We start from the raw sequence: 115,343 nt of genomic DNA, 5'->3' as shown, positions 1-115,343 counted from the left end.
TCTGCCGTCACTGCCTGAATCGTCAGGTACATTCCCGCCGTAATAAGCTGCTTCATGCTTTGCTGTATACCATCCTGCAACTGTTCCACTGACTGTGTAACTGCCGCCGGACTGCTTTTCATAATATTGCTTCATGGATACTTTTCGTTTCCCATCTGGACCGATGTAGCCATTTTTTCCGAAAAGCATATCTTGGTAGTGCTGTTGATCGTACTTGTCATAGTACATATCAGTCTCTTCTTTTTTGATACTATTATGCTTATAATCTTTAAAATCGACTAATAAAACCAATACCTTATCATTGCGGACGTCACCTTTATACTTTTCCTTTTTGACCGGTTTTACTTGATTGCCTTCTTTTCCTTTATGCTTCTTTAACTTTTTCTTTTTGGCAAGTTTGTTATGTACCTCTTGTTTATATTCTTTCAGGAATTCAGGCTCTTCTGTTAATGTGCTGGCACTTTGTTTCATAGCCGATTCTTCTTTTTTCTTTAGATAGTTCTTTAATGCTTTTTGGGTTTCTGCCTCATTGGCATTCTTTTTAATCTTTCCTTGTTTTTTCAAGGCTTTGATGAGACGGTCTTCATTCACGACACTTGAGTCAAATGGAATACCTGAATAATGACCGCCATCTGAGGATGTTGATTTTTCTGTGGAGTGGGCAGATAGAGGGGTGCTGAAAGCTGTCAATGTGCCAAAACTTAGGACAGCAATTAGTGCAATTTTCGTCCATTTCCCTTTTTTCATATTGGTTCCTCCCTAATTTGGTAATAAATAATATCTAATTCTAGCATATTCCAATATATTTAAGTCGAAAAACATTTTATTTTCAGAAATTTTGTGGAAAATGCACAATACGGGATTGTAATGGGTGGAACCATATGTTGAAAATAAAAGAACCCTAGGCGATAACCGCCTAGGGTGTTTGTTGTTTTTCTATGAAAGCTGCTGGCCTTGAAAGGCAACCACGTCAAGGGGAGCGGCTAAGAATTCTTTTGCCTTCGCTACGAAAGCTTGGAAATGAGCACTTGCATTATGGCTCTGAACCGCAGCGTCATCTTTCCACACTTCTACCATTAAAAAGGTATTTTCCTTTTCTGTATCCTTGAACAGCTTGTAGGAAACATTGCCTTCTTCAGCCTGTGAAGCTTTCATTAATTCGTTGATTTCTTCTAAAAATACGTTTTCTTTTTCTGGATGAATGGTCATCCCTGCATGAATAATAATCATGTGATCGTCTCCTTTTGAAAAGATATTATTTCCACTCAGCAATACGATCAACCGGTAAGCGGTAAGATGCATAGCCTTCGTCAGCTGCTTTCCCAATTGATAGCAGCATTACTGGTACATAACGTTCTTTATCCCAGCCAAATGTTTCAGCGATGACTTCTTTATCAAATCCGCCAATTGGATTTGTATCATAACCGTGTGCACGTGCAGCAAGCATAAGCTGCATAGACACAATCCCACCGTCAATTAAAATTGTTTCGCGGTTCACTTGCTCTGGAAGAACCTCAAAGTGTGCAGTTAATGCAGCAATTTGTCTTTCTTTCACTTCTTGCGGCATGTAGCCATGTTCTACAGCTTTTGAATAAATTTCTTCTAAATATTCATCGCTTTTCATATCTGCAAAAACTGCAATGACAGCTGCTGATGTTGACACTTGTGTTTGGTTGAATTTTGCAAGTGGTGCAAGCTTTTCTTTTCCTTCTGGGCTGTCAATGACCATGAAGCGCCAAGGCTGTGCATTTACTGATGATGGTGCAGTTGCTGCTTCTTCTAGAATCTCTGACATTTCTTCTTTGCTGATTTTCACAGATGGATCATAGTTACGAATAGAGCGGCGCCCTTTCATAATTTCCATAAAATCGTTTGTTTTTAATGTTGTTGCCATGTGTAACACTCCTTTAGGTTGTTTGAATCTTTTCGATGTTTTGTTGGATACGGATGAGCACATCAGTGAGAAGCCTTCGTTCTTCTTCACTTACGTTTTCAAGCATTTCTGAGATAAATCGTTCTTTTTCTATTTTAGAAGCTTCGATTCTTGTTCTGCCTTCTTCTGTTAAGCGGACAAGTGTGACTCGATTATCTTCTGGTTTTCTTCTGCGTGTGACCATTCCTTTTGTTTCTAGCTGTTTTAAGTGACGTGTCACAGCTGCACCATCAATATTTACTTTTTTCTGCAAATCTGATTGGCTGATTTCATCGGCTTGGAATAACAGCGATAGCAACTCAAGTCTTGATTGACTGATGCCCGTACATGCTTCGAACTTCACGCCCATCATACGGTTCACGCACTGCAAACGATATAATACCTCTGCCTCTTCAGAGCAAAATGCAGTCAATGCCATCCCCTCTTTTCTATTCAGAAATCAATTACTTGATATATCAATCATTGACTCGTCAATTAATATACACCCATTGTTTGATGATTGCAAGAGGTTTGTTTCATAAAGTGAATTTTTTTATTTCAATAGAAAAAGACGAGCTTAAAAATGACCATAAAAAAAGACAAAAGCGACGAATCACTTTTGTCCTTTTTCTTTATTCAGTAATGACCGTGTGGATCAAAGTTGGTGCATCGGCATGATCAGCGATACGGATGTTGTCATAAATTTTCTCCATGACATTTGCAACATCTTCACGATTCGCATGCAGAGTCACAAGTGAATCTCCTTTTTCAACACGATCGCCCACTTTTTTGTTCAGCATGATGCCGACAGATAGGTCGATATCGTCCTCTTTTGTTGCGCGTCCTGCTCCAAGAATCATCGCTGCAACACCGATTTCGTCCGCGACGATTTCAGCTACGACACCTGATTCTTTGGCAGGTACTTCGATTTTGTAAGGTGCTTGCGGCAGTTTTTCAGGCTGATCCACAATCGAGCTGTCTCCACCTTGGTTTTCTAAGAATTCCTTGAATTTCTCAAGTGCTTTGCCGTTTTTCATCACTTCAATCAGCTTTTCTCTTGCTTCATCAAGTGTGTCTGCCTTTTTCGCAAGAACGACCATTTGACTTCCTAATGTGAGCACAAGCTCGTTTAAGTCTGCTGGACCTTCGCCTCTGAGTGTGTCAATCGCTTCTTTCACCTCAAGAGAATTTCCAATCGCTAATCCTAACGGCTGAGACATATCAGAGATGACAGCCATCGTTTGTCTGCCTACGTTGTTTCCGATGCGAACCATTGCTTTTGCAAGCTTCTCAGAGTCTTCTGGTGTTTTCATGAAAGCACCTGCGCCTGTTTTCACATCAAGTACGATGGCATCTGCACCAGCAGCAATTTTCTTACTCATAATGGAGCTTGCAATAAGCGGAATTGAGTTAACAGTTCCGGTCACATCACGAAGAGCATACAGCTTTTTATCAGCTGGTGTCAGGTTGCCTGATTGGCCAATGACCGCTACTTTATGACGGTTCACAAGCTCGATGAATTCATCTTTTGTAATTTCTACGTGGAAGCCTTTGACCGCTTCAAGCTTGTCCACTGTACCGCCTGTATGTCCAAGGCCGCGCCCAGACATTTTCGCAACAGGTACATCTAGTGCTGCAACAAGAGGAGCGAGTACAAGCGTTGTTGTATCGCCTACACCGCCTGTTGAGTGCTTGTCTACTTTAATACCTTCAATGGCAGACAGGTCAATTGTATCTCCTGAATTCGCCATAGCGAGTGTTAAGTCTGCACGTTCTTGATCCGTCATATCTTGGAAGAAAATCGCCATAGCCAAGGCACTTGCTTGGTAGTCAGGAATTGTTCCATCCGTATAACCTTTGACAAAGAAAGAAATTTCCTCTGAAGATAATTCTTTTCCGTCACGTTTTTTCGCAATGATATCTACCATTCTCATTGTTTTCACCATTCCTTTTTTTAAATTAGAAAATTAAACCGACAACGCCTGCTGTTAAGAAGCTGACAAGAGTTGCACCGAATAACAGCTTTAATCCAAATCGTGCGACGACGTTCCCTTGCTTTTCGTTTAAGCCTTTGACTGCTCCAGCAATGATACCGATAGAAGAGAAGTTCGCAAATGATACAAGGAATACAGAAATGATCGCTTCTGTACGAGCAGTGAAATGCAGACCGTCTCCAGATAGAGCGAGCATCGCAACAAATTCGTTGGATACCATTTTGGTTGCCATAATGCTTCCTGCTTGTACCGCTTCGCTCCAAGGTACACCAACAAGGAACGCAAATGGAGCAAAGACATATCCAAGTACTTCTTGGAAAGAAACACCAATGACTGCTGTAAAGATACCGTTAATCATCGCAATTAATGCAACGAATCCAATCAACATTGCAGCAACAACAATCGCTACTTTGAAACCATCCATAATGTATTCGCCAAGCATTTCGAAGAAGGATTGTCTTTCTTCCTCGACGACTTCAAGCATGTCTTCGTCCTTAGACACTTCATATGGATTGATGATTGATGCGATAATAAATCCACCAAATAGGTTCAGCACAAGTGCTGTAACCACGTACTCTGGTTTAATCATTTGCATGTACGCACCAACAATCGACATCGATACCGTCGACATTGCGGATGCACATAATGTATAAAGACGCTGCTGAGGTAATAATCCAAGCTGTTTCTTAATAGAAATAAAGACTTCTGATTGACCTAAAATCGCAGACGCTACTGCGTTGTAAGATTCTAGTTTCCCCATACCGTTTACTTTACTAAGCAAATATCCGATTCCGCGTACGATAAGCGGAAGAATACGCCAATGCTGCAGGATACCGATTAACGCCGAGATAAAGACGATCGGCAGTAAAACGTTGATGAAGAAAGTGGACGCTTTATCATTCATTAACCCGCCAAATACGAAGTTGATTCCTTCACCGGCATAGCCTAGAAGCATTTGGAATCCTTTTGCAAAGCCTCCGACTAGGAAGTTTCCAACACCTGTATTGAGCAGAATATAACCTAAAATAAATTGCAGTACAATCATGACAATTACTGGACGGAATTTCACTCGTTTTTTCCCATTACTAGCCAGCCATGCAATGGCGAGAATCACTAGCAAACCGATGATACCAATCACGTATTTCATGTTTTTCCTCCTTGAATGAATTCGTTTACATTAATGTGCTTGTATGGAACAAACCCTATTTCGTAAACAAAACGCGGAAGAAATTCCCAGAAGTGAGATCCTTCCGCATATGACTTTTTCATCATTTATGAGTCATGAATGTTATCCTACCATAGGATCGTATGAATTAATAGTCTTTCGAAGGAGCTGATTGGTCCCCTTTGATAATGGAAACGCCTGCACTTGCGCCAATACGGGTGGCACCTGCAGCTGTCATTGCCTCAACGTCTTCTTTGGTTCTCACGCCGCCTGATGCTTTCACACCGATGTCAGGTCCTACTGTTTTACGCATTAATGCGATGTCCTCAGCAGTCGCACCGCCTGTACTAAATCCAGTCGATGTTTTCACAAAATCAGCGCCGGCTTTCACTGAAAGCTCACAAGCTTTGACTTTTTCTTCATCAGTAAGTAAACATGTTTCAATAATGACTTTTACTAATGCTTTGCCTTTTGCTGCGTCTACAACTGCACGAATATCTTGTTCAACCACATCATATTCGCCGTCTTTCAATGCCGCAACATTGATGACCATGTCCACTTCTGTTGCACCGTTTTCAATCGCATCCTTTGTTTCGAATGCTTTCACCGCTGTTGTGTTGGCGCCTAACGGGAAACCGATGACTGTACATACATCAACACCTGTTCCTGCTAGTTCTTTCGACGCAAGAGAGACCCAAGTTGGGTTCACGCAAACAGATGCAAATTGATGAGTCTTTGCTTCTTCAAGTAGCTGCATAATTGCAGCTCTAGATGTATCTGGTTTTAGTGCTGTATGATCAATGAGCTTTGCTATCGTCATGCTTCACACTTCCTTTTAATTATGATACTTTCATCATATATGACGGATGAACAATTGTAAACATACTTATGAAATTTTGTTCATCTATTTTGTGACATTTAAAAGATCCCTCGCTGTGTGCTGATCGATGATCAATACATTCGCATATTTTCCTCTTAGTGCGCCGTGTATAGAAGCCACCTTTCGATGACCGCCAGCGACAAGAATGGATCGTTCTTTTGTCCTTAATTCATCTAGCTCCACGCCAATTGTGCGATTGTTAATGGCTTCACTGCAAATGCGTCCATCTTGATCATAAAAACGCGAGCAAATGTCTCCGACACTGGATTCCTTGAGGAGCGCTTTTTCTTCTTCACGGAAATAACCTAGTCTAAACAAAAGTGCCTCATCTCTTACCGTTCCAACAGTAAACACAGCGATATTCGCCTGCTTGCCCATTTCGATAATTCGCTGAATATGCCTGTCCTGCTCAACCATCTCTTTGACAGCAGCACTATCAAATACAACAGGAAGCGGCAGATAGCGCGGTGCTGTTTGAAATGCCTCAGCAAACAGCTGGATGGTTTCCGCGGAATATGTATTCACGTGAGAGTGGCTGATTCCGCCCTTGAGCTGGACAACCTCTACACCTTTTACCTGTTTAGGTTGTATCTTTTGTGCAATTTGATACATAGTCGTTCCCCAGCTCACGCCAACGATATCGCCGTCTTTCACCGTCTCTTGCAAGTAATCTGCACCAAATCGGCTCAAATAATCGGTGATGGTTGGATAGTCGTCCTTTGGCGAAAACACCACATGAGCTTCGAGCAGGTCATATTTTTCCTTAAGCAATGAAGAAAGCTCATTTAAATCCTCAAACGGATCCATCACCGTAATCTGGACGTACCCCTTCTCTTTCGCATATTGAAGCAGCCGAGATACAGTCGGTCTCGACAGGTCGAGCTGTTTGGCAATTTCCTGCTGGCTGTAATCAGACAAATAGTAGAGCCTTGCCGCTTCAATACTCAGCTGTTGTTTCTCTCGATCCATTTATACGCCCCCTTTTTTCTTCTATCATAACAAATTGTTCACCTCATCATGCACAAATGTTCATTTGAAGAAAATTGTATAAGCGGCATGAAAGGTCTCATTCTTTTCTAATGTTTGAATACCAAACTTCTCTTTATACTGCCCATTCGTCCCTTCCATATCGGCGATGCCATACCAAGGCTCAATACAAACAAAAGGAGCCATCGTTCCTTTTTCTTGATCATAAGGTGACCAAATGCCAACGAAAGGAAAGCCAGTGAGATTGACCTCAACTCCGTGACCTGATCCTGAAGTCAATGACACTCGATTGATATGACTAAAGATCATCGCATCATGCTGAAAAAGCTCTGGCCGAAGCTGGATCGGCTCAAGCTGAATGCCTTTTTCTTTCTCCCTGACAAGTGAATTCCTCAGTTCATATTGCACAGGGAGATGTTCAATGGAAGGTGTCAATGTGAGTGAATAATCTGCTGTTTGCTCGCCTTCAACAAGAGGAATACGAAATGCTGGGTGCCCTCCAATGGAGAAGTACATCGTATCCTCTCCGTCATGATCAATTTCCCAGGAAATCGTCAGCCCATTTTTCAATAGTTCATAACGAATTCGCGCTGTAAATTCATACGGGTATTGCTTCACGTGCCTTCCTCTTGATTCATATTGAAAGGTCACCGTATGCTTCGTTTCTTCATATAAATCAAAATTCACATCACGCAAAAATCCATGCTGCGTGAGCTCAAAGGTTTGATCGTCCATCTTGTATTGATCATTCATTAATCGCCCAACAATCGGAAATAAGACAGGCGACACCCTGCCCCAATAAGCTGGGTCACCAGACCACATATAGTGACGCCCGCTTTCCTTGTCAAGCACCTCCCTGACTTCCGCTCCCTTTTCATGAATCTGAACCAATAACTGATCATTTTCGATCGTTCGCATTCAACACATCCCCTTTCCTTCTACTTTTATTATGACAGGGATTTTGGTTTTGAGTATCAAATTCGACATCTCTTAACCCACCAATTCTTTTTTCGTATAAAAAATTTTAAAAAAGACAGAAATTCGCCAACAAAATGTAATGCTGATTCGTCTAATCTTATATAAAATAAAAGAATCGTTGTTCTTTTGAATGAACAACAAAAAGAAGCGTTTGACATTGATGGGGGATTCATTTTCATGAACAGCAAGGAAAATCGTTTTCGTTATATTTTAGGATTAGATGGACTAAGAGCCGTTGCTGTATTGGCAGTCATTGCTTATCACTTACATATCGGACCCGCAAGCGGCGGGTTTCTTGGCGTTGATTTGTTTTTTGTCATTTCTGGTTACTTGATTACGACGATCTTGTTACATAAGCAGGATTTAGGCTATCAAGAGCTTTTGCCATTTTGGATGGGACGAATCAGAAGGCTTCTTCCAGCCGCTTACGTCATGATTTTTATAACTGTCAGCTGGTGCACGATTGCTGGTTCAAACGCATTATTGTCCATTCGTGGCGATGCCATATCGTCCTTTTTTTATGTCAGTAACTGGTGGTACATTTTTCACCAACTCTCTTATTTCGATAGCTTCAGTGCTCTATCTCCGCTGAAAAATTTGTGGTCTCTGGCAATAGAAGAGCAATTTTATATCATCTGGCCGGTACTGTTGATTGCAGGGCTGAAATGGGTAAAAAACAGATCCCATCTAACTATGATCACCTTTGGACTTGCACTTGTCTCCGCCTTATGGATGGCGATTCTTTATTCACCAGATACCGATCCAAGCAGGGTTTATTATGGAACAGATACTCGTGCATTTGCGCTCCTGATTGGGTGCAGTCTGGCATTTGTGTGGCCTATGCAAAGACTATCCAGCAAAAAATTACTTCCTGTTGGCAGACGTATTTTACATATTGCCGGGTTCGGTTCGTTTGCGGTTTTCCTTCTTTGTGTTTATGCAGTGGACGATTTCGACGGCTTTCTCTATCAGGGCGGCATGCTTTTATTCTGTCTGAATGCGGCCATTTTAATTGCGTGCGTCTGCCACCCTGCAAGTCTTATAGGGAAATGGCTGTCGTTTCAGCCGCTCGTCTGGCTTGGTAAGCGGTCTTATGGTATTTATCTGTGGCATTATCCCATTATCGTACTGACCACACCGGTCATTGAAATTGGACAGCCTTCCATATCGCGTGTCACATTGCAGCTCATCGCCATTTTACTGGTTGCTGAGGCTTCCTATCGCTTCATCGAACAGCCGATCCGCCAGCATGGCTTTAGACAATATTTTTCCTCTTGGTCTATTTGGAAAAAAGGAATCAAACAGTGGTCTACATCTAATAAGGTGTTCCTTGGAATTACCGCAGCTCTTTTAATCTTATTTATCATTGGCATGTCTAACTCGTCCACTTCATCCCCACATGTGAAGGAAGTGACGCAAATTAAGACAGCACCGAAAAAAACAGTTGAACCATCGGAATCAAAAGCGAAGAAAAAGAAAGAAAAGAACGAGAAAAAAGCAGCTGATCAAAAACAATTTCACCAGGTCCTTGCCATTGGTGATTCTGTCATGTTAGACATTGCGCCGAATCTTGAAAAAGCATATAAACAAATCACCATCGATGGGAAAGTTGGCAGACAGATGAACGAAGCCGTCAGCATCGCCCCTCAATACTCATCATTTAATCAATCTGATGCCGCTGTTATCATTGAACTTGGCACAAATGGTTATTTTACCGAGGACACGCTGAAAGCATTCATTCAAAACTTTTCAAAGGCACATATTTTCCTAGTGAATACGAGAGTTCCAAGGTCATGGGAAAATGATGTGAATGCGGTAATTCAGCGAGTGGCTGATCAACATCAAAATGTTACCTTGGTTGATTGGCATTCAGCTGCCACAGGACAGCCATCCTATTTTCAGCCTGATGGTGTTCACCTTTCAAAAAAAGGGTCTGACACATTGACACAGCTCATCACAGCGAGCATCAAGAAAAAAGGGGATGTATCGACGTCATCATAAAAAGACTAGCAAAATGCTAGTCTTCTTTTATGCCGGCCGTCAAAAGGCTGGCCCTCACCGCTAATGCCTGCTCTTTCTTTGTTTTTTGATCCATCAAAGCAAAATGACCGTTCTCAAATGTTAGTGAAAATAATTCTTCAATATGAAAAATACCTGGTTGAAACAGCCTGCTCAATAAATGCAGAGCCGCAGCACAGGCGACTTGAGCCGTTGCTTGAGACTCGTCGTGCCCTTTTATTCCAAGCGCTGCATGATGAACCTTTTTCCCATCCGTCCCTGCCGCTTCCACTTTGACCGCATATTGATCTGTTCCCACTTGAGAAGATTGAATCATTGAAATGGCTCGATCCTTCATCTTCGGTAATGTAAGGAACGACGTCAGTCCAAGGCTCCTTGTGAAGGCCAATGCACCCGTCGCTAGACGTGAATCAAAACAAAGCCTTGTCGTCACAGCTGGCACATGAAGTGTGGAAGGCAATGTCTGTTGATCAGAGAAGGGGAATCGATAGGCAGACCGCTTTCCAAGCTGTCCACCAATAAACAGCAGACGTATGCTTGTTTATTTTTTCTCCAATATATAAAAAAGCGGCTACCGCACTGGCAGACCGCTCTTTTCTTATTTTCCTAAAACCAGCTCATGCAGGACATGTGCTACTCCGGCTTCATTATTAGATTTTGTTACAACATCAGCTACGGCTTTGACATCATCAATGGCATTTCCCATAGCGACGCCGCAGCCCGCAAACTCTAGCATTGAGACGTCGTTCCCGTTATCCCCAATAGCCATGACTTCTTCACGAGGAATTCCCAGCTCCTTCGCTAGAAGCTTCACGGCATTTCCCTTACTCACATCAGGATGCAGGATTTCAAGGAAGAAATCTGTACTTTTCACCATCATATACTTTTCCTTCACTTCAGATGGGATGGCTTGTATCGTTTTTTCCAAACGTTCTGGCTGATCAATATACATCATCTTCGGAAGTCTCATCGATGAATCTGCCTCTTCAACAGGTAAATATTTAAGCGAAAGTTTTGTTAAGTAGGATTCAAGCACTGTGTATTCACTAATATCGCGATTTGGTGTGTATAAATTGGCTGAATCGAAATAATGCATCGGTGTATCCAGCTGACGGCTCAATTCATATAAAGAAGTTAAGTCATCATAGGATAATGTCAGCTCTGACACCACTTCATTTGTATGGCTGTTTTGAACAAGCGCCCCATTATAGGCGATGACATAATCTCCCTCTTGATCAAGCTGAAGATCAGCTAAATAGCGGTTCACCCCGCCAATTGGCCGGCCTGTACATAAAACAATTTTAATTCCTTCTGCCTTTGCCTGTTGAATGGCTTCAAACACTTCATCCGTCACCATATGTTGATCATTTAATAACGTACCATCCATATCAATTGCGACTAATTTATACATTCACTGGTCCCCTTTTCTCAGCAAAAACGTGCTGTCACTATTTTGAGTGATCATCTACATGATCACATGCTATTCATCATACTATTTACCTAATTTAGCCTATCGTTTTTTCCTCACGATGTCTACTTGTTCATATCTGTAACAAAAAATCACTTTCTCCTAATCTATTATAACGTATTCTATGAAATCTGCTGTGAATAGATCAGTTCTCCCATTTTACCTATATGAAAAGGAACAAATGTTCATCGGAGAATATTTTGAAACTAGCAAATCTAATTGTATGATGGATAGCAAAGAAAGGAGGTGCAGGGAATGATTACGTTTACGAGAGGTAAATTGTCAAAAATGTCTGGTGTACATATTGAAACCATTCGTTTTTACGAAAATGAGGGGGTGCTCCCAGAACCAAAGAGAGCACATAACGGCTATCGTCTATATGATAAAAAATATGTACTCATGTTATCATTTATCACCGAAGCGAGAAAGCTAGATTTCTCCCTTAAAGAAATTCGTGAAATTATCAAATCACTTTTCGAAAAACAGTCAAAAACAGAAGCTGAACAGCTGCTCGAGCAAAAAGTCGAAGATATTCAACACTCTATTCAAGAGTTAAAAAAGAGGAAGGCTGCCATTCAATTGTTAACAAAGCAAACATTAGCAAACATCAGCTGATTGTAAGGGCTGTCAAAGGTGTGCCGGTGTTGGTCACTGGCACACCTTCGCTCAGGTATCTCAGTACACGTCCAATGAAAACATCGGTTATACTAGAGACAGCTTAAACGAGTGGAAGGGGTTTTGGAGAATGAACATCGCAACCATCGGAACAGGTATCATTGTGGAAGGCTTCCTGCAAGCGATTGAACAGCTCGAAGGTGCTTCTTGTCACGCTGTCTATTCAAGAAAAGAAGCAACGGCAAAGAAGCTCGCAGACAAATTTGGGGTACAGACAACTTATACAGATCTAACCGCTATGCTAGAAGATCCAAACGTAGAAGCCGTTTACATCGCATCACCGAATCGTTTACATAGCGAGCATGCAACGGCTGCATTGAAACACGGAAAACATGTGATATGCGAAAAGCCTTTCACCTCTAATGTTAAAGAGCTGGAAGCCTTAATCGCTCTCGCAAAGGAAAAGCAGCTTCTCCTATTTGAAGCCATTACAACCGTTCATATGCCAAACTATCATTTAATCAAAAAACACCTTCATCAATTAGGTAAAATCAAACTGGTTCAATGCAACTATAGTCAATATTCAAGCAAATATAATCAGCTGCTTGCCGGCGAAACGCCAAATGTCTTTAACCCTGAGTTCTCTGGAGGAGCGTTGATGGATATTAATATCTATAATGTCCATTTCATCATGAACCTCTTTGGATCACCGGAGCAGGTCCGCTATCAGGCAAACCGCCATCCAAACGGTATTGATACATCTGGTGTTTTGACGTTCACTTACAATGATTTTATTGCGACAAGTGTCGGCAGCAAGGATACAAGCAGCATGAACTTTGCATTGATTCAAGGAGAAAAAGGCTTCATTCATGTGAAAAATGGGGCGAATGGCTGCGAGGAAGTGCTGCTGCATGTTGATGACAGGGTCATCTCTCTCAATGCACAAACGAATCCAAACCGTCTGTTTTATGAGGCAGAGGCTTTCCAGCAGATCATTGAAACAAAAAATCATGAACAGTGCTATGCCCTGCTTGATGAAAGTCTCTCTGTGATGAAAGTCCTTGACGCTGCAAGAAAAGATGCAGGTATTGTCTTCCCAGCAGATCAATTTTAATGAAAAAACCGCCTTCTACACGAGAGGGCGGTTTTTGACGATTAAATGCTCTTTGAAAATGCCACAAGACGCTGAGACATGTGATTCACTTCATCGACTGCAGCATTCACTTGCTCTGTTAAAGCAGCCTGAGTTTGCGTAAGAGCTGTCATATTCGAGATATTATCAAGAATTTCATCAATTTGTGTTTTCATTTCCGTTAAACTGGATTCGATATTTTCCGTTGCATTGGCACTATGCAGCGCCAGCTTCCGTACTTCATCTGCAACAACAGAGAATCCGCGGCCCTGTTCACCAGCTCTAGCTGCTTCGATTGCAGCATTTAGACCAAGCAGGTTCGTTTGGTTCGCCACTTCTTTGATTAAGTCAGAAATATTTTTCGTCTCATCAGCACTATTTTTTGCTAGATTTGCGGCAGATGTTGACTGCTCTTGAGCAACAGCAAGCTCCTGTGCTTGATTTGTCACAGAGCTAATGCCCGATACCATCTCGCTAATAGAACTTGAAAGCTGTTCTACTTGTGACGCCATTTCATTCGCTGTTTCCTCTTTGTTTTTTTCTAACGTGATGTCACGAATGGTTCCTGCCACACGAAGAGGCACACCTTTTTCATCACGAATGGTTTCACCACCTGCATGATACCAGCGGTACTCACCATTTTTACTTTGTAATCTGTAATCAATGTCGAATGGTGTGCGGCCAGAGTGGTCATTTAAATGATCTGCAAAAGCTTGGAGAGCCATTTCTTGATCCTCAGGATGCAGACGATCGCTCCAGCTGCTTAACACGTTCGGGAAATCTTTTTCGTCAGTAAAACCAAGCGTTTTTCTGAACTGCGGAGACCACCAGAATTCGTTACTTGGATTGACTGGATCGCCAGCCTCTACCACCATGTCCCAAGGAGCTTCGACAAGCGCACGGTTGATTAAGTCATATCTTGTGACGAATGCTTGCAGCTCTTCTTCTTTCAATTTCTGATCATGAATATCAAAAAGTGCTCCTGCCACACGAAGAGGGACACCATTTCGATCACGAACAGTCGTTCCAGTTGCTTTGAACCAGCGATAATCTCCGTTTTTCAACTTCAAGCGATATTCGATATCATAAGGCGTACGCCCAGAATGATCCAATAAATGCGCAGAGAAGGCATTTAGGGTATATTCTTGTTCATCCGGGTGAATTCGAGATGCCCAGCTGTCTAATAGATTCGGAAAATCATGCTCATTTTGAAAGCCGAGCATTCTGCGGAATTCATCCGTCCATGTGAATTCATTTTTTGGATTGACCGGGTCTCCAGCGATAACGACCATATCCCATAAGCCAACTTGAATGGCTTTTGTCACTAAATCCAGCCGCATTTGAATATTTTCATTGGCATCCTGCATCTTTTGCAAAGCTTCATTAATTTGTGCCACTGCTTCTATCGTTTGGCTAGAAGAGAATGCAGCAGTATCTAATCTTGCTGAAAGGTCTCCCTTTTCAATTCTTTCTACTAATTGGCTGCTTTCACTTAGAAGGGTTCCAGCCGATGAATCATTTGCTTTTCTCTTAAACATTTTTCATAACTCCTTTCAACTCTAATGCTTTTGAAATATTTTACAGTTATAAACAATTCTTTATTAGGACTTTAGTAATACAAATGATATATCGACAAAAACTGCAAATTGTTTATGTCAGAATGAAGGCAAATGTTTATTTTTTCATGAGGTTTCATATGTTGGATTTGGATGAAGGAAGTGTTTTATGGAGATATGTGGGTAAATTGATAGAATCAACCGTCTATTTTGTCTGAAAAATCTCTTTTTTTATATTGACACTGACGTCTTGAAAAAAGAAAATGGAACATAAGCATTTTTAAAAAAGGAGAACGTCATGAGCGCGAATCAGGAGCAACAAGAATTAAAAAAGCTTTTATCACCGCGTCACATTCGCATGATTGCAATGGGCGGGGTCATTGGTACAGGAATCTTTAAAGGAAGTGCCGATACAATCGGTTTAGCGGGTCCTGGGGTCATCTTTTCCTATGTATTTGCCGGATTGCTGCTCCTCATTGTGATGGCAGCATTAGCCGAAATGGCCATTGTCTATCCGGGAAATAATCTTCGCGACCTTATACAAATTGCGCTTGGTCAACGTTTTTCATTTGTCGTCGGCTGGGTTTACTGTTTTATGTGGCTCACTGTATGTGTCATTGAGATTATTGCAGCTGGCAGTCTGCTTCAATACTGGCTGCCGAACGTGCCGTTATGGTCACTATGTTTACTTTGCTCACTGTTAGTCATCGGAATTAACTTAAATAATGTAAAATACTTTGGTGAAATTGAGTTTTGGTTCGCTGGAATGAAGATTTTCGTTATTATTGTCTTTATTATTCTCGGTGCAGCATTATTATTTGGGATCATTCCAAACGAACAAAGCACACCAGCGCTTACCAATTATCAAAACTTCGTCCCGAACGGATGGGGTGCGATCTTTGCATCACTTTTAGTGGTTATTTTCTCTTATGGGGGCTCTGAATTGATCGGGCTGACCATTACTGAAACAAAGGATGCGGAGAAGGTCTTGCCTGGAGTAGTCAAAAGTATGATGTGGCGGATTATATTATTTTACACATTGCCGATTTTGATCATTTGCGGACTCATTCCTTGGAATCAAATTGACCCAAATAACAGTCCTTTTGTCCAAGTCTTCTCTGCTGCTGGTATGCAGGGCGCCTCTCACTTCATTAATTTCGTCTTGATTACAGCCGTTCTATCTGCGGCGAATTCCGGAATTTATGGAACGACGAGGATGATTCATTCTCTGGCTAAATCAGATGGCGGTCCGAAAAAACTGGCACAGGTCAACAAAAGAGGCGTACCCATTTTGAGTTTATGGGTCACCGTTTTATTTCTTCTGATCGGAACATTTTTTGCTTACTTATATCCAGACCAAATTTTCAGCTATATGCTGGCTATTCCTGGTTTTGCTGTTTCACTCATTTGGATCAGCATTTGTATGGCACATCTGAAGCTGCGTCCAAAATATCCACAGGAGCCGTATTTCAAGGTGTGGCTGTTTCCGTATTTGACTTTATTTGCAGGTCTTGTACTCAGTTTGAGCTTTGTTTTATTCCTATTCAGACAAGAAAACCTGCCTAGCTCCATTATCAGCATCGGTTTCTTAGTCGCTGCCATCATCGCTTCATTCTTAATGAAAAAGAAGGCTTAAACACCAAAACCCGCCGGAATGGCGGGTTTTTTCATGAGCTGCTATCTTCTGTTACCTCAAAATCAACCGACGCTTTTGGAATGCCGTTGATGATAATCGTTAAAGTATGGGTTCCCTCATAGTGCTTTCTCGTCGTCATATTTTGAAAGGACTGTGACCTGATAAATTCTCTATGTAACGCTGAACTTGTTTCAAACTCTGTGATTTTAAATACCTTTTGATTCCGGGTACCCCGAGCTTTGACATAGTCTATGGCATACTCTACACGCAGCTTTAGTGGCTTAGCAGCCTGAAGTGTAAATTGAAAGGTCATTTTCTCTCCAATACGAATAGGGTTTTGCACTACCTTCAAATCCGTTACTTGAACAGATGGATCATCCCCATAGCCAAACAAAGCCATGATATCTGGATCGCCTTTTTTTAGTAAGGTACGGGAAGCATGTTTGATGATCCAGTTCGTATGTTCATTCGTTCCATACCAGCTTTTAGCCGTCTTCTTCATCAGATCAGCCTGAATCGCAGAAATGTCATTTAAGTGGTTCGCTACACTTTTTTGCACATAGCGCGCTGGGTCCGACTTCAAGTTTTCTAAAATAGGCAGCGTAACCGAAGGATCCTTTTTAAGCGCAGGAACAGTTAATCCCCATGGCAAACGTGGTCTGCATCCTTCACTAGCAAGCCTCCTAATATGCTCATTTTGATTCTGTGACCATACAAGCATGTGCGCCAGCATTTTGTCTTGATCCTGAATCAGAAAAGGCCGAACGGCAAATTCAGAAGTGGAAAAAGGCGTAAAGAATTCGAGCGCCTTGATCGAGATATCCCAATGTGCTAGGCCGTATGTTTCGACGTAGTCTGGAAATACAAGCGCACTAAGTCCTGAAAAATGCGGGGCTGTCTGACGCAGCACCTCAATTGCCTGCTCATAATCCTTAGGCAGACAGGCATGCATTGATTCAGTGACTCTTTTCATTCTTCCTTTTAACTCAAGCTGCTGCCAATCCTTTTGAAACACAAGCCGCTGGAATTTTTCACTATCAAATCCAGTCGATGCTTGTGCAAGTTTCTCCGCTAATTCTTCGATAAATAATTCATGATAAACATGTTTTAATGGTTCGATCGTGTCCGCCTCCCACTTCTCAGTACCTTCATTTTACCCCAATCTAAAAAAAGTGGTATTGCCACAAGCAAAAACAGCCCAATTCCGCAGAACCAGGCTGTTGTGTTTCGCTATATAAACATATTAATGATCATGATAAATGCAATGGCACTAACGGAAATGATCGTCTCCATAGCCGTCCATGTCAAAAACGTTTCTTTAATGGTCATACCAAAATACTCTTTGATCAGCCAAAAACCAGAGTCATTGACATGAGACAAAATCAACGAACCCGCTCCTGTTGCTAAAACTAGAAGCTCTCTGCTCACATCCGGCATAGATGCAGCAATCGGTGCGACAATACCAGCTGCGGTCATCATGGAGACCGTAGCAGATCCTGTTGCCACACGAATAACCGCAGCAATCAGCCAGCTAAGCAAAATTGGCGAGATCGGCGAGTGTTTGGCTAAATCTGCAATATAATCACCAACACCCGAATCGATGAGCACATTATTGAAAGCCCCGCCTGCTCCAATGACAAGCAGAATGGAAGCAATCGGTCCTAAACACTCATTACTAAAGGAAAGCACCCGATCACGGCTCATCCCTTGCACAAAACCAAGACTGAAGAAAGAATACACCGTTGCAATCAGCAGAGCTGTAATTGGATCTCCAATGTACTTAAATACCTGATACCAAATATTGTCCTCTGGTAAAATAATATCCGCCAGTGTGGCAAGAAGCATTAGAATCACTGGCACCAAAATCGTAAACATCGTATTTGCAAAGCCGGGAAGTTTTCGATCTTCATTGCGTTCAGTAAATTGCTTTCTCAGCAGCTCCGGAACTGGTTTATGAATCCGCTTTCCAATCCACTTTCCATACAGCGGCCCAGCAATAATAGCTGTCGGTAAACCGACAATAATGGAAAAGAAAATGGTTTTCCCCACGTTGGCATGATAGATGCCGACAGCTGCCATGGCAGCTGGATGAGGCGGCACAAGACCATGAACGACAGACAAGCCAGCAATGAGCGAAATCCCAATTGTCACGAGCGAGATGCCCGTTTCAATCGCAATCGTAAACAATAAAGGAATGAGAAGAACGAATCCGACCTGGAAAAAGACAGGTATTCCTACAATAAAGGCAACAAACATCATCGCCCAATGCACATTTTTCGTCCCAAACCGGCCGATTAATGTGTGAGCAATCCGCTCAGCTCCACCTGATTCAGCCATCATTTTCCCAAGCATGGTTCCAAGCGCTAGAACTATGGCCAGCAATGATAACGTATTGCCTAATCCCGTTTTAATAGATTGAATGATTTCCTGTAAATCCATCCCTGTGGCAAAGCCGACTAACATAGAGGTAATAATTAAACTCACAAACGGATTCAACTTAGCAACTGTTATGAGGATGAGTAAAAGGACAATTGCCGCAATCACGATGAATAAAAGCATGCTCTCCCACCTTTTCCCTGATGTTTAATGATTTTGTTTTAATTGAAGCGCACTAATGACATCAAATTCATCCTTCAGTTTGTCATAGAGACGCTCATATAAGTAAAACAGTTCTATGTATGTTTCATTGTTCTTCATATTTGGTTCATGACGGGCAGAGATTCGAATCCAATCTTGAACCTCTTCTATCTCTTCCATATAACCTAAACTATGAAGTGCGAGGACAGCCGCACCAAGTGCTGATGCCTCGTAACTTTCTGGAACAAGTACTTCCCTGCCCATCGTATCCGCTAAAATTTGCCGCCACAGCGGAGATCGCGCAAATCCGCCCGACGCCCTGACATCCTTTGCTGAACCGGTTAAATCCCTTAAGGCAACACCGATTGAGAAAACACTCATGATGACGCCTTCTAACACAGCTCTTATAAAATGCTCGCGCTTATGCTGAAGACCGATCCCAAAGAAAGTGCCTCTCGCATTTGGATTCCAATAAGGTGCACGCTCACCTGTTAAAAATGGCAGAAACAGCAATCCCTCTGAGCCGGCTGGAACTTTTTTCGCAATATCAATCATAAGGTCGTAAGGATCCACTCCAAGGCGCTTTGCTACCTCCACCTCCGAGGAACCGAATTCATCCTTCAGCCATCTCAGCATGATCCCGCCATTATTCGTCGGTCCTCCAACCACCCAATGCTTATCAGTCAGCGCATAGCAGAACGTTCTTGATTGTTCATCTGTTATTGGTTTGTCCACGACCGTACGGACTGCACCGCTTGTCCCAATCGTGACAGCCACCTCACCTTTTCCAATCGCTCCCACACCTAAATTCGCTAGAACCCCATCATTCGCACCAACCACAAATGGTGTATCTTCTGCAATCCCCATTCGCAGGGCGATCTCTGGCTGAAGCCCTCTCAGCTGATGCGTCGTGGGAACAAGTTCAGACAATTGACTGGCATCAATTCCAGCAATGAGAAGCGCCTGCTCATCCCATTGAAGCGTTTCCAAACGGAACAGTCCCGTTGCTGAAGCGATTGAATAATCGACGACATACTGACCGAAGAAATGATAAAGAATATATTCTTTGATGGAAATGAATTTCGCTGCCTTCTTGAAGACATCAGGTGCCATTTCCTTGATCCACCGTATTTTTGAAAGCGGTGACATTGGATGGATCGGTGTGCCGGTTCTTTTATACACTTGGAAGCCGTCCATGTCCGAAGTAATTCGCTTCGCTTGCTCTGCACTTCTGTTATCTGCCCAAATGATACTGTTCGTTAACGACTTGCCATCCTTATCCATCACAATCAAGGAATGCATCGCTGTACTAATCCCGACGCCTATGAGATGTTTTGCATCAACTGCTGCTTTCGTCAACGCACCTCTGACACTTGCAATGACGGCTTCTAATATATGTTCAGGGTCCTGTTCAACCCATGCTGGCTGGGGCTGAATGAGATCATAAGGAACTGAATGCTTTGCTATCACTTTTCCCTGTGGTCCAAACAGAACCGCCTTTGTACTTGTTGTTCCAATATCCAAACCAATTACCGCCTGGTTTCCCTTCATCTGTATCACGCCCAATCATTGATTTGAAATCATATTTTATTGTTTTGATATACCTGTTAACTCCCATTATAGGAATAATTTTTTCGACATTCAACGACTGAAAAGAAAATTATTTTCACTTAAAAGCTCAAAATCGTTACCACAACGGCATTTTTCACTAATAGAAAAATTTATTTTTGAAACCATTACACCCTTTTTTGTGAAATGGTTTCTCTCATTTGTTTTAAATTTGTTAAAGTTTCCTGCTGTCTTAAGTGAGCAAGTGCAAAGTATAGTACGTCAATGACAGTGAGCTGAGCAAGCCTTGCAGACATCGCTTCTGTTCGAAAAGCCGTTTCTTGCGTCGAAGTATACAGCGTGACATCGGCAAGCTGGCTCAATGGAGAGCGCTGATAGCTTGTAATACCGATGGTTTTCGCTCCTTTTTCCTTTGCTGTTTTCATCGCATCGAGTAAATCTTTATTACGGCCAGAATGAGATATACCGATCACTGTACTGTGCTGGTCGAGAAGACCAGCAGACATCGCTTGAAAATGAGAATCGGTGTGAACAATACAGTTGATGCCTGTCCTCATAAATTTATGAAAAGCGTCTGTTGCAATGAGGCCGGACCCGCCACTCCCATAAAACTCTAAGCGCTTTGCTTCATGAATGATTTTTATCGCTTTTTCTACATCCTCTGGATTCAACAATTGAAAGCTATCCTTTAATGCGGATATATTCGCCTGAAAAACCTTTTGCATAAAAACGGCTGTATCATCATCAAGACTCATTTCTTCATCTACATAATCAGGCTTTGTTTGATCTATTTCCTGGGCAATTGCAATCTTCAAATCTTGAAAGCCCTCAAATCCAAGCCTTTTACAAAGACGAAAAATCGTCGCCTCTGAACTCGCTGTCTTTTTGGCAAGCTCGACAATAGACAAATGAATAATGTCGCCGGGTTCACTCGTAATATGTTCTGCAATTCCTTTCAGTTTTGGCGGCAACCCTCTGCTTGCTGCTCGTATTTTTTCAATACTACTTAAACTGACAGAAGCCAATTGACTTCACTCCTCCCTTATTCATGTGAGCGCATACATTTCCTCATGTTCCCATCTTATAAAAAAGAAGCCTGTTTGCACAGACTTCTTTTTTATGAATTCATCGTTTTGATCAATAAATCAAAAAAAGCTTCAGCATCTACATCTGTACACACTTGGACATTGCTCTCTTTCCCCCATTGGTGCTGAAAATCACAGATCATTTGGCCGTCACAAAACTCACTCTTCGTCTCCACTTCTACATGAAAAGCCTGTGTGCTTACAAGCTCCTTGTTAATGGCAAGACTTACAGCAAGCGGATCATGCATGGCACACGCCCACACACCATTTCGCTCAAAATAGCGCTGTCGGTAAATGCTTGTACTCTCTTTGATATAAGCTGCCAACGTTTCATTTTGAATGGCATCGATTCTCTCATCTGTTAACAAGACCTGTCTCGTGACATCTAACCCCACTTGAGTCAATAAAGGGAACCCAGCATCCAGCACCAATTTCGCTGCTTCTGGGTCTGCATATGTATTGAATTCCGCAACTGGTGTGACGTTTCCTTGATCCTTCACGACACCACCCATAAAAATGACTTCTTTTACATGATGAATCAGCTCAGGGCATTTTTTCACCGCAAGGGCCAAATTCGTTAAAGGTCCTGTCAACACAAGCGTGGCCTGCTTCGAATACTGCAGCACTTGTTCTATGATAAAATCAGGCGCAAAACCAGCATCTGCTGTTTTCTTTGGCCGGGCATCTTTTAAAGCACCGCCAATTCCATCCTCTCCGTGTACCCGATGTTCATAATGAGGCGCTCTTAAAAGAGGGGTTGCTGAACCTTTGATGACAGGAATGTTATCTGCCTCAACCAGTTCAAGCACTTTACACGTATTCAATGTAGCCGCATCGACAGACACATTCCCGCATACCGTTGTAATCCCCAAAATATCAAACTGCTCACTTTTCACTGCCAGCAAAATTCCAATCGCATCATCGATTCCAGTATCTACATCTAAGATCAATTTCTTTGTATTTGCCATAGCTGAAATCTCTCCCTTAATTGAAAGTGTTGTTAGGTGAATGATAGCATATGCCTGTTTCAACTATTCAGGGTTATTCGGAAATTACTTGCTTGTTATTACTCTTTTTCTCCAATGTCCTTTAGATACTGTTCACGTTCCTTTTTAGAGAGACTATTCAAAAAATCTTCTTTCACTTGCGGATCAAAATCATCCCAGTTCTCGAAACGGTCTGATAAATCAGATGAAATGCTCATAGAACCCACCTCTTTAGATCTATATTCTAATGATGCAGAGAACTCAAATCTTTCTGGTTCACCATTCACGTATCCTCTAATTCTTATATATCCCATTGGATTAATGGTTACTCCCTTTTTAAAAGATATGGTTTCGATAAAATTATGAATATCCATTTTACGTAAACGCTTTTCTATATTCGGCTTCATTTCCTCTGCGAACTCTTCTGCCTTCTGTTGTTCATTTTTCTCTTTTTCTTCCACGATAACCTTTCCTCCAGATTCATTTGTTTGAGATTGCTTACCATTTAAAAGAATCAGTGTAACTGAAATGATAGTAATAATTATCAAGACAATAATTATAATCGAAATTTTATTTCTCATATGAAATATCTTCCACCTCTTAAAAGTTATAATATTCTTCTTTAGAGATTACTTAAATACTACACTTATTATAGATATTTATATCTTTCTATAATATATATGATAAATATTACAGGAGTGTAAAAATTGACCACAAAAAGCTCAATTAATCAACTTAGCGATAAAGATTATAATGATATATCGTCAGAGTCTTATGATATTACCAATTATACCCATAAAAAAGATATACGCTTAAAAAGCGGTAAAACCATGTATGTCGTCGACCATATAGAAACCAAAAAAGGCCTTAATGCACTAACCCTTGTCTCGAGAGAAGATTATCGTAACTCAAACAAAGGCAAAGACCTCACCAAAATCAAAAACGCCGTCATCGCCTACCGTGGCTCAGAACCGATTGGTGCAGGGCAATATAAAGATACCATTAAAAAACATGGAAAAAAAGAGTCAGATGATCTTCTTTCTACCATTTTGACGAAGCTGCCTCCTTTTAGTCGATCGAAGGGTTCACAGGAAGTGACGACTAAGTTGACAACAGGCACAACCGCCTATACAAATGAAATTGTTCAAGATTGGATGATTTCGGATACTAAGTATCTAATTAAAAATATTCCATTTGAGCATGGTGCAGAGAATCAAATGGTTCAAGCGGATCGATATGCGAAAGAAATACATAAGAAAATGCCGAATGCCAAAATGTATGTGACAGGTCATTCACTCGGCGGGTCAAATGCTTCCTATGTTCTTGTCAAAAACGACTTTATTCAAGGCGGGGTCACATTTGAGAATCCAAATATTTATCCAAATCTATCGGATGGTCTACAGGCTAGAGCATTAAAAGGCGATTACCGCAGCAGATTAACAGAATATATCAATCTCAATGACGGGCTTTCTCTTTTAAATCGGCATACGACAGAAATCGGTCGAGTGAAAGTGATGTATGATGCCGCTCTCCCCGAAGGCGTCGATTACTCCGAGGACTCCTCAAAAGCCGTCCAATTCATGAAAGACCTCCTCAATCGGGCAATGAGTGTCAATCCTTCACTAGATGCGAATTTATTTCTTGAAGCCCTCGCTGGCAGCCATGGCTTAGATCGTTATGCCTTTTCGCCAGACGGCTCCGTTCAAACCATTGATGATATGTTGAGAAAAAATCCATCACTTACCACGGCCATGTTACAGCAGTTGAGTCAATCAAATGTTGATCCTCATAGTGTGGTGGCGATTTTAATTAAGTCCCACGTGCTCATGAACACAGGGCGTAAATTCTCGACATATGCCGATCACCATATGCAGCAAATCATTCGCAAAATCGAGAAACTCGATGACAAAGTGGATCAATCTGTGGAACGGGTACGCTCAAGGTATAAACAAATTGTTGGCTTTGGTTCATATGATCAGCTGACGGCTTCAGATGTGGATGCTGTGATTCGCCACTTAAAAACAGAGGGTCTTGAGAATGAGTTCTATTCGGTCAAAAAGTATGAGACAGCGATTGATAACGCTATGAATTTAAAAAGATGGCTGGACTCAATATCAGATGATATGAGCGAGCTAGGAAAACAATACCACGATGCAGATACGACCCTGGCAAAGAACATGGGTATTTCTTAAGGAGAACGACAAATGGAATTTTCAAAGAAACAACCAACAGATGCAGATCGTTTTTTGCAAAGAATGACAGATACGCATACAACAAGCTCCGTCTTCTCTCAGACAAACTTTCATACAGAAGACATGACACCAGCAGAGCTGGCGGCTTTGAAAGCAAAGATCAAAGAAGAACAGAAAACAGCACTTATCAGAGCCATCCGGCATCAGCTTCAAAATGAATTTGCAGAAGACCGTCAAGAAGCGGAAAAAATTTTAGATCTAATTGATGAACTTCTAGTCAAAGTGTATAAACAACAACAGCGCATCCATACGCATATGTCAGGTCAAGCCATTGACGCCTTAATAGAAAAAATTGAACAGAGACTCCAGTTTTACGAACTGAAAGAAGATGTTCAATCTGCCATCAACTCGATTGGCATTTAGATGAACCTTCTATCCGATGAATCTTTTCCCCGCCTCACTCGTATATACTAAAAGAGTGATTGATTTGAAAGGAGATCTGTTTGTGGGATATATTTTGTTATTTTCGGTTGTGATCGGTCTTGTCTTGACCCTTTTGCTCACACCGCTCAGGTTGATCGTTAGAAAGAAAGGAACAAAGCAGCAGGTGCCGCTCATGTGGATTGCAGGCCTTGCTTTACTGTTCATAATCGGTATTTTTGTTTTCTATTACATCACCAATTTAGATCGTAACCCTTCATCTCTATGGCTGATTGGACTTGTTGTGACAGCAGCAGGCGCCTTTTTGTCGGTTGGATTGGAGCGTAAGATCAAAGGTGTGCTGTTTCTTATTCTATTGCTGCTCGGTGTTTACATGGCGACAGCTTTCCTATTCAATGCGAATGAGAAATTCGATGTCTCCAAAATGGAGCAAAAAGTAGAAATCAAAGCGTTTGATGAGAAAGAAACACCTGCTAGTGTACCGCCTCAATTTGCTCGGAACAAAATGAAGAAATCGTTCGGACAGGTTCCAAACACAAGCTACTATGAGCTTGGCAGCTTGCAAATTCAGAAGGTCAACGGTGAGTATGTATACATCGCTCCAGTGGAATTCTCGGACTTCTTTAAATGGATTCGTGCAGGCAGCACGCCGGGATACTTTACATTAAGTGCGACCGACTCATCTGCTAATCCAAAATTCGTGAAAACGGAGATGGTCTATACGCCTTCCTCCTATTTCAACAAAGAAATTGAGCGGCATATCCGTCTCCAGTACCCAGATTTGATTTTCTACGGCGGCACACAGCTGGAAATCAATGATGACGGCAAGCCTTATTACATTCAAACGTATGGCGATTTCATCTCTGCCCGAAACGGCTTTAAAGCTTCCGGTGTGGTCGTTGTTGATGCCAAAACGGGTGCGACAAAGAAATATGCTCTAGATCAAGTACCTGCCTTTATCGACGGTGCTGTTTCACCAGAGGCGGTCAGTCTGCAAAACAGCTATTTCGGAAACTATATTCACGGGTTCTGGAATAGTATGTTTGGAAAGTCAGATGTAAAGCTGCCTTCCGATGAAGGAACCGAAGCCAATGTGAGCCCGGTATTTGATTCAAAAGGAGATATGTATTACTTCACAGATTTCACAAGTCCGAAAGAGGGCGTTGATTCCATGCTCGGATATGCTCTGACAAATGCCCGGACAGGAAAAGCGACTTATTATACCGGAAATCTTGAAGAATCCTACATGGATTCTCAGGGCGCTCTGCAAATTATTGAGAAACGATTCATCGAGAAGAAATGGAAAGGCCGCATGCCGATTCTCTATAATTTCTATGGGGAAGCCAGCTGGCTCACACCGGTTCTCGATTCAAATGGATTCTTGCAAAACTACTTTATTGTTTCTGCAGCCAATCCAGAAATCGCTGCGTACGCTTCTACACCAAATGAAGCACTGAGAGCCTATAAGACAGCTCTTCAAAAAGGCGGCGGTACTGTTAACAGTTCCTCTAAGCAGGAAAAGAAAGAAGCAGCAGGGAAGGTCAAACGAGTCTACAAAGAAAAGACTGGTGACTATACAACCGTCACCTTCCTGCTAGACGATGGAAAAAGCTACACCATGTCATCTGAAAAGGAACCTCTCGTCATTTATTTAAAAGAAGGTGATCAGGTCACCATGAAATACACAGATACAGGTGAGATCTTCCTTCCAGTCGATGAAATCAAAATCAAAGGGTTATAAAAAAAGAAGCTTCTCCTATTGAGGAGAAGCTTCTTTTTTCTCTTTCCTTAACAATTCAACGAGCAATTCCTTATTTTTATTTCCCCCGGTCATCGGTGACTCGACATAGGAGAATTTTCGTTTGAAATCCATGCCCCTCACAGAAATAACAGCCAATTCACCGCCAATGCTGCCTCGCTGGAGGACATATTTAGATAAAACAGAAAGACCCATTCCATGGATCACAGCTTCTTTAATCGCTTGATTGCTGCTAAAGGTCACAAAGGTTCGCGCTTTCAGTCCATTTGATTTCAGGACATGCTGTAAATATTCTCCTGTCCCTGATCCCTCTTCTCTCGTAATCCATGTTTCGTTTTGTAATTGATCAATGGTGACATCTTTTTTCTTGGCAAAAGGGTGATCTAATGGCGCCACAATATAAAGCTCGTCCTCTAGAAAAGTTTCTACAGAAAGCTCTTTGTCATTGGTCTGTCCTTCGATCAACCCAATGTCGACATGGAATAAACGGACATGTCTGGCGATCGCCTCTGTATTATCAATGACCACCTCAATATCAACATGCGGATAGAGTTGATGAAATTCCGCCAATATTTGCGGCAGCACATACTCACCAATTGTGAAACTCGCCCCGATGGTCAGCTTTCCTCTTGCCAAATGATGATGCTCATAAATGTCCTGTTTCGCCTGTTCATAGAGACGAATAATTTGTTTTGATCGATGGTACAGCATATCCCCAGTTGGTGTAACGGTTAATTGCTTTGGCGAACGATTCAGCAGAACGGTCTGGAATTCCTGCTCCAAGTTCTTAATATGAAGACTGACACTCGGCTGAGAAATTCGCAGCTTTTGGGCTGCTTTTGTAAAGTTCTTCTCCTCCACCACTGTCACAAATGTCTTCAGTGCATCGTAATACATCGGTCCCTCTCCTATCAGAAATCTTAATCCAACACCTTACCTATATATATCTTACTAATTCCTTTCCAGCACGTAAAGAACCGCCTAAACGAAAACAATTTAATAAAAATATTTACTAATTTTTTTAAAGACTCTATACTAAGAGGAGATATTTTCTATAGGAGGTGCTGATTTGGCAGCTAAAATAAAGGACATTGCAGAAAAAGCAGGCTTATCCATTGCAACGGTATCTCGCGTACTGAACCAAGATCCCAACCTATCTGTCACCGATCAAACACGCGAAAAAGTATATGCCGCCGCAGAAGCTTTGTCCTACCAAAAGAAGACATTCAAACATTCATTAAAAAAAATCGCCTTTCTCTATTGGATGACCGAGAAGGAAGAGCTTGAAGATATTTATTTCAAATCCATTCGACTCGGTATTGAGGAACTCACCAATACTCGGAGCTTAAATGTCACCGCTTACAATCCATCTGATGGGCTTCATTCCATTGATCCTGCTACAGAAGGAATGATCGCCATCGGCCGATTTAAAACGTCAGAGCTTAACCAATTATATGCAATCACTCCGCACATTGTCTTTATTGATACGACGCCAGATGAAGACCGTTTTGATTCTGTAAAGCCGAACCTGAAACGAATTGTTGAAAAGATCATCGATTCTTTTATCGAAAAAGAGCACCAATCCATTGGATTCATTGGCGGCACAGACCTTGATTTAAATACAAATGTGCACATTCCAGATATCCGTGAAACGACTTTCCGTGAGTACATGATGACCCGCCATATGCTTGATGAGCGATTGGTCTATATCGGCCACCATTTCTCAGTAGATGAAGGCTATTCGCTGATGATGAAGGCGATTGATGAGCTTGGTGATGATCTGCCCACCGCTTTTTGTGTCGCTAGTGACCCTCTCGCCATCGGCTGCTTACAAGCGTTAAATGAGCGCGGATTTTCTCTGCCGAACCGCGTCAGCGTCTTTAGTATCAACGATATTCATGTATCTCAATATGTGTCGCCGCCGCTCACCACGTATCATATCCACACGTCTTTACTTTGTGAGACAGCGGTGGATTTACTTTTAGAAAGACTTGTGGACGGCAGAACACTACCTAAAACTGTGCTGATTGCCTCAGAGCCTGTCTTTCGGAAAAGCACCATATAAACAAACTGGAAGTCCTGCCAAAGTGGAGGGCTTCTTTTCTATCTATACGAGTAAAAAAATTTACTTAATAAATTTAATAAAATATGTTTACTTTTTTTACTTATGTTGATATTCTCACATTAAGAAAGCGTTTTCTTATCATCTGTGAAAAAAGAACGAGAGGGGATTACCAATGAAAAAGGGAAAATGGGCGACATTATCAGCAGTTGTTGGTACTGCTGTGCTTCTGCTTTCAGCATGCGGGCCAGGAGATGACAATTCAAGCGGGACTCAGCCAGCATCTACAGGTACAAAGACCTTGCTAGTATGGGAGGATGTCAAAAAGTCTGATGGGATTCAAGACGCTGTAAAAGAATTTGAAAAACAAAACGATGTGAAAATCAAAGTGGTCGAAAAAGCGTATGCCGACCAAATCGAAGCTCTCCGCCTTGATGGAGCAGCCGGGACAGGCCCAGACGTCATCACGATGCCTCACGATCAAATTGGATCAGCCGTCACTGAGGGGCTGTTACAGGAAATCAAACCTGATCAAAAAGTGATCAATTCCTTTACAGACGAATCCATTCAATCACAAACGGTAGACGGCAAGCTGTATGGCCTTCCGAAATCCGTTGAAACGACAGTGCTTTTCTATAACAAAGACCTTGTCAAAAAGGCACCAACTACACTTGATGGCTGGTATGACCTTTCGAAAAAACTGACAAAAGACGGGAAATACGGTTTTGTAGCGAAATGGGATGAAATTTACTATGCACAAAGTGTGTTAGGCGGGTCAGGGGGCTATATTTTCAAGCAGGAAAGCGATGGCTCCTATGATGTCAATGATATTGGCCTTAACAACGATGGCGCCATCGAAGGCGGAGCATACATTCAAAAATTCTTTAGCGAAGGACTTTTCCCGAAAGGCATCATTGGTGAACAAGGAATCAATGTCCTCAACTCCTTATTCACAGAGAAAAAGGCGGCAGCTGTCATTTCTGGTCCATGGTCATTTGGTCCATATAAAGAAGCTGGAATTGACTATGGCGTAACAGAGCTGCCAACACTCCCTAACGGAAAGCATATGAGCTCATTCTTAGGTGTAAAGAGCTACAACGTCTCCTCTTATTCTAAAAATAAAGAACTTGCTGAGAAATTTGTTGAGTTTATCACGAATGAAAAAAATTCGAAGAAGCGATTCGAAGTGACAGAGGAAATTCCACCAGTGAAAAAGCTGATGAAGGATCCAATCATCACAGGAAACGCCAATGCGGCTGCTGTTTCAAAACAAACGAAATATGCCACGCTGACACCGAATACCCCTGAAATGGCAGAGGTGTGGAAGCCGATTGACAGCGCATTAGGTCTCATTGCAACCGGACGGACAGATGTGAAAAAGGCATTTGATGATGCGGTCAATCAAATCGACTCTCAAATTAAAGCAAATCATTCTAAATAATCATTAAACACGGGTAGCCTTTAAGTCTATCAAGCTGCCCGTATTTGATCTAATTTCATATGAAGTAGGTGTTAGACGTGACGGGTAACCTTGAACTAGACCGCACACACATAGTGGAATCAAAGACACACCGGAGACGGGCGCTAATGTTCTCCTTTATACCCGGGATGGGGCAGATATACAACAAACAGTACGGCAAAGGGGCACTTTTTTTCCTGTTCGGCGTCTCTTTTTTAATCGTATTTTATGATTTATTCAATATTGGCTTTTGGGGGCTGTTCACACTTGGTACGATGCTGCCTCGTGACAACTCTGTTTTTCTTTTGGCAAAAGGAATTATTGCGCTGTTAACAGCTGGTTTTGGTATCGGTTTTTACGTACTCATGATGCGTGATGCTTTTATGAACGGAAAGAAACGTGATCAAGGGGTTCCGCTCCATTCCATCCGAGCTCAATATCATCAGCTGATCGACCAAGGCTTTCCTTACTTAATGAGCACTCCTGCTTTCTTTTTACTTCTTTTTTCTGTTGTCTTTCCTATTATGTTCAGCTTTGCGCTTGCCTTTACGAACTACGATTTATACCACTCGCCTCCTGCCAATCTGATCGATTGGGTAGGGATCAAGAACTTTCAAAATATCTTTTCAATTGATATTTGGAGAGACACCTTCATTGATGTACTTGGCTGGACCGTCGTTTGGACGTTGGCTGCTTCGACCCTTCAATGTGCTGTCGGCATCTTCTTAGCGGTTCTGCTCAATCAAAAAGATTTAAAAGGCAAACGGTTTTTTAGAACGATTTTGATTCTTCCTTGGGCTGTTCCGGGTTTTGTGACCATTTTGGTGTTTGCCGGACTGTTCAACGATACATTTGGAGCCATTAACAACACACTTTTTGCATCGATTGGGATTGATCCAAAACCATGGCTGACAGATCCATTTTGGAGCAAAATTGCCCTCATTGCGATGCAGACTTGGCTTGGATTTCCTTTTGTTTTCATTATGACAACTGGCGTTTTGCAGGCGATTCCAGAGGATCTATACGAAGCTGCGACCATTGATGGGGCAAACTTCTTTCAGAAGTTCCGGTCCATCACGTTACCGCTTGTCCTTTATTCCATTGCGCCTATATTAATCACGCAATATACGTTTAACTTTAACAACTTTAATATCATCTACTTATTTAATGGCGGAGGACCGCCTGTGGCTGGCTCAACTGCTGGGGGAACGGACATCTTGGTTTCTTGGATTTACAAACTCACGATGCAGTCTTCTCAATATGCACTCGCTGCAGCAGTCACAATCTTACTTTCAATCTTTGTCATCGCCATTGCACTCTGGCAGTTTAAGAGAACGAATTCATTCAAAGAGGAGGACATGATGTAATATGGGATCAAAACAAAACAAGCTCATTCGCCTGAGCATCACTTATTTTATCCTTTTCATTGCCTCCATTTGTATTCTATATCCACTGCTTTGGACGATTGGTGCTTCTTTTAATCCTGGGAACAGCCTCATGAGTACAAGCATGTTTCCGAAGAATCCAACGTTCAGCCACTTCACCGAGCTGTTCTTCGGTCAGGGAGCACTTTATGCAAAATGGTATTGGAACTCCATGAAGATCAGTATTGCCACAATGGTGTTAACGCTGATTCTTGTCAGTTTTACAGGCTATGCGTTTTCTAGATTCCGCTTCAAAGGACGGAAAAATGGGCTGATGCTCTTTTTGCTGCTGCAAATGATTCCTCAATTTTCAGCGCTGATTGCGATTTTTGTTCTTGCTCAAATGCTTGGACTCATTAACAGCCACCTTGCCCTGATTTTGATTTATGCAGGTGGACAAATTCCGATGAATACGTATTTAATGAAAGGCTATCTTGATGCGATTCCAAAGGATCTCGATGAATCAGCCAGAATGGACGGCGCAGGGCATTTCCGCATTTTCATCCAAATTATTATGCCGCTCGCTAAGCCCATCTTAGCCGTTGTCGCAATCAACTCATTTACAGGTCCACTGGGTGATTTCATCATTTCCAGTGTCATTGTCCGCTCACCCGAAATGTATACGCTCCCAATCGGACTGTACAATCTTGTGTCAGATAAAATGGGTGCCAGCTACACGACCTTTGCAGCCGGGGCATTACTCATTGCGATTCCAGTTGCTTTATTGTTTCTTGTTTTACAAAAACAATTTGTATCCGGCCTTACACAAGGCGGGACAAAAGGATAAGGGGAGATTTGATGAAGAAATGGTTGCTTGTCACTGTTGTCGTTTTCTTTCTGATGGGATTAGGTATTCTGCCTGAAGCAAGGGCCGATACGATTTCTGTGAAACCGATCAATGGCCTGCAAGGTGATTTCATCAAAGGAGCTGATATCTCCATGCTTGCAGAAGTGGAGAGAAGCGGCGGCAAATACTACGATCAGAACGGAAAGCAGGTTGACCCGCTCAAACTATTAAAAGATAAAGGTGTCAACTATGTACGTATCAGACTGTGGAACCATCCATATGACAATCAAGGCCGTGCCTATAACGGCGGCACAAATGATCTCAATACAGCCATCGCTTTATCGAAACGCGCAAAAGCACAAAACATGAAAGTGCTGCTTGATTTTCACTACAGTGATTTCTGGACTGACCCTGGTAAACAATTCAAACCGAAAGCGTGGGCGTCCCTCTCACAAAGCGATTTAGAAAAAGCGGTCGGCACTTACACAGGCGATGTGCTCAAAGCGATGAGAGCGCAAAATGCCTTGCCGAATATGGTTCAGGTCGGGAATGAGTTGAACTCAGGTATGCTGTGGCCCAACGGAAAAAGCTGGGGTGAAGGCGGTGGTGAATTTGACCGGCTCGCTGCTTTACTAAAGGCTGGCACAAATGCCGTCCGCTCTGTCGATTCAAACATTAAAATCTTGCTTCATCTTGCACATGGCGGAGACAATGGTGCATCCCGCTGGTGGTTTGATGAAATCACAAAACGAGGCGTCTCATTCGATACGATCGGTTTATCTTATTACCCGTATTGGGACGGCGGTTTTAGCGGTCTTACGTCCAATATGAATGATATTAGTGCCCGCTATAACAAAGACGTGATCGTGGTGGAAACCGCCTATGGGTTTACGACAGCGAACGGTGACAACCTAGAAAACTCATTTAACCAAGACTCTGTCAATACAGCCGGCTATCCCGCCTCACCTCAAGGCCAGGCATCTTTTATACGAGATCTATCCGAAAAAATTTCACAAGTAAACAACAACCGCGGGAAGGGGTTCTTTTATTGGGAGCCGCTTTGGATTCCAGCGAAAGGTGCTCCGTGGTCTAGTCAATACGGGCTGGCTTATATCCAAACAACCGGTACTGTCGGAAATGCGTGGGAAAATCAAGCGATGTTTGATTTCAACGGAAAAGCACTGCCTTCTCTTGATGTATTTAAACAAATGACACCGTAACTAAAAGGATAGGACGTGACAAAATGGGAAAGCGTTACCCACTCGTTCACCCAAATGTGAAAGGCTTTTTGCATGGTGGCGATTACAATCCAGATCAATGGCTCCATATGCCAGAAATCATTGAAGAAGATTTTCGATTAATGAAGCTTGCACACTGTCAAACATTCTCCATCAACATTTTCGCATGGAGTAAGCTAGAGCCAAAAGAAGGTCAGTATGACTTTGCATGGCTGGATGACATCATGGACCGCTTGGCAGCGCAGGGGGCACACGCCATTCTCGCAACGCCAAGCGGAGCAAGACCTGCTTGGCTGTCACAAACATATCCAGAAGTATTGCGCGTCGAAGCGAATCGTCAGCGTAACTTACATGGACTGCGCCACAATCATTGCTTCACCTCTCCGGTTTATCGAGAAAAAACGAATACACTCAACCGGCTGCTGGCGGAACGTTACAAGGATCATCCAGCACTGATCATGTGGCACATTTCGAATGAGTACGGCGGTGAGTGTCATTGCGACCTTTGCCAGGAAGCATTTCGAGACTATTTGAAAGACAAATACAATCATGATCTTGAGGCTTTGAATCAAGCATGGTGGACGGGATTTTGGAGCCACACGTATAGCGATTGGTCACAAATCGAGTCACCTGCACCGCACGGGGAGCACATGATTCACGGCATGAACCTGGATTGGAAGCGCTTTGTCACAGCACAAACGATCAATTTTTATCGAAATGAAATCGAGCCGCTGCGGGAATTGACGCCTCATATCCCAGTCACCACGAACTTTATGGGCGACTACCCGCATATGCGTCCATTTCTTGGGCTGGATTATCATCAATTTGCAAAAGAGGTCGATGTGATCTCATGGGATAGCTATCCTGCTTGGCACAGCGGCAGAGAAACAACGGCCGAATTAGCATCAAACGTTGCCTTTGTACATGATTTGTATCGTTCCTTAAAGGACGGACAGCCGTTTCTCGTCATGGAGAGTACGCCGAGCCTTGTGAACTGGCATGAAGTGAACAAGGTCAAACATAAAGGCATGGCACACCTTTCTGCCATGCAGGCAGTTGCCCACGGATCAGACTCCGTGCTTTATTTCCAGTGGCGGCAAGGCCGAGGCGCCTCTGAGAAATTCCACGGAGCCGTTGTCGATCATTCTGGTCATGAACATACGCGCGTGTTTCAAGAGGTAGCTGATCTAGGGAAACAACTGGAGCAGCTGCAGCCAATTGCGGGCACATCCGTTCAGCCAGAGGTTGCCATCATTTACGATTGGGAAAATCACTGGGCCATTGATGATGCGCAAGGCTTAAATAATACAAACAAACGCTATGTAGAGGCTTGTCAAACTCACTATCGAAGCTTTTGGAAAAAAGGCATCCCTGTTGACATTGTCGGGATGGAAAAGGATTTCTCATCCTATCGTGTGCTCATTGGACCAATGCTCTACATGATCAAACCAGGCGTTGCAGAAAAAATTGAAGCCTTTGTCAAAGAGGGCGGCATTTTTATCGCAACTTATTGGAGCGGCATGGTTGATGAAAATGACCTCTGTTTCCTCGGCGGTTTCCCTGGTCCTCTCCGCCACGTACTTGGCATTTGGGCTGAGGAAATCAACACATTGATGCCAGATGAACATGTGTTAATAACCACAGGGAATGGACGCACCTATCATGTCGGACAATATTGCGAATCCATACACCCTGAAACGGCCTCTGTGCTAGGGCATTTTGAGAATGGCTGCTACGAAGGACAGCCAGCCCTGACTGTCCGTTCATTAGAAAAAGGGAAAGCATACTATATGGCCTCAGAAAATGAGCAGGCTTTTTATGATGAGTTTTACGAAGACCTTATCGCAGGTATTGGCATACAGCCTGTCCTATCCACTGCAATTCCAGAAGGAGTCAGTGTACAAAAACGAACAGACGGTACGCAGGACTATGTGTTTTTGATGAATTTTACAGAAGAGCAGCAGAACATGTCACTAGATTCAGAGGCAAGCTATGAGAATATGCTGACTGGACAGCAAGTGCCTGAGCAGCTTCAACTTGATCCTTACGAGTACGTCATCTTGAAAAAATAGTTTAAAAGAAGCGTCCATTTATTGGGCGCTTTTTGATTTAAATAAGTCCAAATACCCATACTAAATATGATGAATTTAATCATTATTTTTTATCTAAATTTTTTTGCAATATTTGATGCCGCACCACGACTGGTCCCTCCATCCTTTTTTACCATTGTATAGGTATGAAAGCGGTTGCTTCATACTCATATTTTTGATACCCTTTTTTTCAATGCACATGTGGGAATGCATTGGATGAAAAGTACAGACAAATGTAAACGGTTTATTGTAGGGGGAGGGGCTTATGTTAACGTTTGTTGGATTGATGATTATTTTAACGATTGTTGTGCTGCTGATTTGGGGGAAAGCAAGTCCAATTGTCGCCATGGTTATGGTGCCTTTAATAGGGGCGCTCATTGCGGGATTTGGGATCAATGACATTCAAACCTTCTTTGAGGAAGGGATTATCAAAGTATTGCCGGTGGCGACCATGTTTATCTTCGCCATTTTATTTTTTGGCATTTTGCAAGATACAGGGTTCTTTGAACCTGTAATTAAAACTTTAATCAAACTGACAAAAGGAAATGTTGTCACAGTTGCAATGGGAACTGCTTTGATTGGGATTATCGCACACTTAGACGGAGCAGGGGCTACGACCTTTTTATTAACTGTACCTGCACTGCTTCCACTTTATAAAAAATTACATATGAGCCCTTATTTACTGCTGTTATTAATCGGGACAAGCGCCGGATTAACCAATATGATTCCATGGGCTGGACCGACTGGACGGGCAGCCAGTGTCCTGAATATGGACCCCTCTGAACTCTGGGTGCCGCTCATACCAATTCAGCTCATTGGCGTTGTGCTCGTGTTAGGAATGGCATTCATTTTAGGAAAAAGGGAAGAAAAGCGAATTCGGGTGAAAATTGCTGCAAATGAAATAGCTGCGGTTCAACTTGAAGGTGCAGATTGGGATCGTGCCATTCAGTCTATTAGTGAAACTGGAGACGCCTCTTTAAAGCGTTATCATCTCATTTGGGTGAACCTTGTTCTGTTTTTATGTGTTGTGGTACTTCTCGTGTTGAACGTGATTCCAGCTAGTTTTATGTTTATGATTGGCCTGTCTCTCGCACTATTGATTAACTTTCCGAATGTGAATCTGCAAATGGAAAGGATCAAGGCACACGCACCTAGTGCGCTGATGATGGCGGCTGTCATTTTCTCCGCAGGATCATTTTTAGGAATTCTTGAAGGCACAGGGATGCTGAAAGCCATTGCGGTGGACAGTATTCACATTTTACCAGCCTTCTTGCTGCCATTTTTACATATCATTGTTGGGCTGCTTGGGGTGCCGCTTGATATGCTGACAAGTACAGACGCCTATTATTACGCCCTTCTGCCAATTGTTGAATCCATTACATCTGAAGTTGGCGTGCCAGGTACTTCAGCGGCATATGCCATGATGATTGGGAACATCATCGGAACCTTTGTCAGCCCGCTTGCTCCCGCTGTTTGGCTCGCTGTAGGTCTTGCAGGGGTTGATATGGGGAAACACATCCGCTACTCCTTCTTTTGGATGTGGGGATTCAGTATTATCCTTCTGTTCGTGGCGATGCTGATTGGCATCATTTAAAAAGAAAGACATGCGCGGATATGCGCATGTCTTTTCTTTCATTATGAAGGATATTCACTTGTGTGAATGTCTGTTTTCGGCTTTCTAATAAGAGACATCAATCCAATGATAAACAATAGAACCATTGGAGCAAATGCAAGGCCAACTGTTCCAATCAAAAGAGTCACAGCAGAAACCAAGAAGAGAATACCTGAAAGCACGGCACGGCGGTCTGTTTTCAAAAGAATCACACCGACAATCGACAGCACAGCCGCAATTGCGGAAACGATCATAAACTGAGTACCAAATGCATTGACAGAAGCTTGAAGCGTTTCAATCGGCAAGGTTTCTCCTTCCTCTTGTAATACTTCATTGATTTCATCATAAAATGATGGACCCACAGAAAGGATTAATGCCCCAAACCCAACACCAATGGCATTGAGGACAATACTAATAATCCCCATAATTTTTTCACCTTTACGTTTAATCATGTGTAAACCTCCTAAAAAGTTAAATTAACCTGTTTTCACTTCTCGCTTTTGGAAGACGATTAAGGCAATAGCTAAGAAAATAGCCCAATAGATGACTAGGACGGTTAGTGAGAATCCTAGGGACATACCTTCGATAAAAGTAGGTGTGTCCGCGAAATATTGTACAGGATCGTTGGCAAACAATAAGTATTTCGCCCAATCAAAGAAGAACATCAAAATGCTTGTGATGGATGCTCCAACAATATAAGCTAACACACTAATCGCAATAGAAAGGGCCTCACTTCTAAATACCGTTGAAATGGCAAAAGAAAGTGTCCCTAGTACAACAAACATAGCACAATGTGCCAAATAATATGAAACCATATTTGCAAGCTGAGATTGTTCAATGACTTTACCATTTTGATAGGACAAATACACATAATCATGATTGAGTCCAAAGAAGATCGCACCTAGAATAAATGACAGGATAAATAGGACCGCGATCAGAAATAGAGAGTAAAGTTGAACGGTAAAATATTTAGATAAAAGAATTTTCATTCTTGATGGTGGACGAATGAGTAATAATTTAATTGTACCATGCTTATATTCAGCCGAGACAATCGTCGCTGCAATGATAATCACAAATACACCGACCAGCTGAAGCAAATCAGCATTGATCTTCACATAAGTCCATGCATTTTTACCGAATTGATCCGCAGGAGGCAAATTATGCTTGATTCGATACTCATTGATCGCTATATCGTTTTCAAGGGATCTCTTATAAAAACCTATATTATCCTCTTTCAATTCTTGCTTATTTGCTTTATTGATCGCTTGCAGCTCAGTCTTCCAATCACCTGATGCTTGATCTCCGTCATTTGTTTTCACTGCAAAGATCAGCGTGGCAACCATACCTAAAACAAGAAGCCCAACCATAATCCAAGTACCAACACGATAACTGATCTTCATCCACTCGTTTTGAATGAGGCGAATCATACGTCTGCCTCCTTTTTACCTGTTAAGCTTAAGAACTTATCTTCTAAGGTTTGTTTTTCGATTTTGATTTCGTACAAATGAATAGTCGCGCTGATCAAATGACGAATTAATTCTGGCATTTTTTCTTCTAGCATAGAGAAGAATAAGTACTGCTCCTCTTCTCTTACAGTGACGCCTTCCTCAAATGCACCAATGAGCTTCTGTGCTTCTTCAAGCTCCCCGGCTGCTACCTTCATTCGATAATTAACCAAATCATCCTGCTTCGTCTCAGCACGCTGATCCTCAATGGCAATCAGCTTTCCTGTTTGGATAATCGCAAAGCGATCACACATCAATTCCATCTCTGACATAAGGTGACTTGAAACAATAACAGCCAGCCCTTCTTCCTTCGCAAGCCTTCTTAAGTAATCTCGTATCATTCGAATTCCCTCAGGATCAAGACCATTAGTCGGTTCATCTAAGATTAGCAGTTTCGGCCTATGTATGAGTGCCTGCGCAATGCCCAAACGCTGTTTCATTCCTAATGAAAATGTACGAACACGCTTATGTTTCACATGCTGTAAGCTGACTAACTCTAACAGCTCATCAATTCGCGCTTCATCCACTTTCCCATTCATTCTGGCAAAGTGAACAAGATTTTGTCTTGCCGTTAAATGATTATACATTTCCGGGTTTTCAATGATGGCACCGACATCTTGGATGGCATGCTGATAGGAGGTTTGAATACTATGACCATTAATCAGAATATCACCAGATGTAATGGGAGAAAGACCGACCATCATACGAATGGTTGTTGTTTTCCCTGCACCATTTGGTCCTAAGAAGCCAAAGACTTCGCCCGCTTGGACAGAAAAGCTTAAGTCTTGAACAATCTTTTTCCCGCGAATATGTCTAGATACATTATGCAGTTCTAAAACGTTCGTCACGTTACCTCTCCTTCTTTGTCTAAGTATCATCTATCATTCTATTTCCTGATAAGCACCATGATCCGTCAAAAATAGAAGAACACTTCCATATGGTACAGCAATGCCCAAAAGTTGTGAAGGGGATTAGCCAAAATTTAGCGAATCATCTGCCTTTTTTAAGGTAGGGTTAAGAAAACTGCGAATTTTTATGTGAAAAGAGGCTTGATTTTTTAAAAAATGAACCTTTTTCAACAGGTATATATGTATGGAATTTTGTTTGAAATTATTCCTTTCACCTATAATTAAAGAAAAGAGGCCTCTTACAGCCTCTTTTCATACATTATATTTTTTTCACAAACTCTGATTTTAATTTCATTGCGCCGAAGCTAGGAATTTTACAATCAATGTTATGATCGCCTTCAACTAAACGAATGCCTTTGACCTTCGTTCCTATTTTTAAAACGGATGAAGAACCTTTTACTTTTAGGTCTTTAATGACAGAGACCGTGTCTCCATCACTTAACAGATTCCCATTCGCATCTTTGACCACAAGCTGTTCCTCTGCCGCTTGTTCTTGTTCAAGTGACCATTCATGCGCACACTCAGGACAAACTAGCAGACTGCCGTCCTCGTAAGTATAAGGTGAGCTGCACGAAGGACAATTCGGTAGATTAGACATTTTTGTTTCCTCCAACTTTCTACATCATTTATATCGATTTTACCACATTTCTATAAAAGGAATGTGATAGAAAAGGAAACATTTTTCATCGTTTACTTATTTTTTCCAATTTCTAACGCAGCCGCGATATTCCGAGCTGTTCTCTCTACATGAAGATCCGCATCTCGTATCGCCTCAGAAAGAGAAGTAATACCTGGAACGATACTAAACAGTGCATCAATTCCATGATCGTGTACGACTGCACTGTCTTTTGCAAGCGAGCCTGCGATGCCAATCACAGGCAGATTATACTGCTTCGCTGCTTTGGCTACGCCTATTGGCGTTTTTCCATAAATGGTCTGCCGGTCAATTCGGCCTTCTCCCGTAATGACAAGGTCTGCCTCCTTGATGACGTCATCAAAATGAACAGCCTTCAGCACAATATCGATTCCTCTTTGCAAATCAGCTTTTAAAAAGCCTAATAAACTCGCACCAAGACCTCCTGCCGCTCCTGCCCCTGCTGCCTTTCCAAAGGATACATTGAACTGTTTTTCAGCTACTTTTGCAAAATGTTCCAGGTTCTTGTCTAGCACTTGAACCATTTCTTCATCTGCCCCCTTTTGAGGGCCGAAAACAGCAGACGCTCCTCTTTCACCTGTTAAAGGATTATCCACATCACAAGCCACCTCTAGCCTTACGGATTGCAGTCTTGGATCGAGTCCAGATAAATCAATTGAAGCTAATTGATGAAGTGCTCCGCCGCCTGGCGCTAGGTCTCGTCCTGTTTGATCAAGGAAAGCTGCACCTAATCCTTGCATCATCCCAACACCGCCATCAATTGTTGCACTTCCGCCAAGCCCAATCATCACATGCTTCGCTCCTTTATCCAGCGCTGCAAGTATTAATTCTCCAGTTCCTCTTGATGTGGTCCATAACGGATTACGTTTTTCTCGCGGGACAAGGTGTAAACCAGAGGCTGCAGCCATCTCTATGACAGCAGTCTGACCATCTCCTAACATGCCAAAAAAAGCATCCACAGGTTCACCAAGCGGGCCCGTGACCACATGATGAACAATGTGCCCGCCCGTCGCATCAACCAACGATTGAACGGTCCCCTCTCCTCCATCTGCCATTGGCAGTTTGATATACTCTGCGTTTGGCAAAACAGAACGAAATCCTCGTTCAATGGCACATGCTGTCTCATAAGCAGACAAACTTTCTTTAAATGAATCTGGTGCGATCACAATTTTCATCCTAAAGCCCCTCTTTTCTTATCATGTCCTCAGCCAAACAGCTGGAAAACGCCAAAAATAATGGTCGATACAACGGTTAACGTCAAACCGATCAACGATTCAAAAGGCATGAGCTTCAAACGCTCTTTGATATCCATTTGAACACTTCCTGCTGTTGCATGGAAAAAGCTCCCGTGCGGCATATGGTCAAGCACTGTTGCGCCAGCATGAATCATGGCTGCCCCTGAAAGAGCAGACACACCAAGCCCAATCAGCGTTCCGCTAAACACACCACTTGCTACCGCTGTTCCTGCTGTTGTCGAAGCGGTCGCGGCTGACATAAATATCCCTGAAGTTGGTGCAAGTAAATATGGAGGTAAACCCGATGCATCAAGTGCCTGAATAAACACATCTTTTAAGGAAGAATTCGATACGATTCCCGCTAATGTACCTGTCCCTAATAACATGATCGCGACACCTGACATTTTATGCAGCCCCGACATCGCATAATCATTGAGAAATTTCCCTTTTTTCATGAAAAGAGCACCTACAATCCCTCCAATCGGTAAGGCGATCATTGGGTCTATATTGATTTGAAAAAGTGGTCTTAAAGCCAACAATAAAATGGTAACCAGTGGACCAGCCAGTGCTTGAAAAAAAGCAGGTATTTGAACTTTACTTTGCCCGGTTTCCTCTTCAAGAACGGGTGTCCCTTTGTTTGCAAGCTTTTTAGCTAATACATATGTAACAGCCAACCCGAACACAGCCGGAATGACACCTGCAGCCATCATTGAAGTCAGAGGTACACCAAAAGCGTCTGAAGCGGCAATAGCGTTCGGATTCGGTGACATGATATTTCCTGCCTTCCCGCCTCCAATCATAGCAAGGAGAATCCCCGTTTTTGAGAGCTTTGCGCGTTTGGCAATGGCAATGGCGATTGGCGCTACCGTAATAACTGCAACATCTACAAAAACGCCCACTGTTGTTAAAATCATCGTTGCAAGTGCGAGTGCTAATAGTGCCCTCGCTTCTCCAAGCCTTTTCACGATGGCCTCAGCGATAGATAACGCTGCACCTGATTCAATGAGAACACCAGCCAGTACACCTGCGGCCATAATTCTAAGGACAGCCGGAATCATGTCCTTAGCACCTTCCATCATGACGTTGACGGTCTGAACAATGTCTACACCGCCAACCAAACCGCCTATGAATGCACCTGCCAGCATGCCATAAGCAGGTGATACTTTTTTTAGAATGAGAACAATCGCGATCACAAGCGCCGCCATGGCTCCCAGAGTACTTACCGTCACATCTCCACCCATTCTCAATCCCCCTAAAAATATCTTTCTCCAATTGTAAGCGTTTACCCTAAGGGATTGTGTTGTGAATCTGGATGAACTTTTTTAACTGACCACTCTACCGAATTGTGCATTTGCACAATCAAGATAGTTGATTCAAAAGCTGCGCCATATAAAGCTCGATTAACTGTTTTACATGACGAGGGTCTTTTCCGGTCAATTCTTGAATTTTGTCTAACCGATAACGCAATGTATTCCGATGAATAAATAAACGATCAACAATTCTTTGCAAATCACCGCCCTCTTCAATGTAAATCCTTAATGTATGGGCGAGCTCTGCTTCTTGTGTTAAAGGCTTGTAAAAGTCAGTCCATCGACTGTTCTTTTCAGCAATTCCCGCCATCATGAATAAGCTTTCCAGTTGATAAGACTCAAAGAAATACATACTTTCTTCCGAATCAAGAGCCTTCCCTAACCTCAGGGCATCTCTCGCATGCTGAAAAGAAATTGGCAGCTGGCTGATGTCGTCAGCGACAGTCCCTATCCCCACTAACACTTGGCCTCCTACTGCTTTTTGCATTGTTCTTTGCAGATGACCTGCCACCTGCTTTAATCGATGTTCAGGTATGGGCTGACTTAAAAGAATCAATTCATGACAAAAGGTCATGCCAAGTAAATCATCCGCCTTCTTATCATATTGAATCGCATGCATCAATTTATGAACAGCATCCTCTGAGGATGGAACTGGCTGAAAAACAATAGCCATTCGGCGCTTGTCTAAATCCATCCCCAGCCAAGCAGCTCGATTTTTTAGCTGATGATCCCCAACATCAGAATATGAAATCAACTGATTGACAATTTCACTTTCTATTCGATGACGCCATTGAACCCGCTCAAGCAGAAAAGATTGCTCTAACACCAGTTCAGCCGCCATCTTTACCAATTCGGCATGATGCCGAATGTCCTCTGGCTCGCCAGTAATCCCAATCACACCAACTACTTGTTCATGGAAACAAATAGGCAAGTTAATCCCGGGTTTCACTCCTTCCAAACGCAAAGAGGTCTCCTGATCAATTTCCACACTGTTCCCGCTTGTCAGCACAAGTCGTGCACCATCATGTTTCTGGCCAATCCTGTTTCGTTCACCAGAACCAATAATGACACCATCTGCATTCATCACATTGATGTTTTTATGTAAAATATGCATCGTACGTTCAACCATTTCTTGAGCCAATTCACTGGTTAAAAATTGCATTTCCCATCTCTCCTGAAGGTTTTTTCATTCAATGTATCATAGTGACATTGCACAATAAATACAAAGTGTTCAAAAACCAGCTGTTGACAAAGGTACGTTGAAAAGTGTTTAATCAAATCAAGGACCGACCGACAGTCTAGTTAAAAGAAAGGATGGCTTTATGAGAACCGTTAAACATCCTGAGGAACGTAAAAATGACATATTAAACGCAGCAGAAGCGCTTTTTTCAACCAAAGGCTATCAGAAAACAACGATTATTGACATATTAAAAGCCGTTGGCATTGCAAAAGGCACCTTTTATTACTACTTTGCATCCAAAGAAGAAGTAATGGATGCCATTATTGACAGGATCATCAAAGAAGATATCATCGTGGCAAAGCGTATTGCAGCTGACCCAGACCTTCCAGTCGTTGACAAACTATTTCGTATCATCATGGCGCAATCACCTCAGCAAGGAAGCCATAAACAGGGGATGATCGATCAGTTCCATCAGCCTTCTAATGCAGAAATGCATCAAAAAAGCTTAATCAAAGCCATTAAAGAACTATCACCAGTGTTGGCAGATGTCATTCAGCAAGGTGTAGAGGAAGGGACATTCAAAACGAAGTATCCTCAAGAAACGGTTGAATTCCTTCTTGCTTCTGCACAGGTCATATTTGATGAAGGCCTGTTTCAATGGACAGCCGAAGAAAGTATACAACGCGCTTTAGCTTTTATCGATATACTCGAATCCTCATTGCATGCAGAAAAGGGAAGCTTTTCCTTCCTGCTGAAGCGATTATCTGGGGAGCCGGATGAAAATAATCAGTGATTGGTCACTTCAATACCAATCCTGCATACATTATAGACTGACGGTCGGTCTAAAAGGAGAGTGATATTTATGTCTTTGTTATCCAAAAGAGGGGCATCCCACTTTATCTACCTCGTTCTCGGACAGATTATTTCCGTTTTCGGATCTTCTCTCATTCGGTTTGTTCTATCTTTACACGTACTGGATATGACGCATCGAGTTGATTTATATGCCTTACTTTTCGCTTTATCCAATATCCCGCTCCTTCTCTCTCCGTTAGCTGGTGCAATCGCTGACCGGTTTAACAGAAGGAACTTAATGATTTTGTTTGATGTTCTCACCGGCATGATGATTCTTGCCTTTTATTTTTGGTTATTCTCGGGAAATGATTCACTCTATATGATTGGAGCTGTCATGATACTGCTTGGTGTGATGAGTACGTTTTATGCTCCCGCTGTGATGTCCAGCATTCCACAGCTAGTGAAACAAGAGCAATTAGAACAAGCCAACGGCATCGTCAATGGCGTTCAGGCGCTTTCAGGTGTTCTCGCACCTATTATCGGCGGAGTTTTATACGGAATGATTGGAAGTCAATCTATCATCGGTGCCAGTGCCATCGTATTTTTTCTATCAGCCTGCATGCTTTTACGGTTAAACATTTCCTTCTCCCCTAGTCCGCTGACAGAGTCCATGGGCAAAGTGCTCATAAAAGATATGAAACAAGGATTTTCTTATATTGGCAGCCAGCCATTTTTAAAAAGAGCCATGCTGCTTGCTGCAATGTTAAATTTCATCCTTACACCATTTTTTATCGTAGGGGGTCCAATCATTTTAAGGGTCACAATGAAGAGCAGTGACATCATGTATGGAATAGGCATGGGTTTAATTGAGTTCGCTGTCATCGCAGGGGCTCTGCTAGTGGGGCTTCTAGCGATGCATTGGCGCATTCCTACTTTATATCGCTGGCTTCTTGTCATCGCAATCATCTTACTGCCTGTGGCGTTCTCAACATCCAAAACAGCTCTTCAATTTGGTACTTATCCAGCTTATTTTCTCTTTTTAGCAGGATGTCTTCCAATTGCTATGCTGCTAACTATGATCTCAATCGTTGTGATTTCACATGTTCAAAAGAAAACACCAAATCATCAATTAGGAAAAGTGATGGCCAATCTGACAATGGTTTCTCAATGTGCTGCTCCGCTTGGCCAAATGATGTATGGATTCTTGTTCAATACGTTTTCAGCCACCATGTATGTGACGGTGCTCATCGTCAGTACTTTCATGTTTGCACTAGCCTGCTTAACAAAAAATATGCTTCAGCATGAAGGAGAATCAGCCTCATGAGATTAGCGTTTATAAAGCAAGACTTAACCCGTCACCGTCTTATTTCAATCGGCTTAACCATTTGCATCATGATGACTTCATTTCTCGCAACAAGTGCAGCTCAAATGATCGTACAGCTGAATGGTTCCATTTCTGGCCTGCTCCATTCTGCTAAAGCGCCAGATTTTGTCCAAATGCATGACGGCGACCTAAATGAAAAAGACATTGAAGCATTTTCAAGCAAGCAACCCATGGTAAAAGCCCATCAAATCGTCCCAATGATACCAATTGAACATGCAAACATCAGGTTCGGACATGAGCCTGCCAAAGCAGGTGTGATGGATCATTTATTTGTGAAGCAAAATCGTCATTTTGATTTTCTTTTAAACGAACAAAACGAAAAGCTCACTGTCAATAAAGGTGAAGTGGCTGTCCCAATTTATTTTCAACAAAAGTATCATCTCAACATAGGTGAAACGTTACTGCTTGAGAAAGGAGCTAATCAATTCACCTTTCGCATCAAAGCGTTCTTGCGAGATGCACAAATGAACCCCAGTCTTGTCAGTTCAAAAAGATTTCTTCTTCATAACGAGGATTGGGACGCAATAAATCAAGTGTTTCAACAAAAAGAGTACTTAATCGAATTTTTACTACAGGATGCCGCGCAGACAGATACTTTTCAAGCAATCTATCAATCATCACAGCTGCCTCAACAGGGCCCAGCTGTCACATTACCTTTGCTGCGTATGCTGAATGCATTGACAGATGGAATGGTCATTGCCATTCTCCTTCTTGTTTGCCTGCTGCTCATCAGTATAGCCCTTCTCTCTCTCCGTCTTGCTATGACGGCTTCTATAGAAGAGGATGAACGTGAAATTGGCATACTGAAGGTGCTTGGGATCCCTTTAACAAGAATCAAGCAATTATACGTTGGTAAGTATGCCGTGCTTGCTTGTGCAGGTTGTATAGCAGGATATGTGTTAACGCTTATATTTGGTGATATGTTTACGGCCAATATTCACCGATACATGGGGAATCAGCCTTCTTTTACTCATTGGTTAATCCCGCTTTTTGTTTCTATTGCGACGGCAATGAGCGTCATCTCTTGCAGCTATGCTGTCCTAAGAAAGTTTGGTCAAATATCAGCTGCTCAAGCACTTCAAGGCGTTATCAATTCACCGGGTCATAAGAAAAGAATACCTATGCACCTCAAGAAAAGCAGGTTCATACCAATCAATATTTGGCTTGGTTTAAAAGACCTGATATCACGAAAGAAGTTGTACACAACGATTTCTTGTATTATTGCACTCTGTACATTTTTAATGCTCATGCCTATTCAGCTATGGCATACCTTACAATCACCGGATTTCATCACATACCTTGGCTCTGGTAAAAGTGACCTTCGAATTGATATACGCCAAGGAAATCATCTAGCGAAAAAGACAAACGAAATAGAATCAATGATTCGTGAAGATCAGAGTATTCAAACAGCAGCCATCTATGAAACTACTTCTCTTCAGGTGAAATCAAAGGAGAACACATTAGAAACGCTCTACTTAGAAACAGGTGAGCTCTCAGCATTTCCCCTCAACTATTTACAAGGACGACAGCCTTTAAAGAATGAAGAAATTTCCTTATCCGTATTAAATGCAGATTCACTTCAGAAAAAGATAGGAGAAAGAATCACTCTCGTAAATAATGGGCATGAAATCCAAAGAACGGTGACAGGTATTTATCAGGACGTGACCAATGGAGGCAAAACAGCAAAAGCAATATCACAGCCATTTCCTCAAACAGCTCTTTGGCAAACCATTCAAATCCAACTAAAACCAGGAGTAAATATTGCAGAGAAAAAGACAATATTTGAAAAAAAGGTATCTCCTGCAAAAGTGACAGATATGAAAGAATACGTTCATCAAACGATCGGTAGCACAGCAGCTATTGTAAAAGTCATTGCATTTTTTGCTGCTTTAGCTGCCTTTGGAACCGCCAGCTTAATGCTATTCATGTTTCTGCACATGTTAAAGGCGAAAGATTCGAGCCGAAACCACATGTTAAGAACAATTGGATTTTCTAAAACAGATATAACAGCACAATATATAACAAGTTTTATCGTTGTTCTCTCTTTTGGCGCCTTTATTGGAACAATCGCAGTCAATACCATTGGTCCTGCTTTGATGAGTGTCGGTGGAGCATCATTAGGGGCGTCGAGCCTTCAGTGGCTGTCACCACAATGGGTGTCGTTTGTGTATCCACTCACACTATTTATTGTCAATTTAGCTTTGACCACCTGGTTATCGAAGACGTTTTTTTCTAGTCCAACGACAAGGCAAAAACTTTTATAAGGAGATGTTTCACATGGAACACTTGATTGAAACGAAGCGATTGTCTTTGCATATCAATTCAGTAAAAGGACAAAAACAAACCATTCTTAAGGATATTCATTTATCGATAAAGCGTGGGGAATTCGTGACCATTATGGGACCTTCTGGATGTGGGAAAACATCATTACTTTATCAGCTTAGCGGCATAGAAACAGCTTCAACGGGAGAAATCAAATATAAAGGCCGATCACTATCAGAAATGACAGACAAACAGTTAACTGCTCTGCGCTTAACAGAGATGGGGTTTGTCTTTCAGCACAGCCACTTATTAAAAAATCTTAATCTATTTGACAACATCATCGCTGCAGCTTATTTAGCAAAGAAAAAGCCAAGACAAGAAGTGAATGAACGAGCTCAATATTTAATGGAAAAACTTGATATTGATCATTTAGCAAATAGATATTTAACAGAAGTATCGGGAGGACAACTTCAACGAGCCTCTATCTGCCGAGCGCTCATGAATGAACCAGACATACTTTTCGCTGATGAACCAACAGGTGCTCTTAATTCCAGTACAACAAAAGAAGTGATGAATGTTTTTTCAAGAATCCACTCTGAAGGAGCAACACTGCTGCTTGTCACACATGACCCCAAGGTGGCTCTTCGTTCTGAAAGAATCATGTTTATGAATGACGGAGAAATTGCAGCCAGTTTACAACTAGGAAGATATGATCACTCAACTGCCGAGAATCGAGAAATGAGATTAAATCAATGGCTGCAAGATTTAGGTTTTTAATTTGAGAACAAACAGGCAGGAAACTGCCTGTTTTACTTTTTCTGGCACTCAAACGAGTAATCCATAGATAAACTATTTGTTTCTAAGATGATTTTGCCCCCAGCTTGTTGACAAGATTCTGTCAGCAGCTCAATTTCTTTGCTATAAAAGTATCTCTTTGACATATAAAGAGTCACTAAAACAAGTAACAGAGTCATGATAATGACTGTGATTTGTCTGTTTAAGCTTTGAAATCTTTTTTTCATTTCAACATCCTTTCTAAAAGGTCAGAGTTTGTGTTTAATACTTACTTTTGTCTGCATCTATCAGTTTCTTATCTCATGATCTAGCAACATCATACCTGATTTTCTTTCATAGATCGACCTTCCATTTTCCCTCTGAAATAGCTAAAATTGCTTTATTCCAAATATACGAGTGATATTTTCGTACATCATCATAAAATCCATTGTATATATCCCTTTTTTAGACTTCCAAAAAGAGATTTTATTCATTTGTGCTACCAAGCAATCACACTTACAATATCGTACATCACATGACCTTAGGTCCTTTTTATTACCTCTTGTCAATCACCTCACCGAAACGATTATATTTTACCAAAAATTGTGATATCGTTTTTTGTGAAACAGGTGAAAGGAACTTAAAGAGGTGAAATTTCCATGGCTATCATTTCTGCTGAACAGGTGGGGAATCGTTTAAATGATTGGAGAATTGCAATCCGCAAGCATGATGTACACAGTGCAAAAGCAATGTATACAGAAGTAAAGGAATTACTTCAAAAAATGGAAGAGAATCAGGAGGTCTTGACCTATTACTCATTGCTAGAAGGCAAGTATAAACTCATGTTATATGAACGGAGAGGTACAAAACTGAAAGAACAGACAGAGCCAGATTGCCCCTCTAAAACAAACGACTTAATTGAATACTATTTTTACCTATACAAAGCCCTTTACGCTTCATATAAAAGAGACTATGCATCAGCTATTGGACTGTTTAAAATTGCCGAGAAAAAACTACAACACATTCCTGATGAAATAGAAGTAGCAGAATTCCATACGAAAATCGCCAACTTATATATGCTGCTTCGTCAAAGCCTGATTTCTCTACACTATATTCAGAATGCTATTGATATTTTCAAAAGTCATGAAGGATATGAGAGAAGACTAGCTGCAGCCTTTGTCATCGCCGCTGCTAATTATATGGACATTGGTGACTTTATAAGAGCAGAAGACTACTACAAAAAAGCATTACACATCGCAGACAGTCTCAACGATCATTTTCTAACATCACAGCTTTATCATAATATCAGCATTTTGTACGCCGAAGCTGGCGAATCAAAAAAATGTATCGATGCCCTAGAAAAGGCTCTTAGTGATGAAGACTATCTCTCTTCGTGTTACTTTCATCACTCCATGTACATGTTAATGAAAGAGCTGCTTTCTATCGATGAAAGGACACAAGCTCTCTATTACTTCGAATTGGTGAACCAAAAACATGAATCAGAGAAATGCCCCATCTATACAGCAAAAATGAATTTGCTTTACCATCTATATTTCACTGAAGATATGGCTCAAAAAGCCCAAGCCTGTTTCGATGAAATCAGCATTCTTAAAAAATTAAAAGATGCTGAAGGAGCCTGTGAATTAAGTGCATTAGCTGCAAAACACTTTGAAGAGCTGGGAGCAATTCATCAAGCCTATCTCTTTTTAAAGGAAGCTGATCGCATGAAACATCCTATCATTGACTGGGGGAATTCTAATGAAAAAAATGAGTTTATTGATTATCACTTTGACCATCGTTGTTTTAGGACAAACAGGGGCTTTCAATTCATTAAATGATTCAGATCCTGGTACAACAGAACGACCTATCGGAACTTAATATAAACATTGGTCATACAAAGAACCACTCGCCGCATCAGAAGGCAAGTGGTTCGACATTTATTTTAGTTGCTGATAAGATATGAGGCGGTGTATATGTACCGCAAGATAAGTAAGCTCATCATTAGGAATGACAATACTATGCACCTGTTTAATATAATCTTTGATTTTAAAAGCAACATCCATCGCTTGAGGGTACAAGTGTGCAATTTGTTCAAATAACTCATTTTCTTGATCTGATAATAATTTATTTGCATAAAGTCTTTCTACAAAGAATTTCACATGTGTAATGAACCTGCTGTAATGAATATTCTCTTGATCCATTTTCATATTCAACGTATAGCGTACAAGATTGACAATACTCCCGATCATCTTGGCATATTTCATACCATCTTTCGAATCGGATTTCTCACTTAATGCATTAATTAAGTGAAAGGCGATATTAGCAGCTTCTTCTTTTGGTAATTGTATGCCCAATGTGTCATTGACTAACTCAAGTGCGTAATTCCCTACTTCAAATTCTTCCTTATAGTAGTTTTTGATTTCCCAATACACACGATTCGTAATATTAATATTCTTTTTATGACGTTCCACTGCAAAATTCAAATGATCCATTAAGGTAAAATAAACACCTGAATTTAAAGTTGAGTTTAAACGTTTTTCTGCATATTGGACGATGTGCTGAGTTAAATCGATAAACTCCTGAGGCATCGAATCTAGCAGTTGAAGAAATTCTTTTGCTCTCATGTTATCGACTGACATAAAGACTTGGTCCGCTTTTTTCTCTTCGATCATTTGACCTGGTTTCTGTCCATAGCCAATTCCTCGGCCGAACAAAACCATCTCCTGTTGGTTCTGATCTTCAGCCAGGACCACGCTCGAGTTTAAAACTTTTTTGATTTTAAACATCGTCATCACCTGTTTTCATGATTGTGGTGTTCAATCAAGCGATTCACCATTTGTCTCAATGACTTTTTGGTACCAATAAAATGAGTCTTTTCGAGATCGTTTTAATGTCCCGTTCCCGTCATCATCTTGATCGACGTGAATGAAGCCATAGCGTTTTGACATTTGTGATGTACCTGCACTAATAATATCAATCGAGCCCCAGCTCGTATATCCAAAGAGATCGACGCCTTCTTCAATCGCTTCTCTCATTTGACGGAAATGCTCTTTAAAATAGTTAATACGATAGTCGTCATGGATAGAGCCATCACTTTCAACTACATCCTTTGCACCCATGCCGTTCTCGACAATGATAAGAGGTTTTTGATAGCGATCATACAATTCGATCAAAGAAATTTTCAGACCAACCGGATCAATTTGCCAGCCCCAGTCAGTTGAAGGAAGATAAGGGTTTTTGACCCCACGAATTGTGTTTCCTTCTGTCTCTTCTAAACCTTCTTGGGCTGATTCCGTTAAAGACATATAGTAGCTAAATGAGATAAAATCTACTGTGTTTTCTTTTAAAATGGTAAGGTCATCTGCTTCCATTTGAATATGAATATCTTTTCTCTCAAGCATGCGCTTGATCAGCGCTGGATACTCGCCAAACACCTGTACATCTGCATAGAAATAGTTTTCTAAGTTTTGTTTCAAAGCTTGTTCCACATCATTCGGGTGGCACGTATGCGGATACGTTGTCAATTTTGTCAGCATACATCCTACCTGGCTTCCTGGGATGATACGATGGCAATCTGCTGTTACGAGAGCAGATGCGACAAATTGATGATGAAGTGCTTGATACACCGTCTCCTCTACTTTTCCTTCTGGGCAGCGATCAGGAATAATTCCCGCTGTAATGAAAGAGTGGCGGTGAATACTATCAATTTCATTAAAGGTGAGCCAATATTTCACATCATCTTTATAACGTTCGAAACAAACATTGGCGAACTTCACAAAGAGGTCGATTACTTTTCTTTCAACCCAGCCGTTATATTTCACACTAAGCGCTAAAGGCATTTCATAATGAGAGAGTGTCACGATCGGTTCTATGTTGTGTTTTTTCATTTCTGCAAAGACACGATCATAAAATTGCAGCCCTTTTTCATTCGGTTCTGCTTCTTCTCCAGTAGGGAAGATACGACTCCATGCAATAGAAATGCGAAGTGTTTGAAATCCCATTTCAGCAAAGAGAGCCAAATCCTCTTTATAGTGATGATAGAAATCAACACCTCTGCGTTTTGGGTATTTTTTATCGTCTGGATCTTTTATCGCACGATCTATATTTTCAGTGGTAACAGCAAGATGACCTTCATAATCTTCTACACTCAAGTTGGAACGGTACATTGCAATATCTGCAACAGACGGTCCCTTTCCACCTATATTCCAGGCGCCTTCTGCCTGGTTAGCAGCAATAGCGCCGCCCCATAAGAATCCTTTTGGAAAACCTTTGATTTTTGTCATATAATTAGCCTCCTAATTGTGTAACAACCATCAATGTATCTTGACGATTGACCTCTTGTAATGGCTGTACCTTAATATCATATTGATCTGTATTTGTGATTACAGCAAGTGTTACTGGATCATATCCTGCTTCCATGATTTTTTCTAGATCAAATTCAATCAATAAATCACCCGCTTGAACACGATCTCCAGCCTGCACTTTTGGATGGAAATACTGTCCTTCCAACTGAACGGTGTCAATGCCGATGTGGAATAATACTTCAACTCCATGGTCCGTCTTCATACCAAGTGCATGGTTTGTTTCGAACAGCAAGGTCACCTCACCATCTACTGGTGCATAAAGTGCTCCTTTTGATGGTACAATGGCAATTCCGTCTCCCATGATCTTTGAAGAGAAAATATCATCTTTCACTTCAGATAGAGAGATCATTTGACCAATCACAGGACTTTTGAATGTTTCTCCTGCTCCAATTTTTTCAGCAAACCCAGTTTGGTCCTTTGTCTTTTCTTCTACTGTTCGATCTTTACCTAATACAAAAGCAGCGATAAAGGCGACAATAAACGAAATGACTGCTCCAATGATAGCAAACATCAGATTTCGCGGAAGCTCATCTGATATAAACATCGACATACTTGCTAATCCAGGGCCAACAAGCACAAAAGCTTGTATACCAACTAATCCAATGAAAATCCCCCCAACAAACGAACCTATCATGACACTTCCAAGGACTCGTTTATTTTGAAGTGTTACACCGTATAACGCCGGCTCTGTGATACCAAAAAATGCTGAAATCCCTGCCGAAATGGCTGTTGATCTGAGCACCTTGTCTTTTGTGCGTAGTGCCACAGCGAAGCACGCTCCACTTTCCGCAATATTATGCGCAAGTGATGCCGGTAAATAAAGTGCTTCTTTCCCAAGGGTTCCCATCGTTGTGACTGCATAAGGGACCATTGCTTTGTGCATGCCTGATGCGACCATGAATGGGAGGACCGCTGCTAAAATTGCGACAGCTACCCAGCCTACTGTATTAAACATTGCAAGAATAATTGATGAAAAACCTTGTCCTGCTGTAAAACCAATCGGTCCTAATAGAAGTAACGTAACTGGTACAGTAATGACCAATGACATCATCGGAACGAAGAAAATCCGAATTGGTTTTGGTGAAAACCGCGTAAAGAATTTTTCCATTTGCGCGTAAAGCAATACAGAAAGGATTGCTGGGAACACTTGATACGCATAAGCTATATTTTTCACGTCGAATGACATCAATTGCGCACCTTCAGTAAGCATAGCCGTCATGTTCGGAAGAAGGAGCGCACCGACTGCTGATAGTGCGACCAGTGGATTTACTTTTAATTTATTCGCCGTCGTTACAGCGACTAGTAAAGGCAGAAAGTAAAGTGGTGCGTCCCCTACCATGTTTAGTATTTGATAGGTTTGTCCCTTTGCATCCATCCAGCCTAATAAAGAGAAAAGGAGAAGAAATGATTTTAAGATTCCTCCGCCTGCGATAGCTGGTACAAGAGGCTGGAAGACACCGACAATGAAATCTAACAGAACTGTGCCTGCTTTTCTTTTTTCTTTTGGCTGATTGGATGGCACGTCTTGGTTTGATGAGCTGCTGCCTATTAAACTTGTTACCTTTTGATACACTTCAATGACATCATTCCCAATCACCACTTGGCATTGTCCTGACATTCTGACAGCTATAACACCCGGTGTTTTTTCTAGTGCTGGTACATCCGCTTTTTTCTGATCAATTAGCGTGAAGCGAAGTCTTGTTGAACAGTGCTCAAGGTGCGCAATGTTTTCTTTGCCGCCTACATGCTGTAAAACGTCTTTGGCAACTTGTGTGTAATCCATTTTTCTCCCCCTTTTCTCATACATGAGACCTATATTTCGGCAATAAAAAAAGGACCTAAAACGACAAATAATAGAAATTCATCGTTTTTAGATCCTGCCTGCATGACCAGTCACATGTCTAATTTATTCATATTGGATTTGTTTTTAGTATATATTGATTATATGAAAGCGTCAACATTTATTTTTCTGAAAATCATTAAGGTCTATATACCTAAATTACTCTTCTTTCATTGTTGAAGTAACCTCCATACAATAAATATCCTTTTATCATTCACCAAAAACTATTTTCATCTAAAAAACCAGATAAGTTTAAAATGACCCATCTGGTTTATCATCATCTATTTTTTCTGTTCTTCAGCCTTCTTTTTGAATGCTTCCGTTTGTTCTTGATATTCCTCTTTTGTGACTGCTTTAAATTCTATTGTACCGCCTGCCATTTTAAAAGGAAATTTAATTGATGTTGCATCTCGGTCAGTTTCCCCTAAAATAAAACCCTTTTCAATTGCTGGATAAGTACTCAAATCAAACATTATTCCATCTGAAACACCACCGGCTGTATGTTTCGTTTCTTTATAAGGTTCACCACCATCTCCTGGGACCGTTCTCATTAGAAAAGAACCTGCCCATTCAGACTGCATATACATCCGTTTTACTTTTAGAAATAGCTGGTATGAACCATCCTCCGCCGTATACAGATAACCATAAGCGCCTGTTACTTTCTTAATGAAGTTTCTTACATAATCATGAAATCTATTCTCAGTGTCCTCCATCAATTCATCATATCGGTCATGAATGTCCTTTTGAACAGCACGTAGTTTTGTTTGATCAACTGCTTTGTATGTGATGCTTTGCTTTTCACCTTGTTTTTTCACAGAAAGATCTTTTTCAGCAAGGTGAACTTTATATGTGATCGTCTCTTTCCCTTGCTTCACTTGAAATTCGTAACCGTTTTCAACAGTTTTGCCAGTTAATTTATATTTGTTGATAAATAGGTTAGGATCAAAATGTCTTTTTGGGTTTTCCTCCAAAATGGTTTCATTCAGATAACCTGTGACTTTCCCTTTTCTCTCCGTTACCTTGAACCAGTTCACACCCTCTTTTGTCTTATGCGCAAAGGCGTAGGATTGATCCAATGCACTCTTTTTTCCGATTGCTTGATAGGCTGACCAGCTGACTGCACCAACGATTAATACCGTCAGTACAGTCACAATCCATATTTTCGATTTACTCATACGTACCCCTCCAATATATGATCTGATGAATAATCATCCATATATATGAATGGTCCATCTTCCCAATTAACAAAATCAGGTAAATTATCACCCCCTTTATCAAATTTATTTTTCAACAACCCCTTGTATCTGCCACTCTATATCATTTATTATATATCTAAATGATATATCTTTTAGATAGGTGTGAAGATATGAAAAAATACAATGATACGACGTATGCGATTTTAGGTATTTTAACGACTGATTGTAAGTCAGGGTACGAAGTGAAGCAATTAATTGATGGAAGCCTGCATCATTTTTGGAAAATCAGTTATGGCCAAATTTATCCAGCTTTAAAGTTAATAGTCGAGGAAGGCCTTGCGGAAGTTTCACCTGCTGCTGCTTCTGGCCGCTCAGACAAGCGGGAATATCATTTGACTGAAAAAGGACTGGACACGTTAAGAGAGTGGCTGGCGCAGCCGCTCGATCAGTTACCAACAGAGCGTAATGAGGTGTTATTAAAGTTATTCTTCGGTCAATATCTTTCGTTTGAGAATAAACTAGCGCTTTTACAGGATTATGAGAGGCAGCTCCGTATTCGTTATGAAACTTATGTTTCAATTGAACAAAACATTCAAGAGCTTTATCCAGATGAAGCGGATGCGAAGTATTGGCTGTTTACTTTAGATTATGGGAAAAGAGTGGCTCAAGCAGGAATTGATTGGTGCGTGGAAACATTCCATTCGATGAAGAAGGAAGGGTAAATGAATGAAAAAAGACATACGTGCTGGCAGATTTACAACGGACAATTCTGATTCGATTGTTGTGTTCATCATCGGAATGAGGATCAACAAACGCTGGGCCATTCATCAATGGCTGCCTGTGTTCATGGCAATGCCTGGCATGATCAAGGAGCTGTATACCCATCAAGATGAGCTTGGGTTTCTTGGGACAGAGAATTACTTTGGATTACGCACGACAGCGATGATTCAATATTGGAAATCAACCGATGACCTCCTTGCTTATGCCAAGATGGAGAAGCATTTGGCTGCTTGGAACGAATTTAACCAAAGAGCACGAAATAATGACGCGGTCGGAATTTATCATGAAACGTACCAAATTCAAGCCGGCTCGTATGAATCCATCTACGTGAACATGCCTTCCTACGGACTGAGCCAAGCAAAATCCCCTATTTCAATAAGTAAAGGACAACAAACAGCGAAGGAACGTCTGAATACAACAAATTCCTAGAGAGCGATTCTCTAGGAATTTCTTTTTGTAACGGTCACAAAATGCTTTAATATGCGGGCTGTTAATCCCCATATGGTGTAGTTTTCGTAATCATAAAACCATTCCTCAATCGAACGGCTTCCCCAGCTGTATTTTTCACCATTCATGATTTTTTCATAAGGGAAGTCCTCTCCTGGTGTTGGCTGAATGGATACATGATGTAAGTACGGCTCATATTGGCTGAGCCATGATAGAGGCACGGTAAAAGTCTCCTCTACTTCTTCTTGATTAAAGGAGTGCTTCACTTTTTGCTCATCAATGATACCGACATATGGGTATACCACGAAGGATGGAGAAGCGATATAAGGACTAAGCTGTCCAAGGATCTCGACCGATTCTGGCGGAATGCCCAGCTCTTCATATGTTTCTCGCAGTGCAGCCTCCTGTGCTGATTCGCTGCCGTCAAGCTTGCCCCCAGGAAAGCTAATATCCCCCGGCTGTTTTCTCATGGTCAGCGATCGTACCTCAAATAATATATGCCATTCTCCATTTACTTGCACCAAAGGGATAAGGACTGCTGCTTTGAACGCTGTCTCTTCTCCAATGAACAACGGTTGTGATTGATGTAAGTCATTTTTTAATTGATCAATGAACACGGACATCACCTGTTTTCTGTTTCTCTTTCCTTTAGCGTATCATGGTTCACCTTTTGAATAAAGATGATCTTTCTGACAATTATTTTTATCATTTTGACAACTTTACTTGTCAAAATGAATATAATACTTTACAATCAAGGGAAGATTTCAAGCAAAATTGAGGTGACAGAATGAAAAATCGGTTAAAAGAGCTTCGTGCGCGTGATGGTTTAAACCAAACTGAGCTTGCAAAGCGTGCAAAGGTCTCTCGTCAGACCATCAGCTTAATGGAACGAGATGAGTTAATGCCTTCTCTCTTACTCGCTGTTAAGCTTTCACGAATTTTTCAGGAACCCATTGAACGTATTTTTCTATTCGAGGAGGATGAACTCTCATGAAAACTGTATACAAAATGCTCTTAGGTGCTCTCCTTGGCTTTCTCGGTGCTTACTGTCTGCTGGCAGCCGAATTTGAAATGACACTTCTTGATGTTGCATTTGAAGCGATTCTTGTCATCAGTGGATTGACGATTTTATTGATTATTTATTGTTTTTCAGGGATTTCACGTATGAAAAAAAGAGTGTCTCTTTCGGTCTCTGGGGATGAGGAGGATGAACTGGAGGCAAAGCAATATCGGACCTTTACTGATTTGACTTTAGCCAATACGGTAAGTACCATTTTTTCCATTGTTGCCATCGGTATCGCGATCGTCACCGAGCAGCCCATTTGGCTGATTCTGGTCAATGCTGCTTTATTTATCATCACCATTATCAGTTCTTATGCAGCAGTATCCGTCCTCAAACTTGTCTATCCTAATCGAAACCTGCCAAGTCCATCCGACAAAGATTATAGTAAAAAGCTGCTCGCCATTTCAGACGAAGGGGAAAAGCATGTCATGCTTGGCGGACTGTTTCACACGTATCAAATGATGAATATCTTATTGACCGGTGCCATGTTTATTTTGATTGTGTATTCCCTTGGAGCCAATCACTCTCAGCTCTTCTCAATCATCGTGATTGGACTTGTTTTAATTATTTTGAATGCAAATTATATGTTCAGGATTAGAAATCGTTGAATGAACAAAAGCACAGCCTACTACAAAGGCTGTGCTTTTCTGTCAGTTATGATGCACGGCGTTTCTTTCGTGCATAAATCAAAAATAAGAAACCAAACCATACGGGTGTCAATAACAGCGCCGGACGTGTTGCATCCGCAAACAGCATGATCACGAGAATGGCTGCAAAGAGCGCAAGAACACAAATGTTCACAAAAGGTGTGAACGGTGCTTTAAAGGTAGATGCTGCATGCAGTTCAGGCCGTGTTTTTTTATATTTCAAATGACAAATTAAAATAATACTCCATACCCAAATGAAACAAATGGCACTGATCGTTGTCACAATACCAAAGGCTTGTTCGGGAATCAGCTTGCTTAAAAGAGCACCGACCGATACCACAATCGTTGAAACGAATAGCGCATTACTTGGGACAGCGTGCTTGTTCAAACGTCCAAAGGAAGCTGGACCCTGCTTTTGATGACTGAGATTATACAGAATACGGCTCGTCGAGAACATGCCGCTATTACAAGCTGATGCCGCAGACGTCAACACAACAAAATTAATGAGCCCCGCTGCTACTGGTATCCCAATGAGCCCAAAGGTTTTCACAAAAGGACTTTCTGATGCACTGAGCTCAGTCCAGGGGTTAATACATAGTAAGACAAAGATCGCACCCACATAGAAAAATAGAATTCTTAATGGAATTTTATTAATCGCAGAAGGGATGTTTTTTTGGGGATTGGCTGTTTCTGCTGCGGACACACCGACCAGTTCAACTCCCACATACGCAAAAATCACCATTTGGAATGACAGCAAGAAGCCTGTGACACCATTCGGGAATAACCCGCCTTGAGACCATAAATTCGTTATCGTCACCGGTCCGGCATCTGTTTGAAAACCAATGATTAAAAGAACCATTCCAACCCCGATCAATAATAGAATTGTAATCACTTTAATGAGTGCAAACCAAAATTCCATTTCTCCGAAAAGCTTCACCGTCAATAGATTCAATCCTAGTAAAATCAACAAACAAATGATGGCAGGAATCCACTGCGGGATGTCAAACCAATACTGCACATACACCCCGACCGCAATGACATCCGCCATCGCTGTCATAATCCAGCAAAACCAATATGTCCACCCTGTCACAAAGGAAGCCCACGGGCCGAGATAGTCCTCCGCAATATCCGTTAATGACTGATAACCCGCCTTCGATAAAAGCAATTCTCCGAGTGCCCTCATGACAAAAAAGATGGCCATTCCGACAATTAAATAAGCAAAAATGATTGATGGACCTGCCAATTGAATGGCTTTTCCAGAGCCTAAAAACAGCCCTGTTCCAATGGTTCCGCCAATGGCAATCAATTGCACATGACGGTTTGATAAATCTCGTTTTAATTCTTGTTGTGCCAATGCTAACACCCTCCTACGACACGATCTTATACTGAAATAATGAACCCTTTAAAAAAGTCCATAAAAAAAGAGATTGGATGCGCTCCAATCTCACGGTCATAAAAGAATAGCAAAATAGAGAAAAGTAATACACGGCATCATCCATGCACCACAAATACAATATTTCGTACTCTTCTGTCCTTTTGCCTGAGATTGTGAACCCTTCGGCGCCGCACATACATGCGGTCTCTCCAGAAGCTGCTCCTGCTATAGTGTGACCCACAGCAATCATAGCCTTCGTTATTTAATTAAAATGTTGCTATTTCTGAATAATTTCATATTTTACGCCTCAATCAGAAAGCTGTCAATGGTAATCTTTTATGATTTACGGCGTTACTCATATGTCTTCACTTCATCAATCCCCCCTGATTCATGTATAATAAATCAAAAGATGTTCGGCTCGTCTGATAGAGAAATCCCTCTTGATGATGAACAAAGTTAGGCAATCCATTGAAGTTGGTGAAGATAAATGAAAAAAATGAACAAACAGCGTGTCACATTACAGGAAGTCGCCAAGCATGCCGGTGTTTCGACTTCAACGGCATCACTCGTTGTTCGAAATAATCCTAGAATCTCTGAAGCCACTCGAAACAAAGTACTGCAATCCATGGAGGACTTAGGATACGTATACGACCGCGTTGCTGCCAACATGCGGTCAAAAAGCTCAAATATCGTTGGTGTGATTGTGACGGATATTTCTAACACCTTTATTTCGGAATTTTTAATTGGCGTGCAAACCACGCTTGAATCACTGGGCTATACTGTTTTACTTGGTACGACATTTGACAGTGTCGATAAACAGGAGCGGCTCATTTCCACCATGGTAGAGCACCGAGTGGGGGGGATTATTTTAAACCCCGCTTCGAAAAGTTCTGCTCGAACAGTCAAACAATTAAATCAAATTCGCACCCCAAAAGTACTGGCAAATCGTGAATTATCAGATGTGCAATGTGATTATGTCGGTGTTGATTATGAACAAGGTACTTGGATGGCGGTTCATCATCTTCTTCAAAAGGGACATCGGCGCATCGCCTTCTTAGGGGGCATCAAGACCTCATCGACTTGGATTGAGCGGATGAAAGGTTTCAAAAGAGCCCATGACGAAGAAAATGTGACGATTGATGATTCTCTTATTATTGATATAGAGCCTACTCGTGAAGGCGGGAAAGAAGCACTCGCCCAAGTGATGGATCAGCCCGAGCCCCCTACTGCTATTTTTTGTTTTAGTGACTTAGTCGCTTTTGGGGTCATTCAAGCACTGTCAGCACGGGGCATCCAGCCTGGTGAAGATATTGATGTGGTTGGATTCGATAATGTTCCCGAAGCGGAGATGTACCATCCACCGCTCACCACTGTTTCCTCCTTCCCCCGATCCATTGGGGTAAAAGCAGCGAACCTTTTATATCATAAAATGAACGAGCAGGATGAAGAGCTGCAGCGATTGATTTTAAAGCCTCAACTTCATATTAGAGAAACCTCTTCCTCATAATGAAAAGAGAATTGTGTGCAGCAATTCTCTTTTTTCATTGATCAAGTCAACTATTTCTTTGTTTCATTTTTCTTTTTTTAAATCACAAAGTCATAAACTTGACACATTTAAAATGCAGGAGTATATTTATCTCGTTGCTTCTTTTAGTATATCGTTATACCTATTTCATCATATCGTTATTTCTATCAAAAAACAGTTAAAAGTGATTTTTTATGATTCTGATCAAATCGTAAAGTTTCACTTCCTAATCAAGGCTGTTATTATTTTTTACATTTTAGTAGAACGATGTACTTGATTAAAGAACAGATGAATATTCATTATTTTTTCATCAATCACATAAGGGGTGTTGTGATGGGCTTCATATTATTCATTTTTAAGGAAACAATAACAAAGGGTATACAAAGAATTTGACCTTAAAGGGGTTTCAAATATAGGAGTGGGAACATGAAAAATCCTTATATAAAATCGTCACTTGGCATGTATTTAAATTACTTCATGCTTGGCATGATCAATATTATTGTAGCTTCCAACATGGACAGCTTATCTGAACGCTACCATGTAGATATTCCGAAAATCAGCTTGCTTGTATCGGCGATCGGAATTGGTAAACTTATTGCGCTCTTTTTCTCAGGCCGGTTAGCCGACAGCTGGGGACGTAAGCCTGTCATTATTACAGGTAATTTTCTTTACTTATTATTCTTAATCGGTATTCCAACGACAACAAGTTATACACTGGCATTTATCTTTGCGATCTCAGCAGGGATTGCCAACTCACTGCTTGATTCAGGAACCTATCCTGCTTTGACAGAGTCATTTCCGAAAAAAGCAAGTTCGGCTTCTGTTTTAGTGAAAGCGTCTGTATCCATTGGGGCGACTGTTCTTCCATTTATCTTGGCGTTCCTAGTGGCACATGATATCTTCTGGGGCTGGGCGTTCTTTGGACTAGGGCTTCTTTATTTACTTGTAGGAATTTACTTAATCTTTATGCCATTCCCGAACCATAAGCAAGTTTCTTCACAAGAGGCTCTTCCAGTACAGGACCAGCTGAAGGAAGAACCAAAAATGCTTGGGGAAGGTTTAGCTGTTGTACTTATGGGATTCACGTCGACTGCATTGTTTGTCGTATGGCAGACATGGCTTCCGCAGCTCGGGTTAAAATTAATCGGACTTGGCACAGAACAAGCCACACAGCTTCTATCTTATTTTAGTATTGGTGCACTGGTATCTGTTCTATTGCTTTCGATTGTCTTAGATAAATTCATTTCACCGATTATGGTGGCGATTATTTATCCAATTGGGGCGTTCCTTGCAATGCTTTCACTTTTCCAAATCGAAACGTACAGCATTGTCATTGTCAGCACCTTCTTCTTAGGACTATTTACAGCGGGAATCTTCCAGCTGGCGATGAGTATTATGATGAAATTATTCCCGACAAACAAAGCAACGGCTTCATCCTATGTCAACATTGCGGCAAGCTCAGCGTTTATTCTCGTGCCGCTCATTACAAGTGGATTGGTCAGCACGTACGATATTAAAATGACGTTATTTTTCGATATGATCATCGCAGTTATTAGCGTATTGTTAGCGGTCTTTGTTCTTGGACGCATGAAAAAATTATTTAGATAATTAAAGGAGATGTCAATCATGACAAACATACATGAACGAAATATTGATGGAAAAACAAAATTAGTCGGTCTTCTTGCTACACCAATCGGGCACAGCCTTTCACCACGTATGCATAACCTTGGCTATACACTAACAGGTATCAACTATGCTTACCTTGCATTTGAAGTAGGGAATGATGAACTAGAAGCAGCCGTAAACGGTATGAAAGCAATGGGTGCAGCTGGATTTAACGTCTCTATGCCGAACAAAATGAAAGTACTGGATTACTTAGACGAACTAGATGATTCTGCAAGACATACACGTGCAAGTAACACTGTTGTGAACAAAGATGGTAAGCTCATCGGCTACAACACAGATGGTCTTGGATATGTGAGAAACTTGATTGAACATGGCGTTGAATTAGCCGGCAAGAAAGTCACTCTCGTTGGCTCTGGCGGGGCTGCGACTCCGATTGCGATTCAGCTTGCACAGTCCGGTATTCGTGAAATTAGTATTTTTGCTCGTAATGATCAATACTTTGTTCAAGCAGAAGAAAATGTAAATTACATCAACAACGAAATGAAATCTTTCGGTGTCAAAGCAAACATTTTCCCACTTGAAGACAAAGACGCGTTCCGCCGTGAAGTAGCAGAAAGTGCGATCCTGGCAAATGGGACAAGCCTTGGCATGAAACCACTAGACCAGCTCAGCATCATCGATGATACACTTGATGTACTGCGTGAAGATTTGATCGTGACAGATGTTGTATACAACCCGCAAAAAACAAAGCTTCTTGCGCAAGCACAGGAAGCTGGCGCCAAAACCATTAACGGTCTTGGAATGATGCTATGGCAAGGTGCACTAGCTTACAAACTCTTTACTGGTGAAGATATGCCAGTTGATCAAGTAAAACAAATTCTTTTTGAAAATGACCGTTTCTAAAACAAAAAAAGACAAAGGGCTAAAATGATGATCATTTTAGCCCTTTGTTTTATTTTCAGCGTGATAGGAACGAAGCGAAATTAATTTAACATTCGTGAGTACCGGCCCTGACAAAGAATGCGAGGGCTTGTCTACACCCTGAGACGACTTCCAGCGGAGGTCGTCTTTTTTTTAATCATGTACCATGATTTGACGGTATCGATACAGGATATACAGTGCGCCGATAATGGCCGCAACAGCCACAACTGCATCGAACATAAAGATTTGTAAAATGGACGCGTGACTCTGAATTAAACCTGTTACGACCGGGATAACGATAGCCGACACGCCGCCCGCTGTGGAGATAATCCCAGTCATCGTTCCTTTGTTTTTCCAGAAGAATTCTGCCATCACAGTTAACGTCAGCTGAAAAACTCCTGCTGTTGAAAATCCCAATACAAAAGCATTGACGGTTCCTATGACTGGTGATTTCACGACCAAGAGCACACAAATGGAGACAAGTGTAATGATTGGATAGATCAGCAGTACAGTGACCGGACGGACAAAGCGGCGCAGCAGAAATGCGAGCATCACGACAGACAGCAGCCCGCCCATGCTATAGTAACTGAGCAGTTTTACAGCACTGCCCGATGCCATCCCTAAGATGGCCTCACCGTACGTAGGAAGCCAAATTTGCGGCAACGCATACAGTCCATTTGACGTAAAGCTGATCACAATGAGTGCGATCCCTTCTCTCCAAAATGTAGGCTCTGTCGAGAAGCGCGGAAGTCCGTCATGCTCCGTTACCTGGACTTGCTCCACCTTGCGATGATTCGGAAATGGCAAGGTCCACAGCATCAAGACATTCACAAGATAGATCAGAGCAGGAACAAAAAATGCCATTCCATAAAACAAATCATGCTCTGCTAAAAAGAAAATCGCCAGTGGCAAAATGGTTGCCCCAATGGATATAAAGGCCTTCACCATCACATTCGCAGATCCCGAGTTTTGCGGAAAAGCCTCCATTAACGCAGGATACGTTCCTGCATCCATTGCCGAATTCGCGACCCCTGCCAAAATCGCAAACGCAAACGCGATTTGATAATTCGGAGACAATGGGATTCCGATGAGGAACACCGCCATCAGCACACCCGAAACCAAAATGACCGGCTTTCGCCCAAAACGATCTGACAGTACGCCTGATAAACCATACGTGAGCACCCTGCCAATGCCAAGCGCCGAAATCATATAACTAATTCCCGCACTATTGGTATCTAATTGTTTGATTAAAAATGGCATATTTGAAGCCAAAATAATATTGACCATACCTAATAAAAAATAATTAATATACAGACTAGAAGCCGTTCTCACATACGGATTCCTCATCCTGACACACCCCTCAACACCATCGCAATGAAGTGACAAATAATGGTTACGCTTACAAGATCTCATATGTGAGGAAGAACAGCTTTGCAGCCTTCACGTTCATACATCTCATCATGTCATGGAGCTCACAGCTTACACGCCCTTCATGTATCAAGCATTTCTTCAATTTTTCACTGCTCTTATTTTATACGAATGCGAAAGGTAAAGATAGTGAATTGCTTAAATTTGAAGGGAATTCATCGATCAAGCGTATGACACCATCGATAGAAAAAAGGAGTGGTTCATTTCACTCCTAAAACAATTCTGTACATCGTTCATTCTTACAGCCCCCAAATACTTAACTCATAAAAATATTCGGTTCTCTCTATGCATAATCCAAAACGGAAATTCTCTGCCACTAAAATAAAATCCCCATACCCACTTAAAAATTTTGTTTGCTCAAGAAGGCGATTTAAATGAATAAAGACTTTTTTCACATTCAATTAAAGTGCTTCAATTTCATGCTCTCGAAAAAACATGAATCGCGCTTGTGCAGGAGTTACTTTCACCTGGCTGACCCATTCCTTTAACATTTGTACAGACTTTTCAATATGCTCTTGATAGTGTTCTCCATGTATTTGGATTTTATGTTCTCTCGATTGAAGGAAAGCAAACACCTTCTGACAAAACAATTGATTTTCTTCGATGTCTAAAAAGGGGTGTTCTGGAAGTGTCATATAGCTTAATTCGTTTATTAAGTGTTTTCTTCTGCTTTTTCTTTTTAAGGTTTCGATTTTTGATTTTTTGTTGTTATTCATACTAGTTACCTTTCTTTTTAAATCCAACAAAATTTTTACGTTTATATTTGATCTTTTAAAATGTCTCCTTTCAAGTATCACACAATCAAATAAAGTACGATCTTTTTTATTTAATTACCCTTTCAACCAAGATGAATTTTGTTTTTCTTAATAAAAAAACCTTGAAAGGATACTATCCATCAAGGTTTTTGTGGGTACTAAGATTCAAAAGCCGTTTTTTCTGGAAATATGCCACCTTCTCTTACAAGGCATACTGCCAACCTTTGAGCCGCTCGATCAAAATAAAACTCATTGGGAATATTTTGATCTGGCAAGCTCTCTAACTCTCTAAACTTCCTAGTTATTTTACTTAACTCTATTTTACCCATTACCTCTTCATTAGGTCCAAATTTGTAAACTACAGTTTCTTCATCCTCATATTCCTTTAATAATAAAACATACGAAGCCAATTTTATTCCTCCTTTGGTGGATACCATGGACGCCCAGATTCAACTGTTTTATCATGTGCGGTCCTGTAATCTGTCTTGAATATCCCTTCAAACTTTGATTCAAAAAGTTCGTGATTTAACAAGTCAATATCATTCTTTTTATAAGTACCTTTTTGTAATCTATCCCAGGCTTGTGCTATTTGATAATCTGAGTCAAAACGCCCAACCCCATGTTCTTTTATATGCTTTTTTATAAATAAATGCTCCTTTATTCTTTTTTGTATTCAGGCTCTATTAAAACATAAACAATGAAAAACCCGAACAAGCATATACCACGCTCATCCGGGCTTCTATTTTTCTTTATTACACTTCTTCACCGTTCGTTGCGATGACGTTTTGATACCAAGTAAACGAATCTTTTTTAAGGCGCTTCATCGAGCCGTTTCCTTCGTTGTCGCGGTCAACGTAGATCATGCCGTAGCGTTTTTTCATTTCACCTGTTGTGAATGACACGATATCAATGATGCCCCAAGGTGTGTAGCCAATAAGGTCCACACCGTCGTATTCAATGGCTTTTTTCAGTGCTTCGATATGAGAAGCGAGATATTGAATTCTTTCTGGATCGTGAATAGAACCGTCTTCTTCCACTTGATCTATTGCACCAAATCCATTCTCTACGATGAATAGCGGGATTTGATAGCGATCGTAAAAACGATTCAATGTATACCTTAAGCCTGTCGGGTCAATGGACCAGCCCCAGTCACTTGATTTGATATAAGGGTTATCTACACCATGCGGCAGGGCTCCGTTGACAATGTCTCCGTTGTGATCAGACACAGTATCACTTTTAACCGTTGTCGACATGTAGTAGCTAAAGCCTAGATAATCCACTTTCCCTTTTCTTAAGCTTTCTTCATCGCCTTCTTCAAATGGAATGTGATAGCCTTCGCGTTCGAATTCTTTTAGCGCATAGCTCGGATAGTAGCCGCGAACCTGTACATCTGGGAAGAAATAGCGCTGCCTCATATATTCCTCTGCAAGCATGACATCCTCTGGATTTGAGGAATATGGATAGATTGGTACGTGAGATACCATCGCTCCAATTTGGAAAGCAGGATTGATTTCTTTTCCTTTGGCTACTGCCCATGCACTTGCAAGTAATTCATGATGTCCTGCTTGATACATGACTTCTTTGGCATTTTCGCCTTCTTTGACTGATACCCCTGAATTTGTCCAAAGGAACAGTGGGTTGTTGACATCCATTTTGTTATTGATTTCATTAAATGTCATCCAGTATGTGACCTTGTCTTTGTATCGATTGAAACACACTTCTGCGAATTTCGCGAAATACTCAGCGACTTTTCGGCTGCGGAACCCGCCGTACTCTCTTGCTAAATGGAGCGGCATCTCAAAGTGAGACAGCGTAATCACAGGCTCGATGCCATGCTTGAGCAGTTCATCAAATACATCATCATAGAATTGTAAGCCTGCTTCATTCGGTTCTTCTTCATCTCCCTTAGGGAAAATCCGGCTCCAGCCGATCGATGTACGTAAGCATTTCAAACCCATTTCGGCAAACAACGCGATATCTTCCTTATAACGATGATAGAAATCGATCGCTTCATGATTCGGATAAAATGTTCCTTCTTCTATCGTCTCAGTTATTTGTCTCGGTACTCCGTGAGCACCTGCTGTCATCACATCTACAACACTTGGGCCTTTTCCTGCTTCGTTCCATCCACCTTCGAATTGATGTGCAGCTAATGCGCCGCCCCATAGAAAATCTTTTGGTAAAGTCATTATTCATTCCTCCTATTTCACAATTGTGATCTTGACGTCTGTTGGCTGACATGTCGATTGTTCTTCTACAATCACATCTTCGTACGCTTGTGTATTGGTGATGATGACGGGTGTGATTGTTTTTAATCCTTTGCGTTCAATGGCTTCTTGATCAAATGTCATCAACAAGTCACCCTTCTTCACCTTGCTGCCTTCTTTGATATGAAGAGTAAATGCTGAGCCATCTAGGGAAACCGTAAAAATTCCTACATGAACAAGTAACTCCACACCGAATTCTGAACGCAGTCCAATCGCATGCTTTGTCGGCGCAAGCATGACGACACTGCCGTCAAACGGTGCATACAGCTTATTGTCTGTCGGTTCAATCGCAAATCCTTTGCCCATCGCCCCAGAGCTAAATACAGCATCCGGCACTTCAGATAACGGGAGCACTTTCCCTGCAAGCGGTGCAGGAATGGTTTCTTCATTGTTCATTGAAGCATTCATTTTTCTCCAACTCGATCTTTATCAGACGTTGCACCGGCTGTCTGTTCCACTGTATCTTCCCCATAACCAAACATTTGAATGAGCACAACTGGTAAAATCAGCGTAATTGCGACACCAATCAATATGGCCTGCTAAAGTTGGGACATTTTCTGCTAATATATGTACATTATAATTATACCGGTACAATTTATCAATACATATATAATTTCAATTGGCATATCAAAGGAAATTTGGTATGTGCTATAATACAAGAACAATAAATCGTGAAAACAAAGAGGAATGGCCATGTTAAAGTATCAACAAATTGCGAGCGATATTGAAAAATATATTGTCACCCATGAGCTGCAGCAAGGGGATAAGCTCCCTGTACTCGAAACACTCATGAGCCAATTTGCTGTGAGCAAAAGTACCATTATCAAATCGTTAGAATTACTCGAAAAAAAAGGAATTATCTATCAAGTGAGGGGCAGCGGCATCTTTGTTCGAAGACACCGGCGCAAGGGCTACATCAGCCTTTTATCCAACCAAGGGTTTAAAAAAGATTTAGAGGAATTTCAACTGACATCAGAGGTTTTAATGCTAGACACCATCAAGCCGTCCGAAGAAGCTGCACTTAATTTGAACATTGAACAAGAAGAGGATGTTTTTTATCTAAAACGAATTCGTTACATCAACGGACAAACCTTATGTTTAGAAGAATCCTATTACCGAAAAACGATCATTCCTTATCTCAACACAGAAATTGCCGCCGACTCTGTTTTTAAATTCGTCAGTGAAGGTCTTGGACTCAAAGTCGGTTTTTCCGATATGTACTTACAAGTAGGCAAACTAAACGAAACCGAAGCAAAGCACCTCGGCCTCAAACAAGACGATCCCGCTCTCCGCGTCGAGACGGTCTTTCATCTCACCAACGGCCAGCCCTTCGACTTTTCGAAAATCACATATAACTACATGCAATCCCAATTTTTTATTCAAGCGAATAATTATTATGGATGATGGATGGAAAAAGCCCCCTGTGAGTATCAGGAGGCTTTTTTACTATTAGCTTTTAACCTTTAAACATTCTATCCTTCTTTCTTGAGAAGAAAGGCCATCAATCGCCACATCACCATAATAAATGTCTATGTGATCTCCTTTACCAATTAGAGCAATTGGAAAAGCATGCTGTTCTAGCAGGCACTTTTCAAACTCATTTGGATGAATCTCGACTTCAATTTCATGTCCAATGAACGCATATTCAAACGTAATCGTATGATAAAGATCTACAAGACAGCGTACGATCTCCTGCTGAAGAATGACATCATGAGAAACAACCTCTGTCCAATTTAAACTGAGAACGAACCCTACGAAACCTGCTTCTTTTTGTATGTTAATGGTCATATCATTTAGCTTCGACCCCGACAATTCAAATTCTATATAATAACCTGAAAAGTCATTTTCTTTGATAATGTTCTCTTTAATACTGTGTTCAATCCATGTTTCTCCGTCAGGGTCCTGACTAGACTTTACTTTCGTAATAGACATGTCTTTTTGAGCTAGATAATCAATCAATTGACGAAAAGTATTTGGTATATGAATGGTCTCATAAAAAACGAGTCCGATATTGATATATCCACCTGTAGTTATGTCACATCCCTCGCTTCATTTTTTCTTTCATTATACTTTACTTAGACTATTATTCTGCGACAACTCCCTCTCTTACATGAACACTTCCGATTTAAAACATAAAAAAGATTCATTTTACGAATGCATAAAACAAACTTATGATAAACATAACAAAAATGTATAGGAGGGTTCGTCAGATGAGAGACATTAGAGTGTACCACGTCGATGCGTTTACAACTGAGAAATTTGGAGGAAATGCTGCTGGGGTGGTGTTGGATGGTGAGTTTTTAACAGAGGATGACATGCAGAGCATCGCCAAGGAGTTGAATTTACCGGAATCTGTCTTCTTGCTGCCTGCCCATGATAAGGAAGCCGATTATCGCGTCAAATACTTCACGCCAACGGAAGAGGTCAATTTTTGCGGGCATGCGACTGTTGGATTGACTTGGCTTCTGGCGACGGAGCTAGGGCTGGCTAAAGAGCGATCAGGGGTCGTGTTAGAAACAAAGATCGGCAATGTGCCTGTTGTATGGAATGAAGAAAACGGTAAGGTCGTTGAGGTGGAAATGACGCAGGTAACACCGAAGACGCAAGATTTTGTCATCGATTTAGAAGAGCTTAGTGACATGCTTGGTGTGAGCAGTGACCGCATTGATTCCTCCTATCCTATCAAATTAGCAAACACCGGTAACTGGCATCTTCTTGTTCCAATGAAGCACCAACAGGACATTGATCAAGCGGCACCGAACTTAGCGGCTTTAGCTAAAATGAATAAAGAGCATGGCATCTCGACAACCCACCTTTATACGTTTCACCCCTCAAAAGAATGCGATCTTTATACGAGGGATTTTGCACCTGGGATTGGTATACCGGAAGATCCTGTGACGGGGGCAGCAAACGGGGCATTGGCTGGATATCTTTATTTGGAGGGTATCATTTCTCAGCAAGAAATCACTCGCCTGAACATTGCCCAAGGGGATGCCATCGGCAGACCTGGCATGCTTCGTATCACAGTCATTCCGAATGAATCAAAACTGGTGATCAAAGTGGCAGGCGCAGCTGTCATCACGATCCGCGGCGTGTTGACTTTATAAAACATCAGCTTGAATTGGGACTTCCTGTTCAAGCTGATTCTATTTAAAATGATTTTTGACCGTTTCGATCCACCTCTTGGCCGATGGGGAAGCTGCTTTGAATGATTTGAGCGCCAGATTGACCTCACGAAAGACGCTCGTCTCCAGTGGAATGACTTTCGTATGAGGTATGTGCGGCGGCAAAACTAATTTTGGAATGATCGTGACCCCAAGCCCTTCTTGAACCATAGAAATGAGCGTATTGTTGTCTTCAATTTCAAACAAAACATGAGGCTTCACGCCGCCTCTTTCTTTTAACAGCTTCTTGACGAGTATGTCACAGCCCGCTTTCGGCATGATAAAGGCTTCATCATGTAACGAGTCAACTTCAATCACTTTCTTCGTATGAAAGCGATGATTCTCTTGTATGAGCACCACCAACTCATCCTGAAAAAGTGGAACGGTCTCAAATTCTCTCGATGACTGCGTTAAAAAACCAACATCAACCGTGCCTGAAGCAATCCATTCCTCAATCTCCTCATAACCGCCTTCACATAACTCCAGCTTGATATGCGGATAGCTTTGCGTAAAACGATGAATAAGGCGTGGAAGGACATTTGAAGAAAAACTAGGAAATGTCCCAATCTTGATACTCCCCACTTCCATCCCTTGAATGAGCGCCGCTTCCTGCTCAAGCAATGCCGCATGATGCATGATTTGCCGGATATGCGGCATCACCCGCTCACCTGCGTCCGTTAACGAAAGCCCATTTCGATTCCGCCGAAGCAGCACAATCCCTAATTCCGACTCAAGCTTCGCAATATTATGACTCACCCCAGACTGCGTCAGCCCAAGCTTCTCCCCGGCTTTTGTAAAACTGCCGCACTCGACGACTGTTAGAAATACTTTGTATTGGAATGTGATCAGTGTGCTCACCTCGTATGTTCATATGATAAATCGAAAAATATACTGCTAGTTATAAAGTTCATTTGGGTTTAGTAACTTCCCGCCATTACCAGTAAATCAAAGAAACCTATCTCTCTATGAAAAATAACTCAACATGTCTAATTTGTCGAGGGATTCAATATCCACCTATAATCACTGAGATATTTTGCTAAATTTATGATACGATAATAGTCAAAAAGACTACAGGGGCTAGCTATATGAGTGAACTTTTTATTGAAAAACGCGATTTTATTACAGATCGAATTCTTTCTTTACGAACAACCGTATTCCATAATCAACCTATTGTCTACATTCTTTATGATGAAAAGAAGAAACCCTCTGCTTATATCGGTCAGTCAGTCCAAGCTAGCAGACGTTTGAAGGATCATTTGAAAGACCCAAAAAAGAACAAATTAACTAAAACAATTCTGATTGGACATGAACGATTCCATCAATCCGCCTCTTACAATATTGAGACAAATCTCATAAACTACTTTATTGCAGAAAATCGTTTCCAATTAAAAAATGTTAGTCAGACACGATCGAGGGAAATGCACCATTATTATCAAAAAGATTTTTACAATGAAACTGTTTTCAAAGATATATGGGAGCAACTTCAAAAAGAAAAGATCGTTACTAATTCAATTGAAACCTTAAAAAATAGAGATATTTATAAACTTTCTCCCTATAAAGAATTATCACCTCAACAAGTAGAAATTAAGCATGAAATCTTATCTTTTTGTAATGAACATATCAAACAGTCAGGTCACCATGTGATTTCGATAGAAGGTGATGCAGGAACTGGGAAGAGTGTTTTACTGAGTTCCCTTTTTAATACGATTCAAGATTTATCAAATGATATGGACTCTGTCTTAAACAAAAAGAACAACTATTTACTTGTGAATCATGCGGAAATGCTTAAAACATATCAAAACATCGCAAAGAGTCTGCCAAATCTGAAAAAGAAACAAATTATGAGACCAACCTCGTTTATTAATCAGATGACAAAGTCAGGTGAAATGGCTGACATCGTGTTAATTGATGAAGCCCACCTTTTATTAACAAAAGATGATAAGTACAATAACTTCCATTACCAAAACCAACTAGAGGAAATTATCAAACGAAGTAAAATAACCATTGTCATTTTTGATCCAAAGCAGGTACTCAAAATTAAAAGCTACTGGAATGAAAAATTACTCGAGGAAATTACTAATAGATATCAAGCCAGAACTGTGAAACTCACAGAACAGATGCGTATGTATGCTGATTCAGATACGTTAAACTGGATTGATCAATTTGTCTCAAAACGATTGTTACCTCTGCCTAAAAAACAGGATTCTTTCGAACTCAAAATTTTTGAGGAGCCGAGCAAGTTTAAAACTGCCATTCAACAGAAGGATGATGAGGTAGGCCTATCCCGCATTGTATCTACCTTTGACTTTTTACATAAAAAAGATGGAGCTGCCTATATCGTAGATGAAGACGGTATCAATATGCCATGGAATTTCACAAGTGATAAATGGACATGGGCTGAACATGCAGATTCAGTTAGAGAAGTGGGCTCAATCTATACGGTTCAAGGATTTGATTTAAATTATGTTGGCGTCATACTCGGCCCTTCTATTAGCTATGATGAAAAAAAGGATGAACTTCTAATTGACACGTCAAATTATAAAGATACAGGTGCATTCACATCAAGAAGTGACATGTCTCCAGAGGAAATCAAACAGGCAAAAGAAAAGATTATACTAAACTCGATTAACGTTCTGATGAAGCGAGGCATTCACGGGCTGTATATTTATGCAACAGATGAAAAATTGAGAAGGAAATTACAAGAGATAAAAGGGGGAGGCAAATATGACTGAGATCAAAGATGTAATACATTCAATTAACCAATTTAGAGATGATCGAAACTGGAGACAATACCATAACCCAAAAGACTTGGCCATCTCAATTTCGATAGAAGCAGCTGAACTGCTTGAAGACTTCCAATGGAAAAGTAATGAAGAAGCTCTTGAGGCGAACGAAGAAAACATCCGAGAGGAAATAGCCGATATCTTAATATATTCACTAATGCTTTGCTCAGATCTTCATCTAAATGTGAAAGAAATAATTGAAGAAAAATTAATAAAAAATGGAGAGAAATATCCCATTGAAAAGTAAGGAAATATGATTCGTTCTACTTATTAATGAAGAAGAGTAAAGTCCTACCACTCTTCTTCATTTCATTATACTTTAAGAGTCTAATTCGTCGTTGCCGACGACGAAGACCTAGATGCTGCTTCATCAGCTTTCACACAATCAATCGCAACAACGAGCGCAATCATCACAGGCTCCATTTCTTCTTTCAAAATATCAACCTTATAGCTGTCACCCCAAGTAAACCATTCCTTCTTCACCTGACCAATCACTTCGCCGTTCTGGAGCACCTGGAAATTCATATCCCACCAGTTACCTTGCACTTCGATCCCAGCAGCATCAATTGAATATTTTGCTTTAAAAAACGTAAACTCTTTTTTAATCGTCAATACCTCTTGACCATCAACTTCTACTAAAAACTTCGGTAAAAAGGTAAACATTTTCTTCGTAATCACAGCGATTTCATCTTGTTCTGTATTCAAAATGGTAAACGTCTTCGGCATCTTCATAAAACTGCCCTCGACCACATACACATCGTTCTCCTGCTGATCTTTTACCGTAAATCTGCCGCTCAGACTAAATACTTTCTGCTTCATATAAAGCTGTTTCATATGTACCTCCGATTCAGTTCAAAAATTTATCCGTTCTTCCCTTACCCCTGATTATACCAAAAAATAGAATGTACAAAAAACCACCTGCTATCAGGTGGTTTTCGATTACTGATCCATTTTCAGAGATTCTTGTTCATATGTTTGAAAAGCATCTTCCATTCCCATGATAACCTCTTTAATTTTGACATAACCACTTGTGTACGGAATAGAATCTCTAATCTCTTCCCACATAAAATGATAGAACTTCAGGTCATCAGTTTCACACATAACAAAATCTGTGTAATCCTTACCTGAAAGAGCTTCAGCATCAAAAAAGCGCACCGTCACATGTTCCTCATATTTCTGCATCAACTCTTGCAGCGATGCCGCATGGGTTCTTCGCTCCTCTCGTGGTAAAGCAAGCCAAGATGGATAGAACTCTAATAAAACAACCATCATATATTTCATCATCATACCCCCGATTCTTATGATGCGATGATTGTACGTCAGATCTAGAAAATGTGCATTAACATAGGTTAATGTTCAGCAGGATGGAGCAGCCTGCTCAGCGAAACCGGAGAAATACCGATATATGAGGCAATATGATATTGAGCGATACGTTGATGTAACCCGGGATATTTCAATAAAAACGCCTGATATCGCTCAATTGCGGGCAAATATAGCAGTTCCCTCTCACGCTCTTCCTTTCTCGTATACAGCCTTTCCACACTAACCCGCACAAACCGCTCCCACATATGACTTCTGTCCATCAACATTTGAAGCAGATCATACGGAATTTCAATCACGATCGAATTCTCCATCGCTTCAATCGAATAAGGAGAAGGCTGCCCGTTGATCATACTTGCATAAGAAGTAGCAAAATCATCTTCCAACGTAAAAGCCACATTGTACTCCCTTCCATCCGGTAACAAATAGAAGAGACGGAAGAGCTCCGTTATGCAAAAATAAGCATGCTTCACCTGATCGCCAGCCTTGATCATGCATGTACCCGCTTTTAATTGTTTAATCGTTGTTCCATCTTTGAAGGCTTGCCAATGATTTTGTTCGATTGGATACTTGGATATTTTGGTTTTGAAAGTGTCGTATGGGTCAGTTATTTTGTCCATCTGTAAGTTACCTCTCTAGTAAAGGAAGACTTGATAAAAAATTGTATCAGAAAACACTCAAGCCTACTTGGGATTTTTTTATTTATTAATGCTAAAAATAAGTCTGTCACAATACGTGATGCAAAAAAAGTCTCGTTTGAGGGAAATCACTCAAATGAGACTTTTTTTAGTTATTATTTAATACCCATTTACAAAGTAAGCAATGGTTTCTAATTCATCTTCTTTCAGTTCTCTGTTCACGTAATTTTGATATTCTTTCATGATTTCCTGCTGATCTCCACCACATTGATCAGTGAATTTCGCTATCATCCGAAGTTTGTCTGTTTCCTGACGGTACTCCTCTTTTGTCCACGGTCTTTGGTGTGAAGGAATATACGTATCGGCATCAAAATCATCTAACTCATCTAAAAGACGCAATATTTCTTTCACCGTATAATGAACTTTTTCGGCATACATTTTCGGATAAATGCAATCACCTAGGAAAAGAATTTTCTCTTCTTTCACATACACGATCACTGAATCTGCCGCATGATCGCCTCCAACATGCTGCACGACACAAGTGACCCCGCCAAGATCAATCTCTATCCGACGGTCAAACGTGACATCCGGTAAAACTACCTGAATATCTCGATGATTCTTATATTCTTCTTTGATGGCCTTGGCGCAGAACTCAATCTCCGTTCCTTCCCTCACCCGCTCATCAATCGCCTCATCTGACCACGAAAACGGAACAAGGTTTTCCATTTCCTTTCTTGTTTTTGCAGAAGCAATCGAAACCGAATCAGACAGCGCTGGCAGACCAAAAATATGATCCCAATGCCAATGCGTGAGGACAACGAGATCGGGCTTGGCGTTCTCGTGTTTTAAGGTTTCTTTGATAAAGTATTTGGCATGATCTTCTGAGTTACCAGCATCAATCATTAATGTTTTGTTATTGCCTTCGACCATGCCTAGGATGGGGCGGTCGGTGAGTGATACTGGTGTGATGTACCAAAATCTCTGACCTATTTTTTTAATTGAGTGCATTGGTGCTTCCTACTTTCTGTCATTATATTTAAATTGAAACACGTTTTTCCCCATCGTTCTACTGTTTATGATTAAGTATATCGAATTTCATTACTCGAAGTAGCACGTGAAGCCAATATTGTTACAATGATCGCGATTGCAACGCCTAAAGCACCTGCCCAAGTAACGGAAGATAGAGAAACTTTCTCTACAAAGATACCTCCAATCGCTGCACCTGCAGCCATCGCCAATTGCATCATTGACTGATTGAGACCTAATAGTATACCTGATGACTCTGGCTCCATTGTAGCTAAGTGATATTGTTGAGTCGGGCCAGATGACCATGCAGCAAATGACCATAATATTAAAATAAGCAATACTCCAACATAAGAATGCGTAACTAGTGAGAGCAATATGAGCATGATGACATGTAATGTCATTCCACTAATCAGAGTAAAATTCACACCCCATCGATCGGTACTAAACCCACCAAACTTTGACCCAACTAGACTAGCAATCCCGAATACGAGGAGAACTCCACTCAGCAATTTGCTGCTTACACCTGATATATTTAAAAGGTAAGGGGATAGGTAGGTATAGGCAATTGAATAACCACCGAGCCAGAAAAAGGTGATGGCTAATCCCAACACTACTTTTGGTTTTTTAAAAAGAGCGAGTTGCTGAATTAAAGGTACATGTTTATCCCCTTGGATTTTTGGAATCGTAAGAGAAATTATCACCATGGCTAATAATCCAAGTAAGGCTATTCCTCCGAATACAGCTTTCCAACCGAAGAAATCACTAGTCATTCTGCCCAGTGGGACTCCAATGATCAATGATGCTGTAAATCCCATTACTACTGTAGCAATAGCGGTACCTTGCTTACCTTTTGGTGCAATTTTTTCAGCAATTGTTAATGCAGTAACTACGACCATCCCCGCTCCAAGAGCCATAATAATTCTTGACACAATAAATAATTGATACCCAGGGAGGACGAATGCAAGAATATTACCTAGAATAAAAACGCTAAGTGAAAATAACATTAACTTGCGTTTATTCATTCCCGATGTTAAAGCCATTAATACTGGGGTGAAGATGGCATACACAAGAGAAAAAATCGTAATTAACTGGCCAGCTGCAGCTATCGTAATCCCTAATGATTCAGAAATATTATCCAAAATACCAGAGATGATATACTCTGATGTACCAACTAAAAAACTTACAATAGCTAAAATGTAAATCTTTACAGTGTTTGACAATGTAGATCACTCCTTATATATAATACATTCACATATCTAGAATTGTTAATATGTATGGACAAAAAAACATATTACGATAAGTCGATTTGTATATAATAAATGAAACTGAATTCTGATGTATGAATTCAGTTCATTTATTAAATATTTTTTTCTAGAATCTTAACAATTTTTTTTATGGCATTTTCATCTCTTTTATAATACGTGTATTTACCTATACGCTCTGTCGTAATTAATCCAGCTCGTAGTAAAATTGAAAGGTATTGAGATGCTGTTGATTGCGTCATTTTCAATTTATCTGTTATTTGACTAACACATACCCCTGTAGTATTCATATCAATCCCTTCATGAGGTGTAAAATGACGATCAGGTTCCTTTAGCCATTGTAAAATTTGCAATCTGGATTCATTGGATAAGGCTTTAAAAACTTCTATTGGCTCCATACACCCCATTATATCGATAAATAACGATATGTCAACATGTATTGTTTGAGATCCCTTACAACTTCTATTTTCCTTCTTCCTATGGTACGGCACCGTGATGCCTTTAAATGAGGTTATTAAAAAACCTTGGTGGAGACCAACCTCTACCAAGGTTCTTAAAATATTATTTTATGTTGGAATTTCTCTAGAACTACATTTAAATTAGAAATTGCCCATCACTCTTCTGGTGCAGTTGTTATTGGTGGAGTTACCATTGCAGCTGGTTCTTGACTCTATAATAAGATTAGTTATTATTTCAGTAAGAAAAATGCTGATGCTGCAGCTAAAAAAATCAGAGGGTAAAGTTGATTTAAAAAAGTTTAAAGACAAACAGGGAAAAACGCCAGCCCCAAAAACAAGCGGTACGTTCAAAAATGGTAAATGGGTAATAACAAAAGATGTAGCGAATCATATAGATTATAATGGAAACAAAAAAAGCTTGGAAAATCGGCACTCCTACACGAAAAGCATCACTAGATGTTATTAGTGAATAAAAGGAGGAACTATGAAGAAAACCGATTTTTATGATTGGACAGTTCACTATCCTGAACAGTTAACAGCAGTCAAAGATGATACAGAAAAGAAAATGGTTTTTCTAGAACAAACGGTTGAATTCAAAGGGATTATCCGTATTGATGAGAATGATGAACTGCAAATAAAGCCGACATGGGATTGTGTCATTATGATTAATGCTAAAAATATGTCTGTCACAGTTCGTGATGCAGAGGATGTTGTAGGTTTTCCGTAGAAATTAATAAGTCTTATTTGAGGGAAATAGCTCAAATGAGACTTTTTTAGTTTAGTTACCTTACCATTTCGGCATACATCTTCGGATAAATGCAATCACCAAGAAACAGGATTTTTTCTTCTTTCACATACACGATCACTGAATCAGCAGCATGATCGCCTCCAACATGTTGCACGACACAAGTAACCTCGCCAAGATCAATCTCTATCCGCTGGTCAAACGTCACATCCGGTAAAACCACCTGAATATCTCGATGATTCTTTATTCTTCTTTTATCACCTTCGCACAAAACTCAATCTCCGTTCCTTCCCTCACCCGCTCATCAATCGCCTCATCTGACCACGAAAACGGAACAAACTTCTCCATTTCCTTTCTGGTTTTTGCAGAAGCAATCGAAATCGAATCAGGCAGCGCAGGCAGACCAAAAATATGATCCCAATGCCAATGCGTGAGGACAACCATATCAGGCGTGGCGCTCTTGTGTTCTAAGGTTTTTTGGATGAAATAGTTCGCATGATCTTCTGAATTACCGGCATCGATCATTAAGGTTTTGTTATTGCCTACGACCATGCCTAGGATGGGACGGTCGGTTCGAGATATTGGTGGGATGTAGGAGAAGGTTTGGCCTATTTTTTTGATTGTGTGCATGGTGTGCCTGCTTTCTAATATTTTAGATTTTATCCCTATTGAGAGTTGTGCGATGGTAAATCGAATCTTATTTCTTTAATAAGTGTTTAGCTAACTTTCGATCTTCTTTATCCTTCGTCTTCACGGAAATATGTTCAATCAATTCTCTTGTGGCCACTTGCTGTTCCAGCATCTGATCTAAGTGCAGCTTGAATCAATACTACGATATTTAATAGAGAAAATCTTTAAATAATAAACTTATAAAAAATAAGAAAAAAGTCATTATTACATTTCATTTAAAACATTATTATTTACTGATTTTATCTTTTCATCATTTAACAGCGTGTATAGCTATGTTAGTATGGCATCCAAAGAAGGATGATAAGTGATGAATAATAAATTAAAAAGCACCCTAATCAAATTGGCAGCCTCTCTATTTCTGATGAACGCCGTGGCTTTACCAATTTCACCTAAAGATGCAAATGCCACAAAGTCACAAGCCACGTATAAAGTGGAGAACCTTAATGATAGTGAATTAAAGATGACGTTCGATCATGCTGAAGTTCATATCGATTCTAAAGGAAATGCGATATTGAAAGATCAAATAACGAATGAAAAACAAGTTCTTCCTAAAACATCGACCGATAAAAACAATCAACCTGTTACTTTGCATTATGAAAAAATTAAAAATGGGATTTTAATTAAAGTTGTGAGTGAAAAAACAAGCGGGAAAATCAGTACTCAATCTGTTGGAAAATGTATTCTAGGTACTAGTGGTGGGGCAGTAACCGGAGGTGGAACACTTGGTCTTGCTGGTGCTGCTGTAGGAACTGTCACGATACCTGGTATCGGAACTGTAGGCGCTGGTGCAGTTGGTGCGATCACAGGTACTGTTGGTGGAGCAATGACAGGAGCTGCTGCATCTTGTTTTTAATGAAGTGCAAAAAGGGTACTCTCTTTTTATCCTAAAGGGAAGGTGATCATGGTGTATAAAATCATCATTCCATCTATACTAATCATTTTTTTTCTCTGGATTCTATTACAGATTTCACTAGAGATGAGCATATTTAAAAATCCAATGAATTATTTTATCTTATTCATTCTTTTCTTTCTTACCATCAAGCTGGTAAAAGAGAAACAATAGGAACTTATGGGATGTGCTAGAGGAGATGAATAAATTCATCTCCTCTTAGCTAAGATTCGCACTAATATCTTTAATTGGATTTCTTCATATTTAAAAACCCTAGACACACCAGTTCAATAAACAAAAATCTCTTATAAGCTTAGAATTTTATTTATAGTCTAATATCGGCTCTTTACCCTCTACATCTTCAAAATACTGAGTAAACGAAGAGACGCCTGAATAAGATATTGATAGATACTCTTTAGCACGAGTCATTCCTATATACATTAACGGTACTTCTTTGTCTTGGTTCTTTTCAAACTTATATGGCATTAAATCAGCCTTAACAATAAATACTGTGTGGAAGTCGAGACCTTTACTACTATCAAGAGAGCAGATTTTTACCGTCTCTTCCTTTGGATTAAAATTATGTTTTGTTGCTCTATTTTCAGTTATCCAATTGTAAGGAATATTCCTTTCCTTAAATGCATCTTGAATTGCTGATATATATTGGCTGCTCTTTCCCTGAATACGGTACAAAATGGCCATTTCAGAGTAAGGTACATTCTTCTCGAAGTGTTGATTCAATATTTGTTTAATAACCTCCTCTATTTCTTCTTTAAATGTACTACATCCTAAAATCTCTACTTCCGGCCCTTGACGTTTCGTCTTTTTTGGAGGGATGATTTCGATTGTCTCTGTCTGTTCTTGTTTTAATTTATGATCTAAAGCTCTATGGCTATCGTAAAATTTCCATGCAAAAGTCACAATTTGTGACGTATTACGATAATTTATATTTAAGATTCTAGATCTACCTCTAAAATCAAGCCCCGTATCTTTCACATAGCTTCTATTTTTCCGATAGATATTTTGTGCTCTATCTTCTACTAAAAGCAAAGATTGTGTCTCTTGATCTAAGCATAAGTTGATGAGATGCAGCCAGCTCCCTTTAAAATCTTGTCCTTCATCTATTAAAATGGCATCATACTTTGTAACAGTTGAAGCGTCATTTTCTATCTTTTCAATATACGTTTCGATTTCAATATCAGTAATTCCATGGTCTTTCTTAATCCATTGGTGAAAATTTAGAATTTGTATATTTTTTAAATTCGGTGTTTGTTTAGGCTCTGATGTTAAAACCTCGCTTGATTCGGTGAATTTAGAATGAACCATTTGTTTAATATTTTGTTTCAAAGCTGCATTGTAACAGAGTATCAATATTTTCCATTCTGGATGTTGTTCTGCTAACATTTTTGCTCGGGTCGCTAAGATTAAGGTTTTACCACTTCCTGCGACTCCTCTAATTAGCCGATGTTTATCACCAATCTGTTTAGCCAAGTTTTCTTGATGCAGATCCATCGTTTTGATGTTTCGAAAAGATAATAACAGTTTGGCTTGATATGGGACTGGTTCAACATCTGCCCCAACACGTATTTCTTTGTATAGATGATAACGAATCCTTTCTAATTCGTCAGATGATAGTGGTGTATTTAACTTGAAAGGCACATGAAACATATCAAACAATTTTTCTATTAAAATCTCAGGATCAAAATGATCATTATCCGGATCAATTTGATCACGGGATAAAATAAAATGTGGATCAATAACCTCATATACTTTATTTTTAAAAAGTTGTTCTTCATGAAGTCGAGTGAAGACGACACCATAACCATAAGGAAACTTTAATTTAAACTGATATTTCCCTTCTGTATTGATTAAATCAATGTCTTTTTCAAGCACTTCTTTTATTTTAAAAGCATACTCTCTTGATTGAACTAGAGGACTCTTGACTCTATGTAAATCACCAGAAGAATTTAAAATGCCCCAGGTATTGTCGTTTAGCTCTCTTATTGTATTTTTAGTGTAATCTTTTACTTCCAAAACTAATACTCCTAAATCAGGACCAATTATCACAAAGTCTGGTCTAAATCCATTGATATTAGGCTCAAAATGAACAATATAATCCTCGGGTAGATATTCCTTTAATGTTCGAAATAAAATTCGTTCTCCTGCAGTAGCAGTACTTTTAATACTTTCTGGTAATGTGATTGCCATTCATACTCCACCCCTCTATTGTCCTTATACATCATATATCGGAATAATATGGTTTTTTTAAATTATTGACTTAGAAGCTTACAATAGTTTATTTTCGACTCAAGTCAGAATTTTTGGGGCTTTCCTTTAAATAACTAGATGAAATTCTATCAAAAAAACCTTCAAATTAATAATAGAATTTTTTAGATATCCTACTCAACAGAGACGTTTTCTATAAAGAAAGATACTATACCTCTTTAGAATTTTCCTTAAAAATCAGGAAATACTCGAGCTATTACAAAGTATTTTATACAATACCTTTTCTCATTTCTATGTATAATATTAACCCTTCAAATTTAAGTAATTTTATGGTATTGTATATATATTAATATAATACCTTATATTAACTTTTTTGATATTTTTTTATTTTATCGATTTTGTGTGTTTTATCTGTCTAAATATTTTATTTTTCATCTACATCTTAATATAGAAGCAATAATTTGATTAATTTATACGGTTTAGTTCGACAATGAATCTAATTCATTTATTCTCCTAATTGAGTTATTAAGAAAGGGGCAGTCTCTGTGAGCTATTTTGTTTTCAAATTGAATATTCAACCAAATATTTTATTGAAATATAAAGATAACAATGAAATTGAATACTTACTTTCTAGAGTTATACCGCTCGGGTTCGAAAGTGTTTTACAGATCAAGGAGAATAAAAATTTATTTGAATTGATTCCAGAAAAAAATGATGAACAGGATTTCCAAAATTCATTTGAAGATTTAGAAATTAATACTATCAAATTATTCAAACTATATAACAAAATACTATCACATTATAAAGAAAAGCATGAGATTCATTATTCCCAAGATTTTTTAAATCTAAATGAAATATGTATGAGTGCTAGAAGAACTTTGGAAAATAAATATCCTGGTATAATAAAAGCGTACGAAGTAATTGAAGATGAAAAAATAGATCAATTTGAAAATATAGAAACGAACAGTAAGGTCGGAACAGGCATTACACACCTAAGGAAATTTTATAAAATAAAGTTTTATTTAGAAAATTATAAAGAGGATAATGTAATTAATACATTGAATCTAAGATCTTTTTATAATCCAAGAACTGAACATATACTCGTAGAAAGCTCTTCTGAAATAGCAGCATTAAACTACATAAATGACTTAGTTAAACTAGTAAATAGCAACAGCTCAGCAAACAAGCACTTAGGAAAAATTAACATAAATCCTATTTATGATTCTATTTCCTTAGAAGGCGAGTACAGTGAAATAAGTTATGTTATTGTTTATCCTAATGGTAATCCACCTCTAGATAGACATAATATTTTACAAGAAGCGGAAGCAAAAGAAGTTGAGACTAAGCTCCTAGGTGCTGATGGTAAACCTTTAAATAATCCCCCCATTCAACAATTATTGGAGAATGAGGCGAGACAAGGATATCTGAAGTCCGTAATATCTAAAGGGAGAAATATATTTAAAAGAATCAAAACACTAACAAGGATTGATGAAACCTCATAAGAAAGGAGAGGTGACCTATGAAAGAAAATTTTTATAATAATCCTTTAAAAATAATTTGGAAATCAAAAAGCAATTTAATGCCCAACTATCTATATGCAATATGGATTCTATTTGTATTAATATCACTAACAGGCGCTACATTTTTTGATTTTATGGATTTTTCCTCATTTCAAATAGGAACTTACTTTTCAGTATCATCAACAGGATTAACATTGACATTGGCTTTATTTGTTGCAGGGAAAAATGCCTTCAGCGAAGAGGAACTGAAAAGATTAGCAAAACATAAAAAAAACAGCAAAGCTGTGCAAGGACAAGCATTAATTGATTTTTTGGGACCTTTTGTATTTACAGCATTACTATTTTTAATTACGGGATTACTTTCACTTTTTGGTCCATATATTAATCTACCTCTAAAAAAAGAATATGTAGAAATAATTAAAGTTATTTTCATTAACATACTTTTTTTAGGATTGTTAAGTCTCTTTAACCTTGTAATTACGATGCTAAATGATGTTTATGCTTCCGCATTTAGAAAATAGAATTGTTGCTTTTCAAAACACAATAATGAAATAACAATTACTCCGAGGTAGCAATCTTATAAGAAGATGCGCTATCTTTAATTAGCCTTCATAATATAAAATTACTATTTTTCAAAACGACTCACTTATGATAAGGCTCAACGTAACTGTTTGAAGTGCGATTTTTGAATCTAGTATTTTCCCGATTAACTCTACTATATATTTTTCTTGAAGTATGACAAAATAATTAATATATGCGTAATTAATTATCTTGTAAATAAAAAATAAATTAAGAGGGCGTATTTAATGAAATATGTAACAACTTTTTTTATTTTCTTAATTGCATTTTTATTCTCACATCCTGTGTCTGCAGAAGAAAATATAAAGATTACAAAAGTAATCGATGTAAGTACAATAGAAATAAATAATCAAAGTAAAATAAAATTATATGGTATTTCAGATAGTATTTATAAAGAATATAAAACCTTTAAAGAGAAAAATGATATGCTTCCATTTGAAATTAATTATAATTCTGTAGGTGATTTAGAACACTATACTCTAGAAGGTAATACATATAACGAAGAACTTGCCATTGAAGAAATAAAAAAACTGCTTCTAAATAAATATATATATATCAAAGAAGTTCAAAAAGATAAGTATTTAATATTTTTTTCTGATAAAGACGAATATAGTGTTAACCAGCTAATAATTTCGAAAGGTTTTGCACTGGTAGACGAAAACATTGATATCGATTATAAAATGAAATTTTTATTAGAGCAGAAAAATGCAGAAGAAAATCAGGTAGGAATTTGGAGTATTAATTTTAAAACTGTAAGTTCGGGTAAATCGGAATTGAGCATGTCTAATAGCATCTATATAGTAATATCCATTATAATTTTTATTAATACGATAATATTATTATTTGCTTTTAAAAAATTATCGTCCTTACCTAACTGGAAGGGGCTGTTTTACGGGCTATTTTCGTTAATGAGCTTTCCTTGTCCTTCCATTATTATTTCATTCCAACATGAATTAATAGCTAAATTTTATCTACTTCTTATTTTCAGTTTATATATATTTATTTTTTATTATCTAATTAAATATATATTCAAATTTAAAGAGAATTTAACTATAAAAAAACTTCTTTTACTGATAATAGGTGCTATTATAATAGTTATTTTTTATTTTTCAAATGTATATAGTGTGTTTGATAAACCACGTTCTATACACACGTTAGAACAAACATTTGCTTACAGTCATATTATTTCTGATTCTGTAATATTAACAGGAGATTATATTTATGTAAATAACCAATTAGATTCATTTAATTTTATCGATGATTATCTATATTTTAGTGCAACAACGTTTTTTGGTGGCTCATATGGCGATGTTATACCAAAAGGAAACATACGATATATTGTATTGATTGAGATGTTAATTAGTTTCATATTACAGTTGGTGTTTTTTGGAATAATTTTTAATGTTGTATATGAAAAATTCAACAATAATACATTAAAACAAATAACAAGGAAAAGAGAAAAGGAAATAGAGAATTTAGATTTCAAAAAATCCGATGTAATAGAAGTTCCAAATTTTGAAAAAGAAGAGCAACTACCATCTATACGCTCTAAAAAAAGCACTAACAAAAAAACTCTACTATTATTAGTTCCCATATTTATTTTACTTCTTCTCTTTAGAAAGAAAAAATAATCCAAATAAGTTCGCTTATTATATATAAATAATTTCAGCAGTCATCTATGTAAAACACATAAGGAAAATGGATAAATCCATTTTCCTTTCTTATTTTAAATCTTTTCTTTACTATTTGTTATGCCCACATCTAATATAGCCACAAAATATTAATACTGAGTAACAAAAACAAACCACCAAGTACAATAAAACTACTGTAATTGATGATTCATTAAAAACTACACTCACTTATGATACGGCTCCCCCCGCACAATCCGAAACGCCCGATAAATCTGCTCCACCAACACCAGCCTCATCAACTGATGCGGGAACGTCATTTTCGAAAACGACAGTTTCTCATTCGCGCGCTGCATGACGGCGTCGCTTAAGCCAAGGGATCCGCCTATGATGAAACATACTTTGCTTTTTCCGTATGTTGCCAGCTTATCTATTGTATCGGCTAATTCTTCGGAAGTTTTCATTTTTCCTTCGATGGCGAGGGCGATGACGTGGGCGTCTGGGTTGATTTTGCTTAGGATGCGTTCGCCTTCTTTGTCTTTGATGATTTTCATGTCTTGATCGCTGAGATTCTCGGGTGCTTTTTCGTCCGCGAGCTCAATGATCTCGATTTTTGCGTAAGCTTGTAATCGTTTTGTGTATTCGGCTATGCCTTGCTTTAAATATTTCTCTTTTAATTTTCCTACTGTGATAATTGATATATTCACAGGTCATCCCCACCTTAAGAACAAGTTATTCATATAAGTTATCAACAATTGTGGATAAAATTTGTGTATTTTGTGTCCGATCATTCGTTCCCCACTATATATATTGCAGGTTCATCGCACAATTCACAGGTTGTGGATAAACTGTGTGTATGTTCGATTTTTCTGAATTCCGGTGGCGTTTCGTGATCATCTATGTACATGTCTAATACGGTTTCTATGTGTTCTGCACACGCATAAAATGTTTTGTTCATAAGTTTCTGATTCCTCCAATAGGTTCTCTGGTTATTCACAAGTGTTTCGCTCATTGTTCAATATAACCGATTTATTCACATGTTAATAGTCTTTTACCATTTCTCACACCTTTTATCCACAAACCAAACAAAAAAAGCCTCCACTCCTGTGAAGGCTTCTTTCTATAAAAACGGATTATAAAATCTCGTTCCTCTAACAAATGTAATCACTAACGAAACAATCAGTACCACACCAACAAATATTAACGCCACATAATCTGCTTTTTGAAAGTCTTTTGCCGTAAACCATGTTCGCTTTTTATGTTTCCCAAAACCACGCAGCTCCATTGCATTGCTGATCGTTTCAATCCGCTCCAAGCTGGAGAAAATCAGCGGCATCACAATCGACAACGCATTTTTGATTCGTTTCCCCAATTTTTCATTCTTCGATAAATCAATGCCTCTTGCTTGCTGAGAAATGGCGATCGTGCGAAAATCCCGCTGAATGTCCGGAATATAGCGCAGGGCAATCGCTACAGCATAGGAAATCCTATAGCTGACGCCGATTCGGCTGAGAGATGAGGCGAATTCACTTGGATTTGTTGTCACAATAAATAAAAGCGCTGCTGGCATCACGGTCACATATTTTAGCGTAATGTTCAATTGATAGAAAAGCTGTTCAAGTGTGACATTGTACCAGCCGGCAATATGAAACAGCTCGTGCTTTGCTCCGTAGATGGCGACACCTTGCTGGGGCGCAAAGATGTAAATGGCGATGTTGTTGATCACTAGGAAAATCGCCAGGACGATCACCACGAAGGAGATATCACGAAATCGCACGTTCGACATCTGAAAGAATACGATACTGGCGGCTAACATAAAGACTAGAACGCCTGTATCATACGTGAGCATCGCTGCGGATGACCAGAGGATAAAGCAAATGAGTTTGGTTGCACCTGTCAGCCGGTGAATCGGCGACGGGCGGTCGATATAAGACAGCATGTCTACAGCCATGTCATTCGTTCCTTTCTGTCAACCTCAATGAAGCGATCTACGAGTTCATTTGGATTCGGCCAATCTGCTTTCAGCGCCAGTTCATACAGCGACGTTTCCTTTAAGCTCGCCTTTTGGACAAGCAGCTGATCTGTCAGCACTTTGGCAGGTGTATCATCTGCGATTTTTTCTCCATCTGAAATGACAATGGTTCTTGTCGTGTATTCGAGCATCAAGTGCATATCATGGGTGATCATGAAAATCGTGACACCCTGCTGATTTAATTGCTCTAAAAACGTCATCATCTCTGTGTAATGTTTAAAGTCCTGTCCTGCGGTTGGTTCGTCTAGGATGAGTATTTCTGGCTCTAAAACAAGAATAGACGCGATGGTGACGCGTTTTTTCTGTCCAAAGCTGAGGGCTGAGACCGGCCAGTTCCGAAATGGATACAGTCCGCACACTTTCAAGACCCGCTCCACCCGTTCCTTGATGTCGTCTTCCTTTACGCCTCTTAAAACGAGACCAAGTGCGACTTCATCAAAGATCATTTGTTTTGAAATCATTTGATTTGGGTTTTGCATGACGACGCCGATTCGTTCGGAGCGCTGTTTAATCGTATCTCCTGTGATGTCATCACCATTTAAAAGAATTGTCCCTTTCGTTGGCTTTTCAAATGCACAGAGCACCTTGGACAATGTCGTCTTGCCTGCACCATTGGCTCCTGCGATGCTGATCATTTCTCCTTTTTTGACGGTAAAAGAGATGTTGCTCAGCGTATTTGGTCTTGTTGGATAGTCAAAGCTCAGCTCGCGCACTTCTAGTAAATCCGGCGCTGCATTCTGCTCAACTGACGGCTCAGATGCTTCCATCCATTGCTCGATTTTCTCTTTTGCCTCGTCATTTAAGGTGAGATGCTGTAAATTAGCGATCTGATCTCCTGCTTCAACCGGAATACCTGCATATTTCATCGCTTTCACATATAAAGGCTCACGCAAATACGCCTCTTCTAAAACATTTGAGGCAAGCAATTCATCTGGGGTCATATCCGCTGCAATCTTTCCTTCATTGACAACGATAATGCGGTCCACATGACGGAAAAGGACGTCCTCTAATCGGTGCTCAACCATCACAATGGTTTTTTTCGTTTGTTTTTGCAGCCGGTCAATGAGGTCGATGACTTCTTTACCTGTTGCGGGGTCAAGGCTTGCAAGTGGTTCATCAAACAGTAAAATGTCGACATCGTTGACAAGTACGCCCGCAATGGCGACACGTTGTTTTTGCCCGCCTGACAGCTCATGCACGGACGATGCCAGCTTGCCGTCTACCTCTGTTAATCTGGCAGCTTCCTCGACACGTGTGTTCATTTCTTCGCGTGTGACTTGATCATTTTCAAGCGTGAACGCGATATCTTCTCCAACGGTCAGCCCGATGAATTGTCCATCAGGGTCCTGAAGCACCGTTCCGACAAGCTGTGAGAGGGAGAAAATGTTTTCTTTTTCAGCATTTTTCCCGCCGATGTGAAGACTTCCTTCCATAGAACCTTTATAAGACGCAGGAACTAGCCCATTGATGCAATGGGCTAGTGTGCTTTTTCCCGATCCAGACGGGCCTGCGATGAGGACTTTTTCGCCTTCATAGATGGTCAGGTTGATATCCTTTAATGTTGGTTCTGCCTGACTGCGATACTGGAATCCGAAATGTTCGAATTGAATCATCGGTTTCTTCATTTATGTGTTCCACCTTGCTTCATGATGTTTCTTTCGATAGACTGCCGCTTTTGCTTCTCGTTTTCGCATAAGCCGCAATGATGATGGTCCCTAGTACACCAACTGTGATGATGTTTGAGATTCCGGCCACGATGCCTTGAACAAATACTTTGTTCGCAGGTTCTGCATAGATCACAATGTCGAGTACTGGGGCAATGATAAACCAGCCTAATGCCTGTGCGCCTGCTTGTACGGCGTTAAAGAGCGTGATTTTCTTCCAGCCGAAGTCTCCCTCTTCTATTTTTAAACGGTTAGAAATAAAGCCGATCAATAAACCAACCACACCCGAAACAATAATCCAGCTCCACCAAGGGCCAAATGTGGTCGCATCTTTAATGAGATGACCAATAAAACCAATCAGTGCGCCTGCAACAGGACCAAAGAGCACGGCCATTAATGCAAGGAATGCGTATGAGGTTTCAATTTGTGTATTCGGAATTCCAGTTGGAATGGAGACGAAGCGTCCTAAAATCACAAAGACGGCTGCGCCAATTCCAATGGCAACGACAGTTTTCGTTGAAAGTTGTTTTCCTGCCATGATGTATCCTCCTCTTATTCGTATATAATGCGCGGAGCTTTGCGAATCGAAAGGCGCCAGCCTGTGCCTGTACCGATGTTATAAGCCTTTGCAAATGACCCTTGATTGATCGCCACGCCTAAATGGTCGAGTGAATTGACATATACGAGTGGTTCGCCTACTTTTAAGTCGGCAAAAGATCGTCCATAGGTCATGATATTTTTATACACATTTTTCGGCCCGTTGGCAATGGTAACTTCTATTGCATCCCCATAATTAATTGAAAGCTGTTCAAATAGCGTGTGATGAATGTTTGTCCATAGGTTTCCGAATCTCACATCTAAAATATCAATCGTCCCTGTGATCACATCTTCTTCCGCATAAGCCTGTACGACTGGAAGATGGATAATATCATCAATATTCGCCTTTGGCCCAACCTCTTCAAAAGAAATCACACCTGATGCAATTCTCGCCCCTGTATAAGCGTAAATATCTCTCCCATGGAATGTATGTGATTTTCCCGACTTTGGCAGCCGGTTAATGGTTTCATCTAAGTAACGGGCTTCCACAATGCCAATATCCTGCGCGACGTGCGTGAGTGTCCCGTTATCTGGGGTAATGATATAGTGTGAACTTGTCGTTTTGACGACAAGACTTTTTCTCTCTGATCCAACGCCAGGGTCAACGACGGAAACGAATACCGTCTCTTCCGGCCAGTATGTGACGGTTTGAAGCAGGCGATAAGAAGCCTCCCAAATGTCATACTGCGGAATATTGTGTGTTAAATCAAAAATGCGGATGCCGCTGCTGACCGTATTTGCCACTCCGTACATTGCACTGACAGCTCCATCATCAATGCCGAAATCTGATTGTAAAACCAATGCATGTTCACTCATGTCAATCTCCCTTTCATTTGAAAAAATGGATGTGGTGTTTCACGTGGAACATTTGAACAATTGTATGAAAAAAGTGGACAATAAAAAATACCCCATCCTTATCTTTGAATCATAAGGACGAGGTATTTGTCTCGTGGTACCACCTTTATTTACTGTTTGCTCGCGCTAAACAGCCTCTACAAGTACAAAGCTCCAATCTGGCTCATATACTGTGGTTTTGATAACGAGTACCAACTCTCGTCGTCACCTACTAATATCATAGATATGTTCAGCACGAGGCTCAGAGACCATTTTTCGAATCATTATTTTTGCTTCTTTTCAGCTGCCGAAGCTCTCTGTGGAAAAATTGATGATTGTACTTTCTCTCGTCATTGCCTGTATAATTATCTTGAATTAAAGCTATCATACATGATGTTTTTTGATAAATCAAGATATTTTTCTGAACATTTTTAAAAATGAGTCAACTGATGCTGGAAGAGTCTTCTTTTTATGAAATTTAAACAAATGTTAAAGAGCAAGATATGGTGTCTTTCTTTTCTAGGGGTATAATAAAGGTGAAGGGAGGTACAGCGTGTGTGGACCATCTGTATGAATGAGTTTAAGCAGCTCTTCAAAAGCACAAAATCTATTTTAACAATTGTTATTATTTTCATTTTATCTACTTTTGTTTCGAGTCTTCCGTTTATCGCTGCTCATCAGGAAAAATGGGAGCTGGCAAAGGATCCTTATTCTATTGGGAATGAACTGGTGATTTTTTTATTTGGTTTCTTCCTTATTTTTTTGTTGTCTCATGATATTTTGAGCCGCGAGATTCATTTGAAAACCATTCGTTTTCTCGTCAGTAAAACAACCCGTTTGAACATTATCATCGGGAAATATCTTGGACTGATGCTGTTTTGGCTTAGCTGTATTATGACGACATATGTCCTGAATATGGTGATTTCACACCGTTTTCTGTTCTCAGATGCCTTAAAAATCTTAACCTTTATCAGTGTCGGTATCTCATGTGCTTTATTTTTGTCCATGCTCTTTCCAACACCGCAGAAATCAATGTTTGTCGGCATGTTATTTTCCTTTCTTTTCCCAATCGTCAGTTTGATTTCTGTTCTTTCTTCAGAACGAATGATTCATTGGTTCAAATATATGACGCCTTATTATTATGCGCGCTGGAGTGAACCGCTGACCTATGTCCTAATGAACACGGCATTGACCGTTATCTTACTCATTGGAACTGCACTGCTGTTTCAAAGGAGGGATGTGTAGATGCTTCATACAAAAGGGCTCACAAAAAAATACCGTACAAAAGTCGCAATAGATCATATTAACCTTGATGTCAATCAAGGCGATATCTTCGGACTCATTGGACCAAAGGGATCTGGTAAGACGACGTTTTTCAATATCATTACCGGCATATCCCGCCCTACCTCTGGTACGTTTACAGTGATGAATAAGCCTTCGCTAAAAAAAGTGAGACAGCATATCGGTGTTCTGCCTGAATATACGGATTTATATGAAGGACTCACGGCTCTTGAGCATATTGCCTATTTATCAAAAATCACCGGAACACGCCAGAAAACGAGTGATTATGAAGAACTGCTCGAATTTGTCGGTTTACATCACTATCATCAGGAGAAGGTCGGTGCCTTTACACCTGGTATGAAGAAACGGCTTGGAATGGCGCAGGCCATCGCCCATCAGCCGGAATTTATTTTACTTGACGAGCCTTTTGCCGATATTGATGCAGATTCGATTTTGCACATTCAGCAGGTCATTGAAGCATTAAAGGATGAAGGAAAAACCGTCTTTTTAACAGCTGACCGCCCAAGGTTCACCAATAGTATTTGTACCAAAACGGCATTCATTTCTGAAGGAAAATTAGTGTCCCCACATACTCATCCTCAAGAGAAAACCATCACATCCTCAAACATACGTGCAACCTTCAAGCATGCATGGATTGATGATGAGGTGAAACCTGTTCTCACGCAGTACCTACAAACTGTCGGAACAGATCTTGTGATCAGTGATGACGAGACCTCATTGTTAATTCGTTCAGAAGCTCAAGTTCCAGCGATCATTCGCGCTTTCGTGAAATGCAAAGTCGATTTATACAGAGTCACGGCTCAGGATGCCATGATGTCCTCATAAAAAAGTACCGTACGCTTTCTGCACGGTACTTTTTCTTTTTTTATAAAGGTTTACTCATATAAATACCCGTTTCTGCAAATCCCGTTTTCTCGTACAGCGAACGGGCGATTTGATTGTGAGCAAAGACATGGAGCGAGAGTTTTTGCACACCTAATGACTTTGCCTGCTCCTCTAATGCAGCAATGGCCTGCTTTGCAAAGCCTTTTCCTCGATAAGCTTCAAACAAAATAAAGTTATAAATAAACCCTTCGTGCTGTGGGTGATTCGGGTCATAGCAAAGCCAAACCCAGCCAATCGCTTCTTCCCCATTTAAGAAATTCCACAGCTCATGATGCTCCGTCTGAAGTCCTTCTGGAAGCAGTCTGTCAAATTGTTCTTCTGCGTTCGCAAGTGATTCTTCCTTCTCCCATGTCCCTGCGAGTACCTTTTCTTCCGCGTACCGCTGAATGGCTTTCTCCATCAATACATCGTAATCGGTTTGTGACATCCGTTGTAGTGTAACCAATCCTACCGCCCCCTTTCCTTCATCATATGTCAGTCATGACAAAAAAACCAGTTCCTAGTTGGAACTGGTTAGCCGCCATATCGGTCGGTTTGAGAAAGTTTGATCTCTGCTGATTTTTTCTTTCCGCTTCGATAAAACTGCACCTTTACCTTGTCGCCGACCTTCTTTTGATATAAATACTTACGAAGATCTACGATATTTTGTACACTCTTACCATCAAAGGAGGTCACGACATCCAGCTCTTTTAGTCCCGCTTTTCCTGCGGGAGATAACGGCTCAACACTCATGACAACAACCCCAGATGTGACCTTGGAGGGCAGCTTCAATGTTTCCTGCCAGTGGTAGCTCGCAATATCCGCTAATGATTTCATGCCGACGCCAAGATACGGACGCTTTACCTCTCCGTAGCGCTCTAAATCCTCTATGACAGGGATGACAAGATTCGCCGGAATGGACAGCCCAATTCCTTCTACCTCTGATTCAGCAATCTTCATTGAGTTGATGCCGATCACCTTTCCGTCCATATTGATCAAGGCACCACCGCTGTTTCCAGGATTGATGGCGGCGTCTGTTTGCAGTACCTCTGCATTCCAATCTGTCTGTCCGTCTCCATTTGAGTCCACAGGGATCGCACGCTCCGTGCCTGAAATGACTCCTTGTGTGACAGAGCCTGCGAATTCAAGCCCTAATGGATTTCCAATGGCGATGACTGGCTCACCCGGCTTCACATGATCTGAGTTACCGAAGGCTGCCGTTTTCTTGATTTTATCACTTTTGACAGTGAGAACTGCTAAATCCATGAGCTGATCGCTGCCGACAAGATTGGCACCAATTCTTGTCCCGTCATGGAGGCTCACTTCAAGCTGGTTGGCGCCTTTGATGACGTGATGGTTTGTGACAATATAAAACGTGTCACCCTTTTTTTTATAGATCACACCTGACCCGCTGCCTGCTTCTCCGCCTTCCTCCCAAAAGCTCGACTTTTGGATATTAATGACGCCGACCACCGTATCTGACATATTAGATACCACTTTCGTGACAGCATCATTGACGTTTACATTCACAGTCTTTAAAGGGCCCTGAGATGTTTGTCCATCACCGTTCTGCTGCCATCCAAAGGGACTGCCGCTCTGTCCAGATACATAGGGGAAAAAGAATCCCATTAAAAAAGCTCCTACCAATACACCGATCAAACCAGAAAGAAAATATCCTTTTCTGCTTCGTCTCGGCTTCCACTCTACATCGCGATAATCCACTATGTTTCCTTCCTTTCAGTGAATAGATGATGTATATAGTGTTGGTAAGAAGCTCTTATCTTAATCATACGATTATAAAAATCATACGGCGCAAAGCGGGGTTGCTTTTTTCGGGTCCGTATCAAATAAATCAAAGCCGTCCCCCACAACAAAGCCCTTCATTTCAAGCGTCTGCTGGACCGCCATACGGGCTAAATCTTTCATGTTGTTGTCTTGACTCAAGTGAGCCAAGTAAATGCGTGAGGTGGCATCTCCAATGACATCTGTCATCGCAAGAGCGGCATCTTCATTTGATACATGTCCGACATCACTCAGAATTCTGCGCTTAATGCTCCATGGGTATCGGCCCATTTGCAGCATCCCGACATCATGATTGCTCTCAAACACAAACGTATTGGCTGACTTAATAATGCCTTTCATACGGTCACTCACATAGCCTGTATCTGTCATGAGGGCAAGTTTGCGTCCTCCATAATGGAACACGTAAAACATAGGCTCTGCCGCATCATGTGAGACGCCAAATGACTCGACATCAAGGCCGCCAAAGGATTGAACGGTCTCCATATCAAAATGGAATTTCTGCTCTGTGTCAATCTTTCCGATATGAGACTCCATTGCCTTCCATGTTTTCGCATTAGCATAGACAGGAAGCTTGTACTTTCTTGCCATGACACCAAGCCCTTTAATATGATCGGAGTGCTCGTGTGTCACAAAAATGCCGTCCAAGTCTTCAGGCTTGCGGTCGATTTGACCAAGCAGCTCGACCATCTGTTTCCCGCTTAAACCAGCATCCACCAAAAAGGCATGCTCGTCTGTTTCTAAATAAAAAGCGTTCCCCGTACTTCCGCTCGCTAGTACACTGAACTGCAAGCTCATGTTCTCTCACTCCATTGAAGATTTGTCATCTTTCTCTATATGATCAAGTGTTGAGCCATCAATGGCATTGATCAAATATTCTTCCTCTGTCTTTTTCTTTGAACCTGCTGATACGCCTTCAAGCTCCACCCGCCATACAGGAACCATGACTTGCGTGCTGGCCCCCGGGTATTGCGTATAGTAGCCAAGCTCTACCTTTTTCACGGTCGTGTTTTGACTCAGCATATTTTGCGTATATAAGTCCTTCACGGTTTCAAGTGCTGGGACAAGGGTTTCTTTTCTCACTTCATTAATGGATGTTACCATCGACTGCTGATATGAGACGACTTCGTTTTGATCGTTGAGATTTAAGGTGATTTGTCCGATAGTTTCGGTGTCATCAAGGCCTTCTTGGAAGATGTATTTCCCTTTATACGTTTGGAAAAAGACGATTTTTCCTGTCTCTTCATCTATATTCCACAGCTTATAATTCTTCCCGTCCAGCAAACGCTGGTTCACTAGGTTCGTCGCCGCTGTTTTGATATCCTTTTTCGGCAAGGCCACTGGTTTATTGAAGGTCATTTCAAGCAGCGTGACAGGATCATCTTTGTCTGTTTTCGGGAATGTGCTTTTCGCCTTTTGATCAGCTAATCCGTCGACATCCTTTTTCGTATATTGCTTCTTTTCAGCTGTAATGCGGTATCCAATCTTCGCTTCATCTGATAGATTGCCATATTTGATCCCGTCTGCCTTCATTTCTTCCAGCGTATCCGTTTTTTCGATAATCGCAAAATGATCGGTTGACCGTTTCTCAAAGTATTGAAAACCTAGAAAGATATCGAGAACGAGAAAGGCTAGGATAAAGATCGTTTTGGTCTTATTCCACTCCATGATTCTCGCTCCCCTCTGTCAAAAGATCATTCGATAGAATCACGGTTTTGCCGTTATATTTCATACACCATACAGGCTCCAGCCAGACAAACATTGCTTGATCTTGATCTGATGGAGTTGAAGCAGCTTGATATGCAGGGAAAATCTGTTCAATTTTCTCCAGGTCATCATATTTCGTCTGCTTGATGATCAAGTCCTTCAGCTCTGTCCCATTCATCAGCTTGACCTGTTCACTTTGACTCGCTTTATTGCCAAGAATATAGTTTGGGCGCTTGTAATTCAAAATGTCATCATTCGCCCATTGGACTTCAAGGGAGGTCATCCCAAATGGATGCTTTGTACTGTTAACGATCGGCAGACCGTCCATAAACATATTAAAGGACAGCTGCTGGTTGCTGTTGATGCCAAAATATTGATAGTCATCAGTAAAGCTTCCCGTATCATTGAAATATTTCACGCTTCGCTTAATCAAATCCCCCGTTTGGAAAACAGTACTGGAATTGATATTGCGGTGCTGATATTGAATGCGGTGGTCTTTTTGATTGGCTTCAAGGCGGCTTGTGCCATCTGTGTACACCGTCCGGTTTAAATTAGATTCCTCACCGACAAGGCTCGGGTCCGTAAACAAAGCGTCTTTGAATTTGTTTGTCTTAATCGTTTCGATAAAGAACATTTTCGCTTCAAGCTGCTTTTGCTTTCTCGGAAGAAGGAAATCTCGTTTAGAATTCGTAGAGAATGTATAAAGATCATAGCGCGGCATCTCGTTTTGAGCGGCTGCGATACTGTCCATTAGATTACGATAGTTGGCGGACTCAATTGTCAGCTCAAGCACCGTCTCCTTGCTGTATGAGACCAAATACACTTTTTTATTGGCCTTATCCTGCTGGGCGAACGGCACGATCATCCGATCAAACGAGTTGTATTCAATGGACTTGTTCGGCCATTTAAAGAGCGCTTGGAAAATATCAATCGGAATCGGATCATTGAACACAAGATCCAACGTCTTCCCTTGTCCTTCGCGTCCATAGAAGAAATTCTTAAATTTCTGCTCGGAATATTGATCCGACACATCATTAATCTCTTTGACATCCCAAAGGCTCACATCATTCCAAAAGTTTTGAAAGAGTTCCTTTTGATCCACTTTAAAATGCTCTCCATTTGAATGGATGAACATCTCGCGCGGCTTCACGACATCAATGAGACTTCTAGGCTCGTCGCTTGAAATCTTCTTCGTTTCCACGACCTGTGTGCCGGTATCTGCCTGATCCTGCATGACGGGCTGGAACATCCAGATATTCCACGTAAATACAAGACTGATCGCAATTAGGATTGTCAATATTATGGTTTTAAAGGTCTCACGCTTCATCCCAATCATCCTCTTGTTCTTCATTATACGGAAGGGTAAAGGTCACCGTTGTCCCTTTTCCTTCAATGCTGTCAGCCCAAATATCTCCGCCATGAGCCTGAACCATTTCTTTTGCAATCGCAAGACCGAGGCCGGTTCCGCCAAGCTTTCTTGTTCTTGCTTTATCTACTCGATAAAAACGTTCAAAGATTTTATCCATATCCTTCTTCGGAATACCGATTCCTTCATCTTTCACGCTGAATAACACAAGGCCTTTCTCTTCATCCAGATCAACGGTAAACGTGATGTGTCCACCCTCTGGTGAGTATTTCATGGCATTGGAAATGATATTATCGAGCACCTGTGTAATTTTATCTTGGTCGATTTCCACATATACTTCACGCTGCGGCAGGTTGCGGATAAAATCGACATGCTGCTCCTTCGTCATTTCAAAACGATCAATGACGAGCGAGATAAACCTGATAAAGTTCGTCCACTCACGATTGAATTGATAATCCTTGCTGTCGAACTTAGACAGCTGCAGCAGGTCATTGACAAGCCGGATCATGCGCTCAGTTTCATTTTGTGTGACACTAAGGAATCTTGGCGCAAGCTCTTTATCACCAATCGCACCTTCAGCCAGCGCCTCAAGATAGCTTCGCATCGTCGTCAGCGGTGTGCGCAGCTCATGCGATACGTTCGCTACGAATTCACGGCGTTCCGCATCAATTTTCTCCTGCTCTGTGACGTCATAAATGACCGCAATTAAGCCATCAATTTTCCCATGCTCTTTCTGAATGACGGAGAAATTAACACGCAATACAGACAGCTGGTCTTCGCGTTCAATTTCTATCAGCATGGAATCTTGATTTTCGACTAAATCTTCAAATGTATGAGTTTCCTCTAAGCCAAGCAAAGACGTGATCGGCATCTCTAGTGCTGTTTCACGTGAAACATTTAACAGCTCTAATGCGGGGCTGTTTAATAGAATAATCGCACCGTTTTGATTCGTTGCGATGACGCCGTCCGTCATATAGGCAATGACAGAAGAAAGCTTTTTCCGCTCCCCCTCCGTCATCAGCTGAGCTTCCTCCAGCTCTCTCGTCAGATGGTTAAAGGTTGTCGCAAGCTGGCCAATCTCGTCATGCCCATACTTCCGGACCTTTCTGGAGAAGTTCCCTTTGGCAAGCTCAATCGCTTGTTTTCTCATATCTGAAATAGGATGAGTGATCGTTCTGAAGATGAAGATACCAAGTAGAGCCGTCGTCCCAAGTGCAATCAGCGTCCCAGTCGCCAAAATGGTGTTAATGGTTCGCATTTGGTTAAACACACTTTCCATTGAAGACACAACATAAATCACACCAACGGTCTCTTGGTTCTCATTTTTTACGGCTGTCGCAGAAATACGCACCCTTTTATTTGACTCAGGGTCATAGAATTTTTTCTCATAGTCTTTGCCAACCGCAAAAATACGGCTAATGATCTGATCAGTGATTTTCTTGCCGGCAATCTCTTGGCTGCCGTTATTTACAGAGGCAATGACCTCTCTGCTTTCATCAATATAGCTGACTTCAGAGATTTCATTAGACTCATCTTTGTTGTTAAAATCGTTTAATATCTTTTGAGCATCCTCTTTTAATTCTGCCTTGCTTTTCGATGAATCTTGTTCTAGGTAATACGATAACGAGTAGATTCGCTGATTCAAGGAATTATCATATGAATTAATTAAGGACTGCTCTAGCTGCTTCACAAAGTACACGCCAATGATCTGCATGGCGACGATGATCAGCAGCACGTAAATCAAGGTCAATTTGAAGTGAATCGAGCGAAAAAAACCTACTTTACTCATAAGAATCTTAGTCCTGCTCTGGGTTTCTTAAATAGTAGCCGACGCCTCGTCTTGTCACGATCCAGCTCGGGTGGCTAGGGTTGTCTTCAATCTTTTCACGAAGACGGCGGACTGTGACGTCTACTGTACGGACATCTCCGAAGTAATCGTAGCCCCATACAGTTTGCAGCAAGTGCTCACGTGTCATGACTTGTCCGATATGTTTCGCTAAGTAATGAAGCAGTTCGAACTCACGGTGTGTCAATTCAATCGTTTCCTCGCGCTTTGACACCACATACGCATCTGGATAAATGACAAGTGATCCAACCTCAATATCATTTGATTCAGATTCTTCCTCCGTCTGCGGAGCAGCGGTTTGTCTTCTCAAATTCGCTTTCACGCGGGCTAGCAGCTCACGCGTGCTGAAAGGCTTTGTCACATAATCATCTGCGCCAAGCTCAAGGCCGATGACTTTATCAATTTCAGAGTCTTTTGCTGTCAGCATGATAATCGGCATATCATATTTCTTTCTCACTTCACGGCATACTTCAACACCATCTTTATTCGGCAGCATAATGTCGAGCAGAATAATGTCCGGCTTGATTTCTTCTACCATTTCAAGGGCTTCGTTTCCATCATATGCACAATGAACCTCATAGCCCTCTTTCCTTAAATTAAATTCCAATATATCAGCAATCGGTTTTTCATCATCTACGACAAGAATCTTTTTTTCCATTGTGATTTCCTCCTGCATTTTTAGCATCTATGTCATTCCATTTTGCATGTCACATTACGCCTTTTCCGTTTACGGAAAAAAGGCTCACTGTCTATTATAACGTTTTACGAGGCAAAGATAAAAATAATAACGGCTTTCTTTACTAGTAAACGTTGGATAGGAAGGCGCCGCCCAAAAAAATTGATGACTTTTTCCTTTTTTATTGAAACTTTTCCAATCACCAGACGTCTATATAGATGTAACGTCTTCTTCTTATGGAGCCGGGCCCTACCTAGGTCCGGCTTCTCCCTTTTTATGCCTTCTTTTCATAATAAAAACGCACCTGCGATTGCAGATGCGTTTGGAAGTGGCTCGGGACGGAATCGAACCGCCGACACACGGATTTTCAGTCCGTTGCTCTACCAACTGAGCTACCGAGCCATCATCAAAAAGATGAATATGTATAAATGGCGGTCCGGACGGGACTCGAACCCGCGACCTCCTGCGTGACAGGCAGGCATTCTAACCAACTGAACTACCGGACCTCAGTAACTTGCCCGAAAAAGCAATCGTGGTGCTCCTTCAAGCAAGTGAGGAAAAAATTAGCTTAACGCTAAAGTAAATCAATGACCCGTACGGGATTCGAACCCGTGTTACCGCCGTGAAAGGGCGGTGTCTTAACCGCTTGACCAACGGGCCAATACATGGTGAGCCATGAAGGACTCGAACCTTCGACCCTCTGATTAAAAGTCAGATGCTCTACCAACTGAGCTAATGGCTCTCGGTTTGTGAAAAGTGAATCTGAAGAAGCTGTATTGCGCCAAACCAATCGCTTTAAAAAAGCTGGAACATCGCATCCTAACAAGTTTCAGAGACCTTTGCAACAACGAGATTTATAATATCATAGAATAATTACATATGGCAATACGTTTTTCGACATTTTTTTAAAAAAAGTGTCGGATTTCATTTCTCCTTTCAAAGCCTCCACTTCTGCAACCGCCTTCATTAGATACGCCTTTTCGGGTGACCTCTGCCTACTCAAGCACATAGGCACGTTTTAGCCCGCTCAAAAATGGCTATACATGAAACAAGTGACATTGTCATTGAAAAAGGAGGAAGCAGTATGAGTTCATTCAAATTAGGAGATAAAATGCCCAACTTTTCACTTCCAACAATACAGGGCGAACACATTGATTTCGACAAACATTTAGAGGAGCATCAAAGCTGGCACCTGATCATTTTCTTTAGAGGATCTTGGTGCCCGGTATGTGTCGAAGAATTAAAAGAGCTCGAACAGCAGCAGTCATATTTTCAGGACAAGGATATTCACTTGATGGCGATTTCAACGGATAATCCTGATGACTTGAAGTCATTTGCGGATAAAGAGGGACTGTCCTTCCCGATCATGTATGACCATGACCTCACGTCATTAAAAGCATATGAAGTCCACTATCACGGGGAAGATGCCCCATATGAAGACCACGGGGTGCACGGTGAACCCGCTTATTTCTTATTAAATGAAAAAGGGCAAGTGCTCTATCAGCAAAGACAAACAAGTCCGTTTGGCAGACCGCATGCCAACGAACTACGCAAAATCATTCAATACATCCGTAAAAATTTAAAAGGCCAATATAAAAGCCTGAAGTAAGGAAAAAGCCCTCGTGATGAGGGCTTTTTTTATGAACGCCTTTTATTATATAGCCAATCTGCGGTGAAAAAAACAAAGAGACCTGCCATAAGAATGACAAAAGTGACGGGCGGTTTATCATCCTGGAAATACATGTACAGCGCATGCCCTCCTAATGCGAGAAGATAAAAAACAAATGCTGTTACAGCTGCTTTATGTGCATTCGCTTGTTCTCTTTTCGTCATTTTTTTAAAAAACATTGTGTCTATCCCCTTTGTGATGCTTTTTTCATCGTCACCCGGCGAAGTGCCCGTGAACGGATATATTCCATTGGCCCGATTCCCCAGACGTTTAAGCAGCATGCTGAAATCGCGATTTGCAGAAGTGAAATCAACAGCCATGCCAATACAATCAGGGGCGCATTGATTTGACCGCCGAGACCCAATCCCCAGCTATAAAAAAGAATGGAGCAGATGACATTTTGCAGGATGTAGCAGCTGAGCGCCATTTTCCCTACATATTCAAACCAAGTCCACATGAACCATGACTCCGTGCGTGCGAGGAGCTTCGCAATGACAGCTATATAGAAAATAGAGAGGAATGGTGAAAAGACGTAGCGCACCACAAATTCCACTAGATCGTTCGGAACGAAGACTAGTGCATTCAGCGGCAGACCAACCCACAGTCCGATTCGGAACAATATTTGCCGGAGAGATTGTCCGTGTTCATTTGCATAAAATACACCAGCTCTCATCATTCGCACACCTAATAAAAACAGAAATGTGTTCATTGGAATGATAAAGACCGCTTCTTCTCGGTACATGAAAAAGTATTGTAATCGTTCTTGAACCTGCGAGATCCATGTCTCTGGCAGCTGCTCTTCCAGCGCCGGTTCACCGCTTTGATCATCGGACGCTGACTCCATTTCAGAGAGGGAGTACACCATCAGACATGACATAACGAGCAGATGAATCACACCTGAGAAAATCATGCCCTTTTTGATGCGCCTGCTTCCTCCCCGTACAATGTAAGCCACAAGCAGCCCAGTAACGGCATAGCTCATAAGCACATCATATTCCATCACAAGCGCAAAATGGACAAAGCCTTCGATGAATAAAAATAAAAGAATCCATAAATAAGTACCCGGCCAAGGCGTGTTTTTCCTTTTTGCCTGCTGGTATTTCAGCTCCAATCCAACACCAAACATGATCGTGAGCAGCGAGAGCATTTTTCCATAAACGAACATGGAGACAAGACTTTCTAGAAAACTGCCATTTTCATATTCATCCGCAATCTGATCTGTCGCAAAGGTATCCCCTGCATACGCAAAAAACCAGACGTTCGTTCCCAAGGTGCCTAGTATGGCAAAACCTCGTAAAATATCTAATAATCGTATTCTTTCTTTCACTAGAACGCTCCTTCCCTCCTATACAGTTATCATATTTTGGTAATGACCGGAAGCCCGTTCTACTGAAATTAAGGAATATTTAAACAAAAAAACACCAGTAAAATGTGTCATTTTACTGGTGTCTCATCAATCTATTCTTATGGACGGTACACGCTGCGGACAACGTTCGTTTGTGAACGATCTGGTCCGACTGAGAAAATGGAAAGTGGAATACCTGTTAATTGTGAAATACGCTCTAAATAATGGCGGGCATTTGCAGGCAGCTCACTTAAGTTCTTCACGCCTGTAATATCCTCTGTCCATCCTGGCATTTCTTCGTAGACAGGCTCACATTTCGCTAATTCATTTAGGCTTGCTGGGAATTCCTCTGTGATTTCTCCATTCAATTTATAAGCGACACAGATTTTCAACTTTTCAATCCCTGTCAGTACATCAATTGAGTTAAGAGATAAATCTGTAATTCCGCTCACACGGCGTGCATGACGGACAACAACGCTGTCAAACCAGCCGACACGGCGCGGGCGTCCAGTTGTCGTACCGTATTCACGGCCAACCTCACGAATTTGATCGCCAATTTCATCATGGAGTTCTGTCGGGAATGGGCCATCTCCAACACGTGTTGTGTACGCTTTTGACACGCCGACCACATGTTGAATTTTCGTTGGTCCTACGCCAGAACCAATGGTCACGCCTCCAGCTACTGGGTTAGATGATGTCACAAATGGGTATGTCCCTTGATCGATATCAAGCATTACGCCTTGTGCTCCTTCAAATAACACGCGGCGGCCTTCATCTAGTGCATCATTCAAAACAACAGATGTGTCTACGACATATTTTTTCACTTGCTGGCCATATTCATAATACTCGTCTAAAATATCTTCAATCTTGAAGCCTTCTGTGTCATACATTTTCTCTAAGAGACGATTTTTCTCTTCTAGATTACGTGTAAGCTTCTCTTCAAATACTTCACGATCTAATAGATCTGCGACGCGGATACCGACGCGGGCTGCTTTGTCCATATAAGCTGGTCCGATTCCTTTTTTCGTCGTACCGATCTTGTTAGCCCCTTTCCGCTCTTCTTCTACCTCGTCCAATTTTAAATGGTAAGGCAGAATAACATGGGCTCTATTGCTGATTCTGAGGTTATCTGTACTCACATTCCGTTCGTGAAGATACGCAAGCTCAGTGACCAACGCTTTAGGATCAACCACCATTCCATTACCGATGACACAAGTTTTCTCTTTATAAAAAATACCGGATGGAATGAGGTGTAGCTTATAAGTCACTCCATCAAATTTGATCGTGTGACCTGCATTGTTTCCCCCTTGATAACGGGCAATCACCTCTGCATTTTCTGAAAGGAAATCGGTAATTTTCCCTTTCCCTTCGTCACCCCACTGCGTACCTACTACGACTACTGAAGACATATCGTGCACCTCCGTTAACCTTTCAAAACGTTATCTCTTTCAAACAAATTTATTTTATCAATGCACAACGAAAAAGTCAATGCAAAATCCGAACATTAATATCTCGAAATCGAATTTTGTTCGTTTTAAATATAAGAAAAAGCGCTTTACTCACTTCTTCAGCGCTTAAAAAGGGAGATTTTGAGTAAAAACAACGTTTTTGATTGTTCTTACTTTCTATTGATTTTCAATTAAATGAATCATCGAATTTGCCATAAAGTCTGGTGAGTACGGTCTACCTGTCCTCAGCCACCATTCAGCCGTTCCAACGTAAGCAGAAATAACGAATTGCTTCTGCATGTCGATAGGAACGAGATGCGGATCAGGCTTTGAGCCTGCTCCCCCCTCTATCCCCAAAGAAAAGCTTTCTTCAAAAAAAGCACGAACCGTTTCATGAATATTGAGCTCTCGCCCTCGTTTCAAGAGAATTTGATACTCCTTTTCATGTTCTTGCAAATGCTGATAAAATCGAAAAATATATACATATGCCGGATGCTCTTTTTCCAAATCATCTTCTTGTACAGGCGCAAAAATGGCACATTTCATCACATCAAACATCTCATCCATCACCTGCTGGGCAAGATCAAATTTATCCTCATAATGCTGATAAAAGGTCGTGCGGTGGATGCCTGCCACTTTCGTCAAATCCTGTACAGAAATCTTCCCCCATTCTTTCTCGCTTAATAACTGAAATAATGCTTTTCTTAATTGCTGCTTTGATTCTGTTGCGCGCTTATCCCCTCTGTAGCAGTCCGCCACAAGCCGCTCTCCCCTTCCTATTTTCTTCAACAGATTTCGCTTTTCTGTTGGTTGAATCCTCCAGGCTGATGAATTAACTTTAATCTAACACAATGAAAAAAAGGAAGCATCTGACAACCTATAAGGAGTGATGATCATGGAAACAACGTCCCCAAGTGCCGTGCAAAAAACGTTATTAAGAGGAAAAAACAAGCAGGACCCGTATCACCCATTTGATTGGTATGCCAACATGCGTCAGACATCACCTGTTCATTTTGATGAAGCCAGCCGAACGTGGAGTGTATTCACCTACGAGGAAGCCAAGCGTGTGACAATCGATAAAGATACCTTTTCGAGTCAGCCTCCTAAAAACCAGCGGAAGCATTCCCTGATGAAAACAATGGTGATGATGGACCCGCCCAATCACACTCGCGTCCGCTCCATTGTCAGCAAAGCCTTTACCCCTCGAGTCATGAAATTGTGGGAGCCTCGTATTTATGAATTAATGGATGGACTCATGGCACAACTTGAAGGGAAAAAAGAGATTGACCTAGTGCAGGACATCTCCTATCCGCTTCCTGTCATTGTCATTGCAGAGCTTTTAGGTGTGCCGTCAGAGCATAAACAATCCTTTAAAGAATGGTCAGATATTCTCGTCAGCATGCCTAAAAGTGAAAATGAGGAGGATGTAGCTGAATGGCAGAAAACACGTGACAAAGGGGAAGCTGACATGATGGCGTTTTTTGCAGACACCATTGAAAAGAAGCGTCACAATCTTGGTGATGATTTGATTTCCCTCATCATTCAAGCGGAGGAGAATGGAGACAAGCTGGCAGCGGATGAATTAATTCCATTCTGTAATCTTCTTCTTTTAGCCGGCAACGAAACAACAACCAACTTGATCTCCAATATGATTTTCAGCTTGTTAGAACAGCCGGGTGCGTATGAAGCGCTCGCGCAATCACCTGAACTCATCCCACGTGCGGTGGAAGAGGCCGTCCGTTTTCGTGCACCAGCTCCTACAATCGTCCGCTATGTCACAAAAGATACAGAGCTTGGAGGGAAAGTGTTGAAAAAGGGTGACAATGTGATTGTGTTTCTTGCTTCTGCCAACCGGGATGAGCGTCAATTTTCAAATGCACATGAATTCGATATACACCGCCACCCTAACCCTCATATTGGTTTCGGGCACGGTATCCATTTCTGTCTAGGGGCACCACTGGCACGTCTTGAAGCATGTACAGCTATAAAGATTTTAATAGAACGATATGAGGCACTAGAGCTCCTCTCGTACGTTCCAATGACAAGCAGCAGTATGTATGGACTGAAAGAGCTGAAACTGTGTGTCACGCCTCGTTCATAACAGAAAAGACTCCCATGCTAGGGAGTCCTTTTTAAACGGGTGTGATTCCATCTGTGTTCATCAGCACAACTCGATACCCATCTGGATCTTCAATGGTTGCTCCTCCCCGGTCCCAGTATGGATTCGTTGAGGTGACATGCCGTCCGCCAAATGAGAGCAATCTCTCTTTCATTTGCTGAAATTCCTCTGCTTCCGGAATATAGAAAACAAGCAGCTGTTCTGGATGCGGGACAGGCAGGCTTTCTTCTTCTTCATGTTTGGTGATTTCTAAATGAACATGCTGGTGAGGCAGCCCGAGCATCACACCATCGTACCCTTCATGCTGATCAAATGAGCCTATTCGTTTGAGCCCTAAGCCTTCTTCATAAAAAGAAACAACCTCTTTCATGTTGACGGTTGGGCGTGCGATACGTAATTGAGCGGCTTCAAACTGTTGAAATTTCATCAGTCTTCACTCCTTTTCTCCTTTTAGTATACGCTCTCTCTTTTTCTCTCTCCTCCTCATTTTGATTGTTTTTTCAATCATTCTTTCGATGTAGATCAATCAAAAAAGCCCAGCTTCTTGAGCTGGGCTTTAAGCACCGGGCGGAACACCCGCATCGTCAAATCTTCTTTCCAGGTTGACGAATTTGTTATATTCTTTGACGAACGCCAGTGATACTGTACCAACTGGACCGTTACGCTGTTTGGCAATAATGATTTCAATAATGTTCTTATTCTCTGATTCTTTGTCATAGTAATCATCACGATAAAGGAATGCCACGATATCGGCATCCTGCTCGATACTTCCTGATTCACGAATATCGGACATCATCGGACGTTTGTCCTGACGCTGCTCTACCCCGCGTGAAAGCTGAGACAAAGCAATAACCGGAACTTCAAGCTCCCTTGCCAGCGATTTTAATGCCCTAGAGATCTCAGAAACCTCCTGCTGACGGTTATCGCTTGATCGTCCGCTTCCTTGAATGAGCTGCAAATAGTCAATCAGGATCATGCCAAGACCATTTTCTTGCTTCAATCGGCGGCATTTCGAGCGAATTTCACTTACTCTAATTCCAGGTGTATCGTCAATGAAGATCCCGCTGTTTGACAGCGAGCCCATCGCCATTGTCAGCTTGCCCCAGTCCTCTTCTGTCAGATTACCGGTTCTTAGGTTCTGTGCATTGATATTCCCCTCTGCACAAAGCATACGCATAACGAGCTGCTCCGCACCCATCTCTAAACTAAAGATGGCGACACTTTCGTCCGTTTTGGTCGCGACATTTTGGGCAATGTTCAATGCAAAGGCGGTTTTCCCTACTGATGGACGAGCCGCTACAATGATTAAATCATTTCGCTGGAATCCAGCTGTCATCCGGTCAAGCTCAGAGAAACCCGTTGGAATCCCTGTGATATCGCCTTTGCGGTTATGAAGCTGTTCAATATTATCGTATGTTTGAACAAGAACGTCCTTAATATTTTGAAAGGCTCCTGAGTTTTTACGCTGCGCCACTTCCATAATGGTCTTTTCAGCATCACTCAACAGGTCTTCTACTTCATCCTCACGCGTGTATCCATCCTGTGCAATGGTTGTCGCAGTACGGATCAGACGTCTTAAAATGGATTTCTCTTCTACAATTTTTGCATAGTATTCAATGTTTGCGGCAGTTGGGACAGAGTTCGCAATGTCGGTTAAATACGAAATCCCGCCTACCTCTTCTAGTAAATCTGTATTGGCAAGCTCAGATGTCACCGTGACAAGATCGACCGGTTCTCCTCTATCGCCAAGTACAAGCATCGCATTGTAAATCTTTTGATGCGACATTCTATAGAAATCCTCTGGAATTAATACCTCAGAAGCGAGCGTTAGCGCGGATGGTTCTAAAAAAACAGCACCTAGTACGGCCTGCTCGGCTTCTATATTTTGCGGCGGCAGCCGGTCATCGAGAAGTTCCGTCATGCCAAGCACCGTCCTTTCATATAAAAATACGCTACTCATCATTTTAACATTTTCATCAATAAAAAAGTGAAAAACATCAACTATAGTCAAAATTACCATGAGGATGTTTCGTTGAACAGTGAAACAATGCACTTCAATAGAAAAGACTCCGTAACATAAATTGTTATAGAGTCCTTCTGTATCGCTAATGGAATTTGGATTTGTTGTCGTTCACACATGTAATCGACGCTCCAACGTGGCATGTTCGGGTGCGTTTTTCTAATCTATCGTTTTCTTAACTCCATAATTTTCTTTTTGCCCAATGTCTTGTAAAGAGCCGTTTTGGTAACCAATAGATAACACCAAATCTGGAATAGAATCAAACCCGTTTTTCGCTAGATCAAATAGCTGTGCACCGTAATGTGAAGCGGCAATGCGCGCATTTTGTGATGTGTATGGATTTTTAAGAAGTTCTTCTTTGTATATATCAAAAATATTGGTACCGTTATCCGTTACAAATTGACCGTTTACAATGTTTAAGTCTTTCAAATTGTAGCCTGTGACCGTTTTGATTTGATTGACAAGGTGGAACTTGGCAAGAGAATCAGGCGTGAATTGAGTAGAATCGTCCGATCTGCTTTTCATGATATGGAAAAATAATTCTCTTGTATTGTTGGTTGTATTTAATAATTCTTCTATTTGTTTCATCAGCGATTCGTCTTTTGAACCACTTACCACCAATTTAAAATTGTTCGGGTCAATGGTAAAAGTTAGATTTGTGTTTTTAGGAATGGTTATACCGTTTTTAGAGAATAAATCTTGTAATTGTTCGTTGACCTTTTGACGATTGAGTATTTTCTTTTCTACACTTTCTTGCGTAGGGTCATACCGTTTTTCATTACGGAAGGCGGCATCATTAGAATTATAATGCCCTCCTGTTCCACTATTAGCCCATCCAATTTCAATAGAGTAAGCCGCCTCTCTTTCCGGTTTGGTTAAATCATTTCTGAAATAAGGGGAGTTTGGATTTCGATACTTATCAAATATATGACCATGAGGATCTTTGAATCGTTTATTTTGTTCATTTATTTTTTCGTATTTTTCATCTAGTATTTTCATTCGTTTATCAGCTTCGGTCATCACCTCATTTGTACTTTTAATAGCTGATTGACCTTTATAGTCGATTCGGTTCTGATTGTTTGAAACACCTGCCGTGTATGACGTATTAATATTCATTTTGATTCTCCTTTTTTAAAAAATTAGTGATTATTAAATATATCGGCATTTCAGTTAAAATTTGTTAGTTTTGATCCGATATAGTAATTATTACAAGGAGGGTTAAAATATGACAAATACTATCTTCAAACGTTTTTTATTACCTGCATTGGTATTAGTGCTTGTTGCTAGTTTTTTTGCACCTAATTCAGCGGAAGCGGCTATAACGGGGAATAACAGCCCTAACACAGCCAGCTCAATGGGATATTGGAAAAATAGTCGTTCAGATACGACAATCTTACCTGAAGGTGAAAATGAAGCGTATTATCAGTTCACGATAAATAAGGGTGAAAAAGTTTATGTGCGAAGTTCATATGATAAGCAGTATACGGGGATGAAAATAGAGGTTTACAATTCGAAATATTCTGATGGTAGGTCTAGAGTCATTAACCCTGATTCAATTACACCATTTATTTTTGCTAATACTGATGACGTTACTTCAACTTCAGAAACTTATTTTGTGAAAGTAACTCGTGGCACATATACAGGAAATATGTATTTTACTGTATCCATTCAAGATCGAATTAAATCTGGAAATAGTACATTCAACTTTACGGGGACCGCTACCAACCTGGGGAATACTTCTTTGAATTTTTTGGGAGTTGATTCTTCTATCATTACAATGGATTTAACGAACAATTCTTCTATCCCTAAAAATGCAATCGTTAAATCGATTTCAACAACTAGTACCCAATCGCCTAACCAAGGAAATGTCACACACAAACTGATGGCTGATGAAAACAAGATTTGGAACGAATCACTTTTTTCATCGGCAACAAGTGGTTCTTACCGTATTTCTCTGGAAGATCAATTAAGAGTGGCTCAAAAATGGAGCTTTAAGTACAACGCAAAAGCTACAGCGAGATCTACTATGAACAATGTCAAAGCCGATATCCGTTACGAATATGATGTCACAGATGGATTCTAATTGAATGGTGTTTGCAGACAAAAAGTAAGGGGACATCCCTTACTTTTTTAATTGACGCATTTTTGATGCTATATGATATTTCACCACTCATAAAACATCACCTAGTACGGCCTGCTCGGCTTCTATATTTTGCGGCAGAAACTATTCATCGAGAAGTTCCGCCATGCCTAGCACAGTCCTTTCATTCATAAAAAGTGAAAGTGTTAATGGTGTTTTTGCTGGAGGGCGTGTTGAAAGAGGAGGATGGTGATCATATCGGTGGCCCGCTGGTATAAATCCCATTGCTCATAGGCCGCAAATGTCATCCGTATTTCATGTAATGATTGCTTCATTTCAAGATATTCTTCCACTGTAAACGAATTTTTCAATTTGAGCTGATTTTCAAGCAATTTCAGCCTCAGCTTTCCTAATGGGGTTTTCATTCTGCCTACATTCCCTTCGATCTTGTCTTCCTTAGAAAATTGTATATGAATTTACGCATGATATAGAATAAGTTGTGAGATATGATCACCAGCTTTTCAAAAAATTCTCCTCTTTTTTCCTAAAAATACAAGAAGGTCTATAGACTTATTTTTCCTCAAAATGATTTCAAGCAGAAAAACCTATATATATTCCTGAATAAAACAGAAGGAAATGGTAAATATCCCTAGACGGTCAAGGTCTTTTGGCATTTCTCCTCTTTTTAAATAACACGGTCCGCCACACTCTATTTCCAGCCAATTGGTAGTTATTTAGTCCTTTATTTTCTGAATATTTTGATTAGATTGTCAATTACACAACTTAATGAACATTTGACTTCATAATTGATAACCATTATCATTTGATTTGCTTGTGTGATAATTGAGAATCATTTTCATTTGAAGGAACCATTCTTCAATCTCTACACTCATCCTATATCCGCAAGCCTGCTTTTATCATCGTATGAGAGTCAATTTGAGGAAGGGGATTTTTTACACATGTCCAAACGCCCTGAAGGAATGGGTACTGAGGATTCTCTTTTCGGAGAAAGCCGTCCTTTTTTTATACCTGGGACGGAGCAACTGGATTTCACAGCACACCCATACAGACTTTTTATATTTAAACCGAATACTACTCCTCCAGCGGCTGGTTTTCCAGTCATGTACGTGCTTGATGGGAATTCACTTTTTGGCACAATGGTCGAAGCCATTCGTTTACAGTCA

Annotated in this window: 107 protein-coding genes, 4 tRNA genes, 4 pseudogenes, 1 riboswitch and 1 other annotated feature (2 of these 117 running past the window's edge); of the genes and pseudogenes, 43 read left to right on the top strand and 72 right to left on the bottom strand. The window is 40.8% G+C overall.

Annotated features, from left to right (window positions below; translation table 11 throughout):
• From NSS92_RS15145 to NSS92_RS15105, 9 genes and pseudogenes are all read right to left on the bottom strand, one after another.
• Window positions 1-747, bottom strand: the 5' end (the start) of a protein-coding gene (locus NSS92_RS15145) for an immune inhibitor A domain-containing protein (RefSeq protein WP_340868971.1). 1,635 nt of this gene lie to the left of the window's left edge; only the first 747 of its 2,382 coding nucleotides appear in the window; it begins with the start codon at window positions 745-747; the stop codon falls past the left edge of the window.
• 189 nt (window positions 748-936) lie between these two features.
• Complete coding sequence (locus NSS92_RS15140) at window positions 937-1,230, bottom strand: putative quinol monooxygenase (RefSeq protein ID WP_024423933.1); 294 nt, start codon at window positions 1,228-1,230, stop codon at window positions 937-939.
• A gap of 25 nt (window positions 1,231-1,255) precedes the next feature.
• Window positions 1,256-1,894, bottom strand: coding sequence for a nitroreductase family protein (locus tag NSS92_RS15135; RefSeq protein WP_267586980.1), 639 nt, complete (start codon window positions 1,892-1,894; stop codon window positions 1,256-1,258).
• A 13-nt stretch (window positions 1,895-1,907) separates the two neighbouring features.
• Window positions 1,908-2,392, bottom strand: a pseudogene (locus NSS92_RS15130) (MarR family winged helix-turn-helix transcriptional regulator).
• 152 nt (window positions 2,393-2,544) lie between these two features.
• On the bottom strand, window positions 2,545-3,846 hold the full coding sequence (locus NSS92_RS15125; RefSeq protein WP_267586982.1) for a pyrimidine-nucleoside phosphorylase: 1,302 nt from the start codon (window positions 3,844-3,846) through the stop codon (window positions 2,545-2,547).
• 25 nt (window positions 3,847-3,871) lie between these two features.
• Window positions 3,872-5,053, bottom strand: coding sequence for a NupC/NupG family nucleoside CNT transporter (locus NSS92_RS15120; RefSeq protein ID WP_267586983.1), 1,182 nt, complete (start codon window positions 5,051-5,053; stop codon window positions 3,872-3,874).
• A gap of 166 nt (window positions 5,054-5,219) precedes the next feature.
• Window positions 5,220-5,891, bottom strand: a complete 672-nt coding sequence (gene deoC, locus NSS92_RS15115; RefSeq protein ID WP_133744373.1) for a deoxyribose-phosphate aldolase — start codon at window positions 5,889-5,891, stop codon at window positions 5,220-5,222.
• Between the two features lie 84 nt (window positions 5,892-5,975).
• Entirely contained in the window at window positions 5,976-6,920 is a 945-nt protein-coding gene (locus NSS92_RS15110; protein WP_340868960.1) for a sugar-binding transcriptional regulator, read from the bottom strand.
• Between the two features lie 60 nt (window positions 6,921-6,980).
• Entirely contained in the window at window positions 6,981-7,856 is an 876-nt protein-coding gene (locus tag NSS92_RS15105) for an aldose 1-epimerase family protein (protein ID WP_340868958.1), read from the bottom strand.
• A gap of 237 nt (window positions 7,857-8,093) precedes the next feature.
• Between NSS92_RS15105 and NSS92_RS15100 the strand changes: the two genes are divergently transcribed.
• Complete coding sequence (locus tag NSS92_RS15100) at window positions 8,094-9,917, top strand: acyltransferase family protein (RefSeq protein WP_267586986.1); 1,824 nt, start codon at window positions 8,094-8,096, stop codon at window positions 9,915-9,917.
• A gap of 16 nt (window positions 9,918-9,933) precedes the next feature.
• Here NSS92_RS15100 and NSS92_RS15095 read toward each other — a convergent pair whose 3' ends face one another.
• Window positions 9,934-10,368, bottom strand: a complete 435-nt coding sequence (locus tag NSS92_RS15095) for a hypothetical protein (RefSeq protein ID WP_340868955.1) — start codon at window positions 10,366-10,368, stop codon at window positions 9,934-9,936.
• A 165-nt stretch (window positions 10,369-10,533) separates the two neighbouring features.
• Window positions 10,534-11,346, bottom strand: coding sequence for a sugar-phosphatase (yidA, locus tag NSS92_RS15090; RefSeq protein WP_340868953.1), 813 nt, complete (start codon window positions 11,344-11,346; stop codon window positions 10,534-10,536).
• Window positions 11,347-11,658: 312 nt separating this feature from the next.
• Between yidA and NSS92_RS15085 the strand changes: the two genes are divergently transcribed.
• Window positions 11,659-12,018, top strand: coding sequence for a MerR family transcriptional regulator (locus tag NSS92_RS15085; RefSeq protein WP_039182663.1), 360 nt, complete (start codon window positions 11,659-11,661; stop codon window positions 12,016-12,018).
• A 130-nt stretch (window positions 12,019-12,148) separates the two neighbouring features.
• A complete protein-coding gene (locus tag NSS92_RS15080) occupies window positions 12,149-13,132 on the top strand; it encodes a Gfo/Idh/MocA family protein (protein ID WP_340868951.1) in 984 nt (327 codons plus the stop codon).
• Between the two features lie 41 nt (window positions 13,133-13,173).
• Here the strand turns inward: NSS92_RS15080 and NSS92_RS15075 are convergent, their stop codons facing one another.
• Complete coding sequence (locus tag NSS92_RS15075; protein ID WP_340868949.1) at window positions 13,174-14,688, bottom strand: methyl-accepting chemotaxis protein; 1,515 nt, start codon at window positions 14,686-14,688, stop codon at window positions 13,174-13,176.
• Between the two features lie 316 nt (window positions 14,689-15,004).
• Between NSS92_RS15075 and NSS92_RS15070 the strand changes: the two genes are divergently transcribed.
• Window positions 15,005-16,342, top strand: coding sequence for an amino acid permease (locus NSS92_RS15070; RefSeq protein WP_041108467.1), 1,338 nt, complete (start codon window positions 15,005-15,007; stop codon window positions 16,340-16,342).
• A 31-nt stretch (window positions 16,343-16,373) separates the two neighbouring features.
• Here the strand turns inward: NSS92_RS15070 and NSS92_RS15065 are convergent, their stop codons facing one another.
• The 6 genes from NSS92_RS15065 to NSS92_RS15040 all read right to left on the bottom strand — a co-directional run bounded on the left by NSS92_RS15065 (window position 16,374) and on the right by NSS92_RS15040 (window position 23,140).
• Window positions 16,374-17,462 (bottom strand): hypothetical protein, encoded by a 1,089-nt coding sequence (locus NSS92_RS15065; RefSeq protein WP_445661655.1) that lies wholly within the window; start codon window positions 17,460-17,462, stop codon window positions 16,374-16,376.
• A 110-nt stretch (window positions 17,463-17,572) separates the two neighbouring features.
• Complete coding sequence (locus NSS92_RS15060) at window positions 17,573-18,901, bottom strand: GntP family permease (RefSeq protein ID WP_024423953.1); 1,329 nt, start codon at window positions 18,899-18,901, stop codon at window positions 17,573-17,575.
• Window positions 18,902-18,925: 24 nt separating this feature from the next.
• The gene (gntK, locus tag NSS92_RS15055) at window positions 18,926-20,470 is read right to left on the bottom strand and encodes a gluconokinase (RefSeq protein ID WP_340868942.1); all 1,545 of its coding nucleotides are present in this window, start codon (window positions 20,468-20,470) and stop codon (window positions 18,926-18,928) included.
• Between the two features lie 185 nt (window positions 20,471-20,655).
• Entirely contained in the window at window positions 20,656-21,513 is an 858-nt protein-coding gene (locus tag NSS92_RS15050) for a MurR/RpiR family transcriptional regulator (RefSeq protein ID WP_048237914.1), read from the bottom strand.
• Window positions 21,514-21,605: 92 nt separating this feature from the next.
• Window positions 21,606-22,541, bottom strand: a complete 936-nt coding sequence (locus NSS92_RS15045) for a nucleoside hydrolase (RefSeq protein WP_340868937.1) — start codon at window positions 22,539-22,541, stop codon at window positions 21,606-21,608.
• A 98-nt stretch (window positions 22,542-22,639) separates the two neighbouring features.
• Entirely contained in the window at window positions 22,640-23,140 is a 501-nt protein-coding gene (locus tag NSS92_RS15040) for a DUF1433 domain-containing protein (RefSeq protein ID WP_267586995.1), read from the bottom strand.
• Between the two features lie 126 nt (window positions 23,141-23,266).
• Here NSS92_RS15040 and NSS92_RS15035 point away from each other — a divergent pair, with 126 nt between their 5' ends.
• The 3 genes from NSS92_RS15035 (at window position 23,267) to NSS92_RS15025 (ending at window position 26,933) form a co-directional block, all read left to right on the top strand.
• Window positions 23,267-24,751 (top strand): lipase family protein, encoded by a 1,485-nt coding sequence (locus NSS92_RS15035; RefSeq protein ID WP_340868934.1) that lies wholly within the window; start codon window positions 23,267-23,269, stop codon window positions 24,749-24,751.
• Window positions 24,752-24,763: 12 nt separating this feature from the next.
• Window positions 24,764-25,174 (top strand): hypothetical protein, encoded by a 411-nt coding sequence (locus NSS92_RS15030; protein ID WP_340868930.1) that lies wholly within the window; start codon window positions 24,764-24,766, stop codon window positions 25,172-25,174.
• Between the two features lie 82 nt (window positions 25,175-25,256).
• Window positions 25,257-26,933, top strand: a complete 1,677-nt coding sequence (locus NSS92_RS15025) for a hypothetical protein (protein ID WP_340868928.1) — start codon at window positions 25,257-25,259, stop codon at window positions 26,931-26,933.
• Window positions 26,934-26,948: 15 nt separating this feature from the next.
• Here NSS92_RS15025 and NSS92_RS15020 read toward each other — a convergent pair whose 3' ends face one another.
• A complete protein-coding gene (locus NSS92_RS15020; protein WP_142946102.1) occupies window positions 26,949-27,848 on the bottom strand; it encodes a LysR family transcriptional regulator in 900 nt (299 codons plus the stop codon).
• 172 nt (window positions 27,849-28,020) lie between these two features.
• Here NSS92_RS15020 and NSS92_RS15015 point away from each other — a divergent pair, with 172 nt between their 5' ends.
• The 7 genes from NSS92_RS15015 to NSS92_RS14985 all read left to right on the top strand — a co-directional run bounded on the left by NSS92_RS15015 (window position 28,021) and on the right by NSS92_RS14985 (window position 37,605).
• Window positions 28,021-29,016 (top strand): LacI family DNA-binding transcriptional regulator, encoded by a 996-nt coding sequence (locus tag NSS92_RS15015; RefSeq protein WP_340868925.1) that lies wholly within the window; start codon window positions 28,021-28,023, stop codon window positions 29,014-29,016.
• Between the two features lie 172 nt (window positions 29,017-29,188).
• Entirely contained in the window at window positions 29,189-30,454 is a 1,266-nt protein-coding gene (locus NSS92_RS15010) for an extracellular solute-binding protein (RefSeq protein WP_340868923.1), read from the top strand.
• A gap of 146 nt (window positions 30,455-30,600) precedes the next feature.
• Window positions 30,601-31,839, top strand: coding sequence for a carbohydrate ABC transporter permease (locus NSS92_RS15005; RefSeq protein WP_106050336.1), 1,239 nt, complete (start codon window positions 30,601-30,603; stop codon window positions 31,837-31,839).
• A gap of 1 nt (window position 31,840) precedes the next feature.
• On the top strand, window positions 31,841-32,683 hold the full coding sequence (locus tag NSS92_RS15000; protein WP_041087477.1) for a sugar ABC transporter permease: 843 nt from the start codon (window positions 31,841-31,843) through the stop codon (window positions 32,681-32,683).
• An 11-nt stretch (window positions 32,684-32,694) separates the two neighbouring features.
• Complete coding sequence (locus NSS92_RS14995; RefSeq protein ID WP_267587001.1) at window positions 32,695-33,903, top strand: glycoside hydrolase family 53 protein; 1,209 nt, start codon at window positions 32,695-32,697, stop codon at window positions 33,901-33,903.
• A gap of 23 nt (window positions 33,904-33,926) precedes the next feature.
• On the top strand, window positions 33,927-35,993 hold the full coding sequence (locus NSS92_RS14990) for a beta-galactosidase (protein ID WP_340868919.1): 2,067 nt from the start codon (window positions 33,927-33,929) through the stop codon (window positions 35,991-35,993).
• Window positions 35,994-36,276: 283 nt separating this feature from the next.
• Window positions 36,277-37,605 carry a CitMHS family transporter gene (locus tag NSS92_RS14985; RefSeq protein ID WP_340868916.1) on the top strand — a complete coding sequence of 443 codons (1,329 nt, stop codon included), beginning with the start codon at window positions 36,277-36,279 and terminating at the stop codon, window positions 37,603-37,605.
• Between the two features lie 41 nt (window positions 37,606-37,646).
• Here NSS92_RS14985 and NSS92_RS14980 read toward each other — a convergent pair whose 3' ends face one another.
• The 7 genes from NSS92_RS14980 to NSS92_RS14950 form a co-directional block, all read right to left on the bottom strand.
• Window positions 37,647-38,075 (bottom strand): DUF4064 domain-containing protein, encoded by a 429-nt coding sequence (locus tag NSS92_RS14980; protein WP_340868914.1) that lies wholly within the window; start codon window positions 38,073-38,075, stop codon window positions 37,647-37,649.
• Between the two features lie 24 nt (window positions 38,076-38,099).
• The gene (locus NSS92_RS14975; protein WP_267587005.1) at window positions 38,100-39,050 is read right to left on the bottom strand and encodes an ABC transporter permease subunit; all 951 of its coding nucleotides are present in this window, start codon (window positions 39,048-39,050) and stop codon (window positions 38,100-38,102) included.
• On the bottom strand, window positions 39,047-39,976 hold the full coding sequence (locus tag NSS92_RS14970) for an ABC transporter ATP-binding protein (RefSeq protein WP_340868912.1): 930 nt from the start codon (window positions 39,974-39,976) through the stop codon (window positions 39,047-39,049). The genes NSS92_RS14975 and NSS92_RS14970 overlap by 4 nt, the downstream gene beginning before the upstream one ends.
• Before the next feature lie 319 nt (window positions 39,977-40,295).
• A complete protein-coding gene (locus tag NSS92_RS14965) occupies window positions 40,296-40,634 on the bottom strand; it encodes a zinc ribbon domain-containing protein YjdM (protein WP_024423969.1) in 339 nt (112 codons plus the stop codon).
• A 92-nt stretch (window positions 40,635-40,726) separates the two neighbouring features.
• A complete protein-coding gene (locus tag NSS92_RS14960; protein WP_340868908.1) occupies window positions 40,727-41,866 on the bottom strand; it encodes a glycerate kinase in 1,140 nt (379 codons plus the stop codon).
• Window positions 41,867-41,895: 29 nt separating this feature from the next.
• A complete protein-coding gene (locus NSS92_RS14955) occupies window positions 41,896-43,167 on the bottom strand; it encodes a GntP family permease (protein ID WP_340868906.1) in 1,272 nt (423 codons plus the stop codon).
• Window positions 43,168-43,285: 118 nt separating this feature from the next.
• Complete coding sequence (locus NSS92_RS14950; protein WP_340868905.1) at window positions 43,286-44,398, bottom strand: CdaR family transcriptional regulator; 1,113 nt, start codon at window positions 44,396-44,398, stop codon at window positions 43,286-43,288.
• Window positions 44,399-44,558: 160 nt separating this feature from the next.
• Between NSS92_RS14950 and NSS92_RS14945 the strand changes: the two genes are divergently transcribed.
• From NSS92_RS14945 to NSS92_RS14925, 5 genes are all read left to right on the top strand, one after another.
• Window positions 44,559-45,209 carry a TetR/AcrR family transcriptional regulator gene (locus tag NSS92_RS14945; RefSeq protein ID WP_340868904.1) on the top strand — a complete coding sequence of 217 codons (651 nt, stop codon included), beginning with the start codon at window positions 44,559-44,561 and terminating at the stop codon, window positions 45,207-45,209.
• Window positions 45,210-45,278: 69 nt separating this feature from the next.
• Window positions 45,279-46,532 carry an MFS transporter gene (locus NSS92_RS14940; protein WP_340868902.1) on the top strand — a complete coding sequence of 418 codons (1,254 nt, stop codon included), beginning with the start codon at window positions 45,279-45,281 and terminating at the stop codon, window positions 46,530-46,532.
• Window positions 46,529-48,856 carry an ABC transporter permease gene (locus NSS92_RS14935; protein ID WP_340868900.1) on the top strand — a complete coding sequence of 776 codons (2,328 nt, stop codon included), beginning with the start codon at window positions 46,529-46,531 and terminating at the stop codon, window positions 48,854-48,856. The genes NSS92_RS14940 and NSS92_RS14935 overlap by 4 nt, the downstream gene beginning before the upstream one ends.
• Window positions 48,857-48,869: 13 nt before the next feature.
• On the top strand, window positions 48,870-49,631 hold the full coding sequence (locus NSS92_RS14930; RefSeq protein ID WP_267587013.1) for an ABC transporter ATP-binding protein: 762 nt from the start codon (window positions 48,870-48,872) through the stop codon (window positions 49,629-49,631).
• 656 nt (window positions 49,632-50,287) lie between these two features.
• Entirely contained in the window at window positions 50,288-51,466 is a 1,179-nt protein-coding gene (locus NSS92_RS14925) for a Rap family tetratricopeptide repeat protein (RefSeq protein WP_267587014.1), read from the top strand.
• Window positions 51,467-51,565: 99 nt separating this feature from the next.
• On the opposite strand, the gene NSS92_RS14920 is transcribed toward NSS92_RS14925, so the two are convergent.
• The 4 genes from NSS92_RS14920 to NSS92_RS14905 all read right to left on the bottom strand — a co-directional run bounded on the left by NSS92_RS14920 (window position 51,566) and on the right by NSS92_RS14905 (window position 57,007).
• Window positions 51,566-52,414: a PRD domain-containing protein gene (locus NSS92_RS14920; RefSeq protein WP_267587015.1), complete on the bottom strand. Its 849-nt coding sequence runs from the start codon at window positions 52,412-52,414 to the stop codon at window positions 51,566-51,568.
• A gap of 30 nt (window positions 52,415-52,444) precedes the next feature.
• Entirely contained in the window at window positions 52,445-53,911 is a 1,467-nt protein-coding gene (locus NSS92_RS14915; protein ID WP_267587016.1) for a glycoside hydrolase family 1 protein, read from the bottom strand.
• Between the two features lie 4 nt (window positions 53,912-53,915).
• Window positions 53,916-55,775 carry a beta-glucoside-specific PTS transporter subunit IIABC gene (locus NSS92_RS14910; protein ID WP_267587017.1) on the bottom strand — a complete coding sequence of 620 codons (1,860 nt, stop codon included), beginning with the start codon at window positions 55,773-55,775 and terminating at the stop codon, window positions 53,916-53,918.
• Between the two features lie 338 nt (window positions 55,776-56,113).
• Window positions 56,114-57,007 carry a hypothetical protein gene (locus NSS92_RS14905; protein ID WP_267587018.1) on the bottom strand — a complete coding sequence of 298 codons (894 nt, stop codon included), beginning with the start codon at window positions 57,005-57,007 and terminating at the stop codon, window positions 56,114-56,116.
• A 191-nt stretch (window positions 57,008-57,198) separates the two neighbouring features.
• On the opposite strand from NSS92_RS14905, the gene NSS92_RS14900 reads away from it, so the two are divergent.
• Window positions 57,199-57,750 carry a PadR family transcriptional regulator gene (locus NSS92_RS14900; RefSeq protein WP_340868893.1) on the top strand — a complete coding sequence of 184 codons (552 nt, stop codon included), beginning with the start codon at window positions 57,199-57,201 and terminating at the stop codon, window positions 57,748-57,750.
• A gap of 4 nt (window positions 57,751-57,754) precedes the next feature.
• The gene (locus tag NSS92_RS14895; protein ID WP_340868892.1) at window positions 57,755-58,237 is read left to right on the top strand and encodes a DUF4188 domain-containing protein; all 483 of its coding nucleotides are present in this window, start codon (window positions 57,755-57,757) and stop codon (window positions 58,235-58,237) included.
• Between the two features lie 11 nt (window positions 58,238-58,248).
• Here the strand turns inward: NSS92_RS14895 and NSS92_RS14890 are convergent, their stop codons facing one another.
• Entirely contained in the window at window positions 58,249-58,872 is a 624-nt protein-coding gene (locus tag NSS92_RS14890) for an NUDIX hydrolase (protein ID WP_340868890.1), read from the bottom strand.
• Window positions 58,873-59,042: 170 nt separating this feature from the next.
• On the opposite strand from NSS92_RS14890, the gene NSS92_RS14885 reads away from it, so the two are divergent.
• Both NSS92_RS14885 and NSS92_RS14880 read left to right on the top strand, forming a co-directional pair.
• Window positions 59,043-59,249, top strand: a complete 207-nt coding sequence (locus NSS92_RS14885; protein ID WP_003215336.1) for a helix-turn-helix transcriptional regulator — start codon at window positions 59,043-59,045, stop codon at window positions 59,247-59,249.
• Window positions 59,246-59,926 carry a DUF3169 family protein gene (locus NSS92_RS14880; RefSeq protein WP_340868888.1) on the top strand — a complete coding sequence of 227 codons (681 nt, stop codon included), beginning with the start codon at window positions 59,246-59,248 and terminating at the stop codon, window positions 59,924-59,926. The genes NSS92_RS14885 and NSS92_RS14880 overlap by 4 nt, the downstream gene beginning before the upstream one ends.
• Window positions 59,927-59,972: 46 nt before the next feature.
• Here the strand turns inward: NSS92_RS14880 and NSS92_RS14875 are convergent, their stop codons facing one another.
• Complete coding sequence (locus NSS92_RS14875; protein ID WP_340868886.1) at window positions 59,973-61,319, bottom strand: amino acid permease; 1,347 nt, start codon at window positions 61,317-61,319, stop codon at window positions 59,973-59,975.
• 164 nt (window positions 61,320-61,483) lie between these two features.
• A riboswitch (glycine riboswitch) is annotated at window positions 61,484-61,563 on the bottom strand.
• Between the two features lie 264 nt (window positions 61,564-61,827).
• On the opposite strand from NSS92_RS14875, the gene NSS92_RS14870 reads away from it, so the two are divergent.
• From NSS92_RS14870 to NSS92_RS14860, 3 genes are all read left to right on the top strand, one after another.
• Complete coding sequence (locus NSS92_RS14870; protein WP_340868884.1) at window positions 61,828-62,847, top strand: LacI family DNA-binding transcriptional regulator; 1,020 nt, start codon at window positions 61,828-61,830, stop codon at window positions 62,845-62,847.
• Between the two features lie 444 nt (window positions 62,848-63,291).
• Complete coding sequence (locus tag NSS92_RS14865) at window positions 63,292-64,473, top strand: MFS transporter (RefSeq protein ID WP_041105807.1); 1,182 nt, start codon at window positions 63,292-63,294, stop codon at window positions 64,471-64,473.
• An 18-nt stretch (window positions 64,474-64,491) separates the two neighbouring features.
• A complete protein-coding gene (locus tag NSS92_RS14860) occupies window positions 64,492-65,394 on the top strand; it encodes a quinate/shikimate dehydrogenase (protein ID WP_340868880.1) in 903 nt (300 codons plus the stop codon).
• A gap of 171 nt (window positions 65,395-65,565) precedes the next feature.
• Here the strand turns inward: NSS92_RS14860 and NSS92_RS14855 are convergent, their stop codons facing one another.
• The 5 genes and pseudogenes from NSS92_RS14855 to NSS92_RS14835 all read right to left on the bottom strand — a co-directional run.
• Window positions 65,566-66,759 carry an MFS transporter gene (locus NSS92_RS14855; RefSeq protein ID WP_340868878.1) on the bottom strand — a complete coding sequence of 398 codons (1,194 nt, stop codon included), beginning with the start codon at window positions 66,757-66,759 and terminating at the stop codon, window positions 65,566-65,568.
• A gap of 320 nt (window positions 66,760-67,079) precedes the next feature.
• Window positions 67,080-67,556, bottom strand: a pseudogene (locus NSS92_RS14850) (YxiF family protein).
• A gap of 197 nt (window positions 67,557-67,753) precedes the next feature.
• Window positions 67,754-68,005, bottom strand: a complete 252-nt coding sequence (locus NSS92_RS14845; protein WP_024427595.1) for a hypothetical protein — start codon at window positions 68,003-68,005, stop codon at window positions 67,754-67,756.
• 342 nt (window positions 68,006-68,347) lie between these two features.
• The gene (gene bglA / locus NSS92_RS14840; protein WP_340870042.1) at window positions 68,348-69,787 is read right to left on the bottom strand and encodes a 6-phospho-beta-glucosidase BglA; all 1,440 of its coding nucleotides are present in this window, start codon (window positions 69,785-69,787) and stop codon (window positions 68,348-68,350) included.
• Between the two features lie 9 nt (window positions 69,788-69,796).
• A pseudogene (locus NSS92_RS14835) lies at window positions 69,797-70,395 on the bottom strand (PTS sugar transporter subunit IIA); the annotation flags it as partial.
• 160 nt (window positions 70,396-70,555) lie between these two features.
• Here NSS92_RS14835 and NSS92_RS14830 point away from each other — a divergent pair.
• Window positions 70,556-71,266: a GntR family transcriptional regulator gene (locus NSS92_RS14830; RefSeq protein WP_340868871.1), complete on the top strand. Its 711-nt coding sequence runs from the start codon at window positions 70,556-70,558 to the stop codon at window positions 71,264-71,266.
• Between the two features lie 45 nt (window positions 71,267-71,311).
• On the opposite strand, the gene NSS92_RS14825 is transcribed toward NSS92_RS14830, so the two are convergent.
• The gene (locus NSS92_RS14825; RefSeq protein WP_340870038.1) at window positions 71,312-71,842 is read right to left on the bottom strand and encodes an Imm64 family immunity protein; all 531 of its coding nucleotides are present in this window, start codon (window positions 71,840-71,842) and stop codon (window positions 71,312-71,314) included.
• A 230-nt stretch (window positions 71,843-72,072) separates the two neighbouring features.
• Here NSS92_RS14825 and NSS92_RS14820 point away from each other — a divergent pair, with 230 nt between their 5' ends.
• Complete coding sequence (locus tag NSS92_RS14820) at window positions 72,073-72,969, top strand: PhzF family phenazine biosynthesis protein (protein ID WP_340868868.1); 897 nt, start codon at window positions 72,073-72,075, stop codon at window positions 72,967-72,969.
• Window positions 72,970-73,008: 39 nt separating this feature from the next.
• On the opposite strand, the gene NSS92_RS14815 is transcribed toward NSS92_RS14820, so the two are convergent.
• Complete coding sequence (locus NSS92_RS14815) at window positions 73,009-73,884, bottom strand: LysR family transcriptional regulator (RefSeq protein WP_340868866.1); 876 nt, start codon at window positions 73,882-73,884, stop codon at window positions 73,009-73,011.
• A gap of 227 nt (window positions 73,885-74,111) precedes the next feature.
• Between NSS92_RS14815 and NSS92_RS14810 the strand changes: the two genes are divergently transcribed.
• Window positions 74,112-75,758 (top strand): DUF2075 domain-containing protein, encoded by a 1,647-nt coding sequence (locus NSS92_RS14810; protein ID WP_340868865.1) that lies wholly within the window; start codon window positions 74,112-74,114, stop codon window positions 75,756-75,758.
• Complete coding sequence (locus NSS92_RS14805; protein WP_284907562.1) at window positions 75,751-76,056, top strand: nucleotide pyrophosphohydrolase; 306 nt, start codon at window positions 75,751-75,753, stop codon at window positions 76,054-76,056. The genes NSS92_RS14810 and NSS92_RS14805 overlap by 8 nt, the downstream gene beginning before the upstream one ends.
• Window positions 76,057-76,136: 80 nt before the next feature.
• Here the strand turns inward: NSS92_RS14805 and NSS92_RS14800 are convergent, their stop codons facing one another.
• The 6 genes from NSS92_RS14800 to NSS92_RS14775 all read right to left on the bottom strand — a co-directional run bounded on the left by NSS92_RS14800 (window position 76,137) and on the right by NSS92_RS14775 (window position 80,453).
• Window positions 76,137-76,643, bottom strand: coding sequence for an LURP-one-related/scramblase family protein (locus NSS92_RS14800; protein ID WP_056766708.1), 507 nt, complete (start codon window positions 76,641-76,643; stop codon window positions 76,137-76,139).
• Between the two features lie 105 nt (window positions 76,644-76,748).
• Complete coding sequence (locus NSS92_RS14795) at window positions 76,749-77,090, bottom strand: darcynin family protein (protein ID WP_340868859.1); 342 nt, start codon at window positions 77,088-77,090, stop codon at window positions 76,749-76,751.
• Window positions 77,091-77,158: 68 nt separating this feature from the next.
• Window positions 77,159-77,749: a Crp/Fnr family transcriptional regulator gene (locus NSS92_RS14790; RefSeq protein WP_340868857.1), complete on the bottom strand. Its 591-nt coding sequence runs from the start codon at window positions 77,747-77,749 to the stop codon at window positions 77,159-77,161.
• A gap of 177 nt (window positions 77,750-77,926) precedes the next feature.
• Complete coding sequence (locus NSS92_RS14785) at window positions 77,927-78,775, bottom strand: MBL fold metallo-hydrolase (RefSeq protein WP_340868855.1); 849 nt, start codon at window positions 78,773-78,775, stop codon at window positions 77,927-77,929.
• Window positions 78,776-78,846: 71 nt separating this feature from the next.
• Complete coding sequence (locus NSS92_RS14780; RefSeq protein WP_340868852.1) at window positions 78,847-80,013, bottom strand: MFS transporter; 1,167 nt, start codon at window positions 80,011-80,013, stop codon at window positions 78,847-78,849.
• A 137-nt stretch (window positions 80,014-80,150) separates the two neighbouring features.
• Window positions 80,151-80,453, bottom strand: coding sequence for an ArsR/SmtB family transcription factor (locus NSS92_RS14775; protein ID WP_061410124.1), 303 nt, complete (start codon window positions 80,451-80,453; stop codon window positions 80,151-80,153).
• A gap of 253 nt (window positions 80,454-80,706) precedes the next feature.
• Between NSS92_RS14775 and NSS92_RS14770 the strand changes: the two genes are divergently transcribed.
• Window positions 80,707-80,979 carry a hypothetical protein gene (locus NSS92_RS14770; RefSeq protein WP_267587038.1) on the top strand — a complete coding sequence of 91 codons (273 nt, stop codon included), beginning with the start codon at window positions 80,707-80,709 and terminating at the stop codon, window positions 80,977-80,979.
• Window positions 80,980-80,997: 18 nt separating this feature from the next.
• Window positions 80,998-81,240, top strand: coding sequence for a hypothetical protein (locus tag NSS92_RS14765; protein WP_267587039.1), 243 nt, complete (start codon window positions 80,998-81,000; stop codon window positions 81,238-81,240).
• 70 nt (window positions 81,241-81,310) lie between these two features.
• Here NSS92_RS14765 and NSS92_RS14760 read toward each other — a convergent pair.
• Window positions 81,311-81,888: pseudogene (locus NSS92_RS14760) on the bottom strand (MBL fold metallo-hydrolase); the annotation flags it as partial.
• A gap of 367 nt (window positions 81,889-82,255) precedes the next feature.
• Between NSS92_RS14760 and NSS92_RS14755 the strand changes: the two are divergent.
• On the top strand, window positions 82,256-82,801 hold the full coding sequence (locus NSS92_RS14755; protein WP_340868848.1) for a Pathogenicity island protein: 546 nt from the start codon (window positions 82,256-82,258) through the stop codon (window positions 82,799-82,801).
• 51 nt (window positions 82,802-82,852) lie between these two features.
• Window positions 82,853-83,011 carry a hypothetical protein gene (locus NSS92_RS14750; protein WP_025093698.1) on the top strand — a complete coding sequence of 53 codons (159 nt, stop codon included), beginning with the start codon at window positions 82,853-82,855 and terminating at the stop codon, window positions 83,009-83,011.
• Between the two features lie 147 nt (window positions 83,012-83,158).
• On the opposite strand, the gene NSS92_RS14745 is transcribed toward NSS92_RS14750, so the two are convergent.
• Window positions 83,159-85,045 (bottom strand): 3'-5' exonuclease, encoded by a 1,887-nt coding sequence (locus tag NSS92_RS14745; RefSeq protein ID WP_340868846.1) that lies wholly within the window; start codon window positions 85,043-85,045, stop codon window positions 83,159-83,161.
• A 563-nt stretch (window positions 85,046-85,608) separates the two neighbouring features.
• Here NSS92_RS14745 and NSS92_RS14740 point away from each other — a divergent pair.
• From NSS92_RS14740 to NSS92_RS14730, 3 genes are all read left to right on the top strand, one after another.
• Window positions 85,609-86,565, top strand: coding sequence for a hypothetical protein (locus NSS92_RS14740; RefSeq protein WP_340868844.1), 957 nt, complete (start codon window positions 85,609-85,611; stop codon window positions 86,563-86,565).
• Between the two features lie 17 nt (window positions 86,566-86,582).
• Window positions 86,583-87,104 (top strand): hypothetical protein, encoded by a 522-nt coding sequence (locus NSS92_RS14735; protein WP_340868842.1) that lies wholly within the window; start codon window positions 86,583-86,585, stop codon window positions 87,102-87,104.
• A 285-nt stretch (window positions 87,105-87,389) separates the two neighbouring features.
• On the top strand, window positions 87,390-88,793 hold the full coding sequence (locus NSS92_RS14730) for an ion channel (protein ID WP_340868840.1): 1,404 nt from the start codon (window positions 87,390-87,392) through the stop codon (window positions 88,791-88,793).
• A gap of 224 nt (window positions 88,794-89,017) precedes the next feature.
• Here NSS92_RS14730 and rlmH read toward each other — a convergent pair whose 3' ends face one another.
• From rlmH to NSS92_RS14700, 6 genes are all read right to left on the bottom strand, one after another.
• Entirely contained in the window at window positions 89,018-89,497 is a 480-nt protein-coding gene (gene rlmH / locus NSS92_RS14725; RefSeq protein ID WP_340868838.1) for a 23S rRNA (pseudouridine(1915)-N(3))-methyltransferase RlmH, read from the bottom strand.
• 80 nt (window positions 89,498-89,577) lie between these two features.
• Window positions 89,578-89,748, bottom strand: a complete 171-nt coding sequence (locus NSS92_RS14720) for a CxxH/CxxC protein (RefSeq protein ID WP_065215011.1) — start codon at window positions 89,746-89,748, stop codon at window positions 89,578-89,580.
• A 162-nt stretch (window positions 89,749-89,910) separates the two neighbouring features.
• Entirely contained in the window at window positions 89,911-90,741 is an 831-nt protein-coding gene (locus NSS92_RS14715) for an energy-coupling factor transporter transmembrane component T family protein (protein ID WP_034621942.1), read from the bottom strand.
• Entirely contained in the window at window positions 90,732-92,447 is a 1,716-nt protein-coding gene (locus tag NSS92_RS14710; RefSeq protein ID WP_340868833.1) for an ABC transporter ATP-binding protein, read from the bottom strand. The genes NSS92_RS14715 and NSS92_RS14710 overlap by 10 nt, the downstream gene beginning before the upstream one ends.
• A gap of 19 nt (window positions 92,448-92,466) precedes the next feature.
• Window positions 92,467-93,024, bottom strand: coding sequence for an ECF-type riboflavin transporter substrate-binding protein (locus tag NSS92_RS14705; protein ID WP_267587047.1), 558 nt, complete (start codon window positions 93,022-93,024; stop codon window positions 92,467-92,469).
• 14 nt (window positions 93,025-93,038) lie between these two features.
• Window positions 93,039-93,899 carry an SAM hydrolase/SAM-dependent halogenase family protein gene (locus NSS92_RS14700; protein WP_120208939.1) on the bottom strand — a complete coding sequence of 287 codons (861 nt, stop codon included), beginning with the start codon at window positions 93,897-93,899 and terminating at the stop codon, window positions 93,039-93,041.
• Between the two features lie 110 nt (window positions 93,900-94,009).
• Window positions 94,010-94,280 (bottom strand) — a binding site (T-box leader).
• Window positions 94,281-94,472: 192 nt separating this feature from the next.
• On the opposite strand from NSS92_RS14700, the gene NSS92_RS14695 reads away from it, so the two are divergent.
• Both NSS92_RS14695 and NSS92_RS14690 read left to right on the top strand, forming a co-directional pair.
• Complete coding sequence (locus tag NSS92_RS14695) at window positions 94,473-95,162, top strand: ABC transporter permease subunit (RefSeq protein ID WP_267587048.1); 690 nt, start codon at window positions 94,473-94,475, stop codon at window positions 95,160-95,162.
• On the top strand, window positions 95,163-96,044 hold the full coding sequence (locus tag NSS92_RS14690; RefSeq protein ID WP_340868827.1) for an ABC transporter ATP-binding protein: 882 nt from the start codon (window positions 95,163-95,165) through the stop codon (window positions 96,042-96,044).
• 40 nt (window positions 96,045-96,084) lie between these two features.
• Here the strand turns inward: NSS92_RS14690 and NSS92_RS14685 are convergent, their stop codons facing one another.
• The 11 genes from NSS92_RS14685 to NSS92_RS14635 all read right to left on the bottom strand — a co-directional run bounded on the left by NSS92_RS14685 (window position 96,085) and on the right by NSS92_RS14635 (window position 104,220).
• Window positions 96,085-96,549: a GNAT family N-acetyltransferase gene (locus NSS92_RS14685; RefSeq protein ID WP_041089451.1), complete on the bottom strand. Its 465-nt coding sequence runs from the start codon at window positions 96,547-96,549 to the stop codon at window positions 96,085-96,087.
• Window positions 96,550-96,617: 68 nt separating this feature from the next.
• A complete protein-coding gene (locus tag NSS92_RS14680) occupies window positions 96,618-97,808 on the bottom strand; it encodes a S1C family serine protease (RefSeq protein ID WP_428839993.1) in 1,191 nt (396 codons plus the stop codon).
• Between the two features lie 78 nt (window positions 97,809-97,886).
• On the bottom strand, window positions 97,887-98,681 hold the full coding sequence (locus NSS92_RS14675) for an MBL fold metallo-hydrolase (protein WP_024424026.1): 795 nt from the start codon (window positions 98,679-98,681) through the stop codon (window positions 97,887-97,889).
• A gap of 6 nt (window positions 98,682-98,687) precedes the next feature.
• On the bottom strand, window positions 98,688-99,551 hold the full coding sequence (locus tag NSS92_RS14670; RefSeq protein WP_163114562.1) for a two-component system regulatory protein YycI: 864 nt from the start codon (window positions 99,549-99,551) through the stop codon (window positions 98,688-98,690).
• On the bottom strand, window positions 99,538-100,917 hold the full coding sequence (gene yycH / locus NSS92_RS14665) for a two-component system activity regulator YycH (protein WP_340868817.1): 1,380 nt from the start codon (window positions 100,915-100,917) through the stop codon (window positions 99,538-99,540). The genes NSS92_RS14670 and yycH overlap by 14 nt, the downstream gene beginning before the upstream one ends.
• On the bottom strand, window positions 100,907-102,745 hold the full coding sequence (walK, locus tag NSS92_RS14660; protein ID WP_024424029.1) for a cell wall metabolism sensor histidine kinase WalK: 1,839 nt from the start codon (window positions 102,743-102,745) through the stop codon (window positions 100,907-100,909). The genes yycH and walK overlap by 11 nt, the downstream gene beginning before the upstream one ends.
• Before the next feature lie 7 nt (window positions 102,746-102,752).
• Window positions 102,753-103,460, bottom strand: a complete 708-nt coding sequence (gene yycF / locus NSS92_RS14655) for a response regulator YycF (RefSeq protein WP_024424030.1) — start codon at window positions 103,458-103,460, stop codon at window positions 102,753-102,755.
• Window positions 103,461-103,807: 347 nt separating this feature from the next.
• Window positions 103,808-103,880 (bottom strand) — tRNA-Phe (locus NSS92_RS14650).
• Window positions 103,881-103,907: 27 nt separating this feature from the next.
• Window positions 103,908-103,984: transfer RNA gene (locus NSS92_RS14645), tRNA-Asp, on the bottom strand.
• Window positions 103,985-104,066: 82 nt separating this feature from the next.
• Window positions 104,067-104,138, bottom strand: a tRNA-Glu gene (locus tag NSS92_RS14640).
• A gap of 6 nt (window positions 104,139-104,144) precedes the next feature.
• Window positions 104,145-104,220, bottom strand: a tRNA-Lys gene (locus tag NSS92_RS14635).
• 342 nt (window positions 104,221-104,562) lie between these two features.
• On the opposite strand from NSS92_RS14635, the gene NSS92_RS14630 reads away from it, so the two are divergent.
• Window positions 104,563-105,087, top strand: a complete 525-nt coding sequence (locus tag NSS92_RS14630) for a peroxiredoxin family protein (RefSeq protein ID WP_340868811.1) — start codon at window positions 104,563-104,565, stop codon at window positions 105,085-105,087.
• 29 nt (window positions 105,088-105,116) lie between these two features.
• Here the strand turns inward: NSS92_RS14630 and NSS92_RS14625 are convergent, their stop codons facing one another.
• The 4 genes from NSS92_RS14625 to NSS92_RS14610 all read right to left on the bottom strand — a co-directional run bounded on the left by NSS92_RS14625 (window position 105,117) and on the right by NSS92_RS14610 (window position 108,699).
• Window positions 105,117-105,326 (bottom strand): hypothetical protein, encoded by a 210-nt coding sequence (locus NSS92_RS14625; protein WP_340868809.1) that lies wholly within the window; start codon window positions 105,324-105,326, stop codon window positions 105,117-105,119.
• A gap of 5 nt (window positions 105,327-105,331) precedes the next feature.
• Window positions 105,332-106,474: a DUF418 domain-containing protein gene (locus NSS92_RS14620; RefSeq protein WP_340868807.1), complete on the bottom strand. Its 1,143-nt coding sequence runs from the start codon at window positions 106,472-106,474 to the stop codon at window positions 105,332-105,334.
• 137 nt (window positions 106,475-106,611) lie between these two features.
• A complete protein-coding gene (locus tag NSS92_RS14615; RefSeq protein ID WP_267587055.1) occupies window positions 106,612-107,901 on the bottom strand; it encodes an adenylosuccinate synthase in 1,290 nt (429 codons plus the stop codon).
• Window positions 107,902-108,117: 216 nt separating this feature from the next.
• Window positions 108,118-108,699, bottom strand: coding sequence for a TetR/AcrR family transcriptional regulator (locus NSS92_RS14610; protein WP_340868803.1), 582 nt, complete (start codon window positions 108,697-108,699; stop codon window positions 108,118-108,120).
• Between the two features lie 136 nt (window positions 108,700-108,835).
• Here NSS92_RS14610 and NSS92_RS14605 point away from each other — a divergent pair, with 136 nt between their 5' ends.
• Entirely contained in the window at window positions 108,836-110,041 is a 1,206-nt protein-coding gene (locus NSS92_RS14605) for a cytochrome P450 (RefSeq protein ID WP_340868801.1), read from the top strand.
• Window positions 110,042-110,072: 31 nt separating this feature from the next.
• Here the strand turns inward: NSS92_RS14605 and NSS92_RS14600 are convergent, their stop codons facing one another.
• The 3 genes from NSS92_RS14600 to NSS92_RS14590 form a co-directional block, all read right to left on the bottom strand.
• A complete protein-coding gene (locus tag NSS92_RS14600) occupies window positions 110,073-110,486 on the bottom strand; it encodes a VOC family protein (protein WP_340868800.1) in 414 nt (137 codons plus the stop codon).
• Window positions 110,487-110,615: 129 nt separating this feature from the next.
• Complete coding sequence (dnaB, locus tag NSS92_RS14595) at window positions 110,616-111,980, bottom strand: replicative DNA helicase (RefSeq protein ID WP_003214779.1); 1,365 nt, start codon at window positions 111,978-111,980, stop codon at window positions 110,616-110,618.
• Between the two features lie 258 nt (window positions 111,981-112,238).
• Entirely contained in the window at window positions 112,239-113,195 is a 957-nt protein-coding gene (locus NSS92_RS14590) for a DUF4885 family protein (RefSeq protein WP_340868798.1), read from the bottom strand.
• A 109-nt stretch (window positions 113,196-113,304) separates the two neighbouring features.
• Between NSS92_RS14590 and NSS92_RS14585 the strand changes: the two genes are divergently transcribed.
• The gene (locus NSS92_RS14585; RefSeq protein ID WP_340868796.1) at window positions 113,305-114,162 is read left to right on the top strand and encodes a hypothetical protein; all 858 of its coding nucleotides are present in this window, start codon (window positions 113,305-113,307) and stop codon (window positions 114,160-114,162) included.
• Window positions 114,163-114,365: 203 nt separating this feature from the next.
• On the opposite strand, the gene NSS92_RS14580 is transcribed toward NSS92_RS14585, so the two are convergent.
• The gene (locus NSS92_RS14580) at window positions 114,366-114,584 is read right to left on the bottom strand and encodes a hypothetical protein (RefSeq protein ID WP_323649397.1); all 219 of its coding nucleotides are present in this window, start codon (window positions 114,582-114,584) and stop codon (window positions 114,366-114,368) included.
• A 534-nt stretch (window positions 114,585-115,118) separates the two neighbouring features.
• On the opposite strand from NSS92_RS14580, the gene NSS92_RS14575 reads away from it, so the two are divergent.
• Window positions 115,119-115,343, top strand: partial view of an alpha/beta hydrolase gene (locus tag NSS92_RS14575; RefSeq protein WP_340868791.1) — the 5' portion only. It continues 660 nt past the right edge of the window; the window shows 225 of its 885 coding nt (coding positions 1-225); it begins with the start codon at window positions 115,119-115,121; its stop codon lies off the right edge, out of view.

Origin of the sequence: Bacillus sp. FSL M8-0166, assembly GCF_038008825.1 — a bacterium.
Lineage (GTDB): Bacteria > Bacillota > Bacilli > Bacillales > Bacillaceae > Bacillus > Bacillus safensis.
This window is presented reverse-complemented; position numbering and strand designations above follow the sequence as displayed.

Bases quoted from the DNA above. Each gene is read 5' to 3' on its own strand.
- NSS92_RS15140 (WP_024423933.1), bottom strand. From the start codon at position 1,230: ATGATTATTATTCATGCAGGGATGACCATTCATCCAGAAAAAGAAAAC.
- NSS92_RS15135 (WP_267586980.1), bottom strand. From the start codon at position 1,894: ATGGCAACAACATTAAAAACAAACGATTTTATGGAAATTATGAAAGGG.
- NSS92_RS15125 (WP_267586982.1), bottom strand. From the start codon at position 3,846: ATGAGAATGGTAGATATCATTGCGAAAAAACGTGACGGAAAAGAATTA.
- NSS92_RS15120 (WP_267586983.1), bottom strand. From the start codon at position 5,053: ATGAAATACGTGATTGGTATCATCGGTTTGCTAGTGATTCTCGCCATT.
- deoC (WP_133744373.1), bottom strand. From the start codon at position 5,891: ATGACGATAGCAAAGCTCATTGATCATACAGCACTAAAACCAGATACA.
- NSS92_RS15110 (WP_340868960.1), bottom strand. From the start codon at position 6,920: ATGGATCGAGAGAAACAACAGCTGAGTATTGAAGCGGCAAGGCTCTAC.
- NSS92_RS15105 (WP_340868958.1), bottom strand. From the start codon at position 7,856: ATGCGAACGATCGAAAATGATCAGTTATTGGTTCAGATTCATGAAAAG.
- NSS92_RS15100 (WP_267586986.1), top strand. From the start codon at position 8,094: ATGAACAGCAAGGAAAATCGTTTTCGTTATATTTTAGGATTAGATGGA.
- yidA (WP_340868953.1), bottom strand. From the start codon at position 11,346: ATGTATAAATTAGTCGCAATTGATATGGATGGTACGTTATTAAATGAT.
- NSS92_RS15085 (WP_039182663.1), top strand. From the start codon at position 11,659: ATGATTACGTTTACGAGAGGTAAATTGTCAAAAATGTCTGGTGTACAT.
- NSS92_RS15080 (WP_340868951.1), top strand. From the start codon at position 12,149: ATGAACATCGCAACCATCGGAACAGGTATCATTGTGGAAGGCTTCCTG.
- NSS92_RS15075 (WP_340868949.1), bottom strand. From the start codon at position 14,688: ATGTTTAAGAGAAAAGCAAATGATTCATCGGCTGGAACCCTTCTAAGT.
- NSS92_RS15070 (WP_041108467.1), top strand. From the start codon at position 15,005: ATGAGCGCGAATCAGGAGCAACAAGAATTAAAAAAGCTTTTATCACCG.
- NSS92_RS15060 (WP_024423953.1), bottom strand. From the start codon at position 18,901: ATGCTTTTATTCATCGTGATTGCGGCAATTGTCCTTTTACTCATCCTC.
- gntK (WP_340868942.1), bottom strand. From the start codon at position 20,470: ATGAAGGGAAACCAGGCGGTAATTGGTTTGGATATTGGAACAACAAGT.
- NSS92_RS15045 (WP_340868937.1), bottom strand. From the start codon at position 22,541: ATGGCAAATACAAAGAAATTGATCTTAGATGTAGATACTGGAATCGAT.
- NSS92_RS15040 (WP_267586995.1), bottom strand. From the start codon at position 23,140: ATGAGAAATAAAATTTCGATTATAATTATTGTCTTGATAATTATTACT.
- NSS92_RS15030 (WP_340868930.1), top strand. From the start codon at position 24,764: ATGGAATTTTCAAAGAAACAACCAACAGATGCAGATCGTTTTTTGCAA.
- NSS92_RS15020 (WP_142946102.1), bottom strand. From the start codon at position 27,848: ATGTATTACGATGCACTGAAGACATTTGTGACAGTGGTGGAGGAGAAG.
- NSS92_RS15010 (WP_340868923.1), top strand. From the start codon at position 29,189: ATGAAAAAGGGAAAATGGGCGACATTATCAGCAGTTGTTGGTACTGCT.
- NSS92_RS15005 (WP_106050336.1), top strand. From the start codon at position 30,601: ATGTTCTCCTTTATACCCGGGATGGGGCAGATATACAACAAACAGTAC.
- NSS92_RS15000 (WP_041087477.1), top strand. From the start codon at position 31,841: ATGGGATCAAAACAAAACAAGCTCATTCGCCTGAGCATCACTTATTTT.
- NSS92_RS14995 (WP_267587001.1), top strand. From the start codon at position 32,695: ATGAAGAAATGGTTGCTTGTCACTGTTGTCGTTTTCTTTCTGATGGGA.
- NSS92_RS14990 (WP_340868919.1), top strand. From the start codon at position 33,927: ATGGGAAAGCGTTACCCACTCGTTCACCCAAATGTGAAAGGCTTTTTG.
- NSS92_RS14985 (WP_340868916.1), top strand. From the start codon at position 36,277: ATGTTAACGTTTGTTGGATTGATGATTATTTTAACGATTGTTGTGCTG.
- NSS92_RS14980 (WP_340868914.1), bottom strand. From the start codon at position 38,075: ATGATTAAACGTAAAGGTGAAAAAATTATGGGGATTATTAGTATTGTC.
- NSS92_RS14975 (WP_267587005.1), bottom strand. From the start codon at position 39,050: ATGATTCGCCTCATTCAAAACGAGTGGATGAAGATCAGTTATCGTGTT.
- NSS92_RS14965 (WP_024423969.1), bottom strand. From the start codon at position 40,634: ATGTCTAATCTACCGAATTGTCCTTCGTGCAGCTCACCTTATACTTAC.
- NSS92_RS14960 (WP_340868908.1), bottom strand. From the start codon at position 41,866: ATGAAAATTGTGATCGCACCAGATTCATTTAAAGAAAGTTTGTCTGCT.
- NSS92_RS14955 (WP_340868906.1), bottom strand. From the start codon at position 43,167: ATGGGTGGAGATGTGACGGTAAGTACTCTGGGAGCCATGGCGGCGCTT.
- NSS92_RS14950 (WP_340868905.1), bottom strand. From the start codon at position 44,398: ATGCAATTTTTAACCAGTGAATTGGCTCAAGAAATGGTTGAACGTACG.
- NSS92_RS14945 (WP_340868904.1), top strand. From the start codon at position 44,559: ATGAGAACCGTTAAACATCCTGAGGAACGTAAAAATGACATATTAAAC.
- NSS92_RS14940 (WP_340868902.1), top strand. From the start codon at position 45,279: ATGTCTTTGTTATCCAAAAGAGGGGCATCCCACTTTATCTACCTCGTT.
- NSS92_RS14935 (WP_340868900.1), top strand. From the start codon at position 46,529: ATGAGATTAGCGTTTATAAAGCAAGACTTAACCCGTCACCGTCTTATT.
- NSS92_RS14930 (WP_267587013.1), top strand. From the start codon at position 48,870: ATGGAACACTTGATTGAAACGAAGCGATTGTCTTTGCATATCAATTCA.
- NSS92_RS14925 (WP_267587014.1), top strand. From the start codon at position 50,288: ATGGCTATCATTTCTGCTGAACAGGTGGGGAATCGTTTAAATGATTGG.
- NSS92_RS14920 (WP_267587015.1), bottom strand. From the start codon at position 52,414: ATGTTTAAAATCAAAAAAGTTTTAAACTCGAGCGTGGTCCTGGCTGAA.
- NSS92_RS14915 (WP_267587016.1), bottom strand. From the start codon at position 53,911: ATGACAAAAATCAAAGGTTTTCCAAAAGGATTCTTATGGGGCGGCGCT.
- NSS92_RS14910 (WP_267587017.1), bottom strand. From the start codon at position 55,775: ATGGATTACACACAAGTTGCCAAAGACGTTTTACAGCATGTAGGCGGC.
- NSS92_RS14905 (WP_267587018.1), bottom strand. From the start codon at position 57,007: ATGAGTAAATCGAAAATATGGATTGTGACTGTACTGACGGTATTAATC.
- NSS92_RS14900 (WP_340868893.1), top strand. From the start codon at position 57,199: ATGAAAAAATACAATGATACGACGTATGCGATTTTAGGTATTTTAACG.
- NSS92_RS14895 (WP_340868892.1), top strand. From the start codon at position 57,755: ATGAAAAAAGACATACGTGCTGGCAGATTTACAACGGACAATTCTGAT.
- NSS92_RS14885 (WP_003215336.1), top strand. From the start codon at position 59,043: ATGAAAAATCGGTTAAAAGAGCTTCGTGCGCGTGATGGTTTAAACCAA.
- NSS92_RS14880 (WP_340868888.1), top strand. From the start codon at position 59,246: ATGAAAACTGTATACAAAATGCTCTTAGGTGCTCTCCTTGGCTTTCTC.
- NSS92_RS14870 (WP_340868884.1), top strand. From the start codon at position 61,828: ATGAAAAAAATGAACAAACAGCGTGTCACATTACAGGAAGTCGCCAAG.
- NSS92_RS14865 (WP_041105807.1), top strand. From the start codon at position 63,292: ATGAAAAATCCTTATATAAAATCGTCACTTGGCATGTATTTAAATTAC.
- NSS92_RS14860 (WP_340868880.1), top strand. From the start codon at position 64,492: ATGACAAACATACATGAACGAAATATTGATGGAAAAACAAAATTAGTC.
- NSS92_RS14855 (WP_340868878.1), bottom strand. From the start codon at position 66,759: ATGAGGAATCCGTATGTGAGAACGGCTTCTAGTCTGTATATTAATTAT.
- NSS92_RS14830 (WP_340868871.1), top strand. From the start codon at position 70,556: ATGTTAAAGTATCAACAAATTGCGAGCGATATTGAAAAATATATTGTC.
- NSS92_RS14820 (WP_340868868.1), top strand. From the start codon at position 72,073: ATGAGAGACATTAGAGTGTACCACGTCGATGCGTTTACAACTGAGAAA.
- NSS92_RS14810 (WP_340868865.1), top strand. From the start codon at position 74,112: ATGAGTGAACTTTTTATTGAAAAACGCGATTTTATTACAGATCGAATT.
- NSS92_RS14805 (WP_284907562.1), top strand. From the start codon at position 75,751: ATGACTGAGATCAAAGATGTAATACATTCAATTAACCAATTTAGAGAT.
- NSS92_RS14800 (WP_056766708.1), bottom strand. From the start codon at position 76,643: ATGAAACAGCTTTATATGAAGCAGAAAGTATTTAGTCTGAGCGGCAGA.
- NSS92_RS14795 (WP_340868859.1), bottom strand. From the start codon at position 77,090: ATGAAATATATGATGGTTGTTTTATTAGAGTTCTATCCATCTTGGCTT.
- NSS92_RS14790 (WP_340868857.1), bottom strand. From the start codon at position 77,749: ATGGACAAAATAACTGACCCATACGACACTTTCAAAACCAAAATATCC.
- NSS92_RS14785 (WP_340868855.1), bottom strand. From the start codon at position 78,775: ATGCACTCAATTAAAAAAATAGGTCAGAGATTTTGGTACATCACACCA.
- NSS92_RS14775 (WP_061410124.1), bottom strand. From the start codon at position 80,453: ATGGAGCCAATAGAAGTTTTTAAAGCCTTATCCAATGAATCCAGATTG.
- NSS92_RS14765 (WP_267587039.1), top strand. From the start codon at position 80,998: ATGAAGAAAACCGATTTTTATGATTGGACAGTTCACTATCCTGAACAG.
- NSS92_RS14755 (WP_340868848.1), top strand. From the start codon at position 82,256: ATGAATAATAAATTAAAAAGCACCCTAATCAAATTGGCAGCCTCTCTA.
- NSS92_RS14745 (WP_340868846.1), bottom strand. From the start codon at position 85,045: ATGGCAATCACATTACCAGAAAGTATTAAAAGTACTGCTACTGCAGGA.
- NSS92_RS14735 (WP_340868842.1), top strand. From the start codon at position 86,583: ATGAAAGAAAATTTTTATAATAATCCTTTAAAAATAATTTGGAAATCA.
- NSS92_RS14730 (WP_340868840.1), top strand. From the start codon at position 87,390: ATGAAATATGTAACAACTTTTTTTATTTTCTTAATTGCATTTTTATTC.
- NSS92_RS14720 (WP_065215011.1), bottom strand. From the start codon at position 89,748: ATGAACAAAACATTTTATGCGTGTGCAGAACACATAGAAACCGTATTA.
- NSS92_RS14715 (WP_034621942.1), bottom strand. From the start codon at position 90,741: ATGGCTGTAGACATGCTGTCTTATATCGACCGCCCGTCGCCGATTCAC.
- NSS92_RS14710 (WP_340868833.1), bottom strand. From the start codon at position 92,447: ATGAAGAAACCGATGATTCAATTCGAACATTTCGGATTCCAGTATCGC.
- NSS92_RS14705 (WP_267587047.1), bottom strand. From the start codon at position 93,024: ATGGCAGGAAAACAACTTTCAACGAAAACTGTCGTTGCCATTGGAATT.
- NSS92_RS14700 (WP_120208939.1), bottom strand. From the start codon at position 93,899: ATGAGTGAACATGCATTGGTTTTACAATCAGATTTCGGCATTGATGAT.
- NSS92_RS14690 (WP_340868827.1), top strand. From the start codon at position 95,163: ATGCTTCATACAAAAGGGCTCACAAAAAAATACCGTACAAAAGTCGCA.
- NSS92_RS14675 (WP_024424026.1), bottom strand. From the start codon at position 98,681: ATGAGCTTGCAGTTCAGTGTACTAGCGAGCGGAAGTACGGGGAACGCT.
- NSS92_RS14670 (WP_163114562.1), bottom strand. From the start codon at position 99,551: ATGGAGTGGAATAAGACCAAAACGATCTTTATCCTAGCCTTTCTCGTT.
- yycH (WP_340868817.1), bottom strand. From the start codon at position 100,917: ATGAAGCGTGAGACCTTTAAAACCATAATATTGACAATCCTAATTGCG.
- walK (WP_024424029.1), bottom strand. From the start codon at position 102,745: ATGAGTAAAGTAGGTTTTTTTCGCTCGATTCACTTCAAATTGACCTTG.
- yycF (WP_024424030.1), bottom strand. From the start codon at position 103,460: ATGGAAAAAAAGATTCTTGTCGTAGATGATGAAAAACCGATTGCTGAT.
- NSS92_RS14630 (WP_340868811.1), top strand. From the start codon at position 104,563: ATGAGTTCATTCAAATTAGGAGATAAAATGCCCAACTTTTCACTTCCA.
- NSS92_RS14625 (WP_340868809.1), bottom strand. From the start codon at position 105,326: ATGTTTTTTAAAAAAATGACGAAAAGAGAACAAGCGAATGCACATAAA.
- NSS92_RS14615 (WP_267587055.1), bottom strand. From the start codon at position 107,901: ATGTCTTCAGTAGTCGTAGTAGGTACGCAGTGGGGTGACGAAGGGAAA.
- NSS92_RS14605 (WP_340868801.1), top strand. From the start codon at position 108,836: ATGGAAACAACGTCCCCAAGTGCCGTGCAAAAAACGTTATTAAGAGGA.
- NSS92_RS14600 (WP_340868800.1), bottom strand. From the start codon at position 110,486: ATGAAATTTCAACAGTTTGAAGCCGCTCAATTACGTATCGCACGCCCA.
- dnaB (WP_003214779.1), bottom strand. From the start codon at position 111,980: ATGACGGAACTTCTCGATGACCGGCTGCCGCCGCAAAATATAGAAGCC.
- NSS92_RS14590 (WP_340868798.1), bottom strand. From the start codon at position 113,195: ATGAATATTAATACGTCATACACGGCAGGTGTTTCAAACAATCAGAAC.
- NSS92_RS14585 (WP_340868796.1), top strand. From the start codon at position 113,305: ATGACAAATACTATCTTCAAACGTTTTTTATTACCTGCATTGGTATTA.
- NSS92_RS14580 (WP_323649397.1), bottom strand. From the start codon at position 114,584: ATGAAAACCCCATTAGGAAAGCTGAGGCTGAAATTGCTTGAAAATCAG.